This is a genomic window from Kribbella sp. NPDC104740 (assembly GCF_055583505.1).
Genome location: NZ_JBVJNV010000002.1, coordinates 247,116 through 360,360 on the forward strand (window position 1 = coordinate 247,116; position 113,245 = coordinate 360,360).

The window sequence follows — 113,245 nt, forward strand, 5'->3', positions numbered from 1 at the left end:
GCACCAGCCGCACCGCCAGCCCTGACGCCGCCGCTCGCTCGACCAGCTCGGCAACCGACTCGTCGCTCGGTACGACGGGTGCCTGCGCCTCGGCGTCCCGCAGTACGCCGATGATCTCGCCGAGCCGCTCGGTCGCCGTCGCGGCCGCCTCGCGCAGCTCGGTCGCGGCCCGCCGGTGCCGCTCCGGCAGTTCCGCATCGACCTCGAGCGCGGCGGCGCGCAGCGCGATCAGGCTCAGCTCGTGGCCCACCGAGTCGTGCATGTCCTCAGCGATCCGAGAGCGCTCTCGCAGCCGGACCTGGTCGACCTCGAGCTGCTGCTCGCGCTCGATCCGCTCGGCGCGCTCCCATCCGGCGGTCGCCAGCAGCGCCTGCTGCGCGCGGTACCGGCCGATCAGCCACGGCATCACGGCGAACACGAGCGTGCCCAGTACGACGGCCAGCCAGCTGAGCACCGAGTCGGCCACCGACATGTCCTGAGCCAGGACCAACATCAGCGCAAGCACCAGCAGTACGGCCGCGCTCGACAAGGCGACGAAGGACCGGAGCTGCGTCTCGCGCCGCCCGGCCAGATACGCGAGCACCGAGATCGCCGGGACCAGCGCGACCGGTGTCCCGAGCGTCGCGTTCATGGTCGCACCGCCGATGATCACCGCCTCAGGCAAGATCACCGCGGAGAGCGCGATCAGCGGCCTGGCCCGCCGGAGCAGCACCGCGGCGGCCAGCAGCGCGACGCAGCCGCCCATGAACCAGTACGGATCGCCCCGGGAACCGCTCTCTGCGACCACCAGGAACGACAGGCCGGCCCACAGCCCGAAGTCACCCGCCCGCCGCCACGTCACTCTCCGACGCTACACACCGACGACGTCACCGCAGTACTGCCGAAAGTCAGTTGTCGTCGGCATCGACCAGCTGGAACGGGACGAGCGACAGGTTCGGCACGCTCTCGCCGCGCAGCCGCGCCAGGAGGAGGTCGACGGCCTGGCGACCCATCTCCTCCTGGTCCTGGCGCACATGCAGGTACGGCGTACCGGAGATCGGGTCGCCTGGGGAGTCGAAGCAGGCGATCACCGGCGCTGAGCGGCTGCCGCCCGAGACCGGTCGCGACGCAGATCCCGAAGACGCGAGCGCCCGGTCGAGCATCCGCGCCAGGTTGTACTCGCACGCGACGTACGCCGTGACCTCGGGCGACTCCGCGTGGAACGCGCGGATCGTCGCGACGTCCGCGTCCACGCTCTCCGGCGTGAACGATCCCGGCAACGTCGCCCGCAGGGTCGTGAGCTGGTGCGCCCGGAGATCGCTCGGGGAGCGCTCTCCGAAGGCCGCGCGGAACCCCTTCAGCCGCTCCTCGATGCTCGACGTGTTCAGCGGCGGCGGCGAGACGAACGCGATCTCCCGGTGCCCGCGTTCGAGCAGCCGCTCGGTCAGCGCCCGCGCCGCCGCGACGTTGTCGGTGTGCACCGCCGCCACCGGGATGCCGGACAGGTGCCGGTCGACGAGCACGATCGGGTAGCCGTCGAGCACCTGCCGGAGCAGGCTCGCGTTGTAGTAGTCGCCGTGCACCGGGAACACGATCATCCCGTCCACCTCGCCGGACGCGACGAACGCGTCGACGGCCTTCTCCTCGTCGGGCTGGCGGCCGCGCGTACGGCGTACGAGGAGGTGGACACCGTGATCGGCGCAGCGCTCCTCGATCGCGCGCAGCAGTTCCAGGCCGTACGCCTCCGACACGTCCGGTACGACGAGCCCGATCGTCCCCGGGCGCTTGCGCGCCGGCCTGGTCCTGATCCGCCCGCGCAGCGGCGTCGTGACGCCCTCCAGGTCTGGCAGGTCCTGAACGACGAAGGAGCCCTTCCCGCGGATCCGCTCGATCAGCCCCGCCTCGCGCAGCACCTCCAGCGCGCGCTTCGACGTGATCCGGCTGACCTCGAACTGCGCCGCCAGTTCCATCTCGGACGCGACCCGGTCACCGGGCCCGAGCACGCCGCTGCGGATCTCCTCCAGCACGTGCGCGCTGATCTGCTCGTAGAGCAGCGTCATCCGAACCTCCTCTCGGCGGGCAGGTTGACATACCAAAACACCCAACCTCGCTCCAGACAAGTGCCCTGTCGCATACCAACCAGTTCTGTCGGTGCCGCCGGGGAGGGTGGGCCACATGGACATCTCCGGGAAACGAGCTGTGGTCACGGGCGCCGCGGTCGGCACCGGCCGAGCGATTGCGGCCCGGCTGGCGGCGGAGGGGGCCGAGGTGACGCTCGTCGACGTCGACGACGAGCTTGGCCACGCCGCCGCCGAGGCAATCAACCATGCGGTCGCCGAGGCGATCAACCGACCTGCCGGCGGCGAGCGCTCCGGTCGCCGACCGACCGATGACTCGGCCGCCAGGTGCCCGGCCCGCTACGAACATCTCGACGTGCTCGACGACCAAGCGCTCACCGCGCTCCTCGACCGCACTCGCCCCGCCATCCTCGTCAACAACGCCGGCGGCGGAGCCGTCCTTCGACCGTGCTTCCCCGACGCCGAACCGTCCCGCTGGTCGGCATCCCTCGACCTCAACCTCCGCGCCCCGATGCTCGCCACCCAGCTCGTCCTCGAACCCATGCGCGAAGCCGGCGGCGGAGCCGTCATCAACCTCGGCTCGACCGCCGGCCGCGGGCTCGGCCCACACGTCTCCCCGGAATACAGCGCCGCGAAGGCCGCGCTGATCCGCTTCACCAGCACGCTGGCGCCGCTCCGCGAAACCCATCGCGTCCGCGTCAACTGCGTCGTCCCCGACTGGGTCGCCACCGACCGCGGCATTGCGGAGCGCGAAGCCCTCCCGCCGGCCGAGCGCGGCCCCGCCTTGATCCCCCTCCGAACCCTCACCGACGCAGTCGTCCGGCTGATCGAAGACGAGACCCTCGCCGGCCGCGTCGTCCTGCTCGACAGAGAGCGCTCCCCCGAGTTGCTCGAGCCCTAGCTGACGCCCCCGCCGACTGGCAGCATTCGCGCATGACGCGCCCGTCGGTCCCTGCCTTCGCCACCGTCCCCGTCACCCTCATCGCCCTCGCCGTCGCCGCCGTGCTCACCGCGCTGTCCGGCCGGTACGGCTACCACCGCGACGAGCTCTACTTCCGCGTCGCGGCCGACCACCTGGCCTGGGGCTACACCGACCAGCCGCCGCTCACCCCGCTGCTCGCCAAGATCTCGATCACGCTCTTCGGCGACACCCCGATGGGCCTGCGCGTCGTCGCGACACTCAGCGCGGCACTGACCGTGGTCGTCGTCGCCCTGATCGCGCGCGAGATCGCGGGAGAGCGCAACGCTCAGATCTTCGCCGCGGTCTGTACGGCGCTGTCCGGCTTCGTCCTCGGCACCGGCCACATGGTCTCCACCGCGACCTTCGACCTGCTGGCCTGGATGGTGATCGCCTTCCTGGCCCTCCGCCTGCTCCGCACCGCCGACCCGCGCTGGTGGATCGCGCTCGGCGTCACCACGGGCGTCGCGCTGGAGAACAAGTACCTCGTCGTCCTCCCGCTCGCGGCGTTGCTGATCGCCGTACTGGTCACCGGTCCGCGCAGCGTTCTGAAGACCTGGTACCTCCCCGCGGGCATCGCCGCGGCCGCGCTGATCGCTGCCCCCAACCTGATCTGGCAGGCCGCGAACGACTGGCCGCAGCTCACCGTCGCCGGCGGCATCAGCGAGGACGACGGCACCGAGAACCGGATCATGTTCATCCCGCTCCAGATCGCGCAGCTCTCCCCGTTCCTCGTCCCCGTCTGGATCGCGGGCTTCCTGCGCCTCTGGCGCGCGCCCGCGCTGCGCTGGTCGCGCCCGGTCGCGCTCTCCTACCCGATCTTGTGCGTCATCGTCCTCGCGACCGGCGGCAAGTCGTACTACGCGCTACCGCTTCTCCTGGTCCTGGTTGCCGCAGGCACCCAACCGTCGCTCGACTGGCTTCACCGCGGCCGCCAGGCAGTACGCCGTACGGTCTTCGCCGCGGCAGCCCTCCTCACCGCGATCACCTCCGCCGCGTTCACCCTGCCGGTGCTCCCCGAGTCGGCCGTCAACCTCGTTCTCCCGGTGAACGCCGAGCAGGGCGAGCAGATCGGCTGGCCCGAGCTCACCAGCGCCGTCACGACCGTCTGGCAGCAACTCCCCGCCGACGATCGCGCCCGAGCCGTCATCTTCGCGTCCAACTACGGCGAAGCCGGCGCCCTCGCCAAGTACGGGACGGACCTGCCCACGGCGTACTCGGGCCACATGAGCTACGCCGACTGGCCCGCGCCGACCGACGACCACGACGGCCCGGTCGTCGTCGTGACCCAGGAACGCGCCCCGCAGTACGAGTCGCACTTCGGCACCTGCACCGAGGCCGCCCGCGTCGACAACGGCCACGACGTCGACAACGAGGAACAAGGCGCCTACGTTCTCGTCTGCACCGGCCCGGCCAAGCCGTGGTCGCAGCTCTGGCCGGACCTGCGCCGCTTCTACTGATCGATCGGGCACCACGGCCGGGTCAGGGTGCTCTCGCGACCGGCGGGGGCACCGCAGACCAGGTTGTCCTTCGCCGTCGCCCGGCCGTCCTTGAAGGTGACGATGTAGACCGGTTTGTTGACCGGCACCCGCTGGTCGATCCGCCCGCCGAAGTCGATCGTGCCGGTGACGCCCTCGTACCGGCGCTGCTGACCCGCGTGGTCGGTGATCGACAGCAACGCCGGCCACAGCGTCGCGCTGCTGATCGCGATGTTGTTCTCGGCCAGGAACCGGACCGCCAGGACCGCGCTGTACCCGGCGTCGAAGCTCAATGCGGCGTGCCCGTCGAGCGTGCGCGACCGCTCCGGGTCGCCCTCGTAGTCGAACAGCTCCTTCAGCCGTTGGTAGAAGTTCGCCGCCGCGGGTGAGGCCGCTCCCCCGAGCTCGGGCGCGATCGCGAGCGACAGGTACTGGTACGGCACCGCGCGGTTCGCCGCACTCACCGCGCGCTCGGCGACGTGCTTGGTGACGTCGTCCCCCGCCAGCAGGTACGGCGGTTGCTTCGGGCATCGATCGGTGATGCCGTCGAGGAACGCCTGGAAGTCGACCAGCCCGCGGGCGGCGTACAGGACGGCCGCGCCCTCGGCGTCGCACGCGTCCCGGCCGGCCGCCTCCGCGTCCATCCCACCCGCGCCTTGACCGTCGGGCCGGATCTCGCTCGTCGTGACGGCGATTCCGCGCTGCGCGAGGCTCTCCTGGAGGTCGGTGGCCAGGTTCTGGCTGTAGGTGTCCTTCGGGTCGGCGGACTTGTACAGCCGCGCCCGGCGGGTGAGCCGGTGCCCGAACGCGTCCTTGCCGGAGGCCATCAACTGGTTCAGGTACGCCGCCGCGACGGCGGCTTCACGGCGGTTCTGCGGCGAGATCTGGAAGTACAGCCGCGAGGTGTCCACCATCGTGTCGGCGGTCAGAGTCGCCGCGATCGACGGGATGCCGGCCGAGGCGAGCTCCTTGACCATCGCCTGCGTCGACTCGCGGCTCTCGTGCAGCCCGGTCGCGGCGACGATGCTCGGGTCGTCCTTCATCAGCACCCGCAACCGGTCGACCACGAACTTCGTGTGACCCAGCTGCGGCCCGGCGTTCGCGATCAGCACGCGGAGCAGCGGCTCGCCGTCGCGGTTGCGGTCGAGCTGGCGGGCTTGGACGACGGCCATCCCCGCCAGTTGCTCGCGCTGCGCGGCCAGGGCGTTGTCGATCCCGACCTGGTCGGCCACGGCCGCGACGAACACCAGCGTCATCAGCGGGCGACCGGTCTCGGCGTGCACCCGGCGTACCTTCTCGTTCTGGGCGAAGATCAGGCCGCGCACGTCGTCGAACTGCGTGCTCGGCAGCAGCAGGCTGTTCGACCCGTCGGAGACGCCGACGCAGGTGCCGTCGATGCGCGCGACCGAGTCCGCGATCGGGTCCGACCCGATCCAGCTCGTCCCGTCCCGCCACTGGAACCCGTCACCGCAGCGGCGCTCGTCGTCGACCACGCCGTACGCCGTGTAACTGCCGCCGATCACCGCCAGCGCGACCAGCGCCGCCACCCCACGCGCGACCCGCGTCCGCCGCCACGGCGTCGGCGGCCGGCTCAGGAACCGCGCCGGCGGCCCCGCCGGCTCGTTCTCGTCCCGCGCGTGCACGGTGATCGGGATGATCCAGGCAACGATCTCCCGCCGCCGGCTCAACGCCTCGATCCGCTCGTTCCACCCCTGCACCAGCTCCGCCGGGGTCTTGCTCTCCAGCGACGAGTCCTCGGCCGGCGGCTCCGCCAACGGCGGCACCAGGCGGCTGGAGGTGATCAGGAGCAGCGGGTCGAATGTGCGCGTCGCGTTCCGTACGTCGGCGACGGTCCGGATCAGCGGGTAGCCGCCGTTGTCGCGCGTGATCCCGTCGAGCAGCACGATCGGGAAGGTCGTCCGGTACCTGCGAAGCAGACCGCGGCGAGGGTAAGCCTCCCGGAGATCCTGCAGGAACGCGCCGACGAGCAGCCGCGCGATCTGCCCCGGATCCTGCGAGCGCCACTGATGCGCGGTGATCCGGTACGCGAGCTCGGCGAAGCTGTCGTCGCCGCGTGGCAGGAAGTCCTGATTGCGAAACCATCGATAGCGCCCAGGGATCCGGCCGCTGTGCAGGACCCGCAAGAACCCCATCACCACGAACAGCAGCCCCGCCGCGACGAACCGCGGCAGACTCTCCACGGCGTACCGAGCAGCTGCCGCGCCGTCATCCCCCGCGGTCGCGAGCGTCCGCCGAAACATACTCCCACTGATCGCCGGCGGCCCACCTTCAGGCACCGGCACCTCGATCTTCATCAACCAGTTGACGAGAAAGAACCGCCGGAACTTGTAGCCCCCGCCGTTCCCCGTCCCCAACTGCCCGGTGACCGCCGCCAGCAACGTACGCAGCTGCTCGACGTCATCCACGTCGATCGGCGCCAGATCATGATCCGCATCCGACCGCGACGTCCGGTGCGACCCCAGATCGACATACCCGAACGGCACCGGCTTCTGCCGCCGATCCCGCGGCCGCAACTGCTCCCCGATCCCGGCCAGCAACCCCGGCCGCTGATGCAACGTCGGCTGCACACAAGCCAACATCGGCGGCGTGTCCTCCCGCCCCAACCACTTCCGCCACCGCCGATACCGCAACCGCACCAGCTCAACCAGCGCCTCGAACCCCTCGAACCCGCCCCCAGCAGCGCCCGGCACATGCCCCCCAGAAGTCATCCGCGGCAACCCTCACTGATCACCGCGCGAAACCTATCCTGCCCGGGGAGTTACCGGATAGAACGCGATTTGTTGGTGCAAAGTCCCACGGGGCGACGGCTTGCGCGTGTTCCGACCCCGCAGAGGTCCTCGTCGGCGTCGCAGTTCACGCCGCGCAACTGCGCACCCGAGGCGCCCGTGCCGCCGCCGGTCTGTCGCCTGCTTCCCGGCGTACACCTGCTGGGGTTCTGCAGTACTGATGCGGCCGACACGGCCGCTTGTGGCTGAGGCCGCACCGGCCGGGAGTTCGAGCGGGGTGGGCCCGCCCGAGCGGGGTGGGCCCGCCCGAGCGGGGTGCGCACCTTAACCCGCGGTCCCGAGCCACCGACGCCCCACGCCTCACAACAGGCCAGAGCCGCCCACGGCCGACGCCCCACAACCCGCCCCGCCACACGAGCCCCGCCACCAGACGGCGTGCCGACGCACGGTCCTCGACGCCCCGAGTGCACCACAACCCGCATGCCGCGTGGCACCGCCCGCAGGCCCTGCGGCAGCGCGTGTCCCGTGGCAGCGCGCCCGCGGCGCCCGTGCCACGTCGATCTGTCCGCTGCGTCCCGCCCTACACCCGCTGGTGTGCTGAGGTGCTGATGCGGCCGACAAGGCTGCCTGTGGCTGAGGCCCTACCGGCCGGGAGTTCTCGCCGGGGTCGGCGCCGTGGTCAGGTTGCCCGCGACAGCGAGGTCTTGCGGACCGGGAGCTCGCGGGTGGGTTGCTCCGGAGGTCGACCGCCGCGCCGAGCAAAGCGAAGGCGCCGGCAGACCACCTCAGCCAGGCACCGCCGAGCGAAGCGAAGGCGCAACCCTGCAGGCACCCTCAGCCAGGCACCGCCGAGCGAAGCGAAGGCTTACCCGGAAGGCGGCCTCAGCCAGGCACCGCCGAGCGAAGCGAAGGCGCAGGGGGTGCGGGTGGCGAAGCCCCCGCTCGCGGCAAGCGAAGCGCAGCCGCACCAAATGACACAGGCGACCTGGTCCGCGCTTTCCGCGGACACAGATCGCCTATCGACTGTGTGGACGATACTGGGATCGAACCAGTGACCTCTTCCGTGTCAGGGAAGCGCGCTACCGCTGCGCCAATCGTCCAGGTGTTGAGTTGTTCAGAGGTGGAGACGGGATTCGAACCCGTGTACACGGCTTTGCAGGCCGTTGCCTCGCCTCTCGGCCACTCCACCAGGTGAGAAAGCTGGCCTGCCGGATACCCTCTCCGAGCGGACGACCGGGTTCGAACCGGCGACCTCAACCTTGGCAAGGTTGCGCTCTACCAACTGAGCTACGTCCGCGTTGCGACCGGTTTTTCGTTCCCCGGCGCGAGAAGAACAGTAGCCCATCCAGGCGGGAGAACAAAAATCGGGGTACCCCTTCGTCACCCTGCGTTCACCGCTTGATCACGCCGGTCACGCCGAAATCCCAACGGTGTAAGACGAATCGACGTACCGAGAGCTACTGTGTGGGCCGTTGGAAGGAGCAGGAATGATCGTCTGGCTCAACGGGGCCGTACTGCCGGACCCGGCGTCGTCGGGGTTGTCGGTGCTGGATCACGGGCTGACCACGGGTGACGGTGTCTTCGAGACGCTGAAGATCGTCGACGGGCAGCCGTTCGCGGTGACCAAGCATCTGGAGCGGCTGGTCCGCTCCGCGACCGGGCTGGGGCTGCCGTCGCCGGATGTCGCCCAGGTCGAGGACGCGATCGCGACCGTGGTGAAGGCCGACCCGGACATCGCGTTCGGCCGGCTGCGGATCACCTACACCGGCGGCGTCTCGCCGCTGTCGTCGGATCGCGGCACGACCGGCCCGACGCTCGTCGTCGCCTCGCAGGCGATCACCGCGCCGGCGCCGACCTCGGCGATCGTCACGGTCCCGTGGGTCCGCAACGAGCGGAGCGCGGTCGCCGGGCTGAAGACCACGTCGTACGCCGAGAACGTCCGCGCCCTCGCCTACGCGAAGGAGCGCGGCGCCAGCGAGGCGATCTTCGCGAACACCGTCGGCGATCTGTGCGAGGGCACCGGTTCGAACATCTTCTGCGTGTACGACGGCGAGCTCGTCACGCCGACGCTCGAGTCGGGTGCGCTGGCCGGTGTCACCCGCGGGCTGGTGATCGCATGGTTCGGCGCGGTCGAGCGCGACCTACCGCTCGCGAAGCTGGCCGAGGCGGACGAGATCTTCCTCACCTCCACGACCCGCGACGTGCAGGCGATCCACCGCGCCGACGAGCGCGACCTGGCCGCGCCGGGCGAGGTCACTGCCGCGGTCGCGAAGGTGTTCGCCGAGCGCTCGGCGGAGGACGTCGACCCGTAGGCCGATCGCCGTACAGGCGGAACGAGAAGCCGCGCCGGTGTCAGCACCGGCGCGGCTTCGTCGCGTACGTCGTACGAGGAGCTGCTACTCCCCCGACGCCTTGCGGCGTTCCCGGTACGCGGCGACGTGCAGGCGGTTGCCGCAGGTGCGCGCGTCGCAGTACCGCTTCGACCGGTTCCGCGACAGGTCGATCAACGCGTCGTCGCAGTCCGGCGCCTCGCAGCGGCGGAGCCGTTCGCGTTCACCGGCCGAGATCACCTGGGCGAGCGCGATCCCGCACTCGACCGTGATCCGGCAGGTCAGCGACGCGCCGTCGCGCGAGTAGTGGATGTGCCACGGGTGACCGTCGTGGTTGGTCAGCCGCGGCGTCGTCGTACCGCGCGCGACGATCGCGTTGATCATCGCCGCCGCCTCCGCGTCCGAACCGGTCGTGAACACCGGCGAGAACAACGGCCGCAGATCCCGGACCTCCTGCAGGTCCGTCTCGGTGAGCGTCCCGACCGCGCTGAACTCACGCTCCTGGACGAACTTCTCCAGATCCTCGAGCGAGTCCATCGTGTCGACCTGGCTGTTCGGCCCGGGCAGCGTGTTCACCAGCCGGACCAGCGTGCCGAGCGCGTGCTCGGTGTCGTGCGAGAAAGTCACAATCACGTCTCCAACGCGACGGGGTCTCCGTCCTGCAGCAAGAGTAGCCCGGCCGGTTTCGTACGTCGCCGTTCCATGCGCTATGGTTTCTCCCGAGCAACACCAGCAACACAAACCGACGGGCGATTGGCGCAGTGGTAGCGCGCTTCGTTCACACCGAAGAGGTCACTGGTTCGAACCCAGTATCGCCCACGTCAAGAACACGCAGGTCAGAGCGGGAACCCGGCGGAAGCCAGGTCCCCGCTCTTCTCGTTTCAGTCCACTTCGGGCAGCGAAAAGGCAGCGAGAGCGCCTAGGACCCTCTCCTGAGAGCCTCCCTGCACGTGCGTGTAGATCATCAGCGTCGTCGATCGCCCGCGAGTTGGTCCGCGAACTCCTCAAGCGCTCCCACAAACCCACCCCGGCCCTAACCGCCGTCGCAACCCGCGCAGGAGTCCTCGCGTGACTAACAAAACCCTCTACATCGTCGTCTGTGGCGCACCGCTCGCCTCCCGCACCACAGACGGCGTCGAGTTCGCCCGAGCTAATGACTGGGAGCCGTACGTCATCCCCACCGATGCGGCCATGTCCTGGCTTGCGGGCCAGGATCTAGAGGGGGTCCCCCTCATCACAGGCAACCGCAAGCCCGACGAACCGAAGCGCATCCCGCTGGCCGAGGCAATGATAGTCGCCCCCATGACGTTCAACACTCTCAATGCGTGGGCCAATGGCAACGCGACGACCTACCCGCTAACCACACTCTGCGCGGCCCTGGGCTCACGAACGCCAACTGTGGCTGTTCCGTTCGCCAAGCACGATCTGGCGGGTCATCCGGCTTGGCTCGCGTCTATGGCCGTATTGCGATACGCGGGAGTACCGCTAATTGACCCTCATGACGGAGGAGCAGCGTCTGTGGAACCAGTCGCATCCGGAACCGGCGAGCAGGTAGCTCGTCAGTTCGAATGGGCCTGGGCAATTCAGCGCATCGCTTGACGACCTGACGGATCCACACGCGGGCACGGAGACAAGCGAGGCGGAAGGCAATAGGCTCCCGCCTATGGACACTGACGCGTTGAAAGGGGCCGCCTGTCACGCCTTAGGTCTGACGATCGTTGCCGATCTGAAGCCGGGCGGACAGAAGACGGTTCATCGCGTACAGCAGGGGGATAACGAGCGCGTCTTGAAGCTCGTTCGGCTCGGAGCTTCCGACCCGAACGGGCTTGAGCGTGCGAAGCGTGAAGTACACCTGCTCGCACAAACCAATCATCCGAATGTTGTAAAAGTCGAATCCGATCTGATCGAGATCGGCAATCCAGCCGAGGGCGCCGCATGGCTGGAGGAGTACCTGGACGGAGCAGACCTCAGTGATTATCTGGGGTCGTCGTGGACGTGCCATGAAATCCACGAGCTTGGCTCACAAGTTTCGGCGGGTATCGGCGCCTTGCACGACCAAGGCGTGGTGCATCGCGATCTAAGCGCAAACAACATTCGACGGCTGTCCAGTGGAGAGTACAAGGTGATGGATCCAGGATTCGCAAAGCATACCCTCCGGACGGGCATCACCGTTGGCGGGCAGCCAGGAACCCCCGGATTCATGACACCCGAGCATTTGCAAGCCTATTCGGGTCCGACCCCGGCATCCGATGTATTTGCTATCGGAGCTCTGATGTACGCCGCAGGCACCGGCGACGTCCCGGTCCCCTGGAAGGGTGACGATGCAGAGTATATTGCCAGACTCGCGTCTTGCTCGTTTGAATCATTCGCGAGTAAGAGGCAAGATTGCCCATCAGGCCTGAGTGGTGTAATTGATCGAGCGCTCCACAGGCAACCAGCCCGACGCTATCGAAACGCAAACGCCTTAGCTAAAGCATTGGCCGGTACACAATGACCATTCTGATAGAGGACACGGTACGCAACAATCTTGCAAGTTGGGCAGAGCGAGCGGTAAGTGGCGGGTACGCTTCCGGTGTCATAATCTCACCCTTCGCCTCACCAGTGCACGGCACACGATACAGAAGCGATATCGAGAAGACTATCGAGCGCATCTATAACAGCGGTGGCGAGGTCTGGTTTAACCCGACGACTCACGCATTGCAAATGCCTCAAGTTGGCGATTTTAGATATTATGACGAGTGGGCTCTTTGGCAGACGCCAGCGGCGCGCAACGCGCTCAACGATGAAGCTCAGATGCGCGACCATATCTCGCGCGTTTATGACGCTCAGCGACGCTTGGGATCCCGACTCCTAGCACCAACGATGCATCTACACACCGCCCAGAGCGCCAGCAGCGAGCGCGCTGTACAACTGAGCACTCTCGCCCTGGAAGAGGCGGGCACTGATCAGGTGTGGCTTTCGATTGCTGGTGACTTGCATTTCTGGTCAGCAGGGAACGACCTCGATACGCATATAGGCGAGCTGAGCCAACTGGAACCCGCGGGTTGGTTCATTACAGTCACCAGACCCCAGGCCGCCATCCCGGTTCAGGCAGCACCGGACGAAATCGCGGGCCTTATGCGCACGGTCTACGCGTTGAGTCAAGATTTCGAGGTTATTGTCGGCCACGGTGATTTCGCCGGCCTGCCAGCCATAGCGGCTGGGGCGCGCCAGCTTGGCTCAGGTTGGGATGTGCGCCAACGAGTTTGCGCCTACTCAGATTTCATGGCTCGTCCGCCGACAGAAGAGGGTGGCGGCGGGCAATGGTATGCGCGCCCATCACTCGAATCGCTGGTAGGCAACCTTTCCGGAAACGAATACAAGATCCTTGTCGATCAAAACCCAACTCTTGCGCAGCAGTTGACCCGAGGTGAAATACCCAGCGGAACCGAGAATGCGTTCCGGCACCACGCCCAGGTCCTCAACACGATCACCTCACATCTCGCACAATTTTCGGGTGCTGACCGGGTGATGGCGTTGAGGCAGCGCTACGCTACCGCGCAAGCAAACTGGCAAACGGTCCGGGACATCACGGGCTGCGTGGGAACCGCAGCACAATGGATTGACCCACTTATTCAAGGTTTGGACAAGTTCGTCGCCGAAGAAGGCTGGTAGCCCTGCAAAGCGGCGAGAAGGTGCTCGAACCCTAGTAGTCTGCGAACCGAGTTGAGCTTTCGCGGCGATGGCTTACGAAGCCACTTGCCATCGATCATCAGCCCGGCCTGATCGTCGTCGACTCGCTGGAGTGCGGCCCGCCCCGCCTTCTCGCCAACCTCCCCCAGCACAAGGACGTAGTTACTGGTCCAAGTTCTGTAGCCGCGCGCTTGCCGAACGGCTCGCTTCCAGTCGCGAAGCTTGGCCTCGACCGCGTACAGCGTGCCCCCTGGCGTCAGGGCAGGGTTTCTCCGGTAGAGGCCACTCGGCGTTCTTGCCACGGCCCCTTGCCGCGTGAGATTCGCGAGGCGCTTGCCGACCGCCTTCTCGCCCATATGCAGTTCGGACGCCAAGCTGTCCACCGATCGGGGCCGCGCAGGATAGAGACTCGCGACAATGCTGCAGTCCAACTCACTCAGGATCGGCGGCACTTCGCAAGACAATCTCGCAGACAACTGCTTTGCACCACCAACAACCGCAAGGAAGTCGGGAACTCCGATCGGGCCAGCCATCTCAGGCACCAAGAGAACGCCGACCGATGCACCTGGAAGGGTGCTGGCAGCATGTTCGGCAGCGGGATAGAGAGTCATCTCCTGTACTGCGACAAATCGACGGCCAGGACGGCTACGTGATGTCTGGTGCACGTCGATGTGGGCCACGATCGAGACTGTGCCAGACGGCACCGACGCTCAGCGAAGGCGCTTCCGAAGAGTGTGACAGCGCTCACATCGAGGATACTGTCCCCTCAGCCTCTGGAGGCGGATGCCGGGCAGCTAAAAGGCAGCACGCCACGGGACACTGGTTGCACACCGCCCAGTACGGCTGCAGCGCAACCGCCGGGCAGATGCCGAAGGGGATCGACTGGTACAACGGATCCGCCTTCACACCGAAGAGGTCGCTGGTTCGAACCCAGTATCGCCCACGTCATCGGCGGCCGCTCGTATCCACGGAAAGCGTGACGGCCGCTTCCGCCATTTGTGCGGCTGCGCTTCGCTTGCCGCGTTGCGGGGGCTTCGCCACCCGCATCCCCTGCGCCTTCGCTTCGCTCGGCGGCTGCGGCTGAGGTGGTCTGCCGGGGTGGCCTTCGCTTCGCTCGGCAAAGCCTGGCTGAGGCCAGCTGCAGGTTGGGCCTTCGCTTCGCTCGGCAGTTATCCCACCGAAGACCTCCCGTCCTCAACCAGGCCAGCTCGCCCACGCACTCCCGGCCGAGGCGGCCTCAACCACAAGCAACGTTCGCGGCCGCATCAGCACCTCAGAAGCTCAGGAAGATAGTCCGGACCTCACCTCATTCGGCTGATGGTGAGCGCAGCGGGCCTTCGCTGCGCTCGGTCGGGTGATGGTCTGCGGCGTCTTCCGCCTCTACGGCGGCACGACTTCCACCGGCAGCCCACCGTATGTCGGGACCTCGATCAGCAAGACGGGACCCCGGACACGTCGTGCCATGTCCGAGGTCCCTAGAAGGTGTTCAAGGCCCCCGCTGCTGGCCGGGGCTCCACGCCCGCCCGGCGGTCAGGCGGCTTCGAGGACCTCTGCCAACTCGTCGTCGGTGACGGTGAACTCGGTGGTCCGCGCGCATCACAAACAACCGATCGGCCGCCCCGGCACTTCAGTTGCTCAGGGCGCCTTCGGGGCCCAGTCCAAGCCCGGCGGGTTGCCCGTGCCATCACCAGGGATGGGCGCGGTCAGCGCGCTCACAGCGGCGCCATCGGGCGTGTACGCGCGGACGACCCGGCGCTCGTCGAACGGTCCCTCGCCGGGAAGGTAGTTGGGGTACGCCTCCAGCGTGGCGATCTTCTTGCCGTTGGGCGACCACGCGACGCCGGTCAGGTCGTGGGCCGTCGGGTTGGCGGCGTGGCTGACACGAGCAGGTGTGCCGGCGCCGTTGCGCGGCAACGTCACCAGCTCGGTGCGCGCGGCGTCGTACTTGTTGGTGACGAAGGCGATCGTCTTCGAGTCCGGCGACCAGTCCGGGTACTCGTTGTTCGACCCAGCGGTGCCGGCGAAGACCGTGTGGAGCCCGGTGCCGTCCGGCTTCACCGTGGTGATCGAGCGCGCGTCGTTCTCGTAGTACAGGTGCGTGACGAAGGCGATGCGAGTGCCGTCAGGCGCGTACGCCGGTTGTTCGGCGATCAGGGTGCCGGAGTGCCAGACGACCGTGCGGACGCCGGTGCTGACCACGACGCGGTACAGGCTGCGGCCTTCGGCGTACACGATGGAGGCTCCGTCGGGCGCCCAGGTGAGAGTGCGGTCGGTGAAGTCCTGGGAGAACTCGGCGACGACCGTCTCGGTACCGGTGGACAGGGTGCGGACGTAGAGGCGCTCGACCCAGATGTCGGTGCCGGGGCGGGCTTCCTCGTCGCGGAAGTAGGCGACGCGCGTGCCGTCGGGTGAGTACTTCGGGTTCTGGCCGACGCCGAGGAAGACGTACGACGCGGCGTTCGGCAGTTGCGTCACCATCGTCGTGAACTGCTGCGAGAAGACGAGATAGCCGTTCTTCGGCGCCGCTGCTTGGGCTGGTAGCGCGGTCGTTGTCAGCACGATCGCAAAAAGCGCAGCCAGGACTGATCTGAGTTTCATCTGCTCCCCCACGGAACGTCAGCGCGCGTGGTCCCCCCACGCCTCCCCGGGCACGGTACGGAGCGCCGATCAAGACGACAAGGGTTCAGCTGGGTGGGCGGATGATGCGTTGCTCGATGGCGCGGGCGACGGCCGCGGCGCGGGTGTCGACCTCGAGCTTGGTGTAGATGTGGGAGAGGTGCGACTTCACCGTTGCCTCGCTGACGAAGAGGCGGCGGGCGATCTCGCGGTTGGCGGCGCCGGTGGCGAGCAGGCCGAGGATCTCGACCTCGCGTTCGGTGAGCTGAGGGCCGGTACGGCGGATCAGGCGCGCCGCGACGGCCGGCGCGAGGACGGTCTCGCCGCGGGCTGTGCCGCGGATGGCGCGGAAGAGTTCGTCGGGTGGGGCGTCTTTGAGGAGGTAGCCGGAGGCGCCCGCGTCGATGGCGCTGGTGATGTCGGCCTCGGTGTCGTACGTGGTGAGGACGAGGATGTGCGGCGGCTCCGGGAGCGCTCGCAAACTCGCTGTGACCTCCGCACCGCCGGGCCCGTCGCCCAGGTTCAGATCCATCAGTACGACGTCCGGCCGGATCGCCGCCACCAACTGTACGGCGCTGTGCGCGTCGGAAGCCTCGCCGACGACGGACAGGTCCTCCTGGCCCTCGACCAGCGCCCGCATCCCCGCCCGTACGACGGGGTGGTCGTCGACCAGCGCGACCCGGATCACGCGCGCACCCAGCCGGCGCCGCCGGAATCGCAGGGACGCCCCCGGCGCGGAAGCCCGCTCACGACGACGCCCCAGCCAGCGGGATCGACGCCGCGAGCGCCGTACCTTCACCAGGCTCGCTCTCCAGCACCAGCGTGCCTCCGAGGTGACTGAGGCGATCACGCATCCCGGCCAGCCCCCGGCCACGATCCGGATCAGTCGGCCCACGATCGGCCCCAAGCCCGCGCCCGTCGTCCCGCACATCCAGGAACACCGCATCCGGCTGATAGGTCAGCGTGACAACAGCCGTCGTAGCAGCGGAGTGCTCCAGCACGTTCGCGAGCGCGCCACGCGCAGTGCGCAACAGCGCGGTGTCCACCTCAGCGCCGAGCGACACCGGCGTCCCATGCACCTGCACCCGGATGTCGACCCCACTGGCCGCAGCTAGCCGCGCACCTGTCTGCCGCAGCGCACCAGGCAGTGCCGGCTGACCAGAGCTGGTGAGCTCAGCCGGCGCGAGGTCCCTGACTACCCGGCGTACCTCATCCAGCCCGTCCCGAGCAGTAGCCGCCGCCTGGGCCGCATGCTCTCGCGCAGCCGCTGGCCGGTCGGTCCACTCGCTCTCGGCGGCCTGCAGCAGCAGGTTGATGCTGGACAGCCCCTGCGCGACGCTGTCGTGCAGCTCCCGCGAGAGCCGCGCCCGCTCGGCCAGTGCGCCCGCCTGGTGCTGCGCGTCGGCCAGGTCTCCCTGCGCTGCGTGCAGGTCGTCCAGCAGCACCTGCCGCGCGGCGGCGTACCGTTCCAGCGCCCGGTAGGCGCCTACAGCCAGTACCGCGATGCAGACCGGCCCCAGCACGATCGTCGGGTCCAGCCGGTCAGCCATACGGGTCCACTGCACTACTACCGTCGCCACCATCCCGGCGACGACCGCACAGGCCGGCCAGAACGCCAGCACCCGCAGCGCGACGAACGACAGCGGCACAGCGCACCAGGCGAACGACGGCGCCAGCAGAACCAGCCCGAACCACACCAGCACCAGCAACGCCAGCCACACCCAGCCGCGCAGCACCGGCCCTGCGGCGTACGTCGCCAGCAGTGCCACAGCGCCCGCAAGCATCCACGGCGCCTGGTCGCCGAACCCGTGACCGGTCAGGTAGCGGACCGCTGAGGCGAGCACGAGGACGACGAACGTCGTATGCAGCGCCTTCACCAGCCCGCCGGCCTGGCCGAGCACGGCGGCCGGTGTCTGTGAAGTCGTCATGTCCTGCCGATGGTAGGCCCGTCGGCGCGCCTTCCGAATCATCCGTTCGGCTATCCACAGGTGGCCGAACTCCCGTCGGGCGGAGCCGCAGAACGCGGCAATCTGAATGTGACCAACCTTTTCCGGCAATGAGAGGTTTCCGATGTCCGTCCGCGCCCTGTGCACCACCCTCGTCCTGTCCGTCGCGCTCGCCGGGGTCGTCGTCCCCACGGCGTCGGCCCGCTCCACGACGTACGAACTGCCGGGCGATCCCGGCGGGTCGAAGTACGAGGGCATCGGGTACGACGCTCGCGCGCAGCGCCTCTACGTCTCCGAGACCACCGGCGGCGAGATCCACCGCGGCCGGCTGCGCGCCGACGCCGCGACCGAGTGGCTGGCCGGCGACGGGACCGACGGCCGCTGGACGGCTCGCGGCGTGACCGTCGACTCGCGCGGTCGGGTGTACGTCGCGGGCGGGCCGAACGGCATCGACCATCCGGGCGCGCCGGACCTGTGGGTGTACGACCGCGACGGGAAGCTGCTCGCGGCGCTGCGGACCGGCGTACCGAACGCGTTCCTGAACGACCTGGTGATCGGGCCGGACGGCGCGGCCTACGTGACGAACTCCAACGCGCCGCAGGTGTTCCGGGTCGCCCAGCACCACGGTCGCTGGACGATCCGGACCTGGGCCGACGCGACCGCGACGATCCCGACCCAGACCGGCTTCAACCTCGGCGGCATCGTGCTCTCGCCCGACCGGTCCGCGCTGGTCGTGGCCCAGGGCAACGTCGGCAAGCTGTGGCGGTTCTCGCTGCGGACCGGCGCGGTGTCGGCCGTCGATGCCGGTACGGCGGACCTGGTCAACGCCGACGGGCTCGTGCAGCAGGGACACACGCTGTGGGTGGTGCGCAACTTCTCGAAGGTGCTGAGCACGCTGCGACTGGCCTCGGACGGGCGATCGGCGCGGCTCGTTGCCGCGACGCCGACCGACCCGGAGCGGGTGTTCACGACGGCGAAGCTCGCGCAGGGGCGGTTGCTGCTGGTCGACAGCAAGTTCGACGAGCAGGTTGCGGCGCCGCCGTACCAGGTGGTCGCGCTGAACCCGCCGCGCCGATGAAGGTCTCACTCGCACTGGCTACGGTCGTCGTGATGGCGGCGACCGTGGGCTGCTCGGCGCCCGAGGCCGCGCCGCCTGCCGCTTCTCCGACACCATCCGCGACTACCCCGAGGCTCACTGTGCCGACTGATCTGGACCAGCAACTCATCGCCGCCGCCTGGAAGAACGACATCGCTGCCGCGCGCCGGCTGATCACCGCGGGCGCTGACGTCAACGCGGTCGATGACACCGTGCAGAGCGCGTTCCTGATCGCTGCCAGCGAGGGGTACGTCGAGCTGCTCGACCTGACACTGCAGCACGGCGGTGACGTGCGGAGCCTCGACAGCTACCGCGGTACGGCGCTGATCCGGGCTGCTGAGCGTGGCCACGCGGCAGTGGTCGGGCGGCTGCTACAAGCAGGGGTGGCGGTGGATCACGTGAACAGGCTCGGGTGGACTGCGCTGCACGAGGCTGTGCTGCTGGGCGAGGGCACACCGCAGTACGTGGAGACTGTGCGGTTGCTGATCGCTGCTGGGGCTGATCGGGCGAAGCCTGCTCAGCGGGACGGGGTGACGCCGGTGCAAGGGGCGCGGAAGCTCGGGCAGAAGGCGGTGAGTGCTGTGCTGGAGGCTGAGCGACCCAACTCCCCTGCTGCTGCGCTGCTGGCTGCGGCTACTGCTGGGGACGCTGATGCGGCCGCTGCTGCGCTGGCTGCTGGTGCACCGATCGAGTCTGCTGATGGGCAGCGGCGTACGGCGTTGTTGCTGGCGGCGTTGAACGATCGGGTGGAAGTGGCGCGGTTGCTGGTGGGGCTGGGGGCGGATCCGGATGCGCAGGATGATCGGAAGGACTCGGCTTGGCTCGTCACTGGGGTGACCGGGAGCGTTGCGATGCTCGAGACGTTGCTGCCGGCGCGGCCGGATCTTGCGCTGCGTAATCGGTACGGCGGTGTTTCGGTGATCCCGGCGAGTGAGCGCGGGCATGTGGAGTACGTGCGGCGCGTCGTACGGACCGGGATCAATGTCAATCACGTGAACGATCTCGGGTGGACGGCGTTGCTTGAGGCCGTGATCCTCGGGAAGGGCAGCGAGGCGTGGCAGGAGATCGTGCGGATCCTGCTCGCGGCCGGGGCTGATCCGACGCTTGCGGATCGTGACGGGATCACGCCGTTGCAGCACGCGGAGAAGCGTGGGTTCGACGAGATCGCGAAGATCCTGCGCGCGGCCAAGGGGAGGTAGTCGGGCCGCGCTGTGTCAGCTGAGCCAGCGGCCGTCCAGCATCAGGTCGCGGCCCTCGAGCTCGTTCGCCTCGCGCCAGGACTGGATGCGCACCGGGGTGACCTCGAAGTACGGGTACGTCGCCTTGAGCGTCCGAGGGTCGAAGCCGGACTTCGCGGCGAACGCGTCGCCCTGCTCCTGCGTCGGGGTGAAGCGTTCCGCCGTACCGGTGACGAGGACGACGTCGCGGGTGCCGCCGATCGCGAGGTGGAGCTGCGGGTTGGCCTGGAGGTTCAGGCTCGTCGGGTTCTTCGACGCGGTCGACAGGATCAGCGTCGTACCGGTCCAGAGGAACGAGAGCGGGACCAGGTACGGCGTACCGTCCGGAGACGCGGTCGAGACCCAGGCGTCGACCTCGGACGCCAGTCTTTCGAGGGCGTCTTTCGTACGGATGGCAAGGGGGCGCGCGGGCGGCGGAGGGTTCCTCATCGTCACATTGTCCAGGGGCGAATCTGATTTTTCTTCCACGCCCCAAGTGCGCTACTGTTCTGCTCTCGCAGGGAGCGAAACGCTCCTGGTGAGAGTGCGGACGTAGCTCAGTTGGTAGAGCGCAACCTTGCCAAGGTTGAGGTCGCCGGTTCGAACCCGGTCGTCCGCTCGGAAGAGGTCAGCAGGCTGAGACTCTGTGGTGGAGTGGCCGAGAGGCGAGGCAACGGACTGCAAATCCGTGTACACGGGTTCGAATCCCGTCTCCACCTCGCAAACTTCATTCCCCGGACGATTGGCGCAGCGGTAGCGCGCTTCCCTGACACGGAAGAGGTCACTGGTTCGATCCCAGTATCGTCCACGCAGTTCGACAGGCGACTCGTGTCCGCGGAAAGCGCGGACCGGGTCGCCTGTGTCGTGTTGTACGGCTGCGCTTCGCTTGCCGCAAGCGGGGGCTCCGCCACCCGCACCCCCGGAGCCTTCGCTGCGCTCGGCAGCTGTGGCTGGGGTCGCTCGCGCTGGTTCGCCTTCGCTCCGCTCAGCCGCTCCGGCCGGGTCGCCGACCGGCTAAGCTCGCCATCCCCGCGACCCACTCGGCCACCAGCCCCGCACCCGTCGCGTTGCCCCCTTCACGCCTTTCCGGCCGGTGCGACCTCAGCCCAAGAACTCGTCCTCGGCCGCATCACCGCCCAGCCGTCACTTCGCCAACCGGCGCCTCGGCAGCAACTCCCCGCCTCGGCGACCGCCGCTCAGGCGTCCACGCTTTCCCTCCTCAGCCAGCACCCGGCAGCTACTCGGCGCCTCACCTCCCGCCCTTCCCGGCTGGTACCACTTCCGCCCACCGCTCGACCCTCACTCTGCTGGGCCGCGACGAGCTGGCACCGCATGGTGGCGAACCACCAGCATCCGCTTCGCCTGGCTTGGGTCAGTGCGCAACGGCGGACGTCGAGTCAGCTTGGGCCGGGGCCTTCGCTTCGCTCGGCGGTGGTGAGGCGGTGTAGTCGGCCGTGAACTGGCGACCTTAGCGCCAGGGGTTCGAGCTGGTGGACAAGGCGGACGCGCAGGCGGCTCGGCTGGATGGGCCTTCACTCCGCTCGGCGAGTGCCTGGCCGGCACGCCCACAGGACGTCGAGGCAGCGCCGGCCGGGGGCCTTCGCTTCGCTCGGCGGTGGTTGAGGCGGCGCCGGCGGCGCGCACCGGCGGCGCGCACCGGCGGCGTTGGCGGCGGGTGGTTTGAGCTGGCGGGCGGCAGACGCGCAGGCGGCTTGGCGCGCGTGGTCGGTGTCGTCTGCCGGGTGGGCTTTGGCTTCACTCAGCGAGTGCCTGGCCGGCACACCCAAAGCTCGCCTCCCACCCCTCCGCACTTTCCGGCCCGTGCAACCTCAGCCCAAAGCCTCCTTCTCGGCCGCAGGAACGCCTGCCTGTAGTTGTTCTCATTGCACCCGACGGCTGTTTGAATGCTTCGGCATGGGGTCTTTGTGGGTGGGTGAGCGGGTTCGGTTGCGGGCGGTGGAGCCTGAGGACTGGGCTGATTTCTTGCGGTTCGATCAGGACAGTGAGATGCAGCGGAGTGTGGACATGGTGCATGCGCCGCGGTCTGCGTTTGCGATGCAGGGGTGGGCCGAGGGGCGGGCCACGCATGGGGAGACCGACGATCGGCTGGAGTTGGCGATCGTGGCGTTGGATACCGAGACGCTGGTGGGGGCCTGTTCGACGAACGAGACGAGTCGGCGGAGTGGGCGGTTCAGTTATGGGATCGCGGTGGGGCGGGAGCATCAGCGGCGGGGATATGCGCGGGATGCGGTGAACCTGTTGCTGCGGTTCATGTTCGAGGAGCGGCGGTATCACAAGGCCGAGGCGGGGGTTTACGCGTTCAACGCGGCGTCGATCGGGTTGCAGGAGCGGTTGGGGTTTCAGCGGGAAGGGCTGTTGCGGGATCACGAGTTCCTGGCGGGGGCCTATCAGGACGTGATCGTGTTCGGGATGACCGCGGAGGAGTTTCAGAGGCGGAGGTGAGAGCCGCCGTTGAAGTCGAGGACGGTGCCGGTGGCGAACTCGGCGGCTGGTGAGGCCAGGTAGAGGATGGCCGCGGCGACTTCTGAAGGGTCGGCTACGCGTTCCAGGGGGCTTTCCATGCGGCGGCGGTCGTAGCCGTCGCCGGACAGAGCCTCGGCGGCCATGTCGGTGGTGGTCCAGCCGGGGGCGATGGCGGTGACGGCGATGCCTTCGGGGCCCAGGGCCCGGGCCAGGGATTGGGAGAGCGAGACCAGGCCGGCCTTGCTCACGCCGTACGCCGGTTGGTTGGGCTCGCCGCGGAACGCGCCTCGGGAGGAGACGTTGACGATGCGGCCGCCGCGGGGCATGTGCTGGACGGCGCACCAGCAGGCGTTGGCTGCGCCGATGAGATTCACGCCGAGGGTGTCGGACCAGGCTTGCTGCCAGTCCTCGTACGACGTACTGCGGATCGGGTGGGCAGAGTAGACCGCTGCGTTGTTGACCAGGACGTCGATGCCGCCCAGAGCAGAGGCTGCTTCGTCGACCATGCGGCGGATGGCCAGAGGGTCCGCCAGGTCAGCTTGTACGACGACGTGCCCCTCCCCCGGTAACCCGGCCAGCACCTCTGCCGCGGCGGAGGCCGATGCGCCGTAGTGGACCGCGACGCGATCGCCTGCCGCGGCGAAGGCCTTGGCGGTCGCCGCGCCGATTCCCCGGGAGGCTCCTGTCACCAGCACCGATCGACTCATGCCGCGAGTCTTTCACTGCCGCGGCGTGATGTCCTTGCGGTAGTTCTTGGTCTGGCGGGCCCACTCCTTCTTCGCCTCGGCGCGCAGCCGGGCGTCCGTACGCCGGGCCATGAACGCGGCCTCGCGCTGGAGCTTCACCCAGCTCTCGTAGCGGCGGACCGGGAGCGTGCCGTCGTCCAGAGCCCGTCGTACGGCGCAATCGGGTTCGGTCTGGTGGGCGCAGTCCTTGAACTTGCACTGGTCGGCCAGTCCGCTGACGTCCGGGAACGCGGCCGCGAGACCCTCGCCGGATTCCTGGAGACCGATCCCTCGCAGTCCGGGCGTGTCGATCACGACGCCGCCGTGCGGCAGCGGGATGAGCTCACGGCGTACGGACGTGTGCCGGCCTTTGCCGTCCTCGCGGATGGCCTGTACGTCGAGAAGCTCGACGCCGGCCAGCGCATTGACCAGCGACGACTTGCCCGCGCCGCTGACGCCGAGGAGAGCCATCGTGGCGTTGCCCGCGAGCAGCTCGCGGACAGCTTCGATGCCTGCGCCGGTGGTCGCGCTGCACACCAGCACGTCGGCGCCCGGCGCCGCCGTGGCGACGTCCTCCGCGATCGAGTCCGCGTCGCCGACCAGGTCGGACTTGGTCAGCACGACGACCGGGTGCGCGCCGCTCTCCCAGGCCAGGGCGAGGAAGCGTTCGATGCGGCCGATGTTCGGTTCGGGGATCAGGCCGACGACGATCGCGATCACGTCGACGTTGGACGCGAGCACCTGGCCGCGCGACGAGCCGCCGACCTCGGCACGGACGATCGCCGTACGCCGGGGAGCGATCGCCTCGAGCGTGATCCGGTCGTCGGGCCAGTACCGGAGGGCGACCCAGTCGCCGGTACACGGCGCGGCCTGGGAGTCCTCGGCGACGGCGCCGAGCACGCTGCCGGACCAGCTGGCGCGGACCGGGCCGTCCTCGGTGAGAACCGTGGACAGGCCTTTGTCGACGCGGATGACGCGGCCCTGGATCAGACCGTCGGGGAGAGCGGAGAGGTAGTCGGCCGTGGACGGGTCGAGGCCGAGGGAAGCGAGCGTTGCTGACATGGTGCGACGAACCTTTCGGGAGGTCCGGCCGCGGCGATCAGCTCGGCGGCCGGACGGTACGGGAGTGAGCGGGCCCCTCGGCTCGGTGGTCCTCGTGGGCCAGATCGGAGTTCATGGTCGTCTCAACTCCCTTCGGTGGTGTCGGTCGCGGTACGGCAAGCGTAGGTCGAGATGCGGGGAGTCGCATGGGAATTACTGCGGGGTGGATTCGGTGCTGTTCGACTGGGTGACCTTGTCCGCGTCCGCGCGCTCCGCCCCGTCCTCAGCAGGAAGAACAGACGCAGGCTCAGCCTCAGCGGCACGCCCCGAAGCCGGCCCAGCGGCCGGACCCCGCGAAGCGGGGGAAGCACCTGGCGCGACAGCCGAGCCCCGCGAAGCGGGCGAAGCACCCGGCGCGACCGCCGGACCCCGCGAAGCGGACGGCGCAGCCGGCGCCTTGGGCTTCTCCGGGATCGTCAGCTCCTTCTCCGGCGCCTCGTTCGACGGATACCCGACCGCGTGCCCCGGCGGATCCACCGGCGACCCCGGCGACATTGCCTCCACGGTCCGCGCGAGCTTCACCTCCGGCCGCAGCTCGCCCTGGGTCAGCGGCTGGTCCTCGTGGTGCGGGTCAGGCTCGGCCTTCATCACCGGCTCGGTCGCCTCGCGCCGCGCCTTGTGCGGCCACAGCCGGTCGACGACCGCGTTCAACGCGGCACCGATCAGTACGGCGATCGCCGTCATGTACAGCCACATCAGTACGGCGATCGGCGCCGCCAGCGGGCCGTAGATCGACGTCCCGCCGACGGTGCTCTGCAGGATCCAGCGCAGCACGAAGCTGCCGAGGATCCAGATCGACAGCGCCAGGAACGACCCGGGCAGGTCCGAGACCCACGGCGTCCGGACCGGGACCGACAGGTGGTACAGCGTGTTCAAGAAGCCCGCCGACAGGATCGTCACGACCGGCCAGTACAGCTGGTTCAGGAAGTCCAGCCGGTGCGGCAGCAACGCGTCGACCGCGTCCGGGCCGGCCAGGACCAGCGGGAGCACGATGACGCCGATCACCAGCGCCGCGCAGTACAGGCTGAACGACAGCGCGCGGGTCCGGACGATGCCGCGCTTGCCGCCCATCCCGTACATGATCGTGATGGTGTCGACGAACACGTTCAGGGCCCGGCTGCCGGACCAGAGCGCGAGCACGAAACCGATCGAGATGACGTCCGGGCGGCCGCCGTTCAGGACCTGGTTCAGGGTCGGCACGATGACGGTCTTGACCGAGTCGTCGGTGAGCGCGCGGGCGGCCAGGTCGGCGATCTGGATCTTGATGTCCTCGATCGTCTCGACCTCGAAGTACCGGCTGGCGATGAAACCGATCGAGCCGGCCAGCCCGAAGATCAGCGGCGGCAGCGAGAGGATCGCGAAGAACGCTCCCTCGGCGGCCAGGCCGGTGACCCGGTAGCGCAGACAGGTGCCGACGGTCTGGGTGATCAGCTTCCAGGTCGTCGCGGGGATACGTCGCACCCAGGCGAGTGAGACCGACGTCCCACCGCCTCGCGCTGACCCAGAGCGTGCCATACCGCTTACCGTACTGACATGGCGGACCCATTCGCGGTAACGAATCAGGCTCCCCCACTCCAGGGAGTGAACTTCTTCACCCAGGACGCATCCCTCGGTGACGCTCTGCGCCCGCACGCGGACCTGGTGAAAGATCCGGCGCTCTCGGCGGTGGGAGAACTGGCGGGATCGCAGGAAGCGCTCTCTCATGCTCTTCCGGCGAACCAGAACTCGCCGGCGCTGAAGACGCACGATCGTTACGGCCACCGCATCGACGAGGTCGAGTTCCACCCGTCGTGGCACTGGCTGATGGACAAGGCCGTCGGCTTCGGCCTGCAGGCGGCGCCGTGGACGAGCAGCGAGCCGTCGCCGCACCTGCGCCGGGCGGCGGGGTTCTACGTGTGGTCGCAGGTCGAGCCGGGGCACGGGTGCCCGATCTCGATGTCGTACGCCGCGGTGCCGGCGCTGCGCGCGTCGGAAAGCTTGTCCGCACAATGGGTTCCGGCCTTGGCCGCGACCGAGTACGACCCGCGGCGACTCCCGGTCGGGCAGAAGAACGGTGTGCTCGCCGGGATGGGGATGACCGAGAAGCAGGGCGGCTCGGACGTGCGCGCGAACCTCACCACCGCGACCCCGACCGGCCGCGGCGACGGCTCGGGCGCCCGCTCGGGCAGCCTCGACGCAGCAACCCCGACCGGCAGCGGCGACGAGTACCTGCTCACCGGCCACAAGTGGTTCTGCTCGGCACCCCAGGCCGACGTCTTCCTCGTCCTTGCCCAGGCGCCCGAGGGTCTGAGCTGCTTCGTCGTCCCCCGCGTTCTTGCCGACGGCAACCGGAACGTCTTCGCGCTGCAGCGCCTCAAGGACAAGCTCGGCAACCGCTCCAACGCGTCCAGCGAGGTCGAGTTCCGCGGCACCATCGGCTACCGCCTCGGCGACGAGGGTGCCGGGGTGCGCACGATCATCGAGATGGTCGCCGCGACGCGCCTGGACTGCGTGCTCGGATCGGCGGCGCTGATGCGCCGCGCGCTCGTCGAGGCGACCTGGCACACGTCGTACCGGAGTGCCTTCGGCGATCTCCTCCGCGACAAGCCCGCGATGCGCAACGTGCTGGCCGATCTCGCGATCGAGAGCGAGGCAGCAACCGCTCTCTCGATGCGTCTCGCGGCCGCGGTCGACGCCTCCGAGTCAGGTGACGAGCAGGCGAAGGCGTTCCGCCGGATCGCGCTCCCGCTGGCCAAGTTCTGGGTCTGCAAACGGACGCCGATGATGGTCGCCGAGGCGCTCGAGTGCCTGGGCGGCAACGGGTACGTCGAGGAGTCGGGGCTGCCGCTGCTGTTCCGCGAGTCGCCGCTGAACTCGATCTGGGAAGGCTCGGGCACGGTCAACGCCCTCGACGTACTGCGGGCGTTGCAGCGGCCCGAGTCGCTGCAGGCCTGGCTGACTGAAGTCGGCCAGGCACAAGGCGCCGACCACCGGCTCGACGCGGCCGTGACCGACGTACTGGAAGCGCTCTCCGACGTTTCCGAGGCCGAAGCCGGTGCGCGCCGGCTGGCGGCACGGATGGCCGCGTGCCTGCAGGCGTCGTTGCTGGTCAGGTACTCGACACCTGACGTGGCAGACGCTTTCGTCGCCTCGCGGCTGGCCGGTGACTGGGGTGGTGTGTTCGGGACGCTGCCGCGGACGACACCGTTCGGTTCGATAGTCGACCGCGTCCTGTCGTGAGGTCCTGAGCACGCTAGGGTTACCACCGCGACTGGCGCGTGAGGTGGACAACCACCGGGGAGCTTGAAGACGCCGGCACCGTGCGCCTGGGTGCCGCGACAAGTGCGAACCTCAGGAGAGACGACGATGACTCAACCCTTCGACGCCGCGAAGGCGTCGGCCGCCTACCGCAACGCGCTCGAGGTGATCGGCGCCGTGGAGCCCACCATCGCGGGCGCCATCAAGGCCGAGCTCGAGGACCAGCGCTCCTCGCTGAAGCTGATCGCCAGCGAGAACTACGCCTCCCCGGCCACCCTGCTCACGATGGGCAACTGGCTCTCGGACAAGTACGCCGAGGGCACCGTCGGGCACCGCTTCTACGCCGGCTGCCAGAACGTCGACACCGTCGAGCAGGCCGCCGCCGACCACGCCAAGGCCCTGTTCGGCGCCCCGCACGCCTACGTCCAGCCGCACTCCGGCATCGACGCCAACCTGGTCGCGTTCTGGGCGATCCTGGCCCAGCGGATCGAGTCGCCGGCGCTGGCCGAGGTCGGCGCCAAGCACGTCAACGACCTGTCCGACGAGGACTGGACCAAGCTCCGCAAGGCGCTCGGCGACCAGAAGATGCTCGGCATGTCGCTGGACGCCGGCGGTCACCTGACCCACGGTTTCCGCCCGAACATCTCCGGCAAGATGTTCCACCAGAGCTCGTACGGCACCGACCCGGAGACCGGGCTGCTCGACTACGACAAGGTCGCCGCCACCGCGCGCGAGTTCAAGCCGCTGATCCTGATCGCCGGCTACTCGGCGTACCCGCGCAAGGTCGACTTCGCCAAGATGCGCGAGATCGCCGACGAGGTCGGCGCGACGCTGATGGTCGACATGGCGCACTTCGCCGGCCTGGTCGCGGGCAAGGTCTTCACCGGCGACTTCGACCCGGTCCCGCACGCGCACGTCACCACCACCACGACCCACAAGTCGCTGCGCGGCCCGCGCGGTGGCATGGTGCTGTGCCAGCCCGAGTACGCCGACGCCGTCGACCGCGGCTGCCCGATGGTGCTCGGTGGCCCGCTCAGCCAGGTGATGGCGGCCAAGGCCGTCGCGCTGGCCGAGGCCCGTCAGCCCGAGTTCCAGACCTACGCGCAGGCTGTCGCCGACAACGCGGTGACGCTGGCCGAGGGCCTGATGAAGCGTGGCGTCAAGCTCGTCACCGACGGCACCGAGAACCACCTGGTCCTGCTCGACGTCTCGTCGTACGGGATCACCGGGCGGCAGGCCGAGTCGGCGCTGCTCGACGCCGGCATCGTCACCAACCGCAACGCGGTGCCGCGCGACCCGAACGGCGCCTGGTACACCTCGGGCGTCCGGATCGGTACGCCGGCGCTGACCACCCGCGGCTTCGGCGGCGACGAGTTCGACAAGGTCGCCGAGCTGATGGTCGACGTGCTGTCCAGTGTCACGCCGACCACCACGTCGGCCGGTGCGCCGTCGAAGGCGAAGTACGTACTCGCCGACGGTGTCGCCGACAAGGTCCGCGCGGCCTCGGCCGAGCTGCTCGACAAGCACCCGCTGTACCCGGGTCTCGACCTGAACTGAGCGCGACCAGCAAGAGCGCGTGCCGCCTCCGGGCAGCACGCGCTCTTCGCGTCCGCCGACCCCCAGGCTCGGCGGACGGCCGGTCAGAGGTTCAGCGCGTAGACCGCGATCGCGGCGAAGTCGTCGGCCGGTTCGGAGGACTGCCAGGAGCGGACGTCGTCGACGTAGCGGGAACCCTTGCCGGTGAAGGGTTCGTAGCGGTCGACGCCGTTCGACGGGCAGGGGCGCATGTTGTCGAGATTGTCGCCGAGGCCTTCCTCGAAGAGGTCGGCGGAGTTCGGGCCGTTGACCACAGCACCGATCAGCGGGCGGTTCTTGATGTTGGCGATCTGGTGGTGCGGGCAGCGCTCGACGTTCTCGCCGACGCCGATCATGAACGGGACGCCCCACGGGTTCGCGCCGAAGTTCCAGTCGAGCTGCTCGGCGCCGAAGATGTCGTAGCGGCGGTCGCCGGTGACGGAGCGGTAGAGCCGCGCGGTCGCGGCCAGGCCGAACGCGTGCGGGACGGCGTCGAAGTTGTCGTACTGCGCGCCCGCGCCGAACGGTTCGCTCTTCGCTCGCTCGACCCCAACCTCCAGTTGAGCTTGAAGATCTGCCTTCAGCGCCGAGACATCGACGGTCGTACGGCGATCTGCCCGCGCCGCGCGGATCAGGTCGGAGTGCGCCAGCGCACTCACGTCGTACAGGTTGAAGGTATCGCCGCCGGCTTCGTGCTCGAGGTACTGGCCTGCCCAGTAGCCGGCCTTCTGGAGCCAACCCCGGGCGCGCGGGTCGCGCAGCTTCTGGCCGGCCAGCGCCAGCTCGGCGGCACCGAGCTCGAGGTCGTCGCGCCAGGCGCTCTCCGGGTAGAACGCGAACGGAAGCGAGGTGACGAGCTGGGTGACGCCGGTGGTCTTGGCCTGGGCGTAGATCTGCGCGGCGGTGTCGAGCAGGCGGCGGGCCTTGAGCGGGCTGAGCTCGACCTGGGCGGCGAGGGCGAACGCGGCCGCCGTCCGGCCGGCGAGGTTCGGGCTGATCAGTTCGCCGGGGGCCGCGGCGCGGAACACCGGCCGGTTCTTGAGGAAGCGCTCTCCCGGATCTGAGAGCGTGTCGTCGACCTCGGGGAGCCGCCAGACGTCGTGGTCGCCGACGAAGGTCCCCTCGACGTTCCCGGTGCCGACGCCGACCTGGATGTAGAGGGTCTTCGTGCGCTCGTCCCACATCTTGTCGAGCCAGTCGAGGCCGTGCCGGGCTTCCTTCAGCAGCTGGGGATTCAGCCGGCCGCCGTCCCGGGCCGATGCCCAGAGCAACGAGTCCGAGTACGCCGCGATGTGGGTGAACTTGAGGTAGTCGCCGGCGTCGTACCAGCCGCCGGAGACGTCGACCGGCCCGCCGACGCGCTGCAGCTCGCCGGTCGTCTGATCGGTGTCGGGCCCGGTGAAGACGGGCCAGTCGTAGACCGAGGCGGCCCGGTCGGTGAGGTGAGCCGGCTTCCGCCCGAGCGGGCCGCTCGGCACGTGCGCGCCGTCGCGCTGCTCGGTGAAGAACCCGACAGCCTTGTCGGCGGCCGACCTCTCCAGCCCGTCGCCGACCTTCACCTCGAACTCGGGCGACACCGACCCGTCGACCTTCACCCGGTACTTCCCCGGCAGCCGCAGCGCCGAGAAATCCAGCTTGTGCACATGTGGGTAGGCCGCGTTCCACTCCCCCGCGTCCGCGCCCACCCGCGCGGTCAGCACCCGCCGACCCCACCGATCGAGGACCGAGAACTTGGCCCCGGCCGAAGCCGAGCCGCTCATGAGGTACCCGACCTTCGCAGCGCCGGCGGCGTACCCGAGCTGGTTCACCCGCACCAGCCCGGCGGCGTACCCAAGCTGGTTCACCCGCACCAACCCCGCAGCGGACGGCGCGGCAGCCGAGGTGGTCGTCATCGCCAGCACCAGGCTCGCGGCGACCACGAGCGGTACGACGGCACGGCGGAAGGGGCGCATGGCAGGGCTCCTCGACGATTAACCGTTAGGAAACCTTCCTATCGGTCGCCACAAAGTAGCGTCCGGCTCGCCCACCAGCAAGACTTCAGACCTCGCCGGCCTCGGCCGGCCACTCGACCAGCTCGATCCGGTAGCCGCCGGGATCGACGAGCCACGCGGTCTTCGCGCCGTCCGGGCCGGCTGGAAGCTCCGGTTCGCTGGGCGTCAGGCCGGCGGCCCGCAGGCGGTCGAGCGCCGGACCGAGCGTGCCCACGTCGATCGCCAGGTGCTGGAAGCCGCCGGGCCCGATCGGGCCGTCGGCCGGGCGATGCACAAGCTCCAACGACACGCTCGACTCGTCCGGCAGCTTCAGCCAGACCAGACGGGCGTCACCGGCGTCGATCACGTCGCCGAGCTGGGTGTAGCCGAGCGCCCGGTAGAACGGCAGGGAGCGCTCCAGGTCGCTCACGCGATAGGCGAACAGGATCGTCTTCATGCCACCCCGTTCAAACGGCTCGCCGACCAGATCATCAAGAGCGCGAAGATCGCGCCGAGCAGGCCGCAGGCGAACGGGATCCCGGCCAGTGAGATCAACGCGCCGAACGCGGTCATCGCGACCGGCATCAGTGCGTCGTCGGACAGGCTCACGATGCTGCTTGTCCGCCCCAGGTACGCCGGGGCGATGGTCTGCTGGAACGCCGCGGACAGCTGGGCCGACGCGAGGCCGGCGGTGAAGCCGATGACACCCATCGCGACGAAGACACCGGCCCGTGAGACGACGCCGATCGCCGCACATCCGGCCGCTTGCAGGATCAGCGCGAGCAGCCCGGCCCGCGCGAGGCTGGACGGCGTCCAGCGCATCGCCAGCACGGCGCCCGCCGCGGCGAGCAGGCCCGAGCAGGCCTGGAAGAGACCGAGCGCCCCGGCGCCCCAGCCGGCGGCCGACGTCCGCTGAACGAGGCCGACGGCGAGAACCGGGCCGACGCACAGGTTGAGTCCGAAGAACGCGATCACCAGCGTTCGCGCCGGGAGGTCGCGGCGCAGGTAGCCGAAGCCGGCCCGGAGATCCGCGCGGACCGACGTCCCTTCCGACCGGGGCTGCGGAAGGCGCGGGCGGACCACCCACAGCAGCGCGACGGCGATCACCGCGAACGAGATCGCGTTCACCACCATGACCGCGGCGAGTCCGCCGTGCGCGACCAGGAAGCCGCCGAGCGGGGCACCGGCGAAGACCGCCAACCGGTTCGCCAGCTGGGTGCCCGCGGCAAGCTTCACCAGGTCGTCGGGGTGCACCATCCGGCGCGGCATCGTCCCCGACGCCGGGGTGTAGAGCGCGTCGACGACGCCGAACAGAACGGCGACGACGAGCAGGAGCGCGAGCGAGATCCCGGAGAGCGCGATCACCGCCGCGGCCCCGGCCAGCACCAGGATCCGGCCGAGGTTGGCGACGATCATCGTGCGGCGGGCGTCGAGGCGGTCGGCCAGGGCGCCGCCCCACAGCAGCACGAGCGCGCGCGGCAGCGCGCCGACGCCCATCACCAGGCCGGCGCCGGCCGGTGAGGTCACCTGGGTCGCGCTCCACGCGAGGCCGACGTACCAGGCGACGTCGCCGGCCTGCGAGATCCCCGCGGAGAGGATCCAGGCCTGCACCCGCCGGTCCCGGCGCAGGGGCGGCAGGTCGACCGTGAGCGCACTCACGGCCGGGCCGGTACGGCGTGCGCGAACACGAAGACCGGGTGCGCCTCCGCACCCTCGGACGGCGCATCGGCGTACTCCTGGATCACGGCGCTGATCCGCGCCCCGAGCTCCTCCAGCCGTTCCGGCGTCACCGTGACCCAGCTCTCGGTCGACAGCGCGGCCCGGACCCACGGCTCGTCGTACTCCGACCGCAGCCCGAACCACTGCCGGACCTTCGTCGTGTGGTGGGTGAGATTGGTCTCCTCGGCCGTCTCCGCGACCAGCTCGCCCGCCGGGTCTCCCCCGGCGTCGGCGATCGACCACGAGTACGACGCCTTCGCCGACCGCCACCACCGCTCGCGCCGGGTCCGGGCCAGCTCCGGCGCCTCCTCGATCACCCCCGCGGCGGCCAGCACCTTCAGGTGGTGACTCACGTTCCCGACCAGCTCCCCGGTCGCCTCGGCCAGCCGCGAGGCGGTCGCCGGACCGTTCACCCCGAGCAGGTCGATCAGCCGGCGGCGCAGCGGATGGTGGATCGCGGCGATCACGGACGGGTCGGCGGTGCGCCGGTTCGCGGGGCTCATGCCACCACGGTAGGCATGACAAGAAGTCTTGTGCAAGAGTTCTTGCAGATTACGGATTGAGCGCGAAACAATCTCCACCCAGTCGGTAGACATATCCACATCGTGAGAATGCATCTCGCGATGCAGGATAGGGAGTTGATTTGTCAGTCGCCTGCGCTGATGGTTGTGAGCATGCTCGCTGCCCGGACCACCCACCTCGTAGGTCGCATTCATGTCGACCTCGGGCGGATGCGCAGCGCCATCTGTTGTCCTTCGATGATCTGACAGCCACCCTGCCCGGGCCCCTCACGGCCCCCTGATCACCTGATCAACCGCTGGGTGCGCACCGCGCAGACCGGATCGAACCGACGACGTTTCGAGCCTCCATCGCGAGAGCGCACCTGTCTGTAGAGACAAGGACACGCCCCCAGATGACTGGCGTCACCTCTGCACCCAGAACTGATCCTCCGCGTAAACCCGCCCGTCCCCGCAAGGGCAAGGGTGAAGGTCAGTGGGCGCTCGGCTACCGCGAGCCGCTGAACAAGAACGAGGAGAACAAGAAGAACGACGACGGCCTGAACGTCCGGGCCCGGATCGAGAACATCTACGCCCACGGCGGGTTCGACTCGATCGACCCGGCCGACCTGCGTGGCCGTTTCCGCTGGTGGGGTCTCTACACCCAGCGCAAGCCCGGGATCGACGGGGGCAAGACCGCGACCCTGGAGCCGGAGGAGCTGGACGACAAGTACTTCATGCTCCGGGTCCGGATCGAGGGCGGTCAGCTCACCACGGAGCAGCTCGAGGTGATCGCCGAGGTGTCCAGCACCTACGCGCGCGACACCGCCGACATCACCGACCGGCAGAACATCCAGCTGCACTGGATCCGGGTCGAGGACGTGCCGGCGATCTGGGAGAAGCTCGAGGCGGTCGGGCTCTACACGACTGAGGCCTGCGGCGACGTCCCGCGGGTCATCATCTCCAGCCCGGTGGCGGGGATCGCCGCCGACGAGATCATCGACCCGACCCCGGCGGTCGACGAGATCGTCGAGAAGTACATCGGCAGCACCGAGTTCTCCAACCTGCCGCGCAAGTTCAAGACCGCGATGACCGGCCACCCGTCGCACGACGTGGTGCCCGAGGTGAACGACATCAGCTTCGTCGGCGTCGTGCACCCCGAGCACGGCCCGGGCTTCGACCTGTGGGTCGGCGGCGGCCTGTCCACCACCCCGATGCTCGCTCAGCGCGTCGGGGCCTGGATCCCGATCGACGAGGTGCACCTGGCCTGGAAGGGCGTCGTCAGCATCTTCCGCGACTACGGCTACCGCCGGCTGCGGAACCGGGCCCGCCTGAAGTACCTGGTCGCCGACTGGGGCATCGACAAGTTCCGCGAGGTGCTGGAGTCGGACAAGTACCTCGGCCGGAAGCTGATCGACGGCCCGGCGCCCGAGGTGCCCGCCGTCCAGGGTGACCACGTCGGCGTGCACCGGCAGAAGGACGGCCTGTACTACGTCGGCGTCGCGCCGGTCGTCGGCCGGGTCTCCGGATCCCAGCTGTCGCAGCTCGCGAAGGTCGTCGCCGCGCACGGCTCGGACCGGATCCGGACCACCGCGCAGCAGAAGCTGATCGTGCTGGACGTCCCGGAGGCCAAGGTCGAGTCGCTGGTCGCCCAGCTGGCCGACCTCGGGTTCCAGGCCCGGCCGTCGGGCTGGCGGCGGAACACGATGGCCTGCACCGGGATCGAGTTCTGCAAGCTCGCGATCGTCGAGACCAAGGCCCGCGCGGCCCAGCTGATCGACGACCTCGAGGAGCGGATCCCCGACCTCGACGTACCGATCACGGTGAACGTGAACGGCTGCCCGAACTCGTGCGCCCGGATCCAGGTCGCCGACATCGGTCTGAAGGGCCAACTGGTGATGGGCCCCGACGGCAACCAGGTTCCCGGCTACCAGGTGCACCTCGGCGGCGGGCTCGGCCTCGACGCCGGCTTCGGCCGCAAGCTGCGCGGTCACAAGGTGACCTCGGACGGGCTCACCGACTACATCGAACGCGTCACCCAGAACTACCTGAAAGAGCGGTCCGAGGGCGAGCGCTTCGCCCAGTGGGTCGTCCGTGCCGAAGAGGAGGCCCTGCAATGAGCGAGCGTGCTGCACCTCTCTACTGCCCGTACTGCGGGGACGAGGACCTTCGTCCGTCGGAGGAAGGGCACGGCGCCTGGGAGTGCCGGCCATGTGCACGGGTGTTCCAGCTCAAGATGATCGGACTGCGGGTGACGGTGGAATGAGTACAGACCTGAAGACGCTCGCCGAGGAGGCGAACGAACGACTAGCCGATGCCTCGGCGCAAGAGGTACTGGCCTGGGCGCACGAGACCTTCGGCCCCGAGCTGGTGGTGACCGCGTCGATGGCCGACGGGGCGCTCCCGCACCTGGCCGCCGAGGTTGCCCCCGGCATCGACGTGCTGTTCCTCGACACCGGCTACCACTTCGTCGAGACGATCGGCACCCGGGACGCGGTCGCCGCGACGCTGCCGATCAACCTGATCAACGCGACCCCGAAGCAGACCGTCGCCGAGCAGGACGCGGAGTACGGCAAGGACCTGTTCGCGACCGCGCCGGACAAGTGCTGCGCGCTGCGCAAGGTCGAGCCGCTGAACCGGGTGCTGTCCGGTTACAAGGCCTGGGTCACCGGCGTACGCCGGGAGGAGGCGCCGACCCGCGCCAACACCCAGGTCGTCGAGTACGACGAGAAGCGCGACATGGTCAAGCTGAACCCGATCGCGCCGTGGACCCAGGACGACCTGGACGGCTACATCAACGACAACGGCGTCCTGGTCAACCTGCTCCAGTACGACGGCTACCCGTCGATCGGCTGCCAGCCGTGCACCAAGCAGGTCGCGCCGGGCGAAGACCCGCGCAGCGGCCGCTGGGCCGGCCAGGGCAAGATCGAATGCGGGCTCCACACATGAGCGGGACAGCGGTGGTCACCGAGCTGGACGCCTTGGAGAGCGAGTCGATCCACGTGTTCCGCGAGGTGGCGGCGGAGTTCGAGCGGCCGGTGATCCTGTTCTCCGGCGGCAAGGACTCGATCGTGATGCTGCACCTGGCGCGGAAGGCGTTCGCGCCGGCCGGCGTACCGTTCAGCCTGCTGCACGTCGACACCGGGCACAACTTCCCGGAGGTGCTCGACTACCGCGACGCGACCGTCGGCGCGCTCGGGCTGCGGCTCGAGGTCGCCAAGGTCGAGGACTACCTGGCCGACGGCCGGCTGCGGGAGCGCAACGACGGCACCCGCAACCAGCTGCAGACCGTCCCGCTGCTGGACGCGATCAACGCGCACCGCTTCGACGCCGTCTTCGGCGGCGGGCGGCGCGACGAGGAGCGCGCCCGGGCCAAGGAGCGGATCTTCAGCCTGCGCGACGAGTTCGGCCAGTGGGACCCGCGCAACCAGCGCCCCGAGCTGTGGTCGCTGTACAACGGCAAGCACCGGCCGGGCGAGCACGTCCGGGTGTTCCCGCTGTCGAACTGGACCGAGCTGGACATCTGGAGCTACATCGCCCGCGAGGAGATCCCGCTCCCGAGCATCTACTACGCCCACGAGCGGGACGTGTTCGAGCGCGACGGCATGCTGCTTGCCGTCGGCCCCTACTCGCAGCCGCGCTCCGGCGAGACCGTCGAGCAGCGCGTGGTCCGGTACCGGACCGTCGGTGACATGTCCTGCACCGGCGCCGTCGCCTCGACCGCGGTCTCCCCGGCGGAGGTCGTGATCGAGGTCGCGGCCAGCGAGATCACCGAGCGCGGGGCGACCCGCGCCGACGACCGGGCCAGCGAGGCCGCCATGGAAGACCGCAAGCGGGAGGGGTACTTCTGATGAGCACCACTCAAGCAGCGGTCGCCGAGCTCGAGCAGCTCGCCCAGCGCAGGTTGTTGCGGCTGGCAACGGCCGGGTCCGTGGACGACGGCAAGTCGACGCTGGTCGGCCGGCTGCTGCACGACTGCAAGGCGATCCTCGCCGACCAGATCGCGCACGTGCAGACCGTGTCCGAGGCGCGCGGCGGCGACTTCGACTTCGCGCTGCTCACCGACGGCCTGCGGGCCGAGCGCGAGCAGGGCATCACCATCGACGTCGCCTACCGGTACTTCGCGACCGACAAGCGCTCGTTCATCCTGGCCGACTGCCCCGGGCACGTGCAGTACACCCGGAACACGGTCACCGGCGCCTCGACCGCCGACGTCGTGATCATCCTGGTCGACGCGCGGCACGGCGTACTGGAGCAGACGCGGCGGCACCTGGCCGTCGCCGGGCTGCTCCGCGTCCCGCACGTCGTCCTGGCCGTGAACAAGATCGACCTGGTCGGCTACGACGAGGCCGTCTTCCGCGGCATCAGCAAGGACGTCTCCGAGCTCGCCGACCAGCTCGGCATCGCCGACGTCCAGGCGATCCCGGTCTCGGCGCTGGTCGGCGACAACGTCGTCGAGCACTCCGCGACCACCTCCTGGTACGACGGCCCGACGCTGCTGGAGTTCCTGGAGAGCGCTTCCGGGCGCTCCGACGCCTCCGGCCAGCCGCTGCGCTTCCCGGTCCAGTACGTGATCCGCCCGCAGACCGACAACCAGTACCGCGACTACCGCGGCTACACCGGAACGGTTGCCTCCGGCACCGTCTCGGTCGGCGACCAGGTGATCGTGCTGCCGGCCGGACGCCGTACGTCGGTGGCCGGCATCGACCGCGCCGTGGTCAGCGCGACCGCGACCGCGGTCGCCGAGCGCCCCTCGGCCGTCGCCGGAGAGGCCGTCACGGTACGGCTCGCCGACGACATCGACGTGGCCCGCGGCTCAGTCATCGTCGCCGCCGACTCCTCCCCCGGCACCCGTCGGGAGCTGTCGGCCACCGTGTGCTGGCTGTCCGACCGCCCGCTGTCGGTGGGCGCCCGGCTGCTGATCAAGCACACCACCACGACCGCCCAGGCCATCGTCACCAAGATCAACGGGGTCCTCGACCTCGACACGCTCGGAGTCATCGACGCCGCCGGGCTCGACCTGAACGACATCGGCAAGGTGCAGCTCAAGATCGCCGCACCGCTGGCCGCCGATCCGTACGCCAGCAACACCATCACCGGATCCTTCCTGCTGATCGACGCCCACGACGGGTGGACGCTCGCGGCCGGCATGATCGACGAAGAAGAAGGGGAACTGCTGTGACCGCTCCTGCGCTCGTAGTCCTCGCCCACGGCAGCCGCGACCCGCGCTCGGCCGCCACCGTCCACTCGCTGGTCTCGTGCCTGCGGGAGATGCGTGACGACCTGCGGATCGAAGCCTCCTTCCTCGACCACTGCCCGCCCACGCCGTACCAGGTGATCGGCAAGCTCGCCGCCGAAGGGGTCGAGGAGGTCGTGATCCTGCCGCTGCTGCTGTCGACCGCCTTCCACGCCCGCGTCGACATCCCGGCGGTCGTCGACGAGGCGCGCAGCCGGTTCCCCGATCTGCGGATCATCGCCTCCGACGTGCTCGGGTACGACGAGACGCTGCTCGACGTGCTCGACCGGCGGATGCGCGCCGAGCTCAAGGACGGGCGGGTGCGGGAGCTCGACGCGCTCGTACTGGCCTGCGCCGGCTCCAGCGACGCGCAGGCGAACGCGGCCGTGACCCGGCTCGCGCGGCTGTGGGGCCAGCGGCACAAGCTGCCGGTCACCGCGGCGTTCACCACCGCCGCGTCGCCGAGCCCGGCCGAGGCCGTGCTGCAGTGGCGGCTGGAGGGCCGCCGGCACGTTGCCGTGGGCTCCTTCTTCCTTGCCCCCGGCGTGCTTCCGGACCGCGCCGAGACGACCGCCCGCAAGGCGGGTGCCGTCGCGGTCTCCCGCCCGCTGGGTGTCAGCGCCGAGGTCGCGCGCCTGGTGATGCTCCGGTACGGCGTCGCCGGCCTCGACCTGCTCACGCTGGCTGCCCCGGCCCCGCGCCCGCAGCTGGTCCGCACCGCCTGATCTGCACAGACAAGTACCGGGTGTCCTTCGGGGCGCCCGGTACTTGTTGCTGGCACCATCGACTGCATGACCGCCGGTGAACTGACTCGCTCGCGCCTGCTGCCGATGCGCCCCCGTGACCCCGAAGAGCCCGGCCGGACGGCGTCCTCGCTGGAGCTGTTCTTCGACCTCGTGTTCGTGGTGGCGGTGAGCATCGCCGCCGTGCAGCTGCACCACTCGCTCACCGAGAAGCACGTGCTCGACGGGCTCGCGTCGTACGCGATGGTGTTCTTCGGGATCTGGTGGGCCTGGATGAACTTCACCTGGTTCGCCACGTCGTTCGCCACCGACGACTGGCTCTACCGGGTGCTCACCTTCGTGCAGATGGGCGGCGTGCTCGTCTTCGCCGCGGGCATCGAGCCCGCCTTCGAGAACGACTTCCGGATCCTCGTCCTCGCGTACGTCGTGATGCGGGTGGCGATGATCGCGCAATGGCTGCGTGCCTCCCGCTCGCCCGGCGAGCTGCGCCGGACGACGCTGCTGTACGCCGGCGGGATCGCGATCTGCCAGGTGCTGTGGCTGCTCTGGCTGCTGATGTCCGGGCCGTTCGCGGTCGCGTTCCTGTTCGTGCTGATCGCGGCCGAGATCTCGGTCCCGGTGGTCGCGGAGAAGTTCGGCGGTCGGACGACGCCGTGGCACCCGCACCACATCACCGAGCGGTACGGGCTGTTCACGCTGATCCTGCTCGGCGAGAGCCTGCTGGCCTCGGCGAACGCGATCATCGAGGCCGTGCACGAGCACGAGTCGCTGCCGTCGCTGGTCGCGATCTCGGTGCTGACGCTGGTCGTCACCGCGGCGCTGTGGTGGATCTACTTCTGGCCGCCGCACCACCACGCGATCACTTCCTTCGCCCGCTCGCTGCGCTACGGCTACGTGCACTACTTCGTGTTCGCCGCGGCCGGCGCGTTCTCGGCCGGCATCGAGGTCGAGATCGACGTCCTCACCCACCACAGCAAGCTCAGCGAGGCCGCCGCGTCCTTCACGGTGACGGTCCCGGTCGCCGTCTTCGTCCTCGGCATCTGGTGGATCGCCCTCCGCGAGAACGCCGACCGCGTCGTCAACACGGTCCTCCCCCTCGGCGTCGTGGTGGTCCTGCTCGACCCGGTCCTGCCGTTCCCGTTCGCGCTCACCGCGGTGGTGATGGCGGTGCTGGTCGCCGTACTGGTCGTGCGACCGCCGACGTCCACCACCCACCAAGTCGTCTGACCGCCAGGTCCGTGCGCTCAGCCGCCGCTCGCGGGCGGGGGTTGGTGGGTGGTGGACGTCGGCGTGAACCGGCGCGGGTCGAGGAACGTGGTGTCGCAGTACGTCGGTTCGTCCAGGGTGAGCTGAGCGAGGAGCTCGCCGAGGCCGGCGGCGTGTTTGAAGCCGTGGCCGGAGTCGCCGCCGGCGATGACCAGGCGGTCGGTGTCGCCAGGGTGGCCGATCAGGAACTGGCCGTCGGGTGAGTCGGTGACGATGCACGGGAGGAGTTTCACCGGGAGCGGGTCGAGGCCGGGGAACGCCTCGGAGACAGCCGCCGAGATCTCGTCGACGTCGGCGCGGGGGTGGACGTAGCGGTCGACCTCGTCGGCGTCGGCGAACGGGGTGCCGGCGACGTGGCCGTCGTGCTCGAGGCCGAGCTTCACGCCGTAGCCGTCGCCGGAGCCGTGGCCCCAGAAGCCGATGCCGCCGGAGCGCTGCCAGATGAACGCGGGGAAGCGCTCCAGCGTGAACTCGTTCGATCCCGGGTCCCGGGGCTCGAACCAGTACAGCGGCGTACGCCGCGGGACGAGCGGGAGGCCGGGGACGACCTTGCCGAGCCAGGCGCCGGTGGCGACGACGGCACGCTGGGCGCGGATCTCGACCGTCGGCGTACGGACCAGGACGCCGTCGCGCTCGACCTCGACCGCGGTGACCAGCGTGTGCGCGAACACCTTCGCGCCCAATTGCCGCGCGGCCTCGACCTGCGCGCGCACGATCGGCTCCGGGAAGCACAGGCCCGCGCCGGGATCCCACACCCCGACGTCGTCCGCGCCGAGCGCGCCGTACTGCGGCTGACGCGCGACCAAAGCAGCGTGGTCCAGCTCTTCGACCGGTACGCCGGCAGCGCGCGCCGCCGCGAGCGCTCCGGCCACCGGCTCGCTCCCCGGCGGACCGGCGTTGAGCGAGCCGGTCTGCTCGATCAGCACCTCACCGGTCTGCGCGCCCAGGTCGGTCCACAGCGCGAGCGACTTCTGCGCGATCGGCGGGAGTCCCGGGTGCTCCATGCAGGCGATCCGGAACAGCCGCGTGATCCCGTGCGACGAACCGAGCGCGTGCCCGATCGCCTGCCGCTCGATCCCGATCACATCAGCGCCGCGCGCCGCCAATCGCCAGAGCGCGGCCGATCCGAACGCGCCGAGCCCGACCACCACGACGTCGGTCCGCAAGGTCTCCATCGCACGCTCCCAGGTCGGCGGTCACCCCCAGGTGAGCGGGTCCAGCTGGAGGTAGAAGGCGAGCCGGCGCTGATCCGGCTCCTCCAGACCGTACTCGCGCAGGAATGCCTCCGCAGGCAGATCCCACTCGTCGAGCAGCTGCGTGACCATCAGCGCGAGATCGCTGTACCGGTCGGAGAGGCCGAGCCGGCCGAGGTCGATGAAGCCGGTCAGCTCAAGCGTCTCCGGGTCGAGCAGGATGTTCGGCAGGCAGGCGTCGCCGTGGCAGACGACGAGCTCGGCGGTCTTCTCGGCGTACGGCTGCTCGTTCTTGACGCGCTGCAGCAGCTCCTCGGGCCGATACTGCCGGTCCTCGTCCCGGAGGAAGTCCGGGTTCACAGCACCACGCCGTACGACGTCCGCCGCCTGGTCGACGACCTCGCTGAGCGGCCGTGTGAACGGGCAGTCGGGCAGCTCGTGCAGGTCTCGGAGCGCGGCCGAGATCACAGGGAGCGCTCTCTGGCGTTTCTCGACCGGCAGGTCGATCGCGGGAACGCCAGGCACAGCGGTCGTCACCATGCGCGCGCCGTCGCCCGACTCGCTCCAGTCCAGAACCCGAGCGCCAGGCATCCCGGTCCCGGCCAGCCAGAGCACGCGATCGCGCTCAGCCCGCAGCTCCTCGACGCCGTGCGCCGGCGCGATCTTCGCGTACGCCGTACCGTCCGCTCGCCGGAAGACCTCGGTGTCCGACTCCCCCGAGTCGACCGGCAACCACTCAGGTGGTGGCAAGTCGTGCCTTCTCGCCCTCGACGTCGAAGTCGGCCTTCGGCCACTCGGGATCGAGATCGCGCAGCGTCTCGGTCAGCAGCGTCGTGACCGCCCAGTTCCGGTACCACTTGCGGTCGCTCGGGATCACGTACCAGGGCGCCGCCGGGCCGTTGCAGTTCTCCAGCGCGGCCTGGTAGGCGTCGGCGTACGCCGGCCAGAGCTCGCGCTCGTCGATGTCGCCCGGGTTGTACTTCCAGTACTTCGTCGGGTCGTCGAGCCGGGCCGCGAGCCGTTCCTTCTGCTGGTCGGCGGAGATGTGCAGGAAGCACTTCAGGATCGTCACGCCGCTCGCGGCCAGCTCGGCCTCGAACTCGTTGATCTGCTCGTAGCGCCGGGTCCAGACCGGCGGGGCGACCAGGTTCCGCACCCGGGCGATCAGCACGTCCTCGTAGTGCGACCGGTCGAAGATCCCGATCATGCCCGGGCCGGGCAGCGCCTGCCGGATCCGCCAGAGGAACCCGCGCCGCTTCTCGGCCGGCGTCGGCGCCTTGAACGAGGTGATCCGCAGCCCCTGCGGGTCCATCAGTCCCGCGCCGTGCCGGATCACACCGCCCTTGCCGGAGGTGTCCATCCCCTGCAGCACCAGCAGCACCGACCGGTGGCCACCCTTGCGCCCTTCGGCGAAGAGCCGCTCCTGCCAGTCCGACACCTCGGCCCCGAGCGCGTCGAGGGCGACCTTACCGTCGTCCTTCGACCCGTCGAACCCGGTCGTCGCCCGGGTGTCGTAAGCGCTCAGGTCCACCGGTCCCGTGGGCACCCGTAACGCGTCCAGCAGCTTGGCACCTGACCCGTCAGCCTTTTTCTTCGCCATGACAACATCCTGCCCCATCCCCACCGGCAAACCGGTGAGGACAGGGCAGGAGGCGGTGCGACGTCAGCGCGTGGTGACCGCGCTGCCGAGGTCCCAGCTGATCGACGTCGAGTACAGCGAGAAGCGGTAGTCCCGCACCTTGCTGTACTTGTACGAAAGGCTGACCTCACCCTTCGAGTTCGTCCACAGGCCGCCCTTGAGGGTCTGCCAGGTGGTCGAGCCCTTCTCCCGGAACTGGAAGACGCCGGCGGCGGACCGCTTGAAGTAGTTGTTGTTCGTCACCGAGTACAGCAGCGAGGTCCCCTTGAGGGTGACCACGTCCGCCTTCCGCGACGACGAGATCCACGCACCGGCCGCGAGCTTGACGGTGACCGCGACGTTGTTCTGGGTGAACTCGGTCCCGTCGGGGTTGCCGCTGCCGATGCCGTACCAGGTCTGGTTGCCGATCGGGTGGTCGGACGGCACGACCCACTGCCCCTTGCCCTGGGGATCGGTCGGGTGGAACAGCATGCCGTTGACGTCACCCAGGCTGGGGTGATCGAGCAGCCAGCCCGACACGTTGCCCTGGATGTTGCAGCCACCGGTGCGCTTGCCGTACAGGGTGATGACGGGCTTGCCGATCGCGACGCGGGTCGGCACGGACAGCGTGCACTGGCCTGCCGCCTCGACGGAACTCGCGGCTCCCTTGAGGGTCGACGGCATCACCGGGCCAGGGCGGGCGGCCGAGGCCGAGAGCGGCGCGGCGGCCGCGAGGCCCACGACGGCAACGGCGGCCGTCAGGGTACGACGAATCATTCGATGTACTCCTTGTGTCATGCGTGATGGCACTGGGACCCCCCTCAGCACCGACGATGCCCGGAGCGTAGTGGGCGGACAGGGTCGTCCCGACCGCCCGCGCCGCCGAGTGAGACCAGGCTCACCGGCGGATTGCAGCTTGGTGCAACAGTCAGTCCATCCCCACGTGCGCGAGCGCGATCAGACGCGACAGCGCACGCAGGTACTTCTTGCGATACCCACCCTTGAGCATCGGCTCAGGAAACAACCGGTCGAGCGGCAGACCGCTGTGCAGCAACGGAATGTCGCGGTCGTACATCCGGTCGGCGAGCACCACCAAGCGCAGCGCGATGTTCTCGTCCGTGAGCTCGCGGACTTCGGTGATTCCGACGGTTTCGACGCCGTCGAGCAGTGCGCCGTACTTGCTCGGGTGGAGCTCGCCGAGGTGGTGGTAGAGGTCGACGAAGTGGTCGCTCGACGCGTTCGCGCGTGCGGCGGCGGCGTCCTCGACGGCCGCGTCGGTCCACGGCGTGGGCGCGATCGGCAGGCCGCGGTGCCGGTAGTCGGGGCCGTCGATCCGGCGTACGTCGAAGTGCCCGGACAACGCCTGGATCTCGCGCAGGAAGTCGGTGGCCTGGAAGCGGCCCTCGCCGAGCTTGTCGGGCAGGGTGTTCGAGGTCGCCGCCAGCTGCACGCCGGCGTCGACGAGCTGCCGCAGCAGCCGCGAGATCAGGACCGTATCCCCGGGGTCGTCGAGCTCGAACTCGTCGATGCAGATCAGCCGGTACGCCGACAGCTGCTCGACCGCGGTCCGCATCCCGAGCGCGCCGACGAGGTTGGTCAGCTCGACGAACGTGCAGTACATCTTCGGCCCGGACGACTCGTGCCACAGCGATGCCAGCAGATGCGTCTTGCCGACCCCGAAGCCGCCGTCCAGGTAGATCCCCGGCTTCCCGGTCTCGGGAGCAGCCCGCCGCCACCACGACTTCTGCCGCCGCGGCTCGGCGAGCACACTCCCCCGCTCGACCAGTACGCCGAGGGCTTCGGCTTGGCTCGGCTCCCCCGCCGCCGGCCGGTACGTCGCGAACCGCACGTCCGCGAACCGCGGTGGCGGCACACACTCCGAGAGCAGCCGGTCCGGACTCACCTCCGGCCGTCGCTCGACCAATCGGATCGGCATGCCGCCACCCTACGGTTCGCTCCGCCGGTTCAGCGGTGCCGGGTCAGCCGATGTGCGGGCGGTGGCCCTTCTCCTGGTGCGGGACCTTCTGGTTGCTTCCCGGCAGCGGCGGGAGCGGGAGCTGCGCGGCCTGGTACTGCGCGAGGTTGTACTGCCCGGTGGTGTCCGGCAGCGTCGGCGCGTGCTTCTTGGAGTCGCCGAACCGGAAGGCGCCGGTCAGGTCGCCGACGGTTTCCCGGCGCCAGCGGCTGATGTTGGTCTCCTTCACCCCGGTGATGTGCTCGAGGAACCGCAGCTGCGAGGTGTGGTCCGAGGTCTCGGAGAACACGTACCCGCCGGTCGTCCAGGGCGACACGATGATGCACGGCACCCGGAAGCCGAGCCCGATCGGCAGGCCGCCGCCGTCGACGCCGGTGTTGGAGGTCTTGTGGACGAACTCGTCCGGCGTACCGGGCTTCGGGGTCTTCGGGACGACGTGGTCGAAGTACCCGTCGTTCTCGTCGTACGACAGGATGAAGACGGTCTTGGCCCAGACCTCCGGGTTGGCGGCGATCGCGTCGATTTTGCCCGCGACGAAGGTCGCCCCGGCGGCCGGCAGCGACGCCGGATGCTCGTCGAAGCCGGACGGCGGCAGGATCCAGCTGACCGTGGGCAGCTGGTCGTTCATCGCGTCGTACTCGAACTGACCCATCGGCGGCGTCACCATGCCGTGCTCGTAGAGCGGGTCGCCGGGCTGCGCGCTGCCGAACTGCTTCCACTTGGTGATCGACGCGGCGCCGGTCTGGCCGCCGGGCTGGCGGTAGATCTTCCAGCTGACGCCGGCCTCCTGCAGCCGCTCCGGGTAGGTCTTCCAGCTGAACTGGTTGGCCGGTCCGCCGGTGGTGAGCGACGGTCCGCCGGCCAGGCCGTTCGGGTCGATGGTGCCCGACATCCACATGTGCCGGTTCGGCGCGGTCGGGCCGAGCACCGAGCAGTGGTAGCCGTCGAGCAGCGTGAACGCCTCGGCCAGCGCGAACTGGAAGGGCAGGTCCTCGCGGGTGTAGTACCCCATCGTGTACTGGCCGTTGACCTCGCCGTCGGCGGCCCGGTGCGCGGGCACCCAGTTGTCGTTGCGGCCGCCGTTGAGCGCCTGGTGCTGGACCGCCCACTCGTGGCTGGTCGACGGGATCGCCTGCGCGGCGGTGAACTTGGTGTTCAGCCGGAACGGGAGCAGGTAGCCGTCGGGGTTCGACGGGTCCGGCTGGAAGAAGACGTTGCGGCCGTTCGGCAGCCGGGCGGCGTGCGGGTCGTCGAACCCGCGGACGCCGTTCAGCGTGCCGTAGTACTGGTCGAAGCTGCGGTTCTCCTGCATCAGCATCACGACGTGCTTGATGTCCTTCAGCCCACCGTGCTTCGGCGCCGGCTGGGCCAGCGCGGCCCGCACGTTCGGGGGGAGCGCGAGCGACGCCGCGGCCATCCCCGCGGCGGCCGCGCCGCCACCGATCAACCGCCGCCGGCTGATCCCGGCGGTCGCGTCGGAGGAGTCGTTCATGGAAGCCTCACTTCCGGACGATAGTGCGCCGGACACCCGGCGCCCTTTCACCGTCGAACCGCCACGTGGCAGCCGCAGGTGACCGTGGTGACAGCTGGTTGAACATCCAACGACCAGCAGCAGCGGCGGCCCGCCGGCCGACGGACCACCGGGCGTCCATCCGGAAGCCGGAACGCTCCCATCCGACTCCCGCCCCGGCAACTTCGGCCGAGCCGACCTCTGGCCATCTTTCTTACTTTTTGTTAGGAAGTTGTCATCGGGGACCGCAGCCGGGCTGAACGAGCGAGGAGTCAGCATGCAGGGTGATCGGCAACTCCCATCCACTTTTCGACGACGGACCCTGCTCAAGGGCGCGCTCGGCGGGGCCGCGGCGCTCGGGCTCGGCTCGTCGCTGGCCGCCTGCAGCGACGACAGCGGGTCGAGCAGCAGCGGCGGCAAGGCCGTCGTCCGGGTCTGGTCCTGGTACAGCGACCAGGAGGACCAGTTCCCGAAGCTGATCGAGAAGTTCCAGGCCGCGAACAGCAACATCACCATCGAGAACCGGATCTTCGGCACCCCCGACCAGTACCTGCCGGCCCTGCAGGCCGCGGTCGCCGGCGGCGACGTCCCGGAGATCTTCGCGCCGCACACGAGAGCGCTCACCTACGGCACCGGCGGGATCTCGGCCGACCTGAAGAAGGATCTCGGCGACGACTTCCTGAAGGACTTCTTCGACTCCGCGAACCAGGAGTACACGCTGGACGGCAAGCAGTACGCCGTCGGCTGGATGGCGCAGACCTTCGGCCTGTTCTACAACCCGGACCTGCTGAAGAAGGCCGGTGTCGGCGAGGACGAGATCGAGACCTGGGACGACCTGATCGCGGCCGCGGCCAAGATCAAGGCGATCGGCAAGCACGCGGTCGCGCTCAGCTGCAACCCGACGACGAGCTCGCTGGACTTCTTCCTGCCGCTGCTCACCCAGGTCGCCGACGACCCGACGTTCTACCTGAAGCTCGACCAGCTCCAGGACGGTCTCACCTACGAGGACCCGAAGGTCGTCCAGGCGCTGGAGCTGAACAAGAAGATCGTCGACGGCGGGGTCTTCCAGCCCGGTACGACGGGCACCAGCGGCGAGCAGGTCCCGCAGATCTTCTACACCGAGAAGTCCGCGATGCTGTTCAACGGCTCGTGGTCGCCGCAGGGCCTGTCCAAGGACGCTCCCCCGGCGTTCGCGAAGAAGTACAAGGTGATGAAGACCCCCGCGATCGCGCCGGGCAAGCGGCACTGGTGCGCGAACCAGGCCGGCGCCGGCTGGGCGGTCTCGGAGACCAGCAAGAACAAGGACGCCGCGCTGGAGTTCCTGCGCTTCCTGTACTCCGCCGACCAGTACTCCCCGACCATGAACGACTCGAACTCGATGCCCGCGACCAAGAGCGCCGCCGCCCGGATCGAGCTGCCGATCATGAAGCAGATGACGTCCTGGCTGACCGACGGCGACGGCTGCCCGCACATCCCGTTCGGCCCGGGCTCGGTGGCCGCCGGGGATCCGCTGTCGAAGATCTTCGACGGGACCGGTGAGCCGGCCGCGGTCGCCAAGGAGATGCAGCAGGCGGTGCAGAACGCCAAGGGCGGCTGATCGGGTGGCGACGACAACCACCACGCGGGCCACCGCAGCACCGGTACGGCGTACGCGGGAGAGCCGCTTCGGCTCCCCGCTGCGCCGCTCGCAACGTGTCGCGGGCTACCTGTTCGTGCTGCCCACGTTCGCGCTCTTCCTCGGCTTCGTGCTGTGGCCGATCCTGCGTACGGCGTACCTGAGCCTCACGCGCTGGGGCGGTTTCGGGGAGCCGAAGTTCATCGGGCTGGACAACTACACCCGGATGCTCGGCGACCCGGTCGCGCAGCGGGCGCTGGTCGTCACGCTGGTACTGACCGCGGTGACGACGGTGATCCTGACCTTCCTCGGTCTGCTCACGGCGGTCCTGGTGAACGTCGTGTGGAAGCACGTCGGGGTGCTCGTCCGGACCATCCTGTTCATCCCCGGGATCGTCTCGTTCGTGGTCTCCGGTGTGCTCTGGAAGCTGATCTACGACCCGAACATCGGCACCCTCAACCAGCTGCTCGGCTCGATCGGTCTCGACTCGCTGCAGCACCCCTGGCTCGCCGACCACCGGACCGTGCTGCCGGCGATCGTCCTGGTCACGGTCTGGGGCGGCCTCGGTTTCAACATGCTGATCTTCTTCGCCGGCATCCAGGGCATCGACCCGAGCCTGTACGAGGCCGCCGCGGTCGACGGGGCGAACACCGTGCAGCAGTTCTGGAACATCACCGTGCCGAGCCTGCGGGTGGTGACCGGGCTGGTGGTCAGCCTCGGGCTGCTGAACGGGTTCAAGGCCTTCGACATCATCTACGTGATGACCGGCGGCGGCCCGAACCACGGCAGCGAGGTGCTCGGCACGTACCTGTACTCGCTCGCCTTCGGCTCGACGTCCGGCTCGATCCCGCAGCTCGGGTACGCGAGCGCGTTCAGCGTCGTGACGATGATCCTCTGCACGGTCGCGGTGATCGCGCAGCTCTGGCTGACCCGGAGGGCGGACCGGTGAGCGCTTCCACGGTGCAGCAGGACCGGCGTACGACCGAGCAGCCCAAGCCGTTCCGGTTCCCGCTCGGGAAGAGCTTCGCGGCGTTCGTGCTGGCGCCGTTCTGCGTGCTGATGGCGTTCCCGTTCGTCTGGATGCTGCTCACCTCGCTGCGCGAGCCGAGCACGATCTTCGGCGGGCCGGTGATCCCGGACAAGCTCACCTTCCAGGGCTACTCGACGGCGTGGACCAAGATCGAGTTCCCGCTGCACTTCTGGAACAGCCTCTGGATCACCTCGGTGACCGTGATCGGCGTCCTGGTCTTCGCGACGCTCAGCGGGTACGCGTTCGCCAAGCTCGACTTCCCGTTCCGCAACACGCTGTTCGTACTGCTGCTGACCACGCTGATGATGCCGTCGACGGCGCTGATCATCCCGCTCTACCTGCAGCTCAAGACGCTCGGGCTGCTGGACACCCAGACCGGTCTGCTGGTGCTCTACATCTCCGGGTCGGCGCCGTTCGCGATGTTCCTGATGCGGGCGTTCTTCCAGACCCTGCCGGACGAGCTGATCGAGGCCGCCCGGGTCGACGGCGGCTCCGAGCTGGTGATCTTCTGGCGGGTGATCCTGCCGCTGACCCGGCCCGGGATCGCGACCGTGGTGATCTTCCAGTTCCTGCAGACCTGGAACGAGTTCCTGATCGCCAACACCGTGCTGCGCGACACCGACGCGCTGCCGCTGCAGCCGGTGCTGTTCACGCTGATGGGCCAGTACTCGACCAACTGGCCGGCGCTGACCGCCGGTCTCACCCTGTCCGTCGTCCCGGTCGTCATCGTCTATGTCCGGATGCAGCGCCAGTTCGTCGCCGGGATGATGCTCGGCGCCGTCAAGAACTGACTCCCCCACCTCTCGTCGTACCTAAGGAGATCCATGCCGATCAAGAACGTCGTCGTCAACTGCACCGACGTAGCGGCCTCGGTCGAGTACTACGGCAAGTTCCTCGAGCTGGCGGTGATCGGTGAGGTCACCGAAGAGCGCGCTCTCCTGGACGCGGTCACGGCGACCGTGGAGCTGCGCCGGGTCGAACGCGGGCGGGCCGACAGCACCTGGGTCGGCGACGACCTGCAGAAGGGGTTCCGGCATGTCGGCTTCAAGGTGGACCGGCTCGACGAGCGGGCCGCGGTGCTGAAGGCGGCCGGGGTGGAGTTCAAGCTCGATCCGCTGGACGCCGAGGGCGCGGTCCGGATCTGCTTCTTCTTCGACCCCGACGGCACGCTGCTGGAGATGATCCAGGGCGACCTCCAGTACGCCGCCGTGCTGGACGAGGACGGGGTCGCGAGAGAGCGCGCTCTCGGCGTTCCGGCGCGGCCGCGGTTCGACCACGTCGCGGTGACGGTCGAGGAGCGGGAGCGCACGCACGAGTACTACCGCGACCACTACGGCTTCTCGTTCATCGGGACGATCGAGCAGCCGCACGACCCGCGCGGGTTCAGCATCGGCTACCTCAAGGGCGGCGACACGGTGATCGAGGTGTTCACCTACGACCGGGAGAAGGCGGACCGGGAGCCGCAGCTCGACGTCGCGGGCTTTTCGTACGCCGTACTGGTGGGTGCTCCCGCCGAGCTGCCGTCGGCGGCCGCTCCGGACGGCACGCAGGTGTATGTGGACCCGGACGGCTTCGCCTTCGCTACCATCTGACTTAACCGGTTAGCCTCCTTCTCCGAAAGCTGGTTTTCGTGACTGACCCTGCAAGCGACGACTGGCTGCGGCCGCTCGGTTCCACCGGTCTCACCGTGTCCGCGGTCTGCGCCGGCAGCAGCGGGCTCGGCGACCTGCCCGGCGCCCTCGGGCCGGAGGCCGGCCGGGCCGCGGCGATCTCCGTGATCGACCGGGTGCTCGACGGTCCGCTGTCCTGGATCGACACCTCGAACGAGTACGGCGGTGGCGAGAGCGAGCGCTGCATCGGCCAGGCGCTGGCGGCCCGGGCGACCGGCGCCGCACCGAGGTCCGACCTGCACGGAGGCGGGCCCGGCGCGGGCGGACTGCCCGACGGCTTCCTGGTGGCGACCAAGGTGGACGCCCGCGGCGACGACTACTCCGGCGCCCGCGTGCGGGCCAGTGTGGCGGAGAGCAAGGAGCGTCTCGGGCTCGACGAACTGCCGCTGGTCTACCTGCACGACCCGGAGTTCCACGACTTCGACAGCATGCGGGAGGCCGTCGACACGCTGATGACTCTGCGCGAGGAGGGCGTCATCGGGCACGTGGGCCTGGCCGGAGGCAACTCCCGGGAACTGTCCCGGTACCTCGCGCTCGGCGGGTTCGAGGTGCTGCTCGTGCACAGCCGGTGGAGCCTCGTCGACCACAGCGCCGGAGATCTCATCGAGCAGGCACTCGCCGGTGGGCTCGCGGTCGTCAACGCCGCGATCTACGGTGCCGGGATCCTGGCGAACCCGCGGGGCGGCTCGCGCCAGTACGGCTACCGGGACGCCTCCGCGCAGACTCTCGACGCGATCGCGCGAATGGACCAGGCGTGCCGGGAGTACGGGATCGACCTCGGCACGGCCGCGCTCCAGCACTCGGTAAACGACCCGCGGATCAGCGCCAGCGTCGTCGGGTTCAACAAGCCCGCACGCCACGACCAGCTGATCACCGCGCTGGAGACCGAGATCCCCGCCGAGCTGACCGATCGGCTGAACGACCTGATGCCCGACCCCGCCAACTGGCTGGAAGGACCCCGATGACCTCCCCGACCACGTCGCAGCCTGCGTCCGCAGCCGTCCCGACGTCCCCGGCCGCGCCGGCGTCCCCGGCCGCGCCGGCCGCCCGCGCCGCGGAGAGCGCTCACCCGTCTCCGCGCCGCCTCTCGTTCCCCACCGACTTCGTCTGGGGCGCCGCCACCGCGTCGTACCAAGTGGAAGGCGCGACGACCGAGGACGGCCGCGGACCGAGCATCTGGGACACCTTCGCCGCGACGCCCGGCAAGATCGCCGACGGCTCGACCGGCGACGTGGCCGACGACCACTACCACCGCTACGAGGACGACATCCGCCTGCTCGCCGACCTCGGGCTGAAGGCGTACCGGTTCTCGATCGCCTGGCCGCGGGTCGTCCCGGCCGGAAGCGGCGCGGCGAACCAGGCCGGGCTCGACTTCTACCGGCGCGTGGCCGAGGCCTGCTTGGCGAACGGCGTCACGCCGTACGCGACGCTCTACCACTGGGACCTGCCGCAGCCGCTCGAGGACGCGGGCGGCTGGCTGGTCCGGGACACCGCCGAGCGGTTCCGGGACTACGCGGCGATCACGCAGGGAGCGCTCTCCGACGTGATCTCGCACTGGATGACGCTGAACGAGCCGTGGTGCTCGGCGTTCCTCGGCTACGGCAACGGCGAGCACGCACCGGGCCGCGTCGAAGGCGCCGACTCGCTCAAGGCAGTGCACCACCTGCTGCTCGGGCACGGGCTCGCGCTGCAGGCGATCAAGACGCCGGACAACACCGTCGGCATCGCGCTCAACCCCGCACCCGTGTACGCCGCCTCGGACTCCGACGCGGACCGGGACGCGCAGCGCCGTGTCGACGGGCTGCGGAACCGGATCTTCCTCGATCCCCTGCTGGTCGGGAAGTACCCGGCCGACGTGCTGGAAGACACCGGGACGACCGAGTGGTTCCGCCGGTTCGACGCGGACCTGTCGCTGATCTCGGCGCCGCTCGACTTCCTCGGCGTGAACTACTACTGCCCGTCGACCGTCGCCGCGCCGGAGGACGGCGAGTTCGCCGAGCCCGGCGGTCCGACGACGCAGCCCGGCAGCGAACGGGTGAACGCCGTCGACACCGGTCTCGACCGCACCCAGATGGGCTGGGGCATCGACCCGAACGGCATGCGCGACATCCTCGCCCAGATCAACGCGATGGCGCCCGAGCTCCCGCTCTACATCACCGAGAACGGTGCGGCGTACCCCGACGAGCTCAGCGCCGACGGGACCGTCGAGGACCCCGAGCGGCAGGCGTACTTCGAGAAGCACCTCACCACAGCGGCCGAGGTCGTTGCCGAGGGCATCCCGCTGAAGGGGTACTTCGCCTGGACGCTGCTGGACAACTTCGAGTGGTCCTGGGGCTACACCCGCCGCTTCGGGCTGATGCACGTGGACTACGTGACGCAGCAGCGGACGGTCAAGAACAGCGGACTGTGGCTGAAGGCCTTCCTGGGAAGTGAGCGACCAGCCTAGGAAGTCAGCGCCCGGCTCGAGGTCTGGTGCGGCGTCAGCTGACTGTGCAGGACCAGCGACGCCGCACCGAGCGCGGCCGCGCTCGGGCCGAGCTTCGACAGCTCGACGCGGGTCGGGTGGATCGCCCGGACGAACGAGAGCCGGTTGATCTCGTCGGTCGCGGCTTGCACGTACAGGTCGCCGGCCTCGCTGAAGCCCGGGCCGGCGAGGATGATCTGTGACAGATCGAGCAGGTTGGTGATCGAGAGCAGCGCCTTGGCGAGGTAGCGCGCCGACTGCTGGATCAGCTCCAGGCAGAGCGCGTCGCCCTCGGTCGCCTTCCGGGCGATCCGGGCGAAGTCCGTCCGGACCGAGGTGCGCTTCCCGCGCAGCTCCTTGGCCAGCGCCGGGTCGGCCTGGGCCAGCTCGACGATCCGCGCCGGCGCGGCCAGCGCTTCGAGACAGCCGTTGCCTCCGCACCAGCACTCGGGGCCGTCGACCTCCAGGACCATGTGCCCGATCTCGCCGACGTTCGACGACGAGCCACGGTAGACGTCGCCGTTGGTGACCAGGCCGAGGCCGAATCCGGCCGCCAGGTAGACGGTCGCGAAGTCGTTGGCCGACGGGATCCGCCCGGCCCAGAACTCACCGATCGCCGCGCACGTCGAGTCGTTCTCCACCACCACGGGATGGTCGATCGCCTGGCTGAGCTGCCCCTGCACGGCGAACGGCTCCCACGCGTACCGCTCCCGGTCCGCCCGCAGCAGCGACGATCCACTCCCCTGCCGCCCGGCCAGCGCGACCCCGACACCGACCAGCGTCTCCGGCTCGATACCCGTCCGCTTGATCAGGTCCTCGAGCTCGCCGACCAGCCGCGTGATCACTGTCGCCGGGGTGTCCCGGCCGATGCCCTTCGACGCGAGCTGCTCGATCACGCGGCCGTTCATGTCGGTCACGACGTACGTCGTACTGAGCGTGTCGATCGAGATCCCGACCGCGTGCCGGGCCCGCGGGTTGAACTGCAGCAGCGTCGCCCGCTTGCCACCGGTCGGGTCCCCCAGCCCGGTCTCGACGATCAGCCCCTCGGCCAGCAGCTGCTTCACCACCCGCGAGATCGACGCCCCCGTCAACCCCGACCGATCGGCCAGCGCCACCCGCGTGACGGTCCCGCTGGACCGGATCAGATCCAGGATCGCGCTGTGCGTCTCCTGGGCCGTCGCACCCTTCAAGATCTTCGCCACGTCGTTCCCTCCCTGTCCGCACTTTAATACACAAGGTAAGGAAGTGGCGCGGGCGCGACGGCCCAGGGCGCTAGCGGGCGGTCAGGAACTCGGTCAGCTTCAGCGGGCGGTTGACGATCCGGATGTCACCGACGTTGCCGTGGAAGACCACGTCGATCGCCCCGGCGTACTCGTGACCGCCGACCAGCCAGGGCAGGCCGAGCGACGTGAGACCGACCGAGACCCGGTTCGGGTTGTCGGCGACCGGCGCGCTCTCGACGTACAGGCGGGTGTAGCGGCCGTCGTTGACCACCGCGAGGTGCCACCAGCGCAGCTCGACCAGACCGTGGCCCCAGTTGGTGGTCGGGTACGTCGTGTTGCGCGGGTAGTGGTTGAACTGCGGCTCGCGGCCGTTGTTGGTGATCGCGAACTGGGCCAGCGGCTCCTTGGGGTCGGTGTTCTTGCCGTGCTTGCCGGCCTCACCGGACGCGCCACGGCGGCTCAGGAACGACGCGTTGCCGTTGCGCCCGGAGTCCCAGTCCAGCGGCATCATCACGAACGCCTCGATCGTGTAGCCGGCCTTGAACGTCTCGGTGTTCAGCGGCGCCTTGTCCCCGGTGGTCAGGTACGCGCCGTGCACCGGGTTGCGGCCACCGGCGAACTTCAGGCTCGCGTGCCCCGACTGGTCCGGGTGGTGCTCGGCGGACCAGGTCAGCGCGTCGGCCGCCGTACCGGGGACCGACACGACCGTCAGGTCGTTGCCCTTGCCGGTGAGGTCGCGGATCTTGTCCCCCGCGGCCAGCGACGTCCCGGCCGCGCCCTGGCCGTCGAACCGCCAGTACGCGAGCGTCCCGCGGACCAGCTCCTGCGCGGCCGGACGGGCGGGCCGGACCGGTACCGGGTTGAAGCCGGCGAACCGCTGCTCGAAGTCGATCGGGATCGAGAAGTCGTCGACCGGACCGGTGATCCGGGCGTGCTCGGCGGCCAGCGCGGAGCGCGCCTCCGGCTTCTGGGCCAGGATCCACGGGCTGAGCGTCTCGACGTCGATCGTGTTCCGGTCCAGGTCGAAGTGGTAGAGCCGGATCATCCCGGCGCCGCCGAAGAACCGGTTCTGGTAGTTGGCCAGGTGCAGGTGCACGGCGTTCCCGGCGGCGTTCTGCTTCGTGGTCCGCCCGGACGGCCAGTAGTGCCCGTTGAGGGTGAGGAAGATCTGGTCGTTGTCCTTGATCAGCTTGTCCCAGACGGTCTTGCCGTAGCCCGACAGGACGGCGTTGTCCTCCGGGTCGCCGGACTCGTACGGGAAGACGTTGTCGCCGTACGTCGAACCGACGATGTCGTGCGAGGTCAGGATCACCGGCAGCTTCGGGTGTGCCTTGATCACACTGTTCGCCCAGGCGAAGCCCTGGTCGCTGGTGCGCCAGTCGAGCGCCAGCAGCAGCCACGACCGGCCGGCGGCCTGGAAGATGTGCGCGGTGTTGTAGCCGGTCGCGTCCGCGCCGGCGAACGTCTTCGACCGCTTGAACCGCCGCGGTCCCATCGTCCGCAGGTACGGCGTGTCCCCGCGGCTGTCGTCCCCGGTCACGTCGTGGTTCCCGGCCAGCACGCTGTACGCCGCACCGTGCTGGTCGAGGATCCGGAAGGCCTTGTCGACCTCCTCGAACGACGACGCGTCGGCGTCCTGGGTCAGGTCGCCGAGATGCGCCATGAACACGATGTTCCCGGTCCGGCCGGAGCTGTTCTCGACGACGTACCGGAACGACTCCTCCTGCGGGCTCCGGTTGATGCTGTCCTGACTCCCCCAGTACAGGAACTGCGTGTCCGGCATGATCGCGACGGTGAACTGCTGGGCGGTCGGGTCCGGGTTCCAGGAGCCGCCGTGCGTGGTGGCGCTCGCCGGGGTCGCCGCGAGGCCGGAGGCCCCGACACCGACCGCGGCCGCGCCAGCACCGGCGAGCGCGAGGAAACCGCGGCGGCTCTGACCGGAAACCTCGGTCGACAAATTGTTCTCATGAATGGACATATTCCGACGCTAAGCCGGGTCCGCGGACCCGGGGGCAGACGTCAGGTGAGCAGCGAAAGGCGGGCTCCGGGCCGCCTGGTGTGCGGCCCGGAGCCCTCAACCGCGGGTTACCAGATCGAGTAACCGAAGGTGGCCCTACCGGTTGCCCCGCCACTGTCGGTCGCCGTCACCGTTGCCGTGTAGGAACCGCGGCTGGTCGGTGTCCCCGAGATGACGCCGCTGGTGCTGATCGACAGGCCCGGGGGCAGTCCTGTCGCGCGGAAGGTGACCGGCTGTCCGGAGCTCGCCGTTGCCCGGATCTGCAACGGGAAGCTCTGGAAGCCGACGAACCCGTACTGGCTGCCCGGGTTCTGCACCGTCACCGTGCCCGACGACGTGCCGGTCACCGTGAGGCTGAGGGAGACCTCGTGGCTGACCGCGCCGGTGCCCTTGACCGTCACCTGGTACGTCCCGGCCGGCGTTGTGGCCGACGTCGCCAGGGTCAGGGTCGAGGAGCTGCCGGACGTCACCGACGACGGCGAGAACGACGCCGTCGTACCGCTCGGAAGGCCCGAGGCGGCGAGTTGCACGGTCTGGGCGTCACCACTGGTGGTGGCGGTCCGGACCGTCGTCTGCGTGGAGCTTCCCGCCGCGACCGAGCGGGACGCCGGGTCGAGGGTCAGCGAGAAGTCGTTCCCGGTCGGCGGCGTCGTCTCCCCGACCGCGAGCTTCCACAGCCCGTACGCCGCGGCGTCGGCACTGCGGTCGAGCACGGTCGCGCTGATGTTCGCCGGGTACTTGTCGCAGGAGCCGTGGTAGCACGGGTCGTACGCCGACCCGGACGTGCCGCCCCACTTCTGCGCCTGCGCCGTGGTCTTGCGGGCGCTCGCCCCGGCGGCCACGCCGCTGGTCGGGATGCCGGCGTTCTTGAACGACGCGTCGTCGGAGCGCCCGGCGCCCTCGGTGTTCTCCTCCGGCGCCAGGTTCAGCCCGTCGTAGAACTCCTTCAGCACCTTGCCGGTGGTGGTGGTGATGTTGTTGACGAAGTACCCGGCGTTGGTCGAGGCGACCATGTCGAAGTTCAGGTACGCCTTGATCTTCGACCGCTCGGTCGAGGACAGCTGCCCGACGTAGAACTCGGAGCCGTTCAGGCCCTGCTCCTCGTCGGTCCACCAGCCGAACCGGACGTGCTTGGCCAGCGACGGGTTCTTCGCCGCCAGCGTCAGCGCGGTCTCCAGTACGACGGCCGAGCCGGACGCGTTGTCGTTGCTACCGGCACCGGCACTGACGCTGTCCAGGTGGGCACCGAGCATGATGACCTGGTTGGCGTCCCCGCCGGGGAAGTCGGCGATCAGGTTGTCCGACGGGTAGGTGCAGTTCGTGCAGCGCTGCTTGGCGACGGTGAACCCGGCGTCGCGCAGCTTCTGCTCGATGTAGTTCACCGACGCGGTGTAGCCCGCCGAGCCGGCTCGCCGGTTGCCGCCGTTGTTGTCGGCCGCCTGCTGCAGCGCGGCCAGGTGCGCCTTCACCTTCTCCACGTCGACGTCCGGCACGCCGGCGGGCGGGGCGGTCCCGCCGACGGTCAACCGGTACGTCGCCGTCCGGTCGACCGCCGTACCGTCACCGGTGACCGTGACGGTGTAGCTGCCTTCCGGCGTGCTGGACGAGGTGCTGATCGTGAGCGTCGAGGAGTTGCCGGACTGCACCGAGGCCGGCGAGAACGACGCGGTGGCGCCGCTCGGCAGGCCCGAAGCGGTCAGCTGCACGGTCTGTGCGGAGCCGCTCCCGATCACGGTGTTGACGGTCGCCGTCGCGGACTCGCCGGGCTTCACCGAACCGCTGGCCGGTGAGACCGTCATGGTGAAGTCGTTGCCGGACGCTGTACAGGTCGCCTCGCCGGACTGGATGCCCAGGGCAACGGCATCCCAGGCCGCCTTGACCTTGGCGTGCAGCGCGCAGCTGCTGTCCAGGTTCTTGGCCGCGGCCAGCGTGGCCACCCGCCACTTCGGGTAGCTCATCCCGGAGGTCTTGGCGAGCATCGTGTTGTAGAAGATCTTGCCGGCTTCCTGGTGCCCGATACCGGTCAGGGTGCTGTTGTTGCAGGTCGGGCTGTTCGGCTTGCCGTTGCCGGGGTTGCTGCCTTCGGCCAGCAGGTAGAACCAGTGGTTCATCGGGCCGGCCGCGGCGTGCACCGACGACGGCAGGCTGGTCGAGTAGCAGTTCGGGTGGCCGGAGATCTTGGCCGGCTCGTACATGTACCGGATCGGCCCGGCGCCCTGCAGGTTGATCTCCTCGCCGACCTCGTAGTCCGGCGGGTCGTTCGGGTTGTTCAGGAAGTGCTCGGTGAGCGTGCCCCAGATGTCCGCGACCGCTTCCTGCGACGGGTGGCCGGAGATGCCGCCCGGTGTCTTGGCGTCCAGGCCGTGCCCGTACTCGTGGGCGACGACGTCGGTGCCGGTGATCCACTGCCGGTTGTTGTTGTAGCCGAAGACGACACCGTCGGGGTTGCTCTGGTGACCCCAGTACGCGTTCACGTCGCCGAGACCGACCAGCGCGTCGGCCCACTTGCCCTGGCCGTCCAGGCCGTTGCGGCCGTACCAGTCCTTCAGCATGTTCCACTCGCCGGCGGCGACGTACATGACGTCGACGCAGCCGGCCTCCTTGTCGGTCTTGGAGGTGCTCCCCCAGACGTCGTCGGAGCCGGAGTAGACGGTGCCGGTGCTGTAGTCGGCGCAGCGCAGGTTCGGGCGGCCGGGGTCGGCCATCGTGTACTGCGAACCGCTCTGCGTGGTCCCGATCGACAGGTTCGCGCCGTTCCAGACACCTGTCCCGGTGCCGGACGCGGTCTGCTCGATCTGGTGCACGACCTTGCCGGTGCGGGCGTCGACGTACACCTTCTGCCGGCTGTCCTCGCCGTGGTCACGGCCCTGCACGATCGACTCCCAGGCCAGCACCGGCTTCGCGCCACCGGCGTACACGACCAGCGTCGGGTCACCGGGGACGGCCTTGCCCTGGTCGAGGGCCTTCAGTGCCGCCTTCTCCGCCGCGGCCTTGGTGACAACCGGGGTACGGCTGACGTTGATCGGCTGCTGCTGCGCGACCGAGATGCCCCGGGTGTTGCCCTTGGCATCCGTGGTGACGACGAAGTCGCCGCCGATCACCGGCAGGTCCTGGTACGTGCGCTCGTAGGCGACGTACTGCAGGCCCCACGGCGTACTGATGTCCTGCTGGCGGACGAACTGGTCGCCGGGGCTCGCCTTGAGCTCGGCGGCGCGACCCTCGACCAGCCGGTCGGCGGTCGCCAGGGCGGCGGCGCGCGGATTGACCGGTGGGTCGGCCTGGGCGTCGGCTGCGGGGAGCCTGGTCGCGACCACCGCGGTGGCGGCGGCCGCGAGACTCAGCACGCAGCCGGCTGCGACAGTGCGCAGGGCTGTGTTCTTCACGGGACGTTCCTCACTTCACTTGGGGCGGTCTCACTCACCCGGGGCGGGACCCCGCCGCCGGCCGAGGGGGCTGCAGGCCGGCCCGGCGGGCGGCGGGGGAAGAGGAACCCGGGGGTCCGGACTGGGCAGGTGAACGCCCGGGGTCCTCTGTGCAAAGAGATTGGCATCCGCGAGCTGTGGCTGTGATATCCCAGCAGGGCATAGCCTCACCGCTATGGAGCTCGAGCTACGGCATCTGCGCGTGGTCTGCCGCCTGTCCGAGAGCGGCAGCGTGTCGAAGGCGGCAGCCGCCCTCGGCATCTCCCAGCCGTCGCTCACCGCGCAGCTGCAACGCATCGAGGAGGCGATCGGCGGACCGCTGTTCAAGCGCGGCCCGTACGGCGTGGAGGCGACCCCGCTCGGCAAGCACGTGCTGGGGCGGGCGCGCTCGATGCTGGCCGACATGGACGAGCTGGTCGGCAGCAGCCGCCGGTACACGATCGGCACCGGGCCGCTGCGGCTCGGGTCGATGCGGACGGTGATGTTCGGCGCCTGGTTGTCGCGGCTGGAGGAGGTGCTGCCGGGGCGCGAGATCGTCGCGCAGGTCGACACCTCGTGCGCCGTCCTGACCGACATGCTGGCCGCCGACATCGTCGACGTCATCATGCTGGGGCGATGTGACGACGTGCACTCGCCGCCGTGCCCGCCCGGCGTCCGGGAGCAGACGATGGTCTACCCGGAGCCGTTCGCGGTCGCGCTGCCGTCGACGCACCGGCTCGCGGACCGGACCGACATCGAGCTCGGCGACCTGGCCGGTGACATCTGGATCTGCCCGCCGGCGGGCAAGGAGGACGGCGACCTCGCCTACCTGCGCACCACCTGCGAGGCGATCGGCGGGTTCACCCCGCAGTTCCGCTACTCCAACCTGGACACCCCCGACATCGAGCAGCTGATCGGCGCCGGGCGCGGGATCAGCCTCTGCGCGCCGACGGTCCGGGAGATCCCGAACACGGTGGTCCGGCCGATCCGCGACCACCCGCTGATCTGGCGCCGGACGCTGCGCTGGCGCACCGACCACACCACGCAGGACGACGTCGACCTGGTGCACCAGGCGTTCATCGACACCTACCGGGCCACGATCGCCGAGAACGCGATCCGGCGGCCGTGGTGGACGACGCACCCGGGCGCGCACCCGACGGTGCTCGAGCCGTGCGGGTAGCCCTGCGGATAGACACCGATTTGTGACGTCCGGGCCCGGGGCGAGGGGTGGGTCGGTCCCGTACGCTCCCCGGCATGAACGTGCCCAGCCGGCCCGAGGTCTTCATGATCTCCGGCGAGCAGCGGCGGTTGGTGGCCGACGGGCCGGCCATCGTCGACGAGCACGGCGTGCGTCTCGACGTACCGCCGAAGGCGCTCGACGCGCTCCGGTACGTCGAGGTGGCGCTGCGCGAGGGGTACGCCGTACAGATCACGCTGCTGCCGCACGAGCTGCGGCTGCGGGAGGCGGCGATCGCGCTGGAGATCCCGGAGGACGAGCTGCGGGAGTACCTTCCCGCCGGTGACGTGTCGACCGGGCCGGACGATTCCGACGAGTGGGTGCAACTCGATCAGGTGCTGCAGCTGCAGCGGCGGATCCGGGCGAACCGGCGGGAGGAGCGCGAGCAGCGCCGGGCCGGGCCGGGGGTGTTCGCGGAGGAGCTCGAGCCCGACGAGTGGTGACCGGGCCGCGGCGCGAAGACCCCCGGGCGGGAGCCGACCGACGAGTAGGATCCTGCCCATGGAGGTTCTTCCGAGTCAGTCCGAGGTGTTCCTGCTGTCCGCCGCCGAGCGTCACCTCGTCCCGGCCGGGCCCGCCATCATCGATGCCGAGGGCAACCGTCACGACGTACCGCCGAAGGTCGTCGAGGCGCTGCGCTTCGTCGAGACCGCGCTCCGCGAGGGCATGGCCGTGCAGGTGACCGCGCTCCGGCACGAGCTGCCGATCCGGGAGGCCGCCGCGGCCATCGGGATGGCCGAGGACGAACTGCGCTCGTACGCCGCCTCCGGCGCGCTCGCGTTCCGCTCCGACGAGTCGGTCGACTGGGTGCGGCTCGAGGACGCGCTGGAGTTCAAGCGGCAGCTGAAGACGCGGCAGCGGGCGATCCTCGACGACATGCTCGCGGAGTCCGACTACGACGCCGATGACGACGGCCCCGCCGACGGTCGGGCCTAGCCGATGGCCGACCCGTCCAAGCGCGCCTTCCTCGACGCGAACGTGCTGCGCGGCTCGCTGCAGACCGACGTACTGCTGACGCTCGCCTTCCGCGAGGAGTTCCAGCCACGCTGGAACGCCGAGGTGCTGGACGAGGTCCGGCGCAACCGCCCGCCGAAGCTGAGCGAGGCGGCGATGGACAAGCGGCTCGCGCAGATGAACGAGGCCTTTCCGCAGGCGCTGGTCGAGGGGTACGAGCACCTGGAGCCGGCCATGCAGGCCGACCCGAAGGACAAGCACGTGCTGGCCGCCGCGGTGGCGTCGGAGTCGACGGTGCTGGTGACCGAGAACGTCAAGGACTTCGACCCGCCGACCACCGGCCCGCACGCGATGCCGGTGCAGCGGCTGTCGAAGTTCCTGTCCGACCTGACCCGGGAGAACCCGGAACGGATGGTCGCCGCAATGCGCGAGATGATCGGCCGCAACGAGCGCGACCCGAACACGCTGCCCGCGCTGATCGACCGGATGGCGAAGCTGCAGGACCTGAAGGGGTTCGCGCAGGCGCTGAACGCGGAGGTCCCGGAGAACGAGCGGGGAACGACGCTTCCGCCACCGCAGCAGGTCGCGGCTCAGCAGCAGGTGGCGGCTGCGGTGGATCCGGAGCTCGCGGCCACCAACGCGGTCGCGTTCGACGGTGTGCCCGGTGCCGGGACCAAGGCTCCCGATCGGCAGGGCACCGAGCAGAAGGCTCAGACCGCTGCCCGGACACCGCAGACGCCGGAGCGCGAGCGCTGAGTACGGCGTACGGGAATCAGCGCGGGTCGGACCAGGTCAGCACGTAGAGGATCGACCCGAACTGCAGGATATCGCCGGCCCGGACCGCGGTCGGTGAGGTGATCCGGGAGCCGTTCAGGTGGGTGCCGTTCATCGAGTTCAAGTCGCGGACCATCCAGCCCTCGCCGACGTGGCGGAGCTCGGCGTGGCGGCGCGAGACCGAGGCGTCGGCGATGCGGAGCGTCGCGCCCGGGCCGCGGCCGATCCGGATCGTCGGCGATCCGGCCGGCGGCAGCGCCAGCCCGGGCAGCTCGGCCTTCGGCCTGGCCAGCGGGCCGATCCGCGGCAGCTTCGCCAGCTGCTCGCGCAGCCACTCGACCACCCGCGGCTCGCGGCCCGGCAGGTCGTGGGTCGCGGAGCGCAGCTCGCGGCGGCTCTGCGCGCCGAGCACGAAGTTCATCCGGCGGACGAAGGTGTCCTGCGACAGCCGCCCGGTCCCGGCGCCTTCGCGGAGGATCTCCAGCGCGCGATCCCGCTCCCGGTCCGAGGGACGCGTGAGTTCCAGGCCGGAGGTCATGCGCAAATTGTCCGCTGACCTGCGGTTCACTGTCCAGCACGCCCAACCGGCGGCACCGCCCTCCCACCGCCCCTCCGCAGCAACCCTCTCGACGCTGCACCGCCCATCTCACCGCTGGTCGGCGGCACCGCCCCCACCTCCCTCCCCGCGGCACGCCCGACCCGCCCGCCGGGTCGGCGTCAGGTGGTTAGCTGGCCCGATGGATGACGTCGTGGGGCAGCTGACGGTCGAGGAGAAGGCGGCGCTCTGTCTGGGCGCCGACATCTGGCACACCGCCGGGATCGAGCGGCTCGGCGTACCGGGGGTGATGCTGGCCGACGGTCCGCACGGCCTCCGCAGTCAGCCCGACGGAGGCGATCACGTCGGCATCGGCGGCAGCGTGCCGGCGACCTGCTTCCCGACTGCGAGCGCGCTCGGCTCCTCGTGGGACGTCGACCTCGTACGCCGGGTCGGCGCGGCGATCGGCGTCGAGGCGCGGGCGCAGGGCGTCGCGGTGGTGCTCGGGCCGGGGATCAACATCAAGCGGTCGCCGCTGTGCGGGCGCAACTTCGAGTACCTGTCGGAGGACCCGCTCGTCTCGGGCGTGCTCGGCGCCGCGCTGGTCGACGGGCTGCAGAGCCAGGGCGTCGGCGCGTCACTCAAGCACTTCGCCGCGAACAACCAGGAAACCGACCGGTTGCGGGTCAGTGCGGAGGTCGACGAGCGGCCGCTGCGGGAGATCTATCTCGCCGGGTTCGAGTACGTCGTACGGAACGCCCGGCCGTGGACTGTGATGTGCTCCTACAACCGGCTCAACGGCGTGCACGCGTCGGAGAACCACTGGCTGCTCACCGAGGTGCTGCGCGACGAGTGGGGTTTCGACGGGTTGGTGATGTCGGACTGGGGTGCGGTGCACGACCGGGTCGCGTCGCTGGCGGCCGGGCTCGATCTGGAGATGCCGCCGAAGCTCAGGATCAGCGATGCCGCGATCGTCGCGGCGGTCACGTCGGGTGAGCTGGACGAGGCGGTGCTGGATCGGGCGGTCGAGCGGGTACTGAAGCTGGCGAGTCATGCTCAGCCGGACTCTTCGGACTTCGACGCCGAGGCGCATCACTCACTCGCACGAGAAGCTGCCGCCGCGAGTCTCGTGCTGTTGAAGAACGACAACGCCCTCCCCCTCGCCCCGGCCGACGGCGAGCTGGTCGCGGTGATCGGCGAGTTCGCCCGCACCGCCCGGTACCAAGGCGCCGGCAGCTCCCAGGTCAACCCGACCCGCGTCGAGAACGCCTTCGACGAACTGCGCGCCGCGCTCCCCTCCACCGTCCAGCTCGAGTACGCCGCCGGCGGCGACGAAGCCGTTGCCCTCGCCACCCGCGCCGACCACGTCATCGTCTTCCTCGGTCTCCCCGCGGCCGAGGAGTCGGAGGGTTTCGACCGCACCCACCTCGACCTGCCTGCCGAGCAGCTCGACCTCCTCGCGGCCCTCGACGACCCCGCGATCGTCGTCCTCAGCAACGGCTCGGCGGTCCGGCTCGCGCCCTGGGAGCAGCACGCGTCCGCGATCCTCGAGTGCTGGCTCGCCGGTCAGGCCTCCGGTGGCGCGGTCGCCGACGTACTGCTCGGCAAGGTCAACCCGTCCGGCCGCCTCGCCGAGACCCTGCCGCTGCGGCTCGAGGACACCCCGGCGTACCTGAACTTCCCGGGCGAGCACGGGCAGGTCCGGTACGGCGAGGGCGTGTTCGTCGGCTACCGCGGCTACGACGCGGTCGGCCGCGAGGTCAGCTACCCGTTCGGCCACGGCCTGTCGTACACGGCCTTCGGGTACGACGACCTGACGGCGGCCGTCGCCGACCTTGAGGTGAACCTCAGCTTCACGGTCTCGAACACCGGCGACCGCGCCGGCCAGGAGGTCGTCCAGCTGTACGTCGGCGACCCGGTCGCGCGAGTCCGCCGCCCGGTGCGCGAGCTGAAGGGCTTCCGGAAGGTCGCTCTGGAGCCCGGCGAAAGTGTCAACGTCGACTTCACCCTTACCTCGCGCGACCTCTCGTACTGGTCGACGGAGCACGGTCGCTGGGTGCTGGAAGGCGGCGAGTTCGAGCTCGCGGTCGGTGCGTCCTCACGCGATCTCCGGCTGACCACCACGGTCGACGTCGACGCCCCGCCGCTGCTCCCCCGCCTCGACGAGATGGCGACCCTCGAGGAGTGGCTCGACCACCCCGCGGGCGCGGCCGCGCTGCGCGAGCTGATCGGCGTCGATGCCGAGGGCAACCCGCAGGGCATCCTCGCGAGTCCCGACCTGCTGAAGCTGATCGGCAACTTCCCGCTCACCAGCATCGCCGCGTTCCCCGGCCTCGGCCTGACCCCGGAAGGCGTCAAGCAGCTGCTGACGAGGATCTAGCCCAGGACGTCGTCCAGGGCGAACTTCACCGGTTCCTCGAGCTGCTCGTAGGTGCAGGACTCCGGCGTACGGTCGTCGCGCCAGCGGACGAACTGCGCGGTGTGCCGGAACCGGACGCCCTCCATGTGGTCGTAGCGCACCTCGACCACGCGCTCCGGACGCAGCGGCACGAAGCTCAGGTCCTTCCCGGCCTGCCAGCGACTGCCCTCGGCGTTGCGCGGCGTCCGATTGCCCTCCTCCTGCTTCGCCCAGGCCCACGGGTGATTGTCGAAGTCGGTGACGAGCTCCTGCATCTCCTCGAACAACTCCTCACGCCGGGCCATCGGGAACGCCCCGATCACACCGACGCTCGCCAGCACGCCGTCGGCGTTGAACAGCCCGAGCAGCAGCGAGCCGATCCGGTTCGGCCCACTCTTGTGCACGCGGTACCCGGCGACCACGCAGTCCGCCGTCCGCTCGTGCTTGATCTTGAACATCGTCCGCTTGTCCGGCTCGTACAGCCCCTGCAGCGGCTTCGCGATCACGCCGTCCAGCCCGGCTCCCTCGAACTGGTGGAACCACTCCGTCGCCAGCGCCTTGTCGGTGGTCGTCCGGGTCAGGTGGATCGGCGTCTTGGCCGGCGCGAGCGCCTCCTCCAGCGCCGCGCGCCGCTCGGCGAACGGCCGCTCGGTCCAGTCGGTGTCGCCGAGCGCGAGCAGGTCGAACGCGACGAACCGCGCCGGGGTCGTCTCGGACAGCATCTTCACCCGCGACGCGGCCGGGTGGATCCGCTGCTGCAGCACCTCGAAGTCGAGCCGGTCGCCCGAGCCGCCGACCACCACGATCTCGCCGTCGATCACGCAGCGCTCCGGGAAGTTCGCCTTGACCGCCTCGACCAGCTCCGGGAAGTACCGGGTCATCGGCTTCTCGTTGCGGCTGCCGATCTCGACCTCGTCACCGTCGCGGAAGATGATCGAGCGGAACCCGTCCCACTTCGGCTCGAAGCTCACCTCGCCGTCCGGCATCTGCTTGACCGCCTTGGCGAGCATCGGCTTGACCGGAGGAACCACGGGTAGCTGCATGCCGCCATTCTGCCCGCGGACGGGGCATGATGGAGGGATACCGCACGGTAGGGACCGGAGGTACCGCGATGTACGACGTCGTACTGCTCGTGGAGCAGGAGTTGTCGCAGGAGGACGCCCAGCGGGTCGTCGAGCTGCACCAGGACATGCCCGAGCCGGTGAAGTACCACGTGCTCGTGCCGTGCCACAACGCCGAAGCCGGGGTCGAGGCGTCGATCAGCGCGCTCGGCACGGCCGACCTGTACGGGAGCGGCCTGGTCGACCAGCGCGAGGAGCTGGCCGAGGCGCAGAAGGCGATCGACAGCGAGGCTCGCGACTGCACCGGCCGCAGCGTCCAGCGGTTGCGCGACCTGGGCCACGAAGCCGTCGGCGGGATCTCGCACGACCGCCCGATCGACGCGCTGACCGCGACCGTCGACAAGGTGAGCGGCCAGGAGGTCATCATCCTGACCCGGCCGCACATCGTCGCCGAGTTCTTCCACCTGGACTGGACGAACTCGGCCCGCCGGCATCTCGGCGTACCGGTGCTGCACCTGCTGGAGCACGACCCGGAGAAGGCCAAGAAGGCTTAGTGCACCAGCAGCGCCGCGTAGGTGAGGCCGCCGGCCAGCGCGGCGAAGAACGCTGACAGCCCACGCCGCAGGGTGTGGGCGCCGACCTTCCCGTAGTGGATGCCGTCCTCGGAGTTGTACGCCAGCCGGAAGCCGGTGTAGCTCGCGCCGAGGACGAGTGCGCACTTGATCATCCCGAGTCCCTCCCTCACGTCAGGACAATGCTTTCGCCTCTCAACAGTACGGCGGTTGATAGGCGAGTGCCCTGCCGGGTCGGGCCCTACACGCCCGCGGGCGACTCCGCGAACTGGGTGCGGTAGAGGTCGGCGTACTCGCCGTTGAGGGCGAGCAGCTGCTCGTGCGTCCCGCGCTCGACGATCGTGCCCTGGTCGACGACCAGGATCTGGTCGGCGTTGCGGACCGTGGAGAGCCGGTGCGCGATCACCAGTGAGGTCCGGCCTTCGAGCGCGGTGTCGAGCGCGCGCTGGACGGCGACCTCGGACTCGGAGTCCAGGTGTGCCGTCGCCTCGTCCAGTACGACGATGTGCGGCGCCTTCAGCAGCAGCCGGGCGATCGCCAGCCGCTGCCGCTCGCCACCCGACAGCCGGTGCCCGCGGTCGCCGACGACCGTGTCCAGCCCGTCGGGCAGCGTGGAGACGAGATCCCACACCTGTGCCGAGGTGAGCGCCTCGATCATCTGCTCCTCGGTCGCGTCCGGCTTGGCGTAGACCAGGTTGGCCCGGATCGTGTCGTGGAACATGTGCGCGTCCTGCGTCACGTACCCGACCGCGTCGTGCAGCGACTCCAGCGTCACCTCGCGGACGTCGTGCCCGCCGACGCTGACGGCGCCGCCGGTCACGTCGTACAGGCGGGCGACCAGGTTGGTGATCGTGGTCTTGCCGGCGCCCGAGGGACCGACCAGCGCGACCATCTGGCCGGGCTCGACGGTGAAGCTCACGTCGTGCAGCACCTGGGACGACGCGCGCTTGTCGAGCACCGCGACCGACTCCAGGCTGGCCAGCGAGACCTGGTCGGCGGTCGGGTAGGCGAACTCGACGTCGTCGAAGGCGACCGACGCGACGTCGGCCGGCAGCGGCTTCGCCTCCGGGCGGTCCTGGATCATCGGCTCCAGGTCGAGCACCTCGAAGACCCGCTCGAACGAGACCAGCGCGGTCATCACGTCGACCCGCACGTTCGACAGCGCGGTCAGCGGCCCGTACAGCCGGCCGAGCAGCGCGACCAGGGCCAGCAGCGTGCCGACGGTCAGCGTGTCCCGGACGGCGAGGTTGCCGCCGACGCCGTACACGAGCGCGGTCGCCAGTGAGGCGACCAGGGTGAGCGCGGTGAAGAAGACCCGGCCGAGCATCGCGGTCCGGATCCCCAGGTCGCGGACCCGCCCGGCGCGCTCGCCGAACTCCGCGTTCTCCGCGGACGGACGGCCGAACAGCGTCACCAGCAGCGCGCCGCCGACGCTGAAGCGCTCGGTCATCGCGGTGGACATGTCGGCGTTCAGCTGCATCTGCTCGCGGGTCAGCGCGGCCAGGCGGCGGCCGAGGACGCGGGCCGGGACCAGGAAGACCGGCAGCAGCAGGATCGCGACCAAGGTCAGCTGCCAGCTCAGCAGGAGCATCGCGCCGACCACCAGGATCAGGCTGATGATGTTCGAGACGACGCCGGACAGCGTCGAGGTGAACGCCTGCTGGGCACCGATCACGTCGGTGTTGAGCCGGGAGACCAGCGCGCCGGTCTGAGTGCGGGTGAAGAACGCGACCGGCATCTTCTGGACGTGCGCGAAGACCTTGGTGCGCAGGTCGAAAATCAGCCCCTCACCGATCTGCGCGGAGTACCAGCGCTGGATCAGACCGAGGCCGGCCTCGACGAGTGCGAGCAGCGCGACCAGCAGGGCCAGGCCGGTCACCAGGCCGGCGTTGCCCTTGGAGATGCCGTCGTCGACGATCTTCTTGAACAGCAGCGGCGAGGCGATCACCAGGAACGCGGAGACCACCACCAGCAGCAGGAACACCGTGATCTGCCACCGGAACGGCTTCGCGAACCGCACGATCCGCTTGACCGTGCCCTTGGCGAGCTTCTGGTTGACCACCGAGGCGTCCTGCCGGCGCCAGCTGCCCGGTCCACCCCTCATCATCGACTGCGACATTCGGCTCCTCCCGGTGTCCACCTTTCAACCTCAACAACACTCGAGGTCAAGCCCTTCTTCCCGCCGCGGTCAGCTCAGGTACGCCGCCAGCGCCGCGAGCCGGCGCTGCTGCGCCTCCCGCTCGGCCTTCAACTGCTCCTCGTACGTCCGGTCGGCGGCACCCAGCAGCAGCGCCTTCGTCTCCCGGACGGCGTCCGGCAGCGGGGTGAGCAGCGCGTCGGCCAGGTCCTTCACCGTCGCCTCCAGCTCCTCCGCCGGGACCACGATGTTGGCCAGCCCGATCTCCCGGGCCTCCTGCGCCTCGACGAAACGACCCGTCGCACAGATCTCCAGTGCCCGCGAGTATCCGACCAGCTGCACCAGCGGCTGCGTGCCGCCGAGGTCGGGCACCAGGCCGAGCGACGTCTCGCGCATCGCGAACTTCACGTCCGGCGCGACGACGCGCAGGTCACAGGCCAGCGCGAGCTGGAAGCCGGCACCGATGGCGTGCCCCTGGACGGCGGCCACGCTGACGAACTCCGGCCGGCGCAGCCAGGAGAACCCGGCCTGGATCTCGGCGATCGTCGCGTGCACCTCGTCGACCGGCTTGGTCCCGAGCGCGAGCAGCGGCTCCTCGCCGTCCACCGGCTCGGCCGTCATCAGCCGCCGGTCCAGCCCGGCCGAGAACGACGGGCCCTCCCCCGACACCACGACCACCCGGACCTCGGTGGGCAGGCTCGCGCCGAACGCGGCCAGCGCCCGCCACATCCCCGGCGTCTGCGCGTTGCGCACCTCCGGCCGGTCCAGCACCACGCGGGCGATCGGGCCGTCCACCGTCAACCGCAGTCCACTGTTGTCCATGCCCGCAACATACGCGATCGCTCCGACAGCTTCCCGCGTGGCTCACTTCTGTCATTCCGGTGAATTCGGCGGAACGAATCCCTACGCTGATTCCCGAGAGGCTCACGATTTCGGGGGTAATACCTGATGACAAAACACGCACGGAACAGTTTCTTCATCGTCGGCGAGGGAATCGCCGAATCCGATTCCACCGGTACGCCGCACACCCGGCGGCCACCCAGCCCGACGGGACCGTCCCGGCCGGTTTCACCTACCTCGGCCAGTTCGTCGACCACGACCTGACCATGGACCGCAACGTCGACAAACTCGGCGGGCTGATCGACGTCGACGACCTGCTCCAGGGCCGGTCACCGGCGCTCGACCTCGACTCGGTGTACGGGCGCGGACCGGCCGACGCCGAGGACCGGCGCTTCTTCGCCGCCGACGGCGTCCGGCTGCGGACCGGCGCATCCCAAGGCATCCCGCTGCCCGACGACCCGGTGGTGAACCAGGACCATCCCGGCTTCGACCTGCCGCGCAGCGGCACTGGGGACACACCGGCGGCTCGGCGCGCGGCCGTCGTACCGGATCAGCGCAACGACGAGAACCTGGTCGTCGCGCAGCTGCACTCGGCGTTCATCCGCTTCCACAATCGCGTCGTCGACCGGCTGGTCGCGAGCGGTACCGCGCCCGACGACCTGTACGCCGCGGCGCACGGCGTCGTCGTCCGGCACTACCAGTGGCTGCTGCGGACCGACTTCCTGCCGCGGATCGTCGCCCCGGCGATCGTCGAGGACGTCTTCACCCACGGCCGGCGGCACTTCGACGTCCCGCCGGCCGGGCGCCGATCGGTCGACACGCCGGCCACGATGCCGATCGAGTTCTCGGTCGCGGCGTACCGGCTCGGGCACAGCATGGTCCGCGGCGCCTACCAGTGGAACCGGCTGTTCAACAGCGACGGGCCGAACAAGATCGCCACGCTGCTGCAATTGTTCACGTTCACCGGGGACAGCGGCAATTTCACGCCGAATTCCACCGTCGAGCAGCTCGACTACGTGAATGCGGCCGGGCTGGAACGGCTGCCGAGCAACTGGATCGTGGATTTCCGGCGGCTTTTCGACTTCACCGAGGCCGGGCGCACCGACCTGGTCCCGCCGGCTGGCCAGCTCAACCACGCGAAGCGGATCGACTCGCTGCTGGTCGACCCGCTCGCGCTGCTGCCCGCGGGCACGTTCGGCGGCCGCGGTACGACGATCGCGCCCGCGCAGCGCAACCTCGCGTTCCGGAACCTCACCCGCGCCGACATGGTCCAACTCGCGACCGGGCAGCAGATGGCGGCGTTCCTCGGCGTACCGGCGCTGACGCGCGAGGCGATCCTGACCGGCGCGCAGGGCGCCGTACTGGACGAGATGCCGGAGGAGCAGCGGGAGCGGCTGGCCCGCGCGACGCCGCTGTGGTTCTACGTGCTGCGCGAGACCGAGCTGAACAGGGGACAGCTCGGTGAGGTCGGTGGCCGGATCGTCGCGGAGACGTTCCACCGGGCGCTGGAGAACAGCCGGACGTCGATCAGCCGCGAGCCGCACTGGCGCCCGTCGCTCGGGCCGGACGAGAACACCTTCCGGATGACCGACCGGCTGCTGTTCGCGTTCGAGGGCAGTCTCGACCTGCTCAACCCGCTCGGCGACGCCGTCGTGGCGACCGCCGTCTGACCGCGCGGCGGGTGTCTCCCGGCGTTGGGAGACACCCGTCGTGCCTCAGGCCAGCGACACCAGGTCGGCGTACTCGTTGGTCCAGAGGTCCTCGACGCCGTCGGGGAGCAGCAGGACGCGCTCCGGCTCGAGGGCCTCGACGGCGCCCTCGTCGTGAGTGACCAGGACGATCGCACCGGCGTACGAGCGGATCGCGTTCAGCACCTCGGCGCGCGAGGCCGGATCCAGGTTGTTGGTGGGCTCGTCGAGGAGCAGGACGTTCGCGGCGGAGACGACCAGGCTGGCCAGCGCGAGCCGGGTCTTCTCACCACCGGACAGCACCCGCGCGGGCTTGTCGGCGTCGTCACCGCTGAACAGGAACGAGCCGAGCACCGAGCGGGCCTGGGTCTCGTTCAGGTCCGGCGCGGCGGACTTCATGTTCTCGATGACGGTCCGGTTCATGTCCAGGGTCTCGTGCTCCTGGGCGTAGTACCCGAGCTTGAGCCCGTGCCCGTCGATCACCTCGCCGGTGTCGGACTTCTCGATCCCGGACAGCACCCGCAGCAGCGTCGTCTTCCCGGCGCCGTTCAGACCCAGTACGACGACCCGCGAGCCGCGGTCGATGGCCAGGTCGACGTCGGTGAAGATCTCCAGCGACCCGTACGACTTCGACAGCTCCTTGGCCATCAGCGGCGTCTTGCCGCACGGCGCCGGCGTCGGGAACGAGATCTTCGCGACCTTGTCGGCGGCCCGCGCGTCCTCCAGCCCGGCCATCAGCTTCTCGGCCCGCTTCAGCATGCCCTGGGCCGCGGTGGCCTTGGTCGCCTTGGCGCGCATCTTGTTCGCCTGCTCGACCAGCTGCGACGCCTTCTTCTCGGCGTTCGCGCGCTCGCGCTTGCGGCGCCGCTCGTCGGTCTCGCGCTGGGTCAGGTACGCCTTCCAGCCGACGTTGTAGACGTCGATCTCGGCCCGGTTGGCGTCCAGGTGGAAGACCCGGGTGACGGTCTCCTCGAGCAGGTTCACGTCGTGGCTGATCATGATCACGCCACCGGGGTACTGCTTGAGGAAGTCGCGCAGCCAGACGATCGAGTCGGCGTCCAGGTGGTTGGTCGGCTCGTCGAGCAGCAGCGTCTCCGCCTGCGCGAACAGGATCCGGGCCAGCTCGACGCGGCGGCGTTGACCACCCGACAGCGTGCTCAGCGGCTGGCCGAGGACACGGTCCGGCAGCCCGAGGTTCGCGGCGATCCGGGCCGCCTCCGACTCCGCGGCGTACCCGCCGGCCGCGTGCAGGTCGGCCTCGGCGCGCTCGTAGCGGCGCATGCCCTTCTCGCGGGTCTTGTCGTCGGCGCTGGCCATCTGCTTCTCGGCGTTGCGCAGGCGGCGTACGACCTCGTCGAGACCGCGGGCGGACAGGATCCGGTCCCGGGCCAGGACCGCCAGGTCGCCGGTCCGCGGGTCCTGCGGCAGGTACCCGATCTCGCCCGAGGAGGTGACCGAACCGCTGGCCGGCAGCCCCTCACCGGCCAGGATCTTGGTCAGCGTCGTCTTCCCGGCGCCGTTGCGCCCGACCAGTCCGACCTTGTCGCCGGGACCGACCCGGAACGACGCCGGAGCGAGCAGCTGCCGGGCCCCGACCCGGACCTCGACGTTGGAGACGGTGATCATGGCGGCGCGGAGGTCCTCAAGGTCGGGTGGCAGCGGGAGGACACGCGTCGGCGACGCCACGTCACGAGGCGGCCTGTGATCGGTGTCCAGGTCTAGTGTAGGTGCTGTGAAATTCAACCCGGACGCCGACTTGGACACCAGCGGCGTGGAGGACACCCGCGGCAGCGGCGGCGGTGGCGGCGGCCTGCTCCCCGGCGGCATGGGCATTCCCGTCGGCGGCGGCATCGGCGGCCTGATCCTGCTCGTCGTCGTACTCCTGCTCAACGGCGGCATCCCCGGCGTGGGCGGCGGCTCCGACGAGCCGACCGTCCGCAACACCGCCGAGGGCAACCTGGACAGCTGCAAGAAGGGCACCGATCTCGCCAAGAACGAGAACTGCCGCTTCGTGGTCTACCAGAACTCGATCCAGGGCTTCTGGGCCGCCGAGCTGCCGCGGCGCGGGAAGAAGTACGTGGCCGCGCCGATGCGCGTCTTCGACGGCCAGGTGAACACCGGCTGCGGTGCCGCCTCGAGCGCGGTCGGCCCGTTCTACTGCCCGCCGGACAAGCGGGTGTACCTCGACCTCGGTTTCTTCGACACGCTGCAGACCGAGCTCGGCGCCAAGGGTGGCAACTTCGCCGAGGCCTACGTGGTCGCGCACGAGTACGGCCACCACATCCAGAACCTCTACGGCTACCTGGACCGGATCAAGACCCGCGAGGGCCCGACGTCGGACTCGGTGCGCTCCGAGCTGCAGGCCGACTGCCTGGCCGGTATCTGGACCAATCACGCCACCACCGCCAAGGACGCCCAGGGCGACACGTTCATCTCCGGCCTGACCGACGACGACATCGACCGCGGCCTGGACGCGGCGGCGTCGGTCGGTGACGACCGGATCCAGCAGAAGACCCAGGGCCGGGTCACCCCGGAGAACTTCAGCCACGGCACCGCCGAGCAGCGCCAGCGCTGGTTCCGGGTCGGGATGGACTCCGGCGACATGAGCTCCTGCGACACCTGGAACACCCGTCAGCTCTGACACCGCCCGCTACGACGAAGGGTCCGCTCCCCTGCCGGGGAACGGACCCTTCGTTCGTGCTGGGTGCTACGCGACCTGCGCCGGCCGCCGGTAGCCCGGGAGGAGCTCGTCGACCAGGTGGTCGGTCTCCGGTTCGGCGCCGCGGGGGCCGCCGTGCTTGGCGAGGGCGGCGTACATCTGGCCGGCGATCGTGCTGACGTCCTCCGACGTACCGAAGTGCGAGGCCAGCCGCAGCGTCGCGCGCCACAGCTCCTCCGAGGCGGGGGCGAAGCTCAGGCCGGTCTGGAGCGCCGTGCGCGCCAGGTTGCCGTCGTTGTGGCGCAGGCTGGCTTCGGCCAGCTTCAGCGCCGCGTCGACGACCGCCTCGGCCATCCGGCGCTCGATGCCGGACGCCGCGAGCCACGAGTACCGGCCGGCGGGCAGCCCCGACCAGGCCTGGCCGTGCACGAGGCTGAGCGCCGTCGACAGCGGCTGCCGCGGGTCGTCCATCAGCTCGGCCTGCTTGGCCAGCGTCCGGAACACGTCCCAGTCGACCCGGACGACGCTGCGGTTGAGCATCCAGCGGCCCGACTCGTCGGCGTACATGGCGTCGACACCGACCCACTGCCGGGTGTGCTCGAGCGCCGCGTTGCGCAGCTCGTCGCTGATCCCGCGCGGCCAGATCGACCCGGCCAGCACGTTCGGGTGCACGCCGTAGTCCTGGCTGGCCAGGAACGCGACGATCTCCGTCGCGAGCTGCACACGGCCCTCGTCGATCGGCCCGCGGGCGTCGACCTCGACCGGTCCGAGCAGGTCGACCTCGACCGGCGCCGCCTGGCTCAGGTCCGTCGACGAGAACTCGTACGCCGGCATGTCCTGCTCGACGCGGCGCTTGTCCCGCGCCTCCGACTCGGCGGTCTCGAACAACGCGACCAGGTCGGCGAACTGCGCCGGGTTGATGCTGTGGGCATCGACCTCGAGCCCGAGCAGCCGGCAGACCGCCTGGTTCTTCTCGTCCACCACGAACCGCCAGGGCGCGTCGAGCACGTCACCGACGACGACCACCGCGACGCAGCGCTTCGGGTCGGCCGCCAGCCGGGCCAGCTGCTGCTGCTCCTCCAGCGACGGCGGCGCGGACACGAAGATGATCTCCGGGCCCCACAGCACCGCGTCGGGGTGCGCCATCCGCACGGTCGCGACCGAGTCGGCGTCGCGGCGAGCGCAGGCCTGCACCTGAGCGTCCGTACGCCGGGTGACCTGCTGCACTGCGTCGTCCAGCCTGGTCCAGTAGCTCAGCCGGGCCGGAGCCAGCGACGACAGATCGTCACCGAAGCCGACCATGCTCACGTGCGCGCCCTCGGACCACAGGTTCGTGGCCAGCTCAGCGGCCAGTGAGCCGACGACGTCGCGGGACGCGTTGGTGACACCGCCGAAGCTGACCACACCGCGCGCGGTGTCGAGATCGACCAGCACGGTCGCGCCGTCGGCGTTGCGGCCGATCGTCACCAGCGTCGGGTACGGCGCGGGCGCCGTGACCTCGCTCGTCGGCGCGTACGCCCGGCGCAGCACCCAGCGGCGCCCGTCGGCGATGACCTGCCACGGCGCCGGCGGCGGAGCCTGGGACTCCCCCGGCTCCAGCACCAGTGTCAGCGCCCGGTCGGTGACCAGCGCGGCCACGACGACCGGCATCAGCCGGTTCGCCTCGGTCATGCTCGCGCCGAGCTGGCGTAGTGAGTTGTCCACGAACTGCGCGGTCGGTACGTCGGCCGCCAGCCGCAGGTCCACCTCGGTCTGCCGGTTCGCCGCCGACTTCGGGCCCGGGCCGAGCGCCCAGCCGCGGCGCCGCTTCAGCGCCACCGCGAGACCGGCCGCGAGCAGGGTCGCGCCGAAGCCGTAGATCCCGGCCTCGGTGACGCTGATCCCGTCACCGGACTCGGCGACCGCGACCGGCACCGTCGTACCGCCGGCGGCCGGATCACCCGGCTGGGCCTGCGTCGTACCGGGGCCGTGCGGGCGGGTCGTGTCGACGGTCGGGTCGGCCGGCTTGGTGTCCTTGACGCCGGCGCCGCTGCCGATCGCGATCGACGACGGCTTCTCGACACCCTCCTCCTCGAACCAGCGGCTGCCGGTCCCGGGCTTGGCGTCAGTCGAGGCCTTCACCGTCGGCTTGGCCGGGACCTTCGGCGTCACCTTCTCCTTGGTGTCGGTGGTGTCCGGCGACAGCTTGTCGTCCTGCTGCTGCACCTTGGTGTCGATCGCGACCCGGACCGTGTGCACGCCCGGCCCCTTCGCGTCGGCCGGCAGCCGCACCTGCCAGCCCGGCATGATCAGGTCCGGGTTGGTCAGCCGGCGCCCGTCGGGCTGCAGCTTGTTCTTGTTGAGGTCGTAGATCTCCTTGTACCGCCGGCCCTCACCCAGGTACCGCTCGGCGATGTCCCACAGGCAGTCGTAGTTGCGCCCCTCGGGCGGCCGCACCTCGGTGTACTTGACGACCTGACCGGCCTGGTCGTTGTTCGTCCGTACGCCGGTGTGCCCGCCACTCAGCACCGTGCTGCGCTTCTCGGTCTGCCGGTACGTCGACACCGAGTCGTCCCCACCCTGCGACACGCTGATCGAGGTCGGCGCGACCCCGCTAGTCGTGACCGCACTGGCCACGGGCAACGTCACGCTCGCCGCACCCGCGATCAGCACCACGCCCGAAACGAGCCGCCGAGCCAGCGTCTGCGACCCACCCCCGAGCGGAATCCGCGGCGACAACCCGTGCCCCCGCACCTCGGCGACCGCCTCCGCGATCAGACACACCACGAAGTGCGCCCACGCCAGCCAGACGACGACCCCGATGATCCCCAGCACCGTCTCGATACTCAACTCGCTGAACAACACATCCCGCGAGGGCATCTCGTCCGGCCACGGCTTCCCGAAGAACGTCACCAGCACGTACGGCACCCCACCGACGATGGCCAGCACCGCCAGCAACGAAACGAACCCCTTGACCCGGTCCGCCGCCGCACTCCCCGACCCCCGCTGCGGCAACCGCGCGCTGCGTACTGGGTCAGTCGTCTTCACCATCGTCGTCCCTCCATCAGCCACCGATCCCCTGCACCTCTTGCACAGGCAACCGCTGCACAGCGTGCACGTCCGCCTGCCCCACCGGCAGCCAGCCCTGGCTGTTCCGCCAGTACGACACTTCCCAGTGGATCGTCAGCTTCACGGTATACATGCCGTCCTGCTGCTTCGCGCTGGAGCGCTTGTACACGTGGCTGCAGGTGCTCGCCTGGTGAAAGGGGTCCGCGCTCTCGTCGTAACCGTCCGAACCGATCGGCAACGTGCCGCCCAGGCACTCGAACGGGCCGGTCCCGTCCCCGGGATCCACCGTCAGCCGCGCGACAACCGCCTGCATCGTCAGACGCTGACCGGGATCGCCTTGACCCGGGTAGGAGAAGTTGACGATGTTCCGGTCACTGATCGCACCGTAGTTCTTCAGCACGTACGACGTTTCAGGCGCCAGCGCGAAGTACGCCGGCACGTTGACCCGCGGGGTGTAGGTCGGCTTCACCAGCAGCACCGGGTCGGGGTACGTCTCGTTGAAGTAGCTCCAGAACCGGTCCATGTACGCCTCGCGGCGGCACTGCTCCCGCTCCTCCCCCGAAACCGGGACGATGGCCCGCTCCAGGTGCGCACGGGGCCCGCCGTCGTTGTCGCCCAGGTCGTAGTCGACGATCGTCAGCCGGAGCACCCACTCCTTGCCTGCCGGAGGCGCGGCCAGGGTGATGCCGGCCGGGACGGGAAAGTCACGGCACGGGATGAAGGGCCGACCGGCCAGCTGCGTCCGCCACGGCGGCGGTGGGGCGCCGGTGACGGTACCGGCGTTGCAGTAGGCACCGAACCCGGCCGAGTTCGCGTACATCGCGCACGCGCCGTCGCCGAGCACCACCGTGGCCGACGCGGTCGGAGCGGGCAGGCCGACCAGTAGTGCGATCACCAGGCTCAGAGCCGTCAACCCGCGGGCGAACCGGTTGCGCATCCTTACTCCTGACAGTGGTCCTTGGTGCAGCGTATCGCCGCGAGGGAGCATCGTGCCCGGCGCGCCGGGCACGCCTCGGCCCCTCATTTCCATTCCGATCTAGGCCGGATACCGCACGGCGGCGCAGTTGATTCCCTTCGGAACCGGGCGGACGACGCGGTACATGGTCCAGCCCAAGCCGGTCTTGACCATGTCGATCGCCTCCGCGGTCCCCTTCGGCGCGACTACGACGAACTTGCGGGTCTTCGGGTTCCACCACTGCAGCCGCTGCGAGCGGCACAGGTTGAGCCGGACCACGCCGTACGGCTGCTTCGACGTGCCGACGACCACGATGCTGCCCGGCGGGCGCATCACCCAGCCGGCTTCCTTCGCGGCCTGGATGTCGATCTCGGTGCCGGCGTAGAAGATCGCCGGGAAGCTGGTCTTCACGATGTCCGCGTTCCGGGCGACCAGCGCCTGGTAGTACAGGGGGTACTTCGCGACCAGCCCCTCGACCGCGGGCTCGGCTCCGAACCGGCCGGGGACGACGACGACTCGCGCAGTGACGGCCGGTGGCTTCACCGTCGGCTTGGCCGACGTGGGACGGGGCGCCGGGGTCGAGTCCGGTGGCGGGGTCGGCAGGGTGATCGTCGGGTTGCTGTCGGGCCCGTCGTCGACGCCGACCGGCATGCCACCCTTGTTGGTCTCGCTGCCGCCGCTGCACCCGGCCAGGACGACCAGGAAGGCCATTGCCGTCGCCAGCGAACGTCCTCGCACTGCGCTGCTCCTCATCGGCGTCATCCTCAGCCCCCGCTCGTGGTCTTCGTCGGCTTCGTCGGGTCGGTGGGGTCGGTCGGATCCGTGGGGTCCGTCGGCGACGGGGTGTCCGTGGGCGTGGCGTTCGGCGTACACGTCGTCGGGAACGGGATCGGCAGGTCCCAGGTCGGCGTCGGCTCCGGCGACCCGGTGGTCCAGGTCGGGCACGGGACGTCGTACGTCGGCGGTGCGGCGGTGGAATGCACCGGAGCGCCGGTCCCCGGTCCCTCCGGCCTGGTCTCCACGACCAGCGGCGGGATCTTCGTCGGGGCGTCGTCCGGCTTCGAGACGCCCTGTTCGGTGTGGGCCTCGCCGACTCCGCTGGCCGTCAGGTTCTGGATGCCGACCATGCCGAGGAAGGTGGTCTTGTTGTCGATCTTGACCTGGACCTGCAGGTGATCGGCGTCGATCACGGTCGTCCCGCACTCGGTCACCGCCGGGTCGTTCTGGGTCACCTTGGCGCAGAACGTTCCGACCGCGTCGCCCGCCTTCGTGATGTCGATCTTCGCTTCGGGAGAGTTGAAGTCGATGGTGCTGACGCCGGCCCGGGCAGCTTCCTGGGCGTAGCCGACGGCCCGCGAGCGAGCACCCAACTGGCGGCCGCCGTCGATGACGAGACCGGCCAGGGTGAAGATCATCAGGGCGAGGATCACGACCGCCGGACTGAGGGCGCCGCGGTCGTTGCCGGGGGCATCGATGCGGAACCAGTCGCCGAGGCGGGTCAGGGTTCGGCGTACGGCGGGCGCTCGGCCCGCGCGGTCACGGGTTCTCGCCATCCCGGACTCCGCGGTAGGGGTCGAGGGAGCTGGAGAACTGCTTGGTGATCGTCGTGTCGCCACCGATGCCCAGCAGTCCGAGGTCGCGGTAGTCGATGGTGCAGGTGACCTCGACCGACAGTGGGGTGCCCGCGACGAAGCCGGTGGTGACGGCGCCCGAGGCCGAGGTCTTGCAGGACTCGACGGCCTGGTCCATGGTGCGGGCGACCGCCTCGTCGACCTTGGCCTGGGCCTGGCCGAGGCTGCGCTCCTGGCTCGCCGAGCGGGCGCCGTCGCGCGCGGCGTTCTCGAGCAACGACGAGGTCTGGAAGTACCGGCCGCAGGCCAGCAGGAAGAAGAAGAGGATCAGCAGGATGGGCGCGAGAATGACCATCTCCAGGGCCATCGTGCCGCGTTCACTCCGTCGGGGTCTGCTCATTCGCCGTCGTCCGCTTCGAACTCTTCGATCGGGCCGGTCGCCGTACGGGAGACCGTGAGCTTCAGGCCCGGAACCAGGGAGATGGTCTCGCCGGTGACGGTGAAGGACACCTGACCTTCGGGGTCGTTGTACGCCGGAGTCTCGACCTTCACGTCGCCGAGGGAGTCGCCACCGCCCAGCTGCTGCGCGTACGCCTCGATGTCGGCGCGGACCTTCTCGCCGACCGCCGTGGAGTACAGCTCGGGCTTGACCAGCCGCAGCCGCGAAACGCCTTCCTGGGCCGCGTTCAAAGCCACCGACCGCCCGTACAACCACAGCGCCGCCTGGATGGACACGAAGATCAGCGCCAGGATCGTCGGGGCGAGGATGGCGAGCTCCAGGGAGCTCGCTCCTCGTTCGGTACGACGTCGCGAGGGTACGCCGAAGTGCCGCCTGGAGCGGCCGGCTCCGCCGGGCCGGGCGAGGCGGTGCCCGGTGGTGGCGGTGGTGCGCCGGCGTCCCTGCGGCACGCGTCAGCCCTTCTGGATCTCGCCGGTGCGCTTCTCGATGACGCCCTTGACCACGGCGCCGATGGCGATCGCGGCGGCGACCAGGATGGCCGAGATGATCGCCCACTCCAGCGCCGAGGCGCCGAGCTCGCTCTCACCGCGGCGGGCCCGGGCCCGCTGGTTGTGGGCCCGCGCCAGCGCGTACCCGACCATCGCGCGCACGAACTGCACTTCCACGTTCATCCGTTCTGCCTTCCCACTCTTGAGCCCGACCGGGCCTCAGTATGCCCGGTACGACGACCGGAACCGCTCGACGGATCCCTTGCCCGATCCGCCGTCACCACTAACTTCCCAGGATCGCGGCTCCTGCCGGGTAGCCGAGGAAGAGCATGAAGGCGGCGCACATGACCAGCTGCGCGACCAGCATGGACTGGGAGCGTTCGCCGGCCTTGCCCTCGACGTCGGCGAGCTCCTTGCGGCGCAGGGAGGCGGCGCGCGACAGCAGGGAGGCGCGGATCTTGGCGCCTTCGTCGCCGGCCAGGGCCAGCGCGGAGGCGAGGTCGCGGAGCTCCTCGACGCCGAGGTCCTCGCCGAGGCGGGCCATCGCGTCCCAGGGGGTGATGCCGATCAGGCGGGCGTTGGCCAGCGCCTGGCGGATCCGGGCCATCGCCCAGTGGTCGCCGATCGTGGACGCGGTCATCAGCGCCTCGGGCAGGCCGCGGCCGCCGGCCAGGTTCATCGCGACCAGGTCGAGGAAGCTGCCGACCACGTGCCGGAAGTCGCGGCGGCGTTCCTCGGCTTCCTGGCGCAGCGCCAGGTCGGGCAGGAAGAACGCGAACGTCATCGCGGCCAGCGTGACGACGGCCGGGGCGGCACCCGGGGCCGGGAAGCCCACGTACGCCGCGGCGAACAGCACCACCGGGATGAAGATCAGCGCGCCGAGCGCGAAGAACACCTTGGTGGCCAGCATCGCCGCGAACGGCTGGTTCATCACCGCGAGGTCGCGGCGCAGCTTGCCGAAGGCCCAGCCGCGCGCGTTGGCCTCGGCCTCGAGCCGCCGGCCGAGGGTCTCGCGGGCCTTGTCGACACCGCCGAGCACCTTCTCCCCCGCCGCGCTCGCGGTGGAGGCGCTGCTGTAGCCGGCCCGGCCGGCGTCGATCCGCGCGATCGTGGAGAGCACGTTGGGGGCCGGCCGGACGAGCATCCGGACCAGCAGGAACACCCCGGCGCCGACCAGGCCGCCGCAGACGAAGGCCCAGGTCATCCGCCCACCACCTCCATCCGTTCGTCGCCGGCCCGCGCGGACCGTTTGTCGTCGGCCTTGATCAGGAACCGCTCCGGGACCTCGATCTTGGCCAGCTTGCGCAGCCAAACCAGGCCCACGGCGTACAGGGCGATCACCAGGAAGAGCACGAACTGGCCGATGAAGCTGGTGTACGGCTCCACATACTCCGGGTTGAACAGCACCAGCGCGGCCGCGACCACCAGCGTGATCGCGACGACGACCTGGACCGACCGCCGGGTGGAGCGCCGTTCGGCGGCGACCTTACGGCGTACGTCGAGCTCTTCGCGGGCCGAGTCGGCCAGCGCGGTCAGCACCTCGCGCAGACCCGGGCCGCGCAGCCGCGCGTTCAGCACCAGGGCGGCGACGATCAGGTCGGCGGACGGATCGTCGAGGTCGTCGGCGAACCGCATCAGGGCCGAGGGCAACGGTTCGCGGATCCGCAAGCGGTCGACGAGCAGGTTGAGGCCGGGTTTGATCGCCGGGGCGGCGTTCACCGCGGTGGCGGGGATCGCCTGCTCCAGACCGACCGCGCCGGCGATCGTGTCGCGCAGCGCCTCGGTCCAGGTGGCGAGCGCTTCCAGCCGCTCGATCGCGCGGCGCTCCTCACCGGTACCACCGAAGAAGCGGTCGGCCATCGCGGCCAGCAGGCCGAGCGCGACCGCGAGCACCAGCCAGCGGGTCACCACCAGCACCAGCAGCCCGATGACGACGCCGGCGCCGAGCCGGGTGAGCTGCCGCCGGTTGTCGACGCTGCGGCTGCGCTTGAACAGCGACGGTGTCTCCTCGCGCGGCAGTGTGCCGCGCAGGGCGATGATCAGCAGCAAGATCCCACCGCCGACGATCGCGCCGCACAGCAAGGCGATCAGGGTCCGGTCATTCATCGGATCACCTCACGCCCACCGGCCGTGCACCATCGGCTGGTAGCCGAAGTGCTCGAGCTCGTCCATGCAGGAGATCGGCGCGTGCGCCGCCGCCCGGCCGTCGGGTCCGGGTGCGAACACCTCGCCGGACAGCACCCGGCCGTCCCAGCCGGTCACCTCGCGGATGCTCTCGACGTACCGGGTCAGGGTGCCGCCGTGCTGGTAGTCGTTGTGCTTGCGGACGAACACGACGAAGTCGAGCGCGCCGGAGATCAGCATCTGGGTGGCTTCCATCGGGAGCCGCTCGGTGGCCTGGATGGCGTAGGTGCTGATCCGGTTGAACACCTCCATCGAGCTGTTCGAGTGGATCGTCGACAGCGAGCCGTCGTTGCCCTGGCTCATCGCGTTCAGCATCGTGACGATCTCGTCGCCGAGCACCTCACCGACGATGACGCGGCTGGGGTTCATGCGCAGCGAACGCCGGACCAGGTCGGCCATGCTGACCTCGCCGACGCCCTCGGAGTTCGGCAGCCGCTCCTCGAACGCGACCACGTTCGGGTGCAGGTCCTTGAACTCGCCGAGGCCGAGCTCGAGCGAGCGCTCGACGGTGATCAGGCGCTCGTGCGGCTGGATCTCGTTGGCCAGCGCGCGCAGCAGCGTGGTCTTGCCGGAGTTGGTGGCGCCCGCGATCATCACGTTCTTGCGGGCCGCGACGGCGGCCTTGAGGAACGAGCCGATCTCGTCGGAGAACGTCCCGTTGGCCACCAGATCCTTGAGGAACACGCGCCCCAGCCGCGAGCGCCGGATCGAGACCGCCGGGCGGGACGTCACGCCCATCACGGCGGAGAGGCGCGAGCCGTCGGGCAGCCGCAGGTCGAGCTGCGGGTTGGCCGAGTCGAACGGGCGGCTGGTCAGTCCGGCGTGCGCGGCCAGGACCTGGATCAGCTCGACCAGCTCCTCGTCGGACTCCGCGACCGGGCCGGGCCGCTCCTCGCGGCCGTCGCCGTACTGGACGAAGACCTGGTCACAGCCGTTGATGTCGATGTTCTCGACCTCGGGGTCGTCGATCAGCGGCTGCAGCCGGCCGACGCCGAACAGCGCGGAGTGGATCGCGCCGGCGATCTGCGCGTCGTCGTCGGGCGTCGGCGGCGTACGGCCCTCGGCGAGCTCGTAGCGGGCGTGGTCCTCGAGCACCTGGACGATCAGCGACCGGGCGTACTCGCGTTCGTCCTCGGCGCTCATCGGCGGGACGCCGTTCACCTGGTCGCGGCGGCGCTGCTCGTTCAGCCGCTCGGCGACCTGGACGCGCAGCTTGCGGACCAGCTCCTGGTCGGTGATCACCTGCGCACCTCACCATCGGGGAAGGCAGCCTGGGCCATGTCGTACTCGTACTGCGACGGCGCACCGACCACCGCGGCCATCTCGGCCGCGATCTCGGCGCCGGTGCGGATCAGCGTGGTCTTCTCCAGCCGGCCCTGTCCGCGCCCGTCGAAGAACGCGGCCCCGGCCGGGTCGTAGGCGAGGTGCCAGCGGTGCTGGATCTGGATCGACATCGCGTCCAGCACCGACCAGACCTGCTTCACACCGTCGCGGCGCTTCGGGTCAGCCACGACGACCACGCCGAGCTTGGCGTCCACGTGGTGCACCAGCGACGACAGCCGCTCGCGCAGGTGCGCCACGGACGAGCCGGTCGCCGTACAGACCAGGACGACGAACCGAGCAGCCTGTACGACGGGCAGCTGCGGCGACGACGGCCCGATCCGCCCGCAGTCGGCCAGTACGTCGGTGCTGTGCATCTGGTTGAATGTGAGACCCAGCGGCGCCCAGAGCCCGCCCATGCCGCCGATCTGCTCCGGCGAACGGACGCCGAGCATCACGTCGAGCCCGCCGTCGAGCTGCTGGCTGTGCGCCATGATGACCTCGTCGCCGAGGCCCTTGCGGCCCGCGGCGGCCAGGCTGACCAGGCCGCGGTCGGAGTTCAGCGGCTGGCCGCCGGGTGCGGTCATCCGGATCGCGACGTCGCTGCCGGCCGGGTCGCACTCGGTCAGCAGCACCTGCCGCGGCCAGAGCGCTCCCAGCACCAGGCTCGCGGTCGTCACCCCCGGCGAGCCCTTCGCGCTCGCCAGCGCGACCAGTGCCATCAGCGGGCTCCGGGCAGGTTGGAGACCTCGGGCCGCACCGAGTCGGACAGCTTGACCAGGACGAGCGTCTTCGCCGCGGCGGCGGCGGAGATGGTGGTGGCCTTGCTGAGGGGCACCAGCACGGTCACGTTGACCGTGCTGTTCGCGCCGCTCTTGGCATCGGTCAGCGCGCCGCTGGTGTTCGTCACCCGGGCCGCGTTGGCGAGCACCTCGGGCACGCCGCCCTCGGCGTTGGCGGCCGGGATCCGGACCAGCCGGACGACATCGCCCTGCTGGACCGCCTCGGCCGGCGCCCGACCACTCTCCAGGCTGACACCGACCAGCGCGCCGTCCTCAGGCACCGGGTCGGCGATGAAGTTCTGCGGCGTGACGAACTGGCCGGCGTAGATCCAGGACGTCGTGTACTTGTCCTTGAGCGTGTCCCGCTCGGACCAGAGCACCAGCGCGGCCGTGTTGCCGGCCAGGTCGCCGCGGGTCAGGTCCTTGTCCTCGATCTGGTGACCGGGCGGCAGGTTCCCCCGGACCGCCACGAAGTACTGCCGGTCGCCGCTGCGCAGCGCGATCAGCGTGGAGCCGGCCGCGCCGAGCAGGATCAGGATCACCGCCAGGGCGGCCAGCGCGGGGCGGCGTTCGCGGCTGCCGGGGAGGCGGCGGCCGGAGCCTCCGGGCTTGGCCGCGCGGGAGCCGGCGGCCTGGGGACGGTTGGTGGAGGAGAAACTCACGCGCCTACCGTAATGGCCAGTGGGTGCCAAGCAGACCGTCTGGTCCACAGCGTGGCGAGGCTGTTACCGCGCGGACACGTCCTCGGCCTCCTCGGGCGTCAGCAGCTCGGTGAACGCCCCCGGTCCGCCGTACAACTGGTCCAGATAGGTGTAGAGCGCCTGCAGGCAGCGGCCGAGCTCGCCCTGCCACTCCGGCTCCGCCGCCAGCTCGGCGGCGAGCTCGCGGCCTTCGGCCAGCGTGACGGCGGCGTTCACCGGCTGGTCGAGGCGCGGATCCGCTTCTGTAGTTGAAAGATCCACCGATCGGCGGACGGTCCGGATCCGCGCGGCGAGCGCGTTCCGGTCCGGCTCGGGCAGCAGCCGCTCGAAGCCGGGACCGCCGGACAGCTCGTCGAGGTAGCTGATCAGGGCGCCGAACAGCTCCAGGCCGTCGTACTCCGGGCCGGTGACGTTGGTGTGCCGCAGCCGGGCGGTCAGGCTGCGGGCTTCGGCGATGGTCCACTGCGACGGCGACAGAACGGTGCTCACCGGCCCAGCCTGGCACATCCAGGTTGATGCATCAGGCAACGAAAGTGGACGGCGGATGTCAATCACCCACCGTTTTCGGATCGAGATCGACAGTCGGTTGCCTGGTGGAACCCCAACGGTTACTTTGCGGTCACATCTGCGTCACCATGAGCTGAACGAGGAGCGGGGGCTGGAGCTGCGATGACGGAGGCACCAGAGGCACAGCTGCGGTTCACACCGGCCGAGCGGGCTCGCGCTGCGCTGGGTGTGGCCCTGGGCGTGGTGTCGCCGGAGGCGGTCGCGCTCGACGACGGCCGGGTGCGGCTGGGCGGTTCCGGCGAGCTGCTGGAGCACGCGGCGATGAACCGCCTGGACACGCGGCTGGCCGCGATGGCTGCCAGGGAGGACGTCACCGACCAGCGGTTGCTGGTGGAGGCGGTCGCCGCGCTGGGCGCTGAGGTCGACCACAGCCGCGGCGGTACGTCGCCGGTGGACGGCGCAACGGCTGCGCTGGACCAATTGCTCGACCTGCCTGACGCCTCCGAGGACGTGCAGGACCAGGCCCGCACAGTGCTGCGCAACGTCCTGGAGAGCAACCAGCTCACGACCGATTCCGCCGTACGCCGCCTGGCGGCCGAGCGGGCCACCGAGCGCGCTCCCCTGGTCGCCGACGCCGTCCGCAACGCGTCAGCCATCCAGCGCGAAGCAGAGCAGCTCGGACGCCCCGGCACTCCCCCAGCTCTCGTACGGCGTACCGGCCGAGGTCGGCACCGCCGCCAGGCCGGCGTCAGGCACCAGAGCGCCGTCCACCGCACCACCGGTACGCCGGCCATCGGCGGCCTCACCACCACCGGCCGCCCGGAGTCGCAGCCCGACCTGACCCCGGCCGAGGCGCTGGAGGCGATCAAGCTCGTCCGGCCCAGCGACCTGCCCGGCGAGATCACCACCCCGAACGACGTCACCAGCCGCGGCCTCGGTCTGGTCACTACCGCCGAGCACGGCAATCACTACTTCCGCGTCGTCGACGAGGAGCCGCCGAACGGCCTGGTCGCGCACACCACCGTCCGCGCGGGCAGCCTGACCGACCCGCACCAGGTCCGGATCGCCGGCCGGGTGCCCGCCGAGCAGCTCCCCCGCATCTGGGCCAGTCAGATCGGTGGCGCGCTGCGGGAGTCCACTTCCAAAGCGCCGACCAGCCTGATCGGCAAGCTCCGGGCGCAGTTCCCCAAGTTCCAGGGCCGCGAACGCCAGGCAGCCGGGCAGTACGACCAGTTCCGGCTGGTCAGCCGGAACTGGCGTGAGGAGCAGCTGCGGGCCACTCCCGACGCCGCCAAGCTGGCCCAACTGCACGGCGAGCTGGAGCAGCTGGCCAGGTCGATCGCTCGCACCGGCCAGCCGGCTCCTGCGCTCCCCGACTCCGAGCGCGGGCTGCAGGTCGTCCCGCAGACCCAGACCGTCGCCGCTCCGGCCGAGCCGAACACGCCTGCCCATCTGCGTGAGCAGGTGGTCCAGGAGATGGCCGGCCTGGAGCACGCCGCCGAAGAGCTCACGCACCGCGCCGAACACCGCCGTACGACGGCCGAGGCCGCGACCAAGGCGGCCGGCGAAGCGAAGAAGAACGCCGACGACGAGGGGAAGCGCAGGGACTCCGCCGCCGGCGTCCGGGCCCACAAGCTCCGCGTCAGCGCGCGCTCATCGGAGTCGAAGGCCGGGCGGCACGAGCAGATCGCTACGTCCTGTGACACCGCGGCGGCCAAGGCCCGCGAGGCTGGTACGGCGTACGGCGCTCTGCTCAGCAAGCTGGACGAGCTGGAGGCTTCGGGCGGCCAGCCGGGGCCGGAGGTGCAGGAGCTCGCCAAGGCCGCGAGCGACAGCGTCACGGCGTACCGGCAGGCTGTGGCCGCGACGCTTCCGCTGGAGGACGTCCAGCACACCGCCATCACGTCCGGCCGCTTCCCGCACCTCACCAAGCTGACCCGCGAGCTGAACGAGGAGCTGGCCCGCCGCGAGAACCCGTTCCGCTACACGCCCGAGGTGCTGCACCGGCGGCTGCGGTCGGCGACCCGGCGGGTGCTGTCGCCGGACGGCGTCCTGCTGACGGTCGGCAGCAACGCCCGGGCCGACGCGAACAGCCTGGTCCAGTTCAAGGTGAAGCTGAACCCCGGCGAGCTGCGCGAGGTGCTGTCCTCGCCGCTGACCTTCGACGAGGGCGCGCTCGCCCAGCTGCGGCAGGGTGGCTTCAGCGTCGGCACCTCCACGATCGAGTCCCTCAACCAGAACGGCGGCGCCGGCCTGAAGACCCTGGCCGCCGTCCTCCCCGACCACAGCTCGGTGAAGCACGCGGCGAACTTCACGTCGGCCTTCGTCACCCCCGGCTTCGAGCACGCCGTCGGCTCCAGCCACTCGGTCGCCACCGGCGCCCAGGAGAACGGTACGTACGGCGCGGTCGAGATCCTCAACGGCGAGATCCTCCGGTACGCCGCCGACGCGCCGCAGTGGCGCTGGCAGGTCCGTCAGGGCGTCACCCAGCCCTGGTCGCAGGTGAACGTCGTCGACTCCGGCGACCCGCAGGACGCCACCCAGCTGGTGATGGGGATCAGCCACACCTACACCGTCGCACCGCCGGCCGAGACGGTCCGGCGCGAGGACCTCGTGTTCGCACCGGACGCCAAGCTGGAGAACCTGGTCAGCGCCGACGAGCTGCCCGAGCTGGTCGCGTCCCGGGTCGACGGGATGGACGACCTGGCCGACGCGGGCATCGCCGGGCTGCAGTCGCGGATCGGCACCCTGGACCGGTCCGCGCACGACCAGATCCGCGCGCTCTGCGCCGACGACGCCCCGGCGTCGCTGACCGAGGCGACCCGGCCGGGCGGTTTCGGCCGGATCATCTACAACGGCGGCCGCGCGGTCGCCTACGCGCAGCTCGAGGCCGAGGTGGTCAAGGAGTCGGCCGAGCTGCTCAGCGACAGCTCCCCCGAGCACAAGATCGAGCGGATCCGGGTCGGCTTCACCGGCGCCACCGGCAGCCAGTCGTTCGGGACCTCGTCGTCCAGCGCGGCCACCCTGGGCTACCCCGGCAAGGAGCTGACCGACGTCTGGACGTCCGACGTCGACTTCGGTCCCAGCGTGCGCGGCGGCCGGAGCGTCTCCCGCGGCGACAGCCTGAACGTGAGCGACGTCGCGATCCACCCCAGCGTGCAGCGCACCGAGGAGACCGTCGGGGTCAAGTTCACCGTCAAGAAGAAGCTCACCTTCCACCGGCTCGACAAGGACGACGAGTCGTTCGACGTCAAGCACGACGGCGCCGCGGTCGTCCGGCTGCCGGAGAACGAGGCACTCGACTACGGGCTGCCGGTCTCCAAGGACGCGCTGGTGCTCGACGAGAACGGGTTCGCCCAGATCAGCGCCGACGGCGGCGTCCTGACCCGCGGCTGCGCGCAGCCGGGCGAGGCGATGAAGCTCCCGGTCTGGATGGGTGACGAGGAAGGGCAGCTGCGCGGCGCCGGGCCGGCGCTGGTGCAGAAGCTGCGTGGCGCTGATCCGGCGTACAAGGCGTTCGTGCAGTACCTCAGCGACGAGGGCTGGGTGCCGGAGCTGCGCAACTTCAAGCCGGTGATGAGCAGCCTGGCCGGTCAGGACGCAGCGCTGGTGGCCAGCAAGCTGGCGAACTTCGAGCGGGTCGCGCAGCAGCTGTCGCAGCACCGGCTGGAGACCGGGTACGACCAGGCCTGCCAGGGCGGCTTCGTGTTCGCGCTGACGCTGCACCACACCGGGAACCTGACCGACGAGCGCACCTTCCGGGTCGCGATCGAGCAGAACTTCTCGGGGAAGAACAAGCCGCGCTGGCTCGGCCTGAACCGCTCGCAGACCGCCGCCAACCTGCACATCGGGTCGAACACGACCAGCCGCTCCCGGAGCCGGTCGAAAGGCCTGCCCTGGTCGGCCCGGTTCGGGTTCAGCAACAAACCCGGCGAAGGCCAGGCCGGCAGTACGCCGGACGGCGGGCCGTCGTACGGGCGGTCGGCGCTGGGCCGGTTCTTCGGCTGGGTCACCGGTACGACGGTCAACGGCGTGACACTGACCGAGAGCTCGGGCGCGCTGGCCGACTTCCGGGTCAGCCACCAGCTGGTCGTCACCGAGGTGCTGCCCGACGGCGACACCGACCCGATCGTCTCCGTCCCGGGCAGCGCGAAGCTCTCGATCGACAGCGAGTTCTGCGACCGCGGCGACGAGCAGTGCGTCGCGATCGACGGTGCGGTCGACCCGCAGCTGCTGCAGTCGGCGACCTGGCAGCACCTGGACGGCGGCGACGTCGCGTCCCGGCTCGCGGCGGCGATGCCCGCGGTGGCCCGGACCGACTCCGCCGCGCTGCACCACCTGGCCGGGTTCGTCAGCGTGCGCAACCTGAACGCGCACCCGGAGATGCTGACCACGCCGTACAGCACCGATCTCGCGGTCAGCCCGCCGCCGTCCGACACCGACCAGGCGATCGCGCAGCGCGGTCTCACCCCGCGCCGCGGCAGCATCTCGCTGACCACCACGATCGAGAACCTCCGGTACGTCGGCAGCGGGCACCCGATCATCGGCGACATCAACCTGACCCTGGACAGCGCCGGGTTCACCACCGGCAGCTCGACCGGCAACACCGTCGGCGCCGGCTTCAGCACCGGATCGGTGGACCCGAGCGGCAACGGCGGCAACGTGTCGGTCGGGGTCAACCGGTCGGGCAACATCTCCAGCTCCAGCAACGAGCTGGCGATCCGTGGTGTCGAGCGGCTGAACATCAAGGACGGGCAGCACTACCAGTTCGTCGGCGACCTGAAGCTGGAGGCGCGGATCAAGGCGACCGGCCTGGCGGCGCCGAAGCGGGTGCCGCTGGACGGCGGCCGGGTGATGCTGACCCTGCCCGAGCGGGACGCGCTGCGGATGTACGGCGAGAAGGAGCTCGCACTGCCGCTGCAGAAGGTCGCCGACGCGGTCGAGCGGCTGCAGGACGGCAACCTCAGCCTCGACCGGCGGACCGCGACCGCGATGATCCGCCGCTACCAGGTCGAGAAGCAGGGGGTGACGACCGGGCTCGCCGGGACGCACACCGACGACCAGCTGAAGGACCTGCTGCGCCGTACGGCGAAGGTCACCAAGCCGCGGTCGCAGCCGGAGACGTTCGAGCAGGTCGCGGCCGACGCGGCCGAGATCGCCGAGCAGCGCGCCGAGGTGGAGCTGCCCGAGCACTACCGGACGACGATGGGCGCCGGGCTGGTCGACCGCGACCTGTTCCGCGACGGCGAGGGGAACGTCAGCACCCTGGAGCGCGAGGTGCACGCGGCGGTCGCCGAGGCGGTCCCGGACGCGATCGAGGACCCGGCCGTGAGCGCGGCGATCCGCAGCCAGCTGGGCGGGATCCGCTGGCGGGGGCACGCCGAGAAGATGAAGGACCCGAGCGGTTTCACGATGGAGCTGCCGTTCGGCGGCGCGGAGCCCGGGACGTCGGCGCCGCGGAACCTGCGGGTCCGGGTCCGGATGGTGCGCACCAGCGCGATCACGATCGACGAGGCGCCGGCCACCGCCAAGGCGGAAGGTGCCGAAGACAAGGAGCAGAGCGAGAACGCGCTGATCATCCTGCAGGGCTACGACTACACCGAGGAAGGGCGCGGGATCACCCGCAGCACCGGGTACACCGGTGACCTCGGCGGCGGGATCACCGACGGCGACGCCGGGTCGGCGGGGTTGAGCACCGAGCTGACCACCGCCGAGTCCTCCCAGGTCGTCGACCAGAACACCCACCTGAGCCGCGCGCTGTGGGCGAAGCCCAAGCGGGTCGAGCACGACTTCCGGCTCGTCATCGACGTCGAGGAGCCCCCCGGTGTCGGCGCCGACACCAAGGGAAAGCTGCGGCAGACCGTCGACCGGTTCCGCAACGACGAGAAGCGCCCGGAGCCGCACCGGCGCGAGGCTACCGGCCGCCTGACGCTCCTGGTCCCCGCGTCCGACGTCAACCAGGTGCCGCTCGACCCGCCGGCCTTCACCGACCACCGCCCGGTGGTCCTGTCGCCGCAGAAGTTCCTGCGCGGCATCCAACTGCACGACCAGAACGGGCAGCTGCCGAACGAGCAGGAGACGATCGACGACCCGGACTTCGACGACGCCCTGGTCACGCGGGTGACCAGCGAGCTGGGCAGCCGGCGCTGGCTCACGCGGGCCGGCGTACAGCTGAACAAGGCGATCATCCGGGAGGAGCTGAACGGCAGCGCCCGGCGGACCGCGTTCGAGCGCTCCGACGGGTCCGGCAGCCCGTGGACGCCTGGTCTGCCGGTGCCCGGTCACGGGTCGCGGCAGGTCCGGCTGCGGCTGCGGGCCGACCTGTCCGGTCTGCAGCTCGTCTCCGACGACGCGGAGGTCGCGCAGCTCGGTGAGGCGCACCGGCACCAGGTCGCCGTCAACACGACCCAGGAGAGCACCCGGCTCGCACCGATCAGCCGGAAGATCGGGACCTCGGACCCGACGACCGGGGTGTCGGTCGGGATGTCGTTCGGCGAGCAGGCCAAGGAGAAGAGCTCCGACACCTCCGGCAACCGCGACGAGACCAACTCCAACGAGTCCGGCGAGCTGGTCACCGTGCAGCTGCTCGTCACCTTCCACGTCGACGCGCGGCGGCAGCGGACGACCCGCGACCACCAGACCAAGATCACCCACGAGGCCACCTTCGAGAACGCGGCGACCGGTGTGGTGACGCTGAGCATGTTCCGGCACGAGTTCGAGGCGATGCAGGCCCGGATGGAGGCCGGGCAGGCACCGATGCAGAACTGGAACCCCGACGAGCTCGCGAAGCTGGCCAAGCGGGTGCCGGTCCGGCGGGTGTCGGCGAGCGAGGTCGTCACCGGGGCCGACGGGTCGCGGACGGTCGCGCCGTACCGGCCGCTGGTCGAGGCGCTCGCGCGGGCGCGCAGCGAGCAGGTCGAGGTGCTGGTCACGATGAAGCAGCAGGACGGCAGCAAGCAGCAGTACCGGGCGCTGCCGAACGGCACGATGGTCGGCCAGGACGACAACGGGTACGGCGCCGCGTTCGGCGCGCTGCACCCGTCGCTGGCGATGCTCGCCGAGGGGAAGGTCGACCTGCGGGCCCTGTACGACGCCAAGGGCGCGGGTGAGCGGTTCAGCGGGATGGTCGTCCAGGCGCTGGAGGACAAGGGCGTGCCCGCGTCGGCGCTGACCGGGCTCGACCACAGCCGCTCCGGGCCGCACAACGAGCCCGAGCGCGCGCAGGGCGCGAAGGCACACGCCGCGCGGCACGTGGCGATGGCCCGCGGCAAACGCGGCAGCGGGATGGGCGTCCAGTGAGCCGCGGCGGCTGGTCTGCGGGCCCGGGCCGCGCGCCCACGAGGCCTGATCCGGCCAGCTTCGGCACCACCCGCGCGAGCTGGGTGAGACTGGAGTCCTTCGAGAGGGGAGCTCGGTGAGCGACGACGAACCGACGTACGCGATCGCCCGGACCGGTGACGAGACGCTGCTGTTCCTGGAGCTGAACCCGTGCCCGGACTGCGGCTCGATCGACACTCCCTGGGAGCACGGGCTCACCGACGAGGACGGCGAGCTGGTGATCAGCTACTCCGGCGTCTGCTCGAGCTGCGGCGCCTCCCGGCAGTACCTGTTCGGTCTGCCGGAGAGCGAGTCGCTCGGCCCGTTCCCGAACTTCGGCGGTCCCGAGGCGTCCGAGCTGATCGACGCCGGCCAGTGGATGGAGGTCGCCGACAGCGCCGCCGCCTCCGTCCCGGACGACGCCGCACCCGACGACGAGCAGGCGACGACGGTGATGGCGGTGGCCCGGGCGGCGGTCGAGGAAGTGCTCAAGTTCGTCCCGCCGGACGCCGACGCCGTACCGGACGACGCCTTCTGGACCGAGGCGGGGCGCGCGCTCCGGGACGCCGAACCCGGTAGGTTTCGGGTGGACAGACTGCTCGTCGTCCGAGACAGCTACAGCGATCCGGGAGTTCTTTGATGCTGACCGCGAGGACCTTGGCCGAGGCCGAGGTCTACCTGAGCGTGCTGGCCACCGCCGTCGAGGCGCCGCGGGTGACCGCGACGCCCGAGACCACCCGCACCGAGGGCGAGGAGGCCTGGACGGTCAGCTCGCCGGCCGGTGAGGTCGAGGTGCTGTACCGCACGGAGGAGGCGGCCCGGCTGAGCGAGGCCCGCTTCGGCCTGGGCAACTCGCTGCTGCTCGACGCGGGCGACTGGGTGCAGCTCGCCTCGGTCTGGGCGCAGCGCGCGCAGGACGCCGACCTGGACTACACCGGCCAGCCCGGCCAGGACCGCGCGACCGTCGAGCTGAACTGGGAGTTCGCCCGCGACGCGATGGCCGAGGCGCTGAAGTTCCTGCCCGACGGCGCCGACGAGGTGCCCGACGACGGCTTCTGGACCGAGCTCGGCCTGCGCACGCACGAGGAGGACCGCGAGCTGTTCACCCGCGCGAAGCTGACCGAGGACTACGAGTTCTACCGCGACACCCTGATCGACTTCCGCAAGCTCTACGGCGAAGGCTGAGGGTCGGTCAGCTCGATCCGCACCGCGCGGGCGTCCACGCCCGCCTGCTCGAGCACCTTCTGCTTGGGATCGGCCACCCCCAACCAGGGTGGCCGGACCAGCCCGCGCAGCTCCTTGAGCCGCGGATCCTCCAGCACGGTGTCGATCGCCTTCCGGTCTCCCCCGGTCACCAGCACGTCCAGCCGGGCCGGCGCCAGAATCCGTACGGCGACCTCGGTCGCCGCGTTGAACGCCTCCCGTGCCTGGTTGTCCCGCCGCCGCGCGAACCGCTGCTGCGACCAGCCACCGGCCTTCGTCGTGCCCTGCACGTGCCGCGAGCCGACCTTCGAGTCGGTCAGCTTTCCCCCGACGAACACCCCCGCGCCGTAGCCACCCCGACGTACCAGCAGCAGCCCAAGCCGCCGCTCCTCCAACACATGAGCGACCAACCCGTCCCGGCTCAACTCGGCGAGCGGCCCGAACGGCACCAGCACCTCGGCGACCGCGCCGTCCTCCCCCACCAGCCGCACCAGCTCGGGCGACACGTCGTACGACGTCGCGCCGTGCCGCTCACCGAAACCGGTCAGCCACCGGTCGAGCCGCTCAGGGGCGACGGAGACGATTCGAGTCACCCGGTGACGCTAGCGCATGCGAAAGCCCGGGCCACCTGACCCGGGCTAGCGCAGTACTGGGGTGTCGCTCAGACGTTGAAGCCGAGCGCGCGGAGCTGGTCGCGACCGTCGTCGGTGATCTTCTCCGGGCCCCACGGCGGCATCCAGACCCAGTTGATCCGGAAGTCGTTGACCAGGCCGTCGAGGGCCATCCGGGTCTGGTCCTCGATCACGTCGGTCAGCGGGCAGGCCGCGGACGTCAGTGTCATGTCGATGATCGCCGTGGTGGTGTCGTCGACGGTGACGCCGTAGATCAGGCCCAGGTCGACGACGTTGATCCCGAGCTCGGGGTCGACGACGTCCTTGAGCGCCTCCGTCACGTCCTCGACGGCGACACTGCCACCAGCCGGCGCCGCGGCCGCCTCGAGGTCCACCTCGGGCAGCTCGATCTTCTCTTCGGTCTGGTCAGGCATTGGTGACTCCCTCTGTCTTGGCAAGCGCCTGGGCGGTGGCGTCACGCCAGGCCGACCAGCCCAGCAGCGCACACTTCACCCGGGCCGGGAACTGGGCGACGCCGGCGAAGGCGACCCCGTCCTCGAGCACGTCCTCGTCCGGTTCCACGTTCCCGCGGCCCTGCATCAGCTCCAGGAACTTCTCGTACGTCGCCATCCCCTCGGCGACCGGCTTGCCGATCACCAGGTCGCTCATCACCGACGTCGCCGCCTGGCTGATCGAGCAACCGACCGACTGGTGCGTCACGCCGGTCACGGTCTCGCCGTCGAGCTCGACGCGCAGCGTGACCTCGTCCCCGCAGGACGGGTTCACGTGGTGCACCTCCACGTCGTACGGCTCCGCCAGGCCCGCGTGGTGCGGGCTGCGGTAGTGGTCCAGGATGATCTCCTGGTACAGGCTGTCCAGCTGCATATCTCAGTCCACCTTGAAGAAGCTTCGGACGAATCCGAGTCCGTCGACGAGCGCGTCGATCTCCTCGGGTGTCGTGTACAGGTAGAAAGACGCTCTGGTCGACGATTGCATTCCGAACCGCTCGTGCACCGGCCGCGCGCAGTGGTGCCCGGCCCGGACGGCGATGCCGCGGGTGTCCAGCACGGTCGACACGTCGTGCGGGTGCACGCCGTCCAGCTCGAAGCTGATCGCTCCGCCACGGTCGACCGCGTCGGTCGGCCCGAGGATCTTCAGCCCCGGCACGGTCTTCAGGCCGTCCAGCGCGTACGCCGTGATGGCCTGCTCGTGGGCGGCGACCTTGTCCATCCCGATCCCGGACAGGTAGTCCAGCGCGGCCCCGAGCCCGACCGACTGCGCGATCGGCGGTGTCCCGGCCTCGAACCGGGCCGGCGGCGGCGCGTACGTCGAACCGGTCATCCGGACGATCTCGATCATCTCGCCACCACCCAGGAACGGCGGCAGCGAGGCGAGCAGGTCGTACCGGCCCCAGAGCACACCGATCCCGGTCGGGCCGACCACCTTGTGACCGGTGAAGGCCAGCAGGTCCGCGCCGAGCGTCGCCACGTCCACCGGGAACTGCGGCACCGCCTGGGACGCGTCGACCACCATCACGGCGCCGACGGCGTGCGCCTTGGCGGCGATCTCGGTGATCGGGTTGATCGTGCCGAGCGCGTTCGAGACCCAGGTCAGCGAGACGACCTTGGTCCGCTCGGTGATCAGCTCCTCGACGTTGCTCAGGTCGAGCCGGCCCTCCTCGGTGACGCCGAACCACTTCAGCGTCGCGCCGGTCCGCTCGCAGGCCAGCTGCCACGGGACGATGTTGCTGTGGTGCTCCATCTCGGAGATCACCACCTCGTCACCGGGCTTCAGGCCGGCCCCGAGCGTGTACGCCGCCAGGTTGAGCGCCTCGGAGGCGTTCTTGGTGAAGACGATCTCGTCGCGGTTGGCCGCGCCGATGAACGCCGCGACCTTGTCCCGGCCACCCTCGTACGCCGCGGTCGCCTCGGCCCCGAGCTGGTGCATCGCGCGGGCCACGTTCGCGTTGTGCTTCAGGTAGTGGTCCTCGAGCGCCTTCACGACCTGCGCCGGCTTCTGCGACGAGTTGGCCGAGTCCAGGTAGACCAGCGGGAACCCGCCCGCGAGCTCGCGGGACAGGATCGGGAAGTCCGCCCGGACCGACTGCAGGTCCAGGGGACTGCTGAAGGTCCGGGCGCTCATCAGGCCTTCGCCCCGGACTTCACGAAGCGCTCGTAGCCGTTGGCCTCGAGCTCGTCGGCCAGCTCCGGGCCACCCTCCTCGGCGACCCGGCCGTCGACGAACACGTGCACGAAGTCCGGCTTGATGTAGCGCAGGATCCGGGTGTAGTGCGTGATCAGCAGGACGCCCTTGTCACCGGCCTCGGCGAACCGGTTGACGCCGGTGGAGACGATCTTCAGCGCGTCGATGTCGAGGCCGGAGTCGGTCTCGTCGAGGATCGCGATCTTCGGGTTCAGCAGCTCCAGCTGGACGATCTCGTGACGCTTCTTCTCACCGCCGGAGAAGCCCTCGTTGACGTTGCGCTGACCGAAGTCGGCGTCCATGTCCAGGTCGGCCAGCGCCTTGTTGACGTCCTTGACCCAGGTGCGCAGCTTCGGGGCCTCGCCGTCGATCGCGGTCTTGGCGGTACGCAGGAAGTTCGACACCGACACGCCGGGGACCTCGACCGGGTACTGCATGGCCAGGAACAGGCCGGCCCGGGCGCGCTCGTCGACGGCCATGTCGAGCACGTCCTCGCCGTCCAGCGTCACGGTACCGCCGGTGACGTTGTACTTCGGGTGGCCGGCGATCGAGTACGCCAGCGTGGACTTGCCGGAACCGTTCGGGCCCATGATCGCGTGCGTCTGACCACCGGCGATGGTCAGGTCGACGCCGCGCAGGATCTCCTTCGGGCCGTTCTCGGTGTCGACCGACACGTGCAGGTCGCGGATCTCGAGTGTCGCCATGGGGGTTCTTCTATCTCCGTCGTTAGGAAGCTTGGTTCAGGGGGTTCTTGACGTCGACCAGGACGTCGTCGCCGTCGAGCCGGACCGGGTAGACCGGGACCGGGTCGTAGGCCGGCAGGCTGGTCGGCTCACCGGTGCGCAGGTCGAACCGGGAGCCGTGCAGCCAGCACTCGATCTCGCAGTTGCCGACGTCGCCCTCGGACAGCTGGATCTGCGCGTGCGAGCACTCGTCGCGGACGGCGAAGTACTGGCCCTCGCTCTTCACGACGGCCACCTCCACCCCGCCGACCTCGGTCGAGACGACCCCTTCGTCGGGGACGTCCGCCACAGCGCAGGCACGCTCGAACGAGTCACTCATGCTCAGGCCTTGGCCGCCGCGGTCAGCTCGGCCGTGCGGGCCAGCTTCTGCTCGATCACCTCGTGCAGGTGCTCGACCACCTCCGGTACGCCGATCCGCCCGATGATGTCGTTGAAGAAGCCCGACACCACCAGCCGGCGGGCGACGTCCTCGGGGATGCCGCGAGCCTGCAGGTAGAACAGCTGCTCGTCGTCGAACCGGCCGGTCGCCGAGGCGTGCCCGGCGCCCTCGATCTCGCCGGTCTCGATCTCCAGGTTCGGCACCGAGTCGGCGCGGGCGCCGTCGGTCAGGACCAGGTTCCGGTTCAGCTCGAAGGTGTCGGTGCCCTCGGCCGCGGCCCGGATCAGCACGTCGCCGATCCAGACCGACCGGGCGTTGTCCCCGGCCAGCGCGCCCTTGTAGAGCACGTTGGACTTGCAGTTGATCGCTTCGTGGTCGACGAAGAGCCGGTTCTCGTGGTGCTGACCGGACTCGGCGAAGTACACGCCCAGCAGCTCGGCGTCGCCACCGGGACCGGCGTACCGGACGTTGGTGGACAGGCGGACGATCTTGCCGCCGAGGGTGACCGCGACGTGGTTCAGCTTGGCGTCGCGGCCGACGACGGCGTCGTGCTGGCCGACGTGGATCGACTCGTGGTCGCCCTGCTGGATCGAGACGACCCGCAGCTCGGCGCCGTCACCGACGACGATCTCCACGTTGGCGCCGTACTCGCCGGAGCCGGTGTGGTCGACGATCACGGTCGCCCGGCTGTGCCGGCCGGCCTCGATCACCAGGTGCCCGTAGCCACGGCCGCCGAGGCTCGCGACGTTCACGTGCACCGGCTCGGACAGCTCGGCCTCGACCGGGATCCGGACCGCGAGCGCGTCGGCGGCGTGGCTCCAGGCGACGGCGGCGATCCGGTCCTGCGGGGTGAGCGCCTTCAGCGCGTCGACGGCGACGGTCTCGACGACGACGCCCTCAGGGCCGCGCGCCTCGATCTTCGGCGACTCGGTGCCCGCCTCGTCGGCGTACAGGCCCTTGAGGGCCTTGACCGGGGTGAAGCGCCACTCCTCCTCGCGGCCGTTCGGCACCGGGAAGTCGGCGACGTCGTACGACGTGGTCCGCTCGCTCCGGGCCTGCAACGGCACCGGGGACCCCGGTCCGTGGGAGTGCGCCCGGTTGCCGGTGGCAACCAGGGTCTCGGTGGCGGTCATCAGCCGACGGCCCCTTCCATCTGCAGCTCGATCAGTCGGTTCAGTTCCAGCGCGTACTCCATCGGGAGCTCGCGGGCGATCGGCTCGATGAAGCCGCGGACGATCATCGCCATCGCCTCGTCCTCGGCCATCCCGCGGCTCATCAGGTAGAAGAGCTGGTCGTCACTGACCTTGGAGACGGTCGCCTCGTGCCCCATCGCGACGTCGTCCTCGCGGACGTCGACGTACGGGTAGGTGTCGGAGCGGCTGATGGTGTCGACCAGCAGCGCGTCGCAGCGCACCGTGGACTTGCTGTGGTGCGCGCCCGGCGCCACCTCGACCAGACCCCGGTAGGACGTCCGGCCGCCACCGCGGGCCACCGACTTCGACACGATCGAGCTGGAGGTGTGCGGCGCGTTGTGCACCATCTTGGAGCCGGCGTCCTGGTGCTGGCCCTCGCCCGCGAACGCGACCGACAGCGTCTCGCCCTTGGCGTGCTCGCCCATCAGGTACACGGCCGGGTACTTCATCGTCACCTTGGAACCGATGTTGCCGTCGATCCACTCCATCGTCGCGCCCTCTTCGCAGGTGGCGCGCTTGGTGACCAGGTTGTAGACGTTGTTCGACCAGTTCTGGATCGTCGTGTAGCGGCAGCGGGCGCCCTTCTTCACGATGATCTCGACCACCGCGGAGTGCAGCGAGTCCGACTTGTAGATCGGCGCCGTGCAGCCCTCGACGTAGTGCACGTAGGCGTCCTCGTCGACGATGATCAGGGTCCGCTCGAACTGGCCCATGTTCTCGGTGTTGATCCGGAAGTAGGCCTGCAGCGGGATGTCCACCTTGACGCCCTTGGGCACGTAGATGAACGAGCCACCGGACCAGACCGCGGTGTTCAGCGCGGCGAACTTGTTGTCGCCGACCGGGATCACCGAGCCGAAGTACTCCTGGAACAGCTCCGGGTGCTCCTTCAGGCCGGTGTCGGTGTCGAGGAAGATGACACCCTGCTCCTCCAGGTCCTCGCGGATCTGGTGGTAGACGACCTCGGACTCGTACTGCGCGGCGACGCCGGCCACCAGGCGCTGCTTCTCCGCCTCCGGGATGCCGAGCTTGTCGTAGGTGTTCTTGATGTCCTCGGGCAGGTCCTCCCAGCTGGAGGCCTGCTTCTCGGTCGACCGGACGAAGTACTTGATGTTGTCGAAGTCGATCCCGGACAGGTCCGCACCCCACGACGGCATCGGCTTGCGGTCGAAGAGCTTCAGGCCCTTCATCCGCAGGTCGAGCATCCACTCCGGCTCGCTCTTGAGGGTGGAGATGCCCGCGACCACGTCGGCGCTCAGGCCGCGCTTGGCGACCGCGCCGGCGGCGTCGGAGTCGGCCCAGCCGTACTGGTAGTTGCCGAGGCCTTCCAGTTCGGGGTGAGCGGTTTGCGTCATCGTGCAGTCCTCGCAGATTCGCCGTCGGATACAGGAGAGACCGGCTCGGACACAGGGTGCGAGCCGGGGATGTGCGTCGTGCAGACCCCGTCGCCGTGGGCGATCGTGGCCAGTCTCTGGACGTGCTTGCCGAGCAGGCGGGAGAACACCTCGGTCTCGGCCTCGCACAGCTGGGGGAACTGCTCGGCCACGTGCGCGACCGGGCAGTGGTGCTGGCACAGCTGGGCGCCGGCACCGGCCTGCTGGGTGGAGGCGGCGTACCCGTCGCTGCTCAGCGCCTGGGCCAGCACCTGGGTGCGCTCGCCCTCCGGGGCCGCGTCCAGCAGCTCGCGGTACCGGTCCTCGACCTCGGCGACCCGGCGGCGCGCGAACTCCGCCACCGCCTCGTCACCGCCGGCCTCGGCGATGAACTGCAGTGCCGTCGCGGCCAGGTCGTCGTACGCCTGGTGGAACGCGTGCCGGCCGCTGTCGGTCAGCACGAACACCTTGGCCGGGCGGCCCCGGCCGCGCGGTCCGTAGACCCGCTCCTCGCGGGACTCCACGAGCCCCTCGCCGAGCAGGTGGTCCAGGTGCCGGCGGACCGCCGCCGGGGTCAGCTCGAGCCGTTCGGCCAGCACCGCGGCGCTGGACGGCCCGTTGGTCAGGATCGAGCGGGCGACCCGGTCCCGGGTGGACTCGTCCCGCGCCGCCGCGGCGCCCGAGGGCGTGCGGTTCGAAGGCGTGGGAGTTTTCACAACATCAGTGTCGCGTAATTGCCAGGGCCCTTCAAATAAGGCTGCCCTAACCGGTTCACGCCGTTCCGCCTCAGCTCGAGGCGAGGCGTGAGCAGCGTCACGTCGGTTCGTTTCCTACACTGCACACGTGCCAGTCGCGGTGGAGATCGACAACCTAGTCGTCCGGTACGGCGAGAAGACCGCTGTCGACGGCCTCACTCTCACCGTAACCGGCGGAACCGTCACGTCCGTGCTCGGCCCCAACGGGGCCGGCAAGACGACGACCGTGGAGACCCTGGAGGGTTTCCGGCGGCCGGACTCCGGCGCGGTCCGGGTGCTCGGGCTCGACCCGGTCGCCGACCACGACGAGCTGATGCCGCGGATCGGCGTGATGCTGCAGGAGGGCGGCGCCTGGTCCGGCGTCCGCGCGCTGGAGATGCTCCGGTACGCCGCGTCGCTGCACGCGCACCCGCTCGACCTGCCGGCGCTGGTCGAGCGCCTGGATCTGGGGACCTGCGGCAAGACGCCGTACCGGCGGTTGTCGGGCGGGCAGAAGCAGCGGCTGTCGCTGGCGCTGGCCATCGTCGGGCGCCCGGAGATCGCGTTCCTGGACGAGCCGACCACCGGCCTGGACCCGCACGGGCGCCGGGAGATCTGGCAGCTGATCCGCGACCTGCGCGAGGACGGCGTCACCGTCGTACTGACGACGCACGCGATGGACGAGGCCGAGCAGCTGTCCGACCAGGTGCACGTGCTGTCGGCCGGCAAGGTGATCGCTTCCGGCAGCCCGGACGCTCTCACCGAGCACGGCGCCAAGACCCTCGAAGACGTATACCTGGCGTTGACGGCGCCGCCCGCCCGGGAGACGAAGTGAGCAGGACCATGCCGGACATGCCAGTGACGACCTACGCTCCGCGACCTGGCTCGGCGCCCTGGCCGCGCAAGGTGCTGGCGCACGCGCAGATGGAGTTCCGGCTGCTCCTGCGCAACGGCGAGCAGCTGCTGCTGGCGCTGGTGATCCCGCTGGGGCTCCTGCTGTTGCTGGGCGGCACTGGTCTTGGCGACCGCCTGCCACTCGGTGAGGGTCGCGCTGTCGACCTCGCCGTACCGCGGGTGCTGGCGCTGGCTGTGCTGTCGAGCTCGTTCACGTCACTGGCGATCGCCACCGGCTTCGAGCGCCGGTACGGCGTGATCAAGCGCCTCGGCGCCTCTCCCCTGTCCCGGACCGGTCTGCTCGCCGGGAAGATCGCCTCGGTGCTGGCCATCCAGCTGATCCAGCTGGTCGTTCTGATCGGCGCCGGGTTCGCGCTCGGGTGGAAGCCGAACGGTGGTGTCGACGCGGTCGTCGGGATCGTGCTGATGGTCCTGTGCGGTACGGCGGCATTCGCGTCGCTCGGGCTGCTGATGGCCGGGACGCTGCGGGCCGAGGCGACGCTGGCTGCGGCCAACCTGCTCTACCTGTTGCTGCTGGTCGGCGGCGCGATCATGACGCCGGTCGACGAGTACCCGGAAGGCATGCAGGGCGTCGTCCGGCTGCTGCCGAGTGCTGCACTGGCCAACGGGTTCGCGCACTCGACTGTGCAGGGAGTCATCCCCTGGGCCGCTGTGCTGTCGCTGACGCTGTGGGCGGCGGTGCTCGGGTACCTGGTGTCCCGGACCTTCCGCTGGGACTGAAACGGTGCACATTAGAGTGTGCCGGTGATGAGCACCGAGACCCCGGCCCCCGCCACCGAGCCGCCCGTCACCGGATTCTGGCGACTGATCCCCGAGCCGAGCCTGGACGTCGTCCGGCGCTGGGGCTGGGCGTCCGTGATCGTCAACATCGGCATCGTGGTGACCGGTGGTCTGGTCCGGCTGACCGGCTCCGGCCTGGGCTGCCCGACCTGGCCGCAGTGCACCGACTCGTCGTACGTGCCGCACCCGGAGCTCGGGATGCACGGCGCGATCGAGTTCGGCAACCGGATGCTCGGGTTCGTCGTCGCGGTGGTGGCGATCGGGACCTGGCTGGCGGTGATGCGGTACCGGCCCAAGCGCAAGGACCTGCGCCGGCTCGCGACCGCGGCCGCGCTCGGCGTACCGCTGCAGGCCGTCATCGGCGGCATCAGCGTGCTGACCGGGCTGAACCCGTGGATCGTCTCCGCGCACTTCCTGGTCTCGCCGATCATCATCACCTTGACCGTGTCGATGATGCGGCGCTCGCGAACGAGTCCTTATCCCCACACTCCCCCGGTGGTGCGTGCGCTCGCGACCGCTTCGGTGGTGGCGGTCTGGCTGGCCGTTGCCCTGGGCACCCTTGTCACCGGCGCCGGCCCGCACTCGGGTGATCCCGAGACCGGCCGCAACGGCTTCGACGAGGAGCTGATCAGCCAGCTGCACGCGGACGTGGTGTTCGCACTGCTCGGCGTGACGATCGCGCTGGTGATCGCGACCCGCGTCACCGCCACCTCGCGGACGCTGCGCAAGCTCGCGGCCTGGTTGCTGGCGATGGAGCTGCTGCAGGGCGTCGTCGGCTTCACCCAGTACTTCACCGGGCTGCCGTGGGTGCTGGTGCTCATCCACATGTTCTTCGCCGCCGTACTGATCGCGCTGGTGACAGCGGTGTACGGCGAACGCGGTACGCCTGCGACGTAGGACAGCACCCGAGGCGTCCGGTCGGGTGAGACGGCCGGACGCCCCGGGCTGATCAGGGAGCCGCTAGTGCACGCGGTAGATGGCTCCTGGACCGAAGACGGGCGACGAGACGTACAGCTCGCCCCATCTGCTCCACGCGGCACCGCCCGGCAGCTGGAGCTTGCCGCGGGCCACTTCCTTGCGGGGACCGCCGTAGTGCCACTTGTTCGGCCACTGGACGATCAGCGAGCCGACAGCGGTCGGTTGACCACTGACCTCCCAGCGCAGCCAGCTGTCCCGGGCCAGCTGAACGGCGGCGATCGCACCGCGCGGCCCACCGGCCAGGTCGACGATCGACGTGTAGCCGTCCGCCCAGCGCTGGCAGTTGCCCTTGTACGGCTTGTACGGGTCACAGACCGCGCCCACCGAGCCCGGTTTGATCCGCCAGATCTGCGACGTGCCCGGCGTGGCCGGGAAGCCGCGCAGCTCGCCGACGTACCAGTAGCCGTCGGAGCCGACCGTGACCGACGTGGCGACCGCCTCGCTGTTGACCGGCGTACCGGCCGGCGGGAAGTCCGGCGGCGGCGGGTAGCCGGCCGGGGTCTTGACCATCCGCGGCTTCAGCCGGGCGACGGTCTTGATGTGCCCGTTCGGCCAGACCCGCAGCAGGTCGTTGCCCGCGGCGTCCGCGACCAGCACCGTCCCGTCCCGCAGCGCCGCGACCCCGAACGGGTTGCTCTCGGTCGGCTGCCCTTCCTGGTCGTCCGGGTCGGGGTCCTTCAGCTGGTACTTACCGATGTCGGCGACCTTGATCGGCGCGTGGCCGGGCCACAGCTTGTAGAGCGTCGCCGCGCCCGGTGTAAGCGGTGCACCCGGCTCCCCGCCGGCTCCGGTCAGCGCGTACGTCGTACCCCAGACGTTGGTGTCGATGGCGGGTGCGAAACCACCGGGGACCGTACCGAGCTTGCGGATCTTCTTCCCGCTGGACCAGGCCTCCCAGACCGAGCCGTCACCGGTGCTGTAGATGACCTTCGACCAGAACGTCGACACCCCGCGCGGTGAGTCCACTCCCGTCACCACGGGTTTGAGCCAGTTCGCCCCCGACGCCTCAGCCGGAGCCGCCACCAGCACCGACCCCACCAGCACGGCCGCCGAAACAGCAGCCAGACGTGCTTTTGCTACCCCCACTAGTTTCCCCCTAGTGTCCTGCCTCCCCAGGGTGGAGTACCGCTCCACAGACCACCCCATGGCAGCACCGCAAACCCATCAGGTCAACGGGAGGACTCTGCGCTCACGCACGGGTGCCGACAGCAACCAGTGGATCAGTGCAGCAGCGGGTCGATCGCAGCCGCGATGAACAGCAGAGCCAGGTAGATGTTGGAGAAGTGGAAGAGGCGCATGGGGCGCAACGCGGCACCTTCGGCGCCGGTGTGGGCGCGGGAAAGCAGTGCGAAGGCCTCTCGCAGGAACACGACACCGAGGACGACAGCGGCCAGCGGGTAGACGAAGCCGGTGTCGGCGACCGGCCACAGGGCCAGGGACGTGATGACCATCAGGACGCTGTAGACCGCGATCTGGCGGGCGGTCTGGACCGGTGTGGCCACCACCGGGAGCATCGGGACGTCGACCGAGGCGTAGTCCTCGCGGTAGCGCATCGCCAGGGCCCAGGTGTGCGGGGGCGTCCAGAGGAAGACGACGCCGAAGAGGACCAGCGGGGTCCAGGCGAGCTCGTTGGTGACGGCGGTCCAGCCGATCAGGGTCGGGAAGCAACCGGCGATACCGCCCCAGACGATGTTCTGGACCGTACGGCGCTTCAGCACCATCGTGTAGACGAAGACGTAGAACAGGTTCGCCACCAGGGCGAGCACCGACGACAGCCAGTTGACGAAGAAGCCGAGCTCCAGCGTCGCGAGGACGCCGAGGACGATGCCGAAGACCATCGCGGAGCGGGGGCTGACCGCGTGCCGGGGCAGCGGGCGGCGCCTCGTGCGGCGCATCTGCTCGTCGATGTCGCGGTCGAGCACGCAGTTGATGGTGTTCGCGCTGCCGGAGGCGAGGATCCCGCCGACCAGGGTGGCGGCGACGACGCCCAGCCCGGGGACTCCCCCGGCGGCCAGGAACATCACCGGCACGGTGGTGATCAGCAGCAGCTCGATGATGCGCGGCTTGGTCAGTCCGACGTACGCCTTGATCACGTCGCGTACCGACGGGCCGGGCACCTCATGGGGAGCGGTCTCGGTCGGCAGCGGCGCCGGGTACGACGTCGTCGCGGCTGGACGCGGGTCGACGGCCGTCACGAACACCTCGAACTCAGTGGGGTTGACGCCGGGGACCGGCGCTGACGGTTAGAGAGTCTACGACGGCCCGTAGGAGGTGCCGAACCGGCCCCTGCCGCAGTCAGTTGACGGGTGCTGGTGACCTAGCAGACAACAAGACTGGTTACACACTTGGGAACAACAGTTACGACATCCGGGTTGCCAGGGATGAAGGGTGATCAGGAGGCTGGCGAGTAGGCTCGCAACGATCATCTGTGCCCCAGGAAGTTGCCATCGAGAGGAGCGCCGTCGGCGTGACGGAGAAGACCAGCAGCAAGCTTGAATGGACCGATGTCGACCAGCGCGCGGTCGACACCGTACGGGTCCTCGCGCTGGACGCCGTGGAGAAGGTCGGCAACGGCCACCCGGGAACGGCGATGAGCCTCGCGCCGGCCGCGTACCTGCTGTTCCAGAAGGTGATGCGGCACAACCCGGCCGACCCGCACTGGACCGGCCGCGACCGTTTCGTCCTCTCGGCCGGGCACTCCAGCCTGACCCTCTACATCCAGCTGTACCTGGGCGGTTTCGGCCTCGAGCTGGACGACCTCAAGTCGCTGCGCACCTGGGGCAGCGCGACGCCCGGCCACCCGGAGTACAGCCACACCCCCGGTGTCGAGACGACCACCGGCCCGCTCGGCCAGGGTGTCGGCAACGCGGTCGGCATGGCGATGGCGGCCCGCCGCGAGCGCGGTCTGTACGACCCCGAGAGCGCCAAGGGCGAGAGTCTGTTCGATCACAACATCTACGTGATCGCCTCCGACGGTGACCTGGAGGAGGGCGTGTCCTCCGAGGCCTCGTCGCTGGCCGGGCACCAGAAGCTCGGCAACCTGACGGTGATCTACGACGCGAACAAGATCTCCATCGAGGACGACACCAACATCGCGTTCTCCGAGGACGTCGCCGCCCGCTACGCGGCGTACGGCTGGGACGTGCACGACGTCGACTGGACCAACGGCGGCACCGGGTACGAGGAGAACGTCCAGGCCCTGTACGACGCGATCGAGGCCGGGCACGCGGTGACCGACAAGCCGACCTTCATCCGGCTGCACACCATCATCGGCTGGCCGGCGCCGAACGCGCAGAACACCGGCAAGATCCACGGCTCGGCCGCGGGGGCCGCCGAGGTCGCGGCCACCAAGGAGGTGCTCGGTTTCGACCCGGAGCAGTCCTTCCAGGTCGCCGACGACGTGATCGCGCACACCCGTCAACTGGTCGAGCGCGGCAAGGCGCTCGAGGCCGAGTGGACCACCAAGTACGACGCGTGGCGCACGGCCGCTCCCGAGCAGGCCGCCCTCCTGGACCGGCTCTCGAAGCGTGAGCTGCCGGCCGGCTGGAAGGACGCGCTGCCGAGCTGGGAGGCCGACGCCAAGGGTGTCGCCACCCGCGCCGCGTCCGGCGAGGTGCTGACCAAGGTCACGCCGGAGCTGCCGGAGCTGTGGGGCGGTTCGGCCGACCTCGCGGGCTCGAACAACACCACTCCCAAGGGCCAGCCGTCGTTCATCCCGGCCGAGCACGCCACCAAGGAGTTCCAGGGCGACGAGTACGGCCGGGTCCTGCACTTCGGTATCCGTGAGCACGGCATGGGCTCGGTGCTGAACGGCATCGCCCTGCACGGCGGCACCCGCCCGTACGGCGGCACGTTCCTGGTCTTCAGCGACTACATGCGCCCGGCCGTCCGGCTGGCCGCGCTGATGAAGCTGCCGGTCACCTACGTGTGGACCCACGACTCGATCGGTCTCGGCGAGGACGGCCCGACCCACCAGCCGGTGGAGCACCTGGCCGCGCTGCGCGCGATCCCGGGCCTGGACGTGGTCCGCCCGGCCGACGCGAACGAGACCGCCGCCGCCTGGGCGCAGATCCTGGAGCACACCGACCGCCCGGCCGGCCTGGTGCTGACCCGGCAGAACGTGCCGACCTTCCCGCGCGGGACCGACGGCTACGCGACGACCGAGAACGTGCACAAGGGCGGGTACACGCTGCTCGACACCGACGGTACGCCGGACGTGGTCCTGATCGGGACCGGTTCGGAGCTGCAGCTGGCCGTCGAGGCCCGCGCCAAGCTGGCCGACGAGGGCATCAAGGCCCGGGTCGTCTCGCTGGTCTCGCGGGAGTGGTTCGACGAGCAGGACGACGCCTACCGCGACTCGGTGATCCCGCCGGCGGTGAAGGCCCGGGTCTCGGTCGAGGCCGGGATCAAGCTCGGCTGGCGCGAGATCGTCGGCGACGCCGGGCGCAGTGTCAGCCTGGAGCACTACGGCGCTTCGGCCGACTACAAGCGGCTGTACTCGGAGTTCGGCATCACCGCCGAGGCCGTCGTACAGGCCGCGAAGGACAGCATTGCCGCGGCAGCCGAGCTCGGTGGCAGCGGTGTACCGGCAGGACGTGCCGCGGCCGGACCGGTCGGTCCGGCGGACACCTACGCCGCCAACTGACAACCCAGAATTTCGGAGGCTTCGGACAATGAACGACCGTTTGAAAGACCTCGCCGACGCCGGCGTCTCGATCTGGCTCGACGATCTCTCCCGTCAGCGGCTGACCAGCGGCAGCCTGGCCACCCTGATCCACGACCAGCACGTGAGCGGGGTGACCACGAACCCGACGATCTTCGCCAAGGCGATCTCGGACGCCGGCGCCTACGCCGAGCAGGTCACCCGCCTCGCGAACGAGGGGGTTTCCACCGACCAGGCGATCCGCGTCATCACCACCGACGACGTCCGGGACGCCGCGGACCTGTTCAAGCCCGTGTACGACGACACCGACGGTGTCGACGGCCGGGTCTCGATCGAGGTCGAGCCGGGTCTGGCCCGCGACACCGCGAAGACGATCGAGCAGGCCAAGCTGCTCTGGGACATCGTCGGCCGCGAGAACGTCTTCGTGAAGATCCCGGCCACCAAGGAAGGCATCCCGGCGATCGCCGAGACGCTGGCCGCCGGGATCAGCGTGAACGTGACGCTGATCTTCTCCCTCGAGCGCTACAAGGCGGTCGCGGACGCGTTCCTGACCGGCCTGGAGAAGGCCCTCGACAACGGGCACGACGTGACCAAGCTGGCCAGCGTCGCGTCCTTCTTCGTCAGCCGGGTGGACACCGAGATCGACAAGCGACTCGACGCCATCGGGACCGACGAGGCCAAGGCCCTGAAGGGCAAGGCCGGGATCGCCAACGCACGGCTCGCGTTCGAAGCGTACGAGGAGATCTTCGCCTCGGACCGCTGGCGCGAGATCGAGACCGCCGGTGCCAAGCCGCAGCGGCCGCTGTGGGCCTCGACCGGCGTCAAGGACCCGGCGTACAAGAGCACCATGTACGTCGAGCAGCTGGTCACCGCCGGCGTCGTCAACACGATGCCGCAGGCAACGATCGACGCGGTGGCGGCCGAGGGCGAGATCACCGGTGACACCGTGCGCGGCGACTACGCCGGCGACCGCAAGGTGATCGCCGACCTGGAGAAGCTGGGCATCTCGTACGACGAGGTCGTGCAGCTGCTCGAGGACGAAGGTGTCAGCAAGTTCGACGCCTCCTGGTCGGAGCTGCAGAACACCGTCACCGCGGCCCTCAAGGCGGCGGCCAAGTGAGCACTCCCGCAGTCAGCACCGCCAACGGCGACTGGGCGGCGACGATCGACCGGCTGGTGTCGGAGAAGATCGCCTCCCGGATCGCCGCGAAGGACGCCACCATCTGGGGTCCGGAGGCCGAGTCGGAGTCGGCGATCCGGCTCAGCTGGGTCGACCTGCACGACTCGTCCCGGCCGCTGCTGGCCGAGATCGAGGCCCTGCAGGCCGACCTGCGGGCCGAGGGCCTGGACCGGATCGTCCTGGCCGGGATGGGCGGCTCGTCGCTCGCGCCGGAGGTGATCACCCGGACGGCCGGCGTCGAGCTGGTCGTGCTGGACTCCACCAACCCGAGCGTGATCGCCCGGGCCCTGGCCGGGGACCTGCAGCGCACGGTGATCGTCGTCTCCAGCAAGTCCGGCGGCACGGTCGAGACCGACAGCCAGCGCCGGGTCTTCGTGAAGGCCTTCACCGACGCGGGCATCGACGCTTCCTCGCGGGTCGTCGTCGTCACCGACCCGGGATCGCCGTTCGAGAAGCTCTCGGCCGACGAGGGCTACCGCAAGACCTTCCTGGCCGACCCGCACGTCGGTGGGCGCTACAGCGCGCTGACGGCGTTCGGTCTGGTCCCGTCGGCGCTGGCCGGCGCGGACGTGGCCGAGCTGCTCGACCAGGCGGCCGAGGCGGCACCGGCGCTGCAGGCCGACTCCGCCGACAACCCGGCGCTGATCCTGGGCGCCGTCCTGGCGGCGAGCGCGGGCCGGGACAAGGCGATCATCGCGGCCGAGGGGTCCGACATCGTCGGCTTCCCGGACTGGGCCGAGCAGCTGATCGCCGAGAGCACCGGCAAGAACGGCAAGGGTGTGCTGCCGGTCGCGGTGAAGGGCGTGCACGCGCCCGAGCTGCACAGCACGGCGTCCGACCTGGTCCACGCGCTGCTGGCCGACAAGGCCAACAGCGACGTACCGACCGCTCTCACGTCGGGTCCGCTCGGCGGGCAGTTCCTGCTCTGGGAGACGGCGACCGCGGTCGCCGGGTACCTGCTCGGGATCAACCCGTTCGACCAGCCCGACGTGGAGAGCGCCAAGAAGGCCGCGCGTGGTCTGCTCGACGCGCAGCCCGAGCCTGAGCCCGCGGCGTTCACCGACGGTTCCATCGAGGTCCGCGGCACCGACGGTCTGCTCGACGGTGTCGACACGGCCGAGGGCGCGCTCGACGCGCTGCTCGGCCGGCTCGCCGACGACGGGTACCTGGCCGTGATGGCCTACCTGGACTCCGAGCGCGACGAGAGCCTGATGGCGATCCGCCCGGCGCTCGCGGCGAAGACCGGTCGCCCGGTCACCTTCGGCTGGGGCCCGCGCTTCCTGCACTCGACCGGCCAGTACCACAAGGGCGGCCACCCGCAGGGCGTGTTCCTGCAGATCACCACCTCGGAGACCGCCGACGTGGAGATCCCGGACCGGCCGTTCAGCTTCGGCACGCTGATCTCCGCGCAGGCCGCGGGTGACGCCGGGGTGCTCGCCGAGCGCGGCCGCCCGGTGCTGCGGCTGCACCTGACCGACGCGCAGGCCGGCGTACAGCAACTGATCCACCTACTCGACGCCCACGACAAGTCGGAGGCTGGCGGCAAATGACCGCTGAACTCACTGAAGAGCCGACCGGTCCGGTGAACCCGCTCCGGGATCCCCAGGACCGGCGGCTCCCCCGGATCGCCGGGCCCTCCAGCCTGGTGATCTTCGGAGTCACGGGCGACCTGGCCCGCAAGAAGCTGATGCCGGCCATCTACGACCTGGCGAACCGGGGG

96 protein-coding genes, 7 tRNA genes and 1 riboswitch (2 of these 104 only partly in view) are annotated in these 113,245 nt (G+C 70.0%); of the genes, 45 read left to right on the forward strand and 58 right to left on the reverse strand.

The annotated features are described in order from the left end of the window. On the reverse strand, positions 1-841 hold the 5' portion of the coding sequence (locus ACZ6Z4_RS10795; RefSeq protein WP_465561325.1) for a sensor histidine kinase. Its footprint begins 764 nt before the window's first position; 841 of the gene's 1,605 nt are visible here — the first part of the coding sequence; the start codon lies at positions 839-841; the stop codon falls past the left edge of the window. Positions 842-887: 46 nt separating this feature from the next. After that, entirely contained in the window at positions 888-2,039 is a 1,152-nt protein-coding gene (locus tag ACZ6Z4_RS10800) for a GntR family transcriptional regulator (protein ID WP_465561328.1), read from the reverse strand. Positions 2,040-2,154: 115 nt separating this feature from the next. Here ACZ6Z4_RS10800 and ACZ6Z4_RS10805 point away from each other — a divergent pair, with 115 nt between their 5' ends. Next, complete coding sequence (locus tag ACZ6Z4_RS10805; protein WP_465561331.1) at positions 2,155-2,958, forward strand: SDR family NAD(P)-dependent oxidoreductase; 804 nt, start codon at positions 2,155-2,157, stop codon at positions 2,956-2,958. A gap of 32 nt (positions 2,959-2,990) precedes the next feature. Continuing rightward, positions 2,991-4,475: an ArnT family glycosyltransferase gene (locus ACZ6Z4_RS10810; protein WP_465561334.1), complete on the forward strand. Its 1,485-nt coding sequence runs from the start codon at positions 2,991-2,993 to the stop codon at positions 4,473-4,475. Here ACZ6Z4_RS10810 and ACZ6Z4_RS10815 read toward each other — a convergent pair. The 4 genes from ACZ6Z4_RS10815 to ACZ6Z4_RS10830 all read right to left on the reverse strand — a co-directional run bounded on the left by ACZ6Z4_RS10815 (position 4,469) and on the right by ACZ6Z4_RS10830 (position 8,537). After that, positions 4,469-7,222, reverse strand: coding sequence for a type 1 periplasmic-binding domain-containing protein (locus ACZ6Z4_RS10815; protein WP_465561337.1), 2,754 nt, complete (start codon positions 7,220-7,222; stop codon positions 4,469-4,471). The two genes, ACZ6Z4_RS10810 and ACZ6Z4_RS10815, sit on opposite strands and share 7 nt — an antisense overlap. Positions 7,223-8,268: 1,046 nt before the next feature. Continuing rightward, positions 8,269-8,340, reverse strand: a tRNA-Val gene (locus ACZ6Z4_RS10820). 18 nt (positions 8,341-8,358) lie between these two features. Continuing rightward, positions 8,359-8,429, reverse strand: a tRNA-Cys gene (locus tag ACZ6Z4_RS10825). Positions 8,430-8,464: 35 nt separating this feature from the next. Beyond that, positions 8,465-8,537 (reverse strand) — tRNA-Gly (locus tag ACZ6Z4_RS10830). Between the two features lie 190 nt (positions 8,538-8,727). Here ACZ6Z4_RS10830 and ACZ6Z4_RS10835 point away from each other — a divergent pair. Then, on the forward strand, positions 8,728-9,552 hold the full coding sequence (locus ACZ6Z4_RS10835) for an aminotransferase class IV (RefSeq protein WP_465561341.1): 825 nt from the start codon (positions 8,728-8,730) through the stop codon (positions 9,550-9,552). A gap of 84 nt (positions 9,553-9,636) precedes the next feature. On the opposite strand, the gene ACZ6Z4_RS10840 is transcribed toward ACZ6Z4_RS10835, so the two are convergent. Next, the gene (locus ACZ6Z4_RS10840; RefSeq protein WP_363674252.1) at positions 9,637-10,197 is read right to left on the reverse strand and encodes a CGNR zinc finger domain-containing protein; all 561 of its coding nucleotides are present in this window, start codon (positions 10,195-10,197) and stop codon (positions 9,637-9,639) included. Between the two features lie 120 nt (positions 10,198-10,317). Between ACZ6Z4_RS10840 and ACZ6Z4_RS10845 the strand changes: the two genes are divergently transcribed. The 4 genes from ACZ6Z4_RS10845 (at position 10,318) to ACZ6Z4_RS10860 (ending at position 13,224) form a co-directional block, all read left to right on the forward strand. After that, positions 10,318-10,389 (forward strand) — tRNA-Val (locus ACZ6Z4_RS10845). A 249-nt stretch (positions 10,390-10,638) separates the two neighbouring features. Continuing rightward, the gene (locus tag ACZ6Z4_RS10850; protein ID WP_465561345.1) at positions 10,639-11,169 is read left to right on the forward strand and encodes a flavoprotein; all 531 of its coding nucleotides are present in this window, start codon (positions 10,639-10,641) and stop codon (positions 11,167-11,169) included. 64 nt (positions 11,170-11,233) lie between these two features. Then, positions 11,234-12,064 carry a serine/threonine protein kinase gene (locus ACZ6Z4_RS10855; RefSeq protein ID WP_465561348.1) on the forward strand — a complete coding sequence of 277 codons (831 nt, stop codon included), beginning with the start codon at positions 11,234-11,236 and terminating at the stop codon, positions 12,062-12,064. Next, a complete protein-coding gene (locus ACZ6Z4_RS10860) occupies positions 12,061-13,224 on the forward strand; it encodes a hypothetical protein (protein ID WP_465561351.1) in 1,164 nt (387 codons plus the stop codon). The genes ACZ6Z4_RS10855 and ACZ6Z4_RS10860 overlap by 4 nt, the downstream gene beginning before the upstream one ends. Here the strand turns inward: ACZ6Z4_RS10860 and ACZ6Z4_RS10865 are convergent. From ACZ6Z4_RS10865 to ACZ6Z4_RS10880, 4 genes are all read right to left on the reverse strand, one after another. Continuing rightward, positions 13,185-13,922, reverse strand: coding sequence for a hypothetical protein (locus ACZ6Z4_RS10865; RefSeq protein WP_465561354.1), 738 nt, complete (start codon positions 13,920-13,922; stop codon positions 13,185-13,187). The genes ACZ6Z4_RS10860 and ACZ6Z4_RS10865 overlap by 40 nt on opposite strands. Positions 13,923-14,877: 955 nt before the next feature. Next, a complete protein-coding gene (locus tag ACZ6Z4_RS10870) occupies positions 14,878-15,801 on the reverse strand; it encodes a TolB family protein (protein WP_465561357.1) in 924 nt (307 codons plus the stop codon). Between the two features lie 124 nt (positions 15,802-15,925). Beyond that, a complete protein-coding gene (locus tag ACZ6Z4_RS10875; protein ID WP_465561360.1) occupies positions 15,926-16,546 on the reverse strand; it encodes a response regulator in 621 nt (206 codons plus the stop codon). A gap of 58 nt (positions 16,547-16,604) precedes the next feature. Continuing rightward, complete coding sequence (locus ACZ6Z4_RS10880) at positions 16,605-17,786, reverse strand: sensor histidine kinase (protein ID WP_465561363.1); 1,182 nt, start codon at positions 17,784-17,786, stop codon at positions 16,605-16,607. Between the two features lie 142 nt (positions 17,787-17,928). Here ACZ6Z4_RS10880 and ACZ6Z4_RS10885 point away from each other — a divergent pair, with 142 nt between their 5' ends. After that, positions 17,929-18,882 carry an SMP-30/gluconolactonase/LRE family protein gene (locus tag ACZ6Z4_RS10885; RefSeq protein WP_465561366.1) on the forward strand — a complete coding sequence of 318 codons (954 nt, stop codon included), beginning with the start codon at positions 17,929-17,931 and terminating at the stop codon, positions 18,880-18,882. Positions 18,883-19,001: 119 nt separating this feature from the next. Further along, on the forward strand, positions 19,002-20,099 hold the full coding sequence (locus ACZ6Z4_RS10890; RefSeq protein WP_465561369.1) for an ankyrin repeat domain-containing protein: 1,098 nt from the start codon (positions 19,002-19,004) through the stop codon (positions 20,097-20,099). Positions 20,100-20,114: 15 nt separating this feature from the next. Here the strand turns inward: ACZ6Z4_RS10890 and ACZ6Z4_RS10895 are convergent, their stop codons facing one another. Next, the gene (locus ACZ6Z4_RS10895) at positions 20,115-20,567 is read right to left on the reverse strand and encodes a pyridoxamine 5'-phosphate oxidase family protein (protein WP_465561372.1); all 453 of its coding nucleotides are present in this window, start codon (positions 20,565-20,567) and stop codon (positions 20,115-20,117) included. A 96-nt stretch (positions 20,568-20,663) separates the two neighbouring features. Here ACZ6Z4_RS10895 and ACZ6Z4_RS10900 point away from each other — a divergent pair. From ACZ6Z4_RS10900 to ACZ6Z4_RS10915, 4 genes are all read left to right on the forward strand, one after another. Then, positions 20,664-20,736: transfer RNA gene (locus ACZ6Z4_RS10900), tRNA-Gly, on the forward strand. 29 nt (positions 20,737-20,765) lie between these two features. Next, positions 20,766-20,836: transfer RNA gene (locus ACZ6Z4_RS10905), tRNA-Cys, on the forward strand. A gap of 17 nt (positions 20,837-20,853) precedes the next feature. Beyond that, a tRNA-Val gene (locus ACZ6Z4_RS10910) sits at positions 20,854-20,925 on the forward strand. A gap of 1,121 nt (positions 20,926-22,046) precedes the next feature. Further along, a complete protein-coding gene (locus ACZ6Z4_RS10915; protein WP_465561376.1) occupies positions 22,047-22,580 on the forward strand; it encodes a GNAT family N-acetyltransferase in 534 nt (177 codons plus the stop codon). Here ACZ6Z4_RS10915 and ACZ6Z4_RS10920 read toward each other — a convergent pair. The 3 genes from ACZ6Z4_RS10920 to ACZ6Z4_RS10930 all read right to left on the reverse strand — a co-directional run bounded on the left by ACZ6Z4_RS10920 (position 22,565) and on the right by ACZ6Z4_RS10930 (position 25,888). Then, positions 22,565-23,308: an SDR family NAD(P)-dependent oxidoreductase gene (locus tag ACZ6Z4_RS10920; protein WP_465561379.1), complete on the reverse strand. Its 744-nt coding sequence runs from the start codon at positions 23,306-23,308 to the stop codon at positions 22,565-22,567. The two genes, ACZ6Z4_RS10915 and ACZ6Z4_RS10920, sit on opposite strands and share 16 nt — an antisense overlap. Before the next feature lie 12 nt (positions 23,309-23,320). After that, on the reverse strand, positions 23,321-24,388 hold the full coding sequence (gene rsgA, locus ACZ6Z4_RS10925) for a ribosome small subunit-dependent GTPase A (protein ID WP_465561382.1): 1,068 nt from the start codon (positions 24,386-24,388) through the stop codon (positions 23,321-23,323). 192 nt (positions 24,389-24,580) lie between these two features. Further along, the gene (locus ACZ6Z4_RS10930) at positions 24,581-25,888 is read right to left on the reverse strand and encodes a YihY/virulence factor BrkB family protein (RefSeq protein WP_465561387.1); all 1,308 of its coding nucleotides are present in this window, start codon (positions 25,886-25,888) and stop codon (positions 24,581-24,583) included. A gap of 72 nt (positions 25,889-25,960) precedes the next feature. Between ACZ6Z4_RS10930 and ACZ6Z4_RS10935 the strand changes: the two genes are divergently transcribed. Further along, positions 25,961-27,646: an acyl-CoA dehydrogenase family protein gene (locus ACZ6Z4_RS10935; RefSeq protein ID WP_465561390.1), complete on the forward strand. Its 1,686-nt coding sequence runs from the start codon at positions 25,961-25,963 to the stop codon at positions 27,644-27,646. A 17-nt stretch (positions 27,647-27,663) separates the two neighbouring features. After that, positions 27,664-27,745: riboswitch (ZMP/ZTP riboswitch) on the forward strand. Between the two features lie 27 nt (positions 27,746-27,772). Next, complete coding sequence (locus tag ACZ6Z4_RS10940; protein ID WP_465561394.1) at positions 27,773-29,221, forward strand: glycine hydroxymethyltransferase; 1,449 nt, start codon at positions 27,773-27,775, stop codon at positions 29,219-29,221. Between the two features lie 83 nt (positions 29,222-29,304). On the opposite strand, the gene ACZ6Z4_RS10945 is transcribed toward ACZ6Z4_RS10940, so the two are convergent. The 4 genes from ACZ6Z4_RS10945 to ACZ6Z4_RS10960 all read right to left on the reverse strand — a co-directional run bounded on the left by ACZ6Z4_RS10945 (position 29,305) and on the right by ACZ6Z4_RS10960 (position 33,431). Beyond that, positions 29,305-31,191, reverse strand: a complete 1,887-nt coding sequence (locus ACZ6Z4_RS10945) for a glycoside hydrolase family 9 protein (RefSeq protein ID WP_465561398.1) — start codon at positions 31,189-31,191, stop codon at positions 29,305-29,307. A gap of 85 nt (positions 31,192-31,276) precedes the next feature. Beyond that, on the reverse strand, positions 31,277-31,666 hold the full coding sequence (locus ACZ6Z4_RS10950; RefSeq protein ID WP_465561401.1) for a VOC family protein: 390 nt from the start codon (positions 31,664-31,666) through the stop codon (positions 31,277-31,279). Continuing rightward, positions 31,663-32,868: an MFS transporter gene (locus tag ACZ6Z4_RS10955; protein ID WP_465561406.1), complete on the reverse strand. Its 1,206-nt coding sequence runs from the start codon at positions 32,866-32,868 to the stop codon at positions 31,663-31,665. The genes ACZ6Z4_RS10950 and ACZ6Z4_RS10955 overlap by 4 nt, the downstream gene beginning before the upstream one ends. After that, positions 32,865-33,431, reverse strand: a complete 567-nt coding sequence (locus tag ACZ6Z4_RS10960; RefSeq protein ID WP_465561410.1) for an ArsR/SmtB family transcription factor — start codon at positions 33,429-33,431, stop codon at positions 32,865-32,867. Before ACZ6Z4_RS10960 ends, ACZ6Z4_RS10955 begins: the two co-directional genes overlap by 4 nt. A 410-nt stretch (positions 33,432-33,841) precedes the next feature. Between ACZ6Z4_RS10960 and ACZ6Z4_RS10965 the strand changes: the two genes are divergently transcribed. The 6 genes from ACZ6Z4_RS10965 to ACZ6Z4_RS10990 all read left to right on the forward strand — a co-directional run bounded on the left by ACZ6Z4_RS10965 (position 33,842) and on the right by ACZ6Z4_RS10990 (position 40,631). Continuing rightward, complete coding sequence (locus ACZ6Z4_RS10965) at positions 33,842-35,545, forward strand: nitrite/sulfite reductase (RefSeq protein WP_465561413.1); 1,704 nt, start codon at positions 33,842-33,844, stop codon at positions 35,543-35,545. Between the two features lie 142 nt (positions 35,546-35,687). Next, a complete protein-coding gene (locus ACZ6Z4_RS10970; protein WP_465561416.1) occupies positions 35,688-36,374 on the forward strand; it encodes a phosphoadenylyl-sulfate reductase in 687 nt (228 codons plus the stop codon). Further along, positions 36,371-37,276: a sulfate adenylyltransferase subunit CysD gene (gene cysD, locus ACZ6Z4_RS10975; RefSeq protein ID WP_465561419.1), complete on the forward strand. Its 906-nt coding sequence runs from the start codon at positions 36,371-36,373 to the stop codon at positions 37,274-37,276. Before ACZ6Z4_RS10970 ends, cysD begins: the two co-directional genes overlap by 4 nt. After that, positions 37,276-38,607: a sulfate adenylyltransferase subunit 1 gene (locus ACZ6Z4_RS10980; protein ID WP_465561423.1), complete on the forward strand. Its 1,332-nt coding sequence runs from the start codon at positions 37,276-37,278 to the stop codon at positions 38,605-38,607. The genes cysD and ACZ6Z4_RS10980 overlap by 1 nt, the downstream gene beginning before the upstream one ends. After that, a complete protein-coding gene (locus ACZ6Z4_RS10985) occupies positions 38,604-39,386 on the forward strand; it encodes a sirohydrochlorin chelatase (RefSeq protein WP_465561426.1) in 783 nt (260 codons plus the stop codon). The genes ACZ6Z4_RS10980 and ACZ6Z4_RS10985 overlap by 4 nt, the downstream gene beginning before the upstream one ends. Positions 39,387-39,452: 66 nt before the next feature. Next, complete coding sequence (locus tag ACZ6Z4_RS10990; RefSeq protein ID WP_465561430.1) at positions 39,453-40,631, forward strand: low temperature requirement protein A; 1,179 nt, start codon at positions 39,453-39,455, stop codon at positions 40,629-40,631. A 17-nt stretch (positions 40,632-40,648) separates the two neighbouring features. Here the strand turns inward: ACZ6Z4_RS10990 and solA are convergent, their stop codons facing one another. From solA to ACZ6Z4_RS11020, 6 genes are all read right to left on the reverse strand, one after another. Then, entirely contained in the window at positions 40,649-41,845 is a 1,197-nt protein-coding gene (gene solA / locus ACZ6Z4_RS10995) for an N-methyl-L-tryptophan oxidase (RefSeq protein ID WP_465561433.1), read from the reverse strand. 21 nt (positions 41,846-41,866) lie between these two features. Next, complete coding sequence (locus tag ACZ6Z4_RS11000) at positions 41,867-42,613, reverse strand: phosphotransferase (protein WP_465561436.1); 747 nt, start codon at positions 42,611-42,613, stop codon at positions 41,867-41,869. Beyond that, positions 42,600-43,463 carry a PPK2 family polyphosphate kinase gene (locus ACZ6Z4_RS11005; RefSeq protein ID WP_465561440.1) on the reverse strand — a complete coding sequence of 288 codons (864 nt, stop codon included), beginning with the start codon at positions 43,461-43,463 and terminating at the stop codon, positions 42,600-42,602. The genes ACZ6Z4_RS11000 and ACZ6Z4_RS11005 overlap by 14 nt, the downstream gene beginning before the upstream one ends. A gap of 63 nt (positions 43,464-43,526) precedes the next feature. Continuing rightward, positions 43,527-44,258 (reverse strand): hypothetical protein, encoded by a 732-nt coding sequence (locus ACZ6Z4_RS11010; RefSeq protein WP_465561443.1) that lies wholly within the window; start codon positions 44,256-44,258, stop codon positions 43,527-43,529. Positions 44,259-44,409: 151 nt separating this feature from the next. Next, positions 44,410-45,417, reverse strand: coding sequence for a cell division protein ZapE (gene zapE, locus ACZ6Z4_RS11015; RefSeq protein WP_465561446.1), 1,008 nt, complete (start codon positions 45,415-45,417; stop codon positions 44,410-44,412). A gap of 43 nt (positions 45,418-45,460) precedes the next feature. Beyond that, positions 45,461-46,948: an alkaline phosphatase family protein gene (locus ACZ6Z4_RS11020; RefSeq protein ID WP_465561450.1), complete on the reverse strand. Its 1,488-nt coding sequence runs from the start codon at positions 46,946-46,948 to the stop codon at positions 45,461-45,463. Positions 46,949-47,243: 295 nt separating this feature from the next. On the opposite strand from ACZ6Z4_RS11020, the gene ACZ6Z4_RS11025 reads away from it, so the two are divergent. Genes ACZ6Z4_RS11025 through ACZ6Z4_RS11050 form a run of 6 tightly spaced genes read left to right on the forward strand, consistent with a single transcriptional unit; the run spans position 47,244 to position 53,727 of the window. Beyond that, complete coding sequence (locus ACZ6Z4_RS11025) at positions 47,244-48,563, forward strand: ABC transporter substrate-binding protein (protein WP_465561453.1); 1,320 nt, start codon at positions 47,244-47,246, stop codon at positions 48,561-48,563. 4 nt (positions 48,564-48,567) lie between these two features. Next, on the forward strand, positions 48,568-49,530 hold the full coding sequence (locus ACZ6Z4_RS11030; RefSeq protein WP_465561455.1) for a carbohydrate ABC transporter permease: 963 nt from the start codon (positions 48,568-48,570) through the stop codon (positions 49,528-49,530). Then, positions 49,527-50,402 carry a carbohydrate ABC transporter permease gene (locus tag ACZ6Z4_RS11035; RefSeq protein ID WP_465561457.1) on the forward strand — a complete coding sequence of 292 codons (876 nt, stop codon included), beginning with the start codon at positions 49,527-49,529 and terminating at the stop codon, positions 50,400-50,402. Before ACZ6Z4_RS11030 ends, ACZ6Z4_RS11035 begins: the two co-directional genes overlap by 4 nt. Positions 50,403-50,435: 33 nt before the next feature. Next, positions 50,436-51,203, forward strand: a complete 768-nt coding sequence (locus tag ACZ6Z4_RS11040) for a VOC family protein (protein ID WP_465561459.1) — start codon at positions 50,436-50,438, stop codon at positions 51,201-51,203. A 38-nt stretch (positions 51,204-51,241) separates the two neighbouring features. After that, the gene (locus tag ACZ6Z4_RS11045; protein WP_465561461.1) at positions 51,242-52,246 is read left to right on the forward strand and encodes an aldo/keto reductase; all 1,005 of its coding nucleotides are present in this window, start codon (positions 51,242-51,244) and stop codon (positions 52,244-52,246) included. Next, positions 52,243-53,727: a GH1 family beta-glucosidase gene (locus ACZ6Z4_RS11050; protein WP_465561463.1), complete on the forward strand. Its 1,485-nt coding sequence runs from the start codon at positions 52,243-52,245 to the stop codon at positions 53,725-53,727. The genes ACZ6Z4_RS11045 and ACZ6Z4_RS11050 overlap by 4 nt, the downstream gene beginning before the upstream one ends. Here the strand turns inward: ACZ6Z4_RS11050 and ACZ6Z4_RS11055 are convergent. The 3 genes from ACZ6Z4_RS11055 to ACZ6Z4_RS11065 all read right to left on the reverse strand — a co-directional run bounded on the left by ACZ6Z4_RS11055 (position 53,724) and on the right by ACZ6Z4_RS11065 (position 60,368). Next, positions 53,724-54,947, reverse strand: a complete 1,224-nt coding sequence (locus ACZ6Z4_RS11055; protein ID WP_465561466.1) for an ROK family transcriptional regulator — start codon at positions 54,945-54,947, stop codon at positions 53,724-53,726. The genes ACZ6Z4_RS11050 and ACZ6Z4_RS11055 overlap by 4 nt on opposite strands. Before the next feature lie 70 nt (positions 54,948-55,017). Continuing rightward, the gene (locus tag ACZ6Z4_RS11060) at positions 55,018-56,946 is read right to left on the reverse strand and encodes a LamG-like jellyroll fold domain-containing protein (RefSeq protein ID WP_465561469.1); all 1,929 of its coding nucleotides are present in this window, start codon (positions 56,944-56,946) and stop codon (positions 55,018-55,020) included. 107 nt (positions 56,947-57,053) lie between these two features. Beyond that, positions 57,054-60,368: a M28 family peptidase gene (locus ACZ6Z4_RS11065; protein ID WP_465561471.1), complete on the reverse strand. Its 3,315-nt coding sequence runs from the start codon at positions 60,366-60,368 to the stop codon at positions 57,054-57,056. A 214-nt stretch (positions 60,369-60,582) separates the two neighbouring features. Here ACZ6Z4_RS11065 and ACZ6Z4_RS11070 point away from each other — a divergent pair, with 214 nt between their 5' ends. From ACZ6Z4_RS11070 to ACZ6Z4_RS11085, 4 genes are all read left to right on the forward strand, one after another. Then, on the forward strand, positions 60,583-61,566 hold the full coding sequence (locus tag ACZ6Z4_RS11070) for a LysR family transcriptional regulator (protein WP_465561473.1): 984 nt from the start codon (positions 60,583-60,585) through the stop codon (positions 61,564-61,566). A 74-nt stretch (positions 61,567-61,640) separates the two neighbouring features. Then, entirely contained in the window at positions 61,641-62,066 is a 426-nt protein-coding gene (locus ACZ6Z4_RS11075; RefSeq protein ID WP_465561477.1) for a hypothetical protein, read from the forward strand. A gap of 58 nt (positions 62,067-62,124) precedes the next feature. Then, a complete protein-coding gene (locus tag ACZ6Z4_RS11080) occupies positions 62,125-62,559 on the forward strand; it encodes a hypothetical protein (protein WP_465561479.1) in 435 nt (144 codons plus the stop codon). Between the two features lie 3 nt (positions 62,560-62,562). Continuing rightward, complete coding sequence (locus ACZ6Z4_RS11085; RefSeq protein ID WP_465561481.1) at positions 62,563-63,333, forward strand: PIN domain-containing protein; 771 nt, start codon at positions 62,563-62,565, stop codon at positions 63,331-63,333. A 16-nt stretch (positions 63,334-63,349) separates the two neighbouring features. Here ACZ6Z4_RS11085 and ACZ6Z4_RS11090 read toward each other — a convergent pair whose 3' ends face one another. Continuing rightward, complete coding sequence (locus ACZ6Z4_RS11090) at positions 63,350-63,889, reverse strand: FHA domain-containing protein (protein ID WP_465561483.1); 540 nt, start codon at positions 63,887-63,889, stop codon at positions 63,350-63,352. 199 nt (positions 63,890-64,088) lie between these two features. On the opposite strand from ACZ6Z4_RS11090, the gene ACZ6Z4_RS11095 reads away from it, so the two are divergent. Then, positions 64,089-66,266, forward strand: a complete 2,178-nt coding sequence (locus ACZ6Z4_RS11095; protein WP_465561487.1) for a glycoside hydrolase family 3 C-terminal domain-containing protein — start codon at positions 64,089-64,091, stop codon at positions 66,264-66,266. On the opposite strand, the gene ACZ6Z4_RS11100 is transcribed toward ACZ6Z4_RS11095, so the two are convergent. Further along, a complete protein-coding gene (locus ACZ6Z4_RS11100; RefSeq protein WP_465561489.1) occupies positions 66,263-67,327 on the reverse strand; it encodes an ATP-dependent DNA ligase in 1,065 nt (354 codons plus the stop codon). The genes ACZ6Z4_RS11095 and ACZ6Z4_RS11100 overlap by 4 nt on opposite strands. A gap of 68 nt (positions 67,328-67,395) precedes the next feature. Between ACZ6Z4_RS11100 and ACZ6Z4_RS11105 the strand changes: the two genes are divergently transcribed. Continuing rightward, positions 67,396-67,899 (forward strand): hypothetical protein, encoded by a 504-nt coding sequence (locus ACZ6Z4_RS11105; protein WP_465561492.1) that lies wholly within the window; start codon positions 67,396-67,398, stop codon positions 67,897-67,899. Here the strand turns inward: ACZ6Z4_RS11105 and ACZ6Z4_RS11110 are convergent. The 3 genes from ACZ6Z4_RS11110 to ACZ6Z4_RS11120 all read right to left on the reverse strand — a co-directional run bounded on the left by ACZ6Z4_RS11110 (position 67,896) and on the right by ACZ6Z4_RS11120 (position 70,876). Continuing rightward, positions 67,896-68,090 carry a hypothetical protein gene (locus tag ACZ6Z4_RS11110; RefSeq protein ID WP_363674160.1) on the reverse strand — a complete coding sequence of 65 codons (195 nt, stop codon included), beginning with the start codon at positions 68,088-68,090 and terminating at the stop codon, positions 67,896-67,898. The genes ACZ6Z4_RS11105 and ACZ6Z4_RS11110 overlap by 4 nt on opposite strands. A 68-nt stretch (positions 68,091-68,158) precedes the next feature. After that, complete coding sequence (locus tag ACZ6Z4_RS11115; RefSeq protein WP_465561496.1) at positions 68,159-70,036, reverse strand: ABC transporter ATP-binding protein; 1,878 nt, start codon at positions 70,034-70,036, stop codon at positions 68,159-68,161. A 69-nt stretch (positions 70,037-70,105) separates the two neighbouring features. Further along, on the reverse strand, positions 70,106-70,876 hold the full coding sequence (locus tag ACZ6Z4_RS11120) for an enoyl-CoA hydratase/isomerase family protein (protein ID WP_465561498.1): 771 nt from the start codon (positions 70,874-70,876) through the stop codon (positions 70,106-70,108). A gap of 284 nt (positions 70,877-71,160) precedes the next feature. Between ACZ6Z4_RS11120 and ACZ6Z4_RS11125 the strand changes: the two genes are divergently transcribed. Beyond that, complete coding sequence (locus ACZ6Z4_RS11125) at positions 71,161-72,564, forward strand: peroxidase family protein (protein ID WP_465561500.1); 1,404 nt, start codon at positions 71,161-71,163, stop codon at positions 72,562-72,564. A 45-nt stretch (positions 72,565-72,609) separates the two neighbouring features. On the opposite strand, the gene ACZ6Z4_RS11130 is transcribed toward ACZ6Z4_RS11125, so the two are convergent. Then, positions 72,610-74,208: an ABC-F family ATP-binding cassette domain-containing protein gene (locus tag ACZ6Z4_RS11130; RefSeq protein WP_363674152.1), complete on the reverse strand. Its 1,599-nt coding sequence runs from the start codon at positions 74,206-74,208 to the stop codon at positions 72,610-72,612. 106 nt (positions 74,209-74,314) lie between these two features. Between ACZ6Z4_RS11130 and ypfJ the strand changes: the two genes are divergently transcribed. Then, positions 74,315-75,223 (forward strand): KPN_02809 family neutral zinc metallopeptidase, encoded by a 909-nt coding sequence (ypfJ, locus tag ACZ6Z4_RS11135; protein WP_465561503.1) that lies wholly within the window; start codon positions 74,315-74,317, stop codon positions 75,221-75,223. Between the two features lie 66 nt (positions 75,224-75,289). On the opposite strand, the gene ACZ6Z4_RS11140 is transcribed toward ypfJ, so the two are convergent. From ACZ6Z4_RS11140 to ACZ6Z4_RS11200, 13 genes are all read right to left on the reverse strand, one after another. Then, positions 75,290-78,271 (reverse strand): hypothetical protein, encoded by a 2,982-nt coding sequence (locus ACZ6Z4_RS11140; protein WP_465561506.1) that lies wholly within the window; start codon positions 78,269-78,271, stop codon positions 75,290-75,292. 13 nt (positions 78,272-78,284) lie between these two features. Then, positions 78,285-79,226: a hypothetical protein gene (locus ACZ6Z4_RS11145; RefSeq protein WP_465561508.1), complete on the reverse strand. Its 942-nt coding sequence runs from the start codon at positions 79,224-79,226 to the stop codon at positions 78,285-78,287. Between the two features lie 99 nt (positions 79,227-79,325). After that, positions 79,326-79,982 carry a hypothetical protein gene (locus tag ACZ6Z4_RS11150; protein WP_465561510.1) on the reverse strand — a complete coding sequence of 219 codons (657 nt, stop codon included), beginning with the start codon at positions 79,980-79,982 and terminating at the stop codon, positions 79,326-79,328. A gap of 26 nt (positions 79,983-80,008) precedes the next feature. After that, positions 80,009-80,797 carry a TadE/TadG family type IV pilus assembly protein gene (locus ACZ6Z4_RS11155; protein ID WP_465561512.1) on the reverse strand — a complete coding sequence of 263 codons (789 nt, stop codon included), beginning with the start codon at positions 80,795-80,797 and terminating at the stop codon, positions 80,009-80,011. Continuing rightward, positions 80,781-81,215, reverse strand: coding sequence for a TadE/TadG family type IV pilus assembly protein (locus tag ACZ6Z4_RS11160; protein WP_465561514.1), 435 nt, complete (start codon positions 81,213-81,215; stop codon positions 80,781-80,783). The genes ACZ6Z4_RS11155 and ACZ6Z4_RS11160 overlap by 17 nt, the downstream gene beginning before the upstream one ends. Further along, entirely contained in the window at positions 81,212-81,724 is a 513-nt protein-coding gene (locus ACZ6Z4_RS11165; protein ID WP_465561515.1) for a TadE/TadG family type IV pilus assembly protein, read from the reverse strand. The genes ACZ6Z4_RS11160 and ACZ6Z4_RS11165 overlap by 4 nt, the downstream gene beginning before the upstream one ends. Before the next feature lie 3 nt (positions 81,725-81,727). Next, positions 81,728-81,946, reverse strand: a complete 219-nt coding sequence (locus tag ACZ6Z4_RS11170; RefSeq protein ID WP_465561516.1) for a hypothetical protein — start codon at positions 81,944-81,946, stop codon at positions 81,728-81,730. A gap of 100 nt (positions 81,947-82,046) precedes the next feature. Next, positions 82,047-82,967 (reverse strand): type II secretion system F family protein, encoded by a 921-nt coding sequence (locus ACZ6Z4_RS11175; protein ID WP_465561517.1) that lies wholly within the window; start codon positions 82,965-82,967, stop codon positions 82,047-82,049. Continuing rightward, entirely contained in the window at positions 82,964-83,869 is a 906-nt protein-coding gene (locus ACZ6Z4_RS11180; protein WP_465561519.1) for a type II secretion system F family protein, read from the reverse strand. The genes ACZ6Z4_RS11175 and ACZ6Z4_RS11180 overlap by 4 nt, the downstream gene beginning before the upstream one ends. Before the next feature lie 9 nt (positions 83,870-83,878). Then, a complete protein-coding gene (locus ACZ6Z4_RS11185; RefSeq protein WP_363674130.1) occupies positions 83,879-85,189 on the reverse strand; it encodes a CpaF family protein in 1,311 nt (436 codons plus the stop codon). After that, a complete protein-coding gene (locus tag ACZ6Z4_RS11190; RefSeq protein ID WP_465561521.1) occupies positions 85,186-85,989 on the reverse strand; it encodes a hypothetical protein in 804 nt (267 codons plus the stop codon). The genes ACZ6Z4_RS11185 and ACZ6Z4_RS11190 overlap by 4 nt, the downstream gene beginning before the upstream one ends. After that, a complete protein-coding gene (locus tag ACZ6Z4_RS11195; protein ID WP_363674126.1) occupies positions 85,989-86,711 on the reverse strand; it encodes a hypothetical protein in 723 nt (240 codons plus the stop codon). Before ACZ6Z4_RS11195 ends, ACZ6Z4_RS11190 begins: the two co-directional genes overlap by 1 nt. A gap of 63 nt (positions 86,712-86,774) precedes the next feature. Next, positions 86,775-87,239: a hypothetical protein gene (locus ACZ6Z4_RS11200; RefSeq protein WP_465561524.1), complete on the reverse strand. Its 465-nt coding sequence runs from the start codon at positions 87,237-87,239 to the stop codon at positions 86,775-86,777. Between the two features lie 180 nt (positions 87,240-87,419). On the opposite strand from ACZ6Z4_RS11200, the gene ACZ6Z4_RS11205 reads away from it, so the two are divergent. The 3 genes from ACZ6Z4_RS11205 to ACZ6Z4_RS11215 all read left to right on the forward strand — a co-directional run bounded on the left by ACZ6Z4_RS11205 (position 87,420) and on the right by ACZ6Z4_RS11215 (position 95,759). Beyond that, positions 87,420-94,556 carry a hypothetical protein gene (locus ACZ6Z4_RS11205; RefSeq protein WP_465561526.1) on the forward strand — a complete coding sequence of 2,379 codons (7,137 nt, stop codon included), beginning with the start codon at positions 87,420-87,422 and terminating at the stop codon, positions 94,554-94,556. Between the two features lie 115 nt (positions 94,557-94,671). Then, positions 94,672-95,214: a hypothetical protein gene (locus tag ACZ6Z4_RS11210; RefSeq protein WP_465561528.1), complete on the forward strand. Its 543-nt coding sequence runs from the start codon at positions 94,672-94,674 to the stop codon at positions 95,212-95,214. Next, a complete protein-coding gene (locus ACZ6Z4_RS11215) occupies positions 95,214-95,759 on the forward strand; it encodes a hypothetical protein (protein WP_465561530.1) in 546 nt (181 codons plus the stop codon). Before ACZ6Z4_RS11210 ends, ACZ6Z4_RS11215 begins: the two co-directional genes overlap by 1 nt. Here ACZ6Z4_RS11215 and ACZ6Z4_RS11220 read toward each other — a convergent pair. From ACZ6Z4_RS11220 to ACZ6Z4_RS11260, 9 genes are all read right to left on the reverse strand, one after another. Then, positions 95,744-96,370 (reverse strand): acVLRF1 family peptidyl-tRNA hydrolase, encoded by a 627-nt coding sequence (locus ACZ6Z4_RS11220; protein ID WP_465561533.1) that lies wholly within the window; start codon positions 96,368-96,370, stop codon positions 95,744-95,746. The two genes, ACZ6Z4_RS11215 and ACZ6Z4_RS11220, sit on opposite strands and share 16 nt — an antisense overlap. Before the next feature lie 68 nt (positions 96,371-96,438). After that, positions 96,439-96,822 carry a metal-sulfur cluster assembly factor gene (locus ACZ6Z4_RS11225; protein WP_363674114.1) on the reverse strand — a complete coding sequence of 128 codons (384 nt, stop codon included), beginning with the start codon at positions 96,820-96,822 and terminating at the stop codon, positions 96,439-96,441. Beyond that, positions 96,815-97,273: a Fe-S cluster assembly sulfur transfer protein SufU gene (gene sufU / locus ACZ6Z4_RS11230; protein ID WP_363674112.1), complete on the reverse strand. Its 459-nt coding sequence runs from the start codon at positions 97,271-97,273 to the stop codon at positions 96,815-96,817. The genes ACZ6Z4_RS11225 and sufU overlap by 8 nt, the downstream gene beginning before the upstream one ends. Before the next feature lie 3 nt (positions 97,274-97,276). Beyond that, positions 97,277-98,530, reverse strand: coding sequence for a cysteine desulfurase (locus ACZ6Z4_RS11235; protein WP_465561536.1), 1,254 nt, complete (start codon positions 98,528-98,530; stop codon positions 97,277-97,279). Continuing rightward, positions 98,530-99,294: a Fe-S cluster assembly ATPase SufC gene (gene sufC / locus ACZ6Z4_RS11240; protein ID WP_465561538.1), complete on the reverse strand. Its 765-nt coding sequence runs from the start codon at positions 99,292-99,294 to the stop codon at positions 98,530-98,532. The genes ACZ6Z4_RS11235 and sufC overlap by 1 nt, the downstream gene beginning before the upstream one ends. 22 nt (positions 99,295-99,316) lie before the next feature. After that, a complete protein-coding gene (locus ACZ6Z4_RS11245) occupies positions 99,317-99,652 on the reverse strand; it encodes a non-heme iron oxygenase ferredoxin subunit (RefSeq protein ID WP_363674106.1) in 336 nt (111 codons plus the stop codon). Between the two features lie 2 nt (positions 99,653-99,654). Continuing rightward, positions 99,655-100,845, reverse strand: a complete 1,191-nt coding sequence (sufD, locus tag ACZ6Z4_RS11250; RefSeq protein WP_465561541.1) for a Fe-S cluster assembly protein SufD — start codon at positions 100,843-100,845, stop codon at positions 99,655-99,657. Further along, positions 100,845-102,257, reverse strand: a complete 1,413-nt coding sequence (gene sufB, locus ACZ6Z4_RS11255; RefSeq protein ID WP_465561543.1) for a Fe-S cluster assembly protein SufB — start codon at positions 102,255-102,257, stop codon at positions 100,845-100,847. Before sufB ends, sufD begins: the two co-directional genes overlap by 1 nt. After that, positions 102,254-102,991 (reverse strand): helix-turn-helix transcriptional regulator, encoded by a 738-nt coding sequence (locus tag ACZ6Z4_RS11260; RefSeq protein ID WP_363674100.1) that lies wholly within the window; start codon positions 102,989-102,991, stop codon positions 102,254-102,256. The genes sufB and ACZ6Z4_RS11260 overlap by 4 nt, the downstream gene beginning before the upstream one ends. A gap of 127 nt (positions 102,992-103,118) precedes the next feature. On the opposite strand from ACZ6Z4_RS11260, the gene ACZ6Z4_RS11265 reads away from it, so the two are divergent. Genes ACZ6Z4_RS11265 through ACZ6Z4_RS11275 form a run of 3 tightly spaced genes read left to right on the forward strand, consistent with a single transcriptional unit; the run spans position 103,119 to position 105,601 of the window. Further along, positions 103,119-103,844: an ABC transporter ATP-binding protein gene (locus ACZ6Z4_RS11265; RefSeq protein WP_363674098.1), complete on the forward strand. Its 726-nt coding sequence runs from the start codon at positions 103,119-103,121 to the stop codon at positions 103,842-103,844. Between the two features lie 17 nt (positions 103,845-103,861). Next, positions 103,862-104,644, forward strand: coding sequence for an ABC transporter permease (locus tag ACZ6Z4_RS11270; RefSeq protein WP_465561546.1), 783 nt, complete (start codon positions 103,862-103,864; stop codon positions 104,642-104,644). A gap of 27 nt (positions 104,645-104,671) precedes the next feature. Further along, positions 104,672-105,601, forward strand: a complete 930-nt coding sequence (locus ACZ6Z4_RS11275; RefSeq protein WP_363674094.1) for a COX15/CtaA family protein — start codon at positions 104,672-104,674, stop codon at positions 105,599-105,601. 63 nt (positions 105,602-105,664) lie between these two features. On the opposite strand, the gene ACZ6Z4_RS11280 is transcribed toward ACZ6Z4_RS11275, so the two are convergent. Together ACZ6Z4_RS11280 and ACZ6Z4_RS11285 are read right to left on the reverse strand one after the other, a co-directional pair. Continuing rightward, positions 105,665-106,705, reverse strand: coding sequence for a ScyD/ScyE family protein (locus ACZ6Z4_RS11280; protein WP_465561549.1), 1,041 nt, complete (start codon positions 106,703-106,705; stop codon positions 105,665-105,667). 197 nt (positions 106,706-106,902) lie between these two features. Further along, positions 106,903-107,877 (reverse strand): heme o synthase, encoded by a 975-nt coding sequence (locus tag ACZ6Z4_RS11285; protein WP_465561551.1) that lies wholly within the window; start codon positions 107,875-107,877, stop codon positions 106,903-106,905. A 272-nt stretch (positions 107,878-108,149) separates the two neighbouring features. Here ACZ6Z4_RS11285 and tkt point away from each other — a divergent pair, with 272 nt between their 5' ends. The 4 genes in view from tkt to zwf are tightly spaced (at most 28 nt apart) and all read left to right on the forward strand, a layout consistent with a single transcriptional unit that may run on beyond the window. Next, positions 108,150-110,327 carry a transketolase gene (tkt, locus tag ACZ6Z4_RS11290; protein ID WP_465561553.1) on the forward strand — a complete coding sequence of 726 codons (2,178 nt, stop codon included), beginning with the start codon at positions 108,150-108,152 and terminating at the stop codon, positions 110,325-110,327. A gap of 28 nt (positions 110,328-110,355) precedes the next feature. Continuing rightward, on the forward strand, positions 110,356-111,465 hold the full coding sequence (gene tal / locus ACZ6Z4_RS11295) for a transaldolase (RefSeq protein ID WP_465561555.1): 1,110 nt from the start codon (positions 110,356-110,358) through the stop codon (positions 111,463-111,465). Further along, on the forward strand, positions 111,462-113,075 hold the full coding sequence (locus tag ACZ6Z4_RS11300) for a glucose-6-phosphate isomerase (protein ID WP_465561557.1): 1,614 nt from the start codon (positions 111,462-111,464) through the stop codon (positions 113,073-113,075). The genes tal and ACZ6Z4_RS11300 overlap by 4 nt, the downstream gene beginning before the upstream one ends. After that, positions 113,072-113,245, forward strand: partial view of a glucose-6-phosphate dehydrogenase gene (zwf, locus tag ACZ6Z4_RS11305; protein ID WP_465561559.1) — the 5' end (the start) only. The gene runs 1,377 nt beyond the window's last position; the window shows 174 of its 1,551 coding nt (coding positions 1-174); its start codon is at positions 113,072-113,074; its stop codon lies off the right edge, out of view. The genes ACZ6Z4_RS11300 and zwf overlap by 4 nt, the downstream gene beginning before the upstream one ends.

Excerpts from the sequence above, each read along its gene's own strand:
- ACZ6Z4_RS10800 (WP_465561328.1), bottom strand. The coding sequence starts at position 2,039 with ATGACGCTGCTCTACGAGCAGATCAGCGCGCACGTGCTGGAGGAGATC.
- ACZ6Z4_RS10805 (WP_465561331.1), top strand. The coding sequence starts at position 2,155 with ATGGACATCTCCGGGAAACGAGCTGTGGTCACGGGCGCCGCGGTCGGC.
- ACZ6Z4_RS10810 (WP_465561334.1), top strand. The coding sequence starts at position 2,991 with ATGACGCGCCCGTCGGTCCCTGCCTTCGCCACCGTCCCCGTCACCCTC.
- ACZ6Z4_RS10815 (WP_465561337.1), bottom strand. The coding sequence starts at position 7,222 with ATGACTTCTGGGGGGCATGTGCCGGGCGCTGCTGGGGGCGGGTTCGAG.
- ACZ6Z4_RS10835 (WP_465561341.1), top strand. The coding sequence starts at position 8,728 with ATGATCGTCTGGCTCAACGGGGCCGTACTGCCGGACCCGGCGTCGTCG.
- ACZ6Z4_RS10855 (WP_465561348.1), top strand. The coding sequence starts at position 11,234 with ATGGACACTGACGCGTTGAAAGGGGCCGCCTGTCACGCCTTAGGTCTG.
- ACZ6Z4_RS10860 (WP_465561351.1), top strand. The coding sequence starts at position 12,061 with ATGACCATTCTGATAGAGGACACGGTACGCAACAATCTTGCAAGTTGG.
- ACZ6Z4_RS10880 (WP_465561363.1), bottom strand. The coding sequence starts at position 17,786 with ATGACGACTTCACAGACACCGGCCGCCGTGCTCGGCCAGGCCGGCGGG.
- ACZ6Z4_RS10885 (WP_465561366.1), top strand. The coding sequence starts at position 17,929 with ATGTCCGTCCGCGCCCTGTGCACCACCCTCGTCCTGTCCGTCGCGCTC.
- ACZ6Z4_RS10895 (WP_465561372.1), bottom strand. The coding sequence starts at position 20,567 with ATGAGGAACCCTCCGCCGCCCGCGCGCCCCCTTGCCATCCGTACGAAA.
- ACZ6Z4_RS10920 (WP_465561379.1), bottom strand. The coding sequence starts at position 23,308 with ATGAGTCGATCGGTGCTGGTGACAGGAGCCTCCCGGGGAATCGGCGCG.
- rsgA (WP_465561382.1), bottom strand. The coding sequence starts at position 24,388 with ATGTCAGCAACGCTCGCTTCCCTCGGCCTCGACCCGTCCACGGCCGAC.
- ACZ6Z4_RS10935 (WP_465561390.1), top strand. The coding sequence starts at position 25,961 with ATGGCGGACCCATTCGCGGTAACGAATCAGGCTCCCCCACTCCAGGGA.
- ACZ6Z4_RS10940 (WP_465561394.1), top strand. The coding sequence starts at position 27,773 with ATGACTCAACCCTTCGACGCCGCGAAGGCGTCGGCCGCCTACCGCAAC.
- ACZ6Z4_RS10945 (WP_465561398.1), bottom strand. The coding sequence starts at position 31,191 with ATGCGCCCCTTCCGCCGTGCCGTCGTACCGCTCGTGGTCGCCGCGAGC.
- ACZ6Z4_RS10950 (WP_465561401.1), bottom strand. The coding sequence starts at position 31,666 with ATGAAGACGATCCTGTTCGCCTATCGCGTGAGCGACCTGGAGCGCTCC.
- ACZ6Z4_RS10960 (WP_465561410.1), bottom strand. The coding sequence starts at position 33,431 with ATGAGCCCCGCGAACCGGCGCACCGCCGACCCGTCCGTGATCGCCGCG.
- ACZ6Z4_RS10965 (WP_465561413.1), top strand. The coding sequence starts at position 33,842 with ATGACTGGCGTCACCTCTGCACCCAGAACTGATCCTCCGCGTAAACCC.
- ACZ6Z4_RS10970 (WP_465561416.1), top strand. The coding sequence starts at position 35,688 with ATGAGTACAGACCTGAAGACGCTCGCCGAGGAGGCGAACGAACGACTA.
- cysD (WP_465561419.1), top strand. The coding sequence starts at position 36,371 with ATGAGCGGGACAGCGGTGGTCACCGAGCTGGACGCCTTGGAGAGCGAG.
- ACZ6Z4_RS10980 (WP_465561423.1), top strand. The coding sequence starts at position 37,276 with ATGAGCACCACTCAAGCAGCGGTCGCCGAGCTCGAGCAGCTCGCCCAG.
- ACZ6Z4_RS10990 (WP_465561430.1), top strand. The coding sequence starts at position 39,453 with ATGACCGCCGGTGAACTGACTCGCTCGCGCCTGCTGCCGATGCGCCCC.
- solA (WP_465561433.1), bottom strand. The coding sequence starts at position 41,845 with ATGGAGACCTTGCGGACCGACGTCGTGGTGGTCGGGCTCGGCGCGTTC.
- ACZ6Z4_RS11005 (WP_465561440.1), bottom strand. The coding sequence starts at position 43,463 with ATGGCGAAGAAAAAGGCTGACGGGTCAGGTGCCAAGCTGCTGGACGCG.
- ACZ6Z4_RS11010 (WP_465561443.1), bottom strand. The coding sequence starts at position 44,258 with ATGATTCGTCGTACCCTGACGGCCGCCGTTGCCGTCGTGGGCCTCGCG.
- zapE (WP_465561446.1), bottom strand. The coding sequence starts at position 45,417 with ATGCCGATCCGATTGGTCGAGCGACGGCCGGAGGTGAGTCCGGACCGG.
- ACZ6Z4_RS11020 (WP_465561450.1), bottom strand. The coding sequence starts at position 46,948 with ATGAACGACTCCTCCGACGCGACCGCCGGGATCAGCCGGCGGCGGTTG.
- ACZ6Z4_RS11025 (WP_465561453.1), top strand. The coding sequence starts at position 47,244 with ATGCAGGGTGATCGGCAACTCCCATCCACTTTTCGACGACGGACCCTG.
- ACZ6Z4_RS11040 (WP_465561459.1), top strand. The coding sequence starts at position 50,436 with ATGCCGATCAAGAACGTCGTCGTCAACTGCACCGACGTAGCGGCCTCG.
- ACZ6Z4_RS11050 (WP_465561463.1), top strand. The coding sequence starts at position 52,243 with ATGACCTCCCCGACCACGTCGCAGCCTGCGTCCGCAGCCGTCCCGACG.
- ACZ6Z4_RS11060 (WP_465561469.1), bottom strand. The coding sequence starts at position 56,946 with ATGTCCATTCATGAGAACAATTTGTCGACCGAGGTTTCCGGTCAGAGC.
- ACZ6Z4_RS11070 (WP_465561473.1), top strand. The coding sequence starts at position 60,583 with ATGGAGCTCGAGCTACGGCATCTGCGCGTGGTCTGCCGCCTGTCCGAG.
- ACZ6Z4_RS11075 (WP_465561477.1), top strand. The coding sequence starts at position 61,641 with ATGAACGTGCCCAGCCGGCCCGAGGTCTTCATGATCTCCGGCGAGCAG.
- ACZ6Z4_RS11080 (WP_465561479.1), top strand. The coding sequence starts at position 62,125 with ATGGAGGTTCTTCCGAGTCAGTCCGAGGTGTTCCTGCTGTCCGCCGCC.
- ACZ6Z4_RS11085 (WP_465561481.1), top strand. The coding sequence starts at position 62,563 with ATGGCCGACCCGTCCAAGCGCGCCTTCCTCGACGCGAACGTGCTGCGC.
- ACZ6Z4_RS11090 (WP_465561483.1), bottom strand. The coding sequence starts at position 63,889 with ATGACCTCCGGCCTGGAACTCACGCGTCCCTCGGACCGGGAGCGGGAT.
- ACZ6Z4_RS11095 (WP_465561487.1), top strand. The coding sequence starts at position 64,089 with ATGGATGACGTCGTGGGGCAGCTGACGGTCGAGGAGAAGGCGGCGCTC.
- ACZ6Z4_RS11100 (WP_465561489.1), bottom strand. The coding sequence starts at position 67,327 with ATGCAGCTACCCGTGGTTCCTCCGGTCAAGCCGATGCTCGCCAAGGCG.
- ACZ6Z4_RS11105 (WP_465561492.1), top strand. The coding sequence starts at position 67,396 with ATGTACGACGTCGTACTGCTCGTGGAGCAGGAGTTGTCGCAGGAGGAC.
- ACZ6Z4_RS11115 (WP_465561496.1), bottom strand. The coding sequence starts at position 70,036 with ATGTCGCAGTCGATGATGAGGGGTGGACCGGGCAGCTGGCGCCGGCAG.
- ACZ6Z4_RS11120 (WP_465561498.1), bottom strand. The coding sequence starts at position 70,876 with ATGGACAACAGTGGACTGCGGTTGACGGTGGACGGCCCGATCGCCCGC.
- ACZ6Z4_RS11125 (WP_465561500.1), top strand. The coding sequence starts at position 71,161 with ATGGACCGCAACGTCGACAAACTCGGCGGGCTGATCGACGTCGACGAC.
- ACZ6Z4_RS11130 (WP_363674152.1), bottom strand. The coding sequence starts at position 74,208 with ATGATCACCGTCTCCAACGTCGAGGTCCGGGTCGGGGCCCGGCAGCTG.
- ACZ6Z4_RS11140 (WP_465561506.1), bottom strand. The coding sequence starts at position 78,271 with ATGGTGAAGACGACTGACCCAGTACGCAGCGCGCGGTTGCCGCAGCGG.
- ACZ6Z4_RS11145 (WP_465561508.1), bottom strand. The coding sequence starts at position 79,226 with ATGCGCAACCGGTTCGCCCGCGGGTTGACGGCTCTGAGCCTGGTGATC.
- ACZ6Z4_RS11155 (WP_465561512.1), bottom strand. The coding sequence starts at position 80,797 with ATGGCGAGAACCCGTGACCGCGCGGGCCGAGCGCCCGCCGTACGCCGA.
- ACZ6Z4_RS11160 (WP_465561514.1), bottom strand. The coding sequence starts at position 81,215 with ATGAGCAGACCCCGACGGAGTGAACGCGGCACGATGGCCCTGGAGATG.
- ACZ6Z4_RS11170 (WP_465561516.1), bottom strand. The coding sequence starts at position 81,946 with ATGAACGTGGAAGTGCAGTTCGTGCGCGCGATGGTCGGGTACGCGCTG.
- ACZ6Z4_RS11175 (WP_465561517.1), bottom strand. The coding sequence starts at position 82,967 with ATGACCTGGGCCTTCGTCTGCGGCGGCCTGGTCGGCGCCGGGGTGTTC.
- ACZ6Z4_RS11180 (WP_465561519.1), bottom strand. The coding sequence starts at position 83,869 with ATGAATGACCGGACCCTGATCGCCTTGCTGTGCGGCGCGATCGTCGGC.
- ACZ6Z4_RS11190 (WP_465561521.1), bottom strand. The coding sequence starts at position 85,989 with ATGGCACTGGTCGCGCTGGCGAGCGCGAAGGGCTCGCCGGGGGTGACG.
- ACZ6Z4_RS11205 (WP_465561526.1), top strand. The coding sequence starts at position 87,420 with ATGACGGAGGCACCAGAGGCACAGCTGCGGTTCACACCGGCCGAGCGG.
- ACZ6Z4_RS11215 (WP_465561530.1), top strand. The coding sequence starts at position 95,214 with ATGCTGACCGCGAGGACCTTGGCCGAGGCCGAGGTCTACCTGAGCGTG.
- ACZ6Z4_RS11225 (WP_363674114.1), bottom strand. The coding sequence starts at position 96,822 with ATGCCTGACCAGACCGAAGAGAAGATCGAGCTGCCCGAGGTGGACCTC.
- sufU (WP_363674112.1), bottom strand. The coding sequence starts at position 97,273 with ATGCAGCTGGACAGCCTGTACCAGGAGATCATCCTGGACCACTACCGC.
- ACZ6Z4_RS11235 (WP_465561536.1), bottom strand. The coding sequence starts at position 98,530 with ATGAGCGCCCGGACCTTCAGCAGTCCCCTGGACCTGCAGTCGGTCCGG.
- sufC (WP_465561538.1), bottom strand. The coding sequence starts at position 99,294 with ATGGCGACACTCGAGATCCGCGACCTGCACGTGTCGGTCGACACCGAG.
- ACZ6Z4_RS11245 (WP_363674106.1), bottom strand. The coding sequence starts at position 99,652 with ATGAGTGACTCGTTCGAGCGTGCCTGCGCTGTGGCGGACGTCCCCGAC.
- sufD (WP_465561541.1), bottom strand. The coding sequence starts at position 100,845 with ATGACCGCCACCGAGACCCTGGTTGCCACCGGCAACCGGGCGCACTCC.
- sufB (WP_465561543.1), bottom strand. The coding sequence starts at position 102,257 with ATGACGCAAACCGCTCACCCCGAACTGGAAGGCCTCGGCAACTACCAG.
- ACZ6Z4_RS11270 (WP_465561546.1), top strand. The coding sequence starts at position 103,862 with ATGCCAGTGACGACCTACGCTCCGCGACCTGGCTCGGCGCCCTGGCCG.
- ACZ6Z4_RS11275 (WP_363674094.1), top strand. The coding sequence starts at position 104,672 with ATGAGCACCGAGACCCCGGCCCCCGCCACCGAGCCGCCCGTCACCGGA.
- tal (WP_465561555.1), top strand. The coding sequence starts at position 110,356 with ATGAACGACCGTTTGAAAGACCTCGCCGACGCCGGCGTCTCGATCTGG.